Origin of the sequence: Micromonospora sp. NPDC049275 (genome assembly GCF_043197115.1) — a bacterium.
Lineage (GTDB): Bacteria > Actinomycetota > Actinomycetes > Mycobacteriales > Micromonosporaceae > Micromonospora.
Genome location: NZ_JBICSN010000021.1, coordinates 1 through 86,745, shown reverse-complemented (window position 1 = coordinate 86,745; position 86,745 = coordinate 1). Strand labels below are relative to the sequence as shown.

Genomic DNA, 86,745 nt, shown 5'->3' with positions numbered 1-86,745 from the left:
CCCCGCCCGGGGGGGCGCCCCCCCCCCCCCCCCCCCCCCGCCCCCGCCCCCCCGCCCCCGGGGGGGGGGGCCGGGGGGGGGGCGGGCCCCCCCCCGGGGGGGGGGGGGCCGCCCCCCCCCCCCACGACCGGTCAGATCTTGGCGACCTGGTTGAAGTTGAGCTCCACCGGGGTCTCCCGGCCGAAGATCGACACCAACACCTTGAGCTTCTGCTGGTCGGCGTTGATCTCGCTGATCGTGGCCGGCAGCGACGCGAACGCGCCGTCGGTGACGGTGACCGAGTCGCCGACCTCGAAGTCGAGGACCTTGATCTCCGGCTTGGCCTTCTTCTGCTCGGTCTCGACGGCCGGCGCCAGCCACTTCAGCACCTCGTCGAGGGAGAGCGGCGCGGGCCGGTCGGCCCGGTCGGTCGCGCCCACGAAGCCGGTCACACCCGGGGTGTTGCGGACACACGAGTAGGACTCGGCGGTCAGCTCCATCCGGACGAGGATGTAGCCCGGGAAGACCTTGGCCTGGATCTGGGAACGCTTACCGTTCTTGACCTCGACCTCTTCCCGGGTCGGCACCTCGACCTGGTAGATGAAGTCCTCCATGTCGAGGCTCGTGATCCGGGTCTCGAGGTTGGTCTTCACCTTGTTCTCGTAACCGGCGTACGAGTGCACCACGTACCAGTCACCCGGTGCGTAGCGCAGCTTCTGCCGCAGCTCGGCGACCGGGTCGTACTCCTCGTCCGGCTCAGGCTCGGTGGTGGGGAACTCCGGCTCGCTGGCGGCCTCAACCGACTCGTCACCAGCCGCCGTCGCGACCGTGGACTGCTCGTCCACCGGTCCGGCGGTCTCGTCGTACTCAGGCACGCTCGCTCACTTCCGTCACTATCGGCTGGAGACAGCCGGTCAGTCCGAGTTGCCGAAGACGAACAACACGACCTTGGCGAAGCCGTAGTCCAGCACGCCCACGATCGTCAGCATCACCGCGACGAACGTGACCACCACGGCGGTGTACGTCAGCAACTCCTTGCGGGTCGGCCAGATGACCTTACGCAGTTCGGCAACGACCTCGCGGAAGAACCGGGCGATGCGGCCGAACACGCCCACCCGACCGGTTTCCGACCTCGTGGTCGGCCGGCTGTCCGCCGATTCCGCCCGGGCGCGGGACCGCGTCGCGGTGCCTCCCCGGGAGACCGGCTCGTCCGCGCTGGTGGCGTCGTCGTCGGCTACGTCGTCGACGACCTCGTCGTCCAGACGATCGTCGCCGGCGTCCTCGCCGCGCCGCTTGTTGTCGGCCACTTCGCCCTCCGTCGCGGAATCTCGGGTCGCACGCCGGGCGGCGTGCGCGGCGCTGGTCACGCCAGCCGGGCCAAACCGTCCCGCGACGGGCCGCGGCCGGTGGATCAACCGGGGGCCCGAATGCCTCGGAACCACCCCGCCGATGCCACCACCACGGGCCGGACGCCGCCTTGTCGGCGGCGCGACCCACGGGAACGGTCAGGCCTGAGGCGCAGGGGTGACAGGACTTGAACCTGCAGCCTGCGGTTTTGGAGACCGCTGCTCTGCCAATTGAGCTACACCCCTGTGCGGCAACACTCGCCCCACGCGGTCACAGACGACCGTGCAGGGGTCACTTGCCCCACGGCGGACCAGTGTACGGGTAGGCGCCCGACTTTCCCAACCGGTCTCCCCGCCACGCGTGGCGGACCTGATCCGGCGTGTCGTCGCCGACCGCCGCCGGGGCGGTTCAGCTCGCTGTGCGGATGGTTGCCCGCGCCTGCGAGACGACCTTCTCGCCCAGACAGGTCGCCGTCACATCGAGCCGGGTCAGCCCGGCCTCGGTCACCTCACGGACCTTCGCGGTGACCTCGATCTCGGTCCCCTGGTCGTCGTCGGGGACCACCACCGGTCGGGTGAAGCGGACGCCGTACTCGACCACCGCGTCGGGCGTGCCGGCCCACTCGGCGACCGCCCGACCGACCAGGGCCATCGTGAACATGCCGTGCGCGATCACCCCGGGCAGCCCCACCTTCGTGGCGACCCGGTCGCTCCAGTGGATCGGGTTGAAGTCACCCGAGGCGCCGGCGTAGCGGACCAGGTCCGCCCGGGTCACCCGGAACGTCTTGACTGGCAACTCCATCTCAGGCCTCCCCGCGAATGACGTACCGGGCCCAGACGGCGACCACCGGTTCCCCGTCGACGGTGCTCACGTCCGTGCGGGTGGTCAGGAAGCCGTGCCCGCCCCTGTTGCTGACGTCCTCGATGGTGTTCGTGCAGACCAGCTCGTCGCCCGCGACCACCGGCCGGGTGTACGCGAACCGCTGGTCGCCGTGCACCAGCCGGCTGTAGTCCACGCCCAGGACCGGGTCCTCGATGATCTGACGGCTCGCCGCCATGGTGACGATCACCGGGAAGGTCGGCGGGGCGACCACGTCCGGGTGGCCCAGCGCCTGCGCCGCCACCGGGTCGTGGTGGGCCGCGTCGGTGGCCCCGATGGCCGTGGCGAACTCACGGATCTTTTCTCGGCCCACCTGATAGGGGGCGGTCGGCGGATACGTCCGGCCGACGAAGGAAGGGTCCAGAGACATGCCGCGAACCTACACGGAAAGCACAATCGCCGATCCGGTCGGCAGGCTGCGGCGGAACCGCGACGTGCCGGTCAGATCGGCGATTGGAAAGGCTTCGTCAATGACCGGCGTGTGCCGGTCAGAGATCAGCGGGTCTCGCGGTGAACCGTGTGCCGGCCGTCGCGCGGGCAGAACTTCTTCAGCTCGATGCGGTCGGGGTCGTTCCGGCGGTTCTTGCGCGTGATGTAGTTGCGCTCCTTGCACTCCACACACGCCAAAGTGATCTTCGGCCGGACATCGGTAGCCTTCGCCACGGCGGAGTGCCTTCCTCGCTAACGGAAACAACTACGACGCGTCAGCCTAGACGCTGACAGCGCGGACATGCAAAGTGGGCGCCAGTGGCGCCCACCTCAACGACCACCGGGAACGAGCCCGGAAGACGAGAGTAGCGGTGGCCGGACTTGAACCGGCGACACAGCGATTATGAGCCGCTTGCTCTGCCATCTGAGCTACACCGCCGCGGTGGGTCCAGCTGAACCCTCGAGCCCCCTTACGGAATCGAACCGTAGACCTTCTCCTTACCATGGAGACGCTCTGCCGACTGAGCTAAGGGGGCCTGCGCGATCTCCCCGTGGGGCGCGCAGAAGTAAGAGTACACGGCCCGGGTCGGCAGGTGAAATCGGATCCCCGGTGATCGTCTACACCCAGCTCAGGGCACGACACGCAGGCGCGGAAGCTCGGCGCCGGAGATCGTTTCGGGGTCGACCTGAGCGCCGAACCAGGCCGCCAACCGCTCGTACGGCAGCGGCCTACTGAACAGGAAGCCCTGGCCGATCTCGCACCCGATGTCCTGAAGGAGCTCCAGGGTCAGCTCGCTCTCCACACCCTCGGCGACCACGGCCAGACCGAACTGCTGGGAGAGCGTCACCACCGCGTTGACGATCGCCAGGTCCCCCGGATCGGTCGCCATGCCCTGCACGAAGGACCGGTCCACCTTCACCTCGTGCACCGGCAGGCGGCGCAGATGGGCGAGCGAGGAGTCACCGGTGCCGAAGTCGTCCACCGACAGCCGGACGCCGAGATCGCGGAGCCTGCGCAGCGTCGGGATCGGTCGGTCCGTGCCGTCCAGGACCCCCGACTCGGTGATCTCCAGGGTGAGGCGCTGCGCCGGCACCCCGTACTCGGTCAACAGCTCCTGCACCCGGTCCGGGAAGTGCTGGTCGGTCAGCGAACGGGCGGCGAGGTTCACCGCGATGGGCAGCGGCTGGTCGGCCTGGGCCCAGTCTCGGCTGCGCCGCAACCCCTCGCGGAGCACCACCTCGGTCAGCCGGCTCAACTGGCCGGTGTGCGCGGCCACCGCCACGAAGTCCTCGGGAGCGACGGTGCCGTGGGTCGGATGCTCCCACCGGGCCAGACACTCGACACCGACCAGACGCCGGTCCCCCAGGGTCACCTTGGGCTGGAAGTAGACCTCCAGCTCGTCCTGGTCCAGCGCGCGGCGCAGGTCGCCGGCCAGACCCAACCGGCGCAGGGACCGGGACTCCAGAGCCGGGTTGAACAACTGCACGCTGCCCGGCACCGACTTGGCCGCCGTGGCCGCCAGGTCGACCCGTTGCAGCAGGGTCGCCGCGTCACTGCCGTGATCGGGATACACGGCCACCCCGACGGCGGTGTCCACGTCGAGGGTGAGCGCGTTGAACACCATCTCGTCGCGGATCTGCTCGCGTAACTGGGCGGCCATCTCCAACGCCGCGTCGGCGCTCTCCAACCGCAGCGTCACCAGGAACTCGTCCCCGCCGGCGCGGCCGACCAGGGCCGACGACGGCGCACTGGCCCGCAGCCGGCTCGCCACCTCGACGAGGACCTTGTCCCCGGCCGCGTGGCCGAGGGACTCGTTGACCTGCCGCAGCCCGTCGACGTCGAAGAGCAGCAGCGCCACCACCTCGTCGTCGGTACGGATCTTGACCGATTCCTCGAGCGCGCCGGTGGCCCGCCGTCGATTGGGCAGCTTGGTCAGCGCGTCGTGGTACGCGTCGTGTCGCAGCCGATCGACCAGGCGGGAATTCTCCAGGGCCACTGCCGCGTGCGCGGCCACCGTCTCGAAGACCGCGATGTCCGTGGCCGTGAAGTTGTTGCCGTCACCGAGGCGATTGGCCACCTCGAGGGTGCCGATGACGACCTGACCGGACCGCAGCGGCACCACCACCGCGTCCTTGATCCGCCGTTCCGCGAGGTCGGCGCGGAACTCCCCGTCGGTGGTCACGCCGCGGCCGACAGCAACCGTGCGCCGGTTGTCGCGGACCCGCTCCCGCATCGCGGGCGGGGTGAGCGCCAGGTCGAGCAGACCGGGGTCGTCCACCCGGGCGGTCAACAGCGTCTCCGGATGCCGCCCCTGTGCCGGGAGCCAGAGCGTCGCGTACTCCGCCTGCATCAGGGCACGGACCCGTCCGAGCAACGCGTCCGCCAGGGTGCCGCTCTGCCCACTCTCGACCACTGCCCGGGTGAGGTCGTACAGGTCGGTGAGGGTGCGGTGCTGGCGGAAGAACTGGGAGTAGGCCCGATAGACCAGGGCGAGGCCGACGCCGAGGGCGGCGAGCAGGAGCAGCGACCACCACGTGCTCCGCACCAGGATCAGCACGATCAGGCCGACCGACACGTTGATCGCCGCGGTCAGCAGCACCGGCTTGGCCGTACGCAACGCCCCGCGCCCGGTCTGCCACCCGTGCAGCAGCGTGTGCACGGCCACCACGCTGGCGTAGCTCATGAGAATCACCATGCTGACGGCAGCGAAGATGCTGCCCCAGGTGCGCGGGCCCACCCCGTCGATGGGCGGAAGCGCCTGGAGAACGAGGACGGCCAGAGAGGTCCCCGCTGCGGCCCGCGCCACGTTGAACCACACCTTGGGGGCCGACAGCCGCTGCCGAGTGTGGGTGATGAGTGAGGTCAACGTGTAGATGACCACCACCGTCAACGGCGGCAGGAAGTAGAGCGCGAGCACCAGCGGCAGCTCGGTGAGCGTGACACCCAGGGTCTGGCGCCGAACGACCAGGCTCAGCAGCGGCAACCCCGCCGCAATCATGAGGACGAGCAGGAGAGCCGCCGCCGGCCAGTCACCGAACGGCTCCGGCGCGACCAATCCGGTGACGGTCGCGCAGGAGATCGCGACCAACGTGAGAGGCGCGGTGATGATCCAGGCGTCTTCCGACGATCTGCGCCGGGGCTGACCGCGACCAATCATGGTGCTCCTTCAGATTGGCACCGCGCCGGTCACGGCACCGTCGCGAGACGTCCCGTCACCGGCGCGCAACAGCCCGTTCACCACGACAGGGTCGGAACCAGGCTCACTGCCAGATGAGATCTGCGGTCTGCACGATATCCCCCGGCTTGCCGCCGAGGTCGACACTGCCGACACCGCCGACGAAGAGTGCGGCGAGAACGAAAAATGAGCCAAGCAGTCGGCCCAACCTACGACCAGACATGATCGCTCCTGTCGGAAGATTTGCAGCGTTGATGGAGATTCCACGATCGTGCCACAGCACCGACAGCCAGAAAAGTAGCGGAGGCCCGGACTGACCCCACCGTCCGTGACTTCCCGCCGTTCGGCCCACCGCCCTCGTCACGCGGGACCAGATCACAGGCCTTCGAGCCAGCTCATCGCTTCACACAGCGTGGATTACGACCTTCGCCACAATTCGGCCCGGCCGTGGCAGAGCCGGCTGATCCTGCGTGGCGGTTACTGTCAGTGACAGGCTCAGTCGGCCAGCTCGCGCTGCGCTGCGGGTCCGACCATCGACCACCATACTCGGTCTGCGCCAGCACGCCAGCACCCTGACGGATTCCTTTCCGATACTCCGGACGGCAGACTTTCGCAGCTCGTGGCACAGCCCGGATGGCGAGAGTCCCAGATCGGACGGCTCCGCGCCACCGCCCACCCCGCGCACCAGTTCGCAACCTGGGAAGCCACCCCCTGGCAGGCGAGCTGATCGACCTTCAGTCCGGGCCGCTCGTGGGATCGCCGTCATTGCCAGTCGGACCGGCCGGACGAACGACGGCCCGCGTCTCCACCCGCCCGCGGCCCCGGCCGAGGAGCAACCGAGGCCGGGAGCGCTTCGAGGCCGGGCAGGGTCGGAGCCGTCATCGGTCCACCCCTACCGCGCGTCGAATGCGGTGGTCTCGGGTGCCGGCCCGCCGGTACTGTCCGGGCTCACCCAGGATCCGAGCGGCGAGGTCGGCATGAACAGCGATGACGGTACGACGGTGCTGTGGCGCCCAACCGGGCCGAAAGAGCTGGATCTCGTCCGCGAGTCGGGTTGGCGGGCGTGGCCGCCGCGCCTGCCTGATCAGCCGATCTTCTATCCGGTCCTGAACGAGGACTACGCGGTGATGATCGCCCGGGACTGGAACGTGCCCGCGTCCGGCGTCGGCTACGTGACCCGCTTCCGGGTCGAGTCGGAGTTTCTGAGCCGCTACCCGGTCCGCCAGGCAGGCGGTAAGACCATTCTGGAGTTGTGGGTGCCGGCCGAGGAGCTGGACGAGTTCAACGCTCACATCGTCGGACTGATCGAGGTCGTGCACGAGTTCCGGTAGCCGCCGGCCGGCGACGAGGGTGGCCGCCATCGGATGACCCCGCAGCCCAGTAGAGCCCTCAGGGGCAAGACCGATCTGCCACCATCTGCCCACAACCAGTCGTCAACGCGTGGACTCAGCCGGACTCGGCTAGATCAACGACAACGGCCCCCGATCAGCATCTCTGCTGGTCAGGGGCCGTGTCTGCACCTGGTGGCGGGTAGAGGATTCGAACCTCTGAAGCTTTCGCGACGGATTTACAGTCCGCTCCCATTGGCCGCTCGGGCAACCCGCCAGGGCACCCCACCGCGTCGTAACGCGGCGGCGGAAGCAAGGATAGCGGCTCACCCCGGGACCGGCGCAACCGGGTACGGTCAGGGGGTCGTGCCGCTGGTCGGCGGCCGACGGCACGCCCGGACCGCCCGACAGCAGGAGCAGAAGCATGCCAGCGAACCCGTCATTCGACATCGTGAGCAAGGTCGACCGCCAGGAGGTCGACAACGCCCTCCGGCAGGCCGAGAAGGAGCTCGCGACGCGGTTCGACTTCCGCGGCACGGGCGCGGAGATCTCCTGGTCGGGCGAGGAGGCGATCGGCCTCCAGGCGGAGACCGAGGAGCGGGTCCGCGCCGCGCTGGACGTCTTCAAGGAGAAGCTGGTCAAGAGGAACATCTCGCTGAAGTCGCTCGACGCCGGTGAGGCGCGCCCGTCCGGCAAGGTGTTCAAGATCGACTGCAAGGTGATCCAGGGCATCGAGACGGACAAGGCCAAGGCGATCAGCAAGAAGATCCGCGACGAGGGCCCCAAGGGCGTCCAGGCGCAGATCCAGGGTGACCAGCTGCGCGTCACCGGCAAGAAGCGCGATGACCTCCAGGCGGTCATCTCGCTGCTCAAGGGCGAGGACTTCGGCGTCGCCCTCCAGTTCACCAACTACAGGTAAGAAGGCTGCGGGCGGCCTGGTCATCGGGCCGGCCACGCCTTGTCACCTGGGCGGATGTCATCACCAATGGTCGTCGTTGGTGGCTCGCGATCGGCCTCCGACGGCCTGATGACGACCTAGACCAGGTCCTCGTCGGCACGCCCGAAGCTTGCTGGTCCCCTACTAGCGAACCCTACGACTGCGACCGGGGCGTCGCGCATAGCCGACGGGTCGGGCACTCCGCCAACGTCTGGCGTGCCCAAGGGCCAGCCTGCTCCTCCGCACGGACTGCGATCATGAGGCATGACTCTGCCCCTTCCTCACGGCTGGACCTTGGAGCGCATCCGCCATGTATCTGGGTCCGAAACTGCCGTCGTTCTACCGGCGAACCAACCAGCGGCAGTCTGGCAGCCAGGCTCGGGTTACAACCCGATCTTGCCGGACCTCGTACTAGGTTTCAGCGGTCTTTGCCTCGCTCATGTAGCCGATGACGGCTGGTATATGGGCAGCATTAACGCCGACGGTTCTCTGTCATGTTGGGCGTACTACGGCGACGACCTTTACGAGGCGCTGCGCGGCCTCTAGCCAGCACACGGCTCGCCTGCTATCCCGATGCTCCTATAGACGTCAAAAGCGACCCCTTGACCCCCAGGCAACCCACTCAGGCTGCTGACCAGGAACGGGCGGGACCTTGGCCTGCCGAGGCCATCCCCCATCGTCCGTCGTTGTCCGCCCGCGTCCGCCCTGATCGTCACTCAGTTAGTCGGTCAGGCAGAAGAACACCGTTCGCCGTGTACCGCTCACCGTCGTCGCCTTGGAGATTGGCCTGCAAGTCCTCGGCGAAAGTTCCGAACTCGCGGTAGGGGTCGCCCTCGAAATGACCCTTGATGTCGATCGCACCCTCGAACCAGGTCAGGGAAACCGGGCTTCCGTCCGCGCAGGTGTATTCGTAGATGGGCTGACGGTCCTCATCCCAACCAAGCCATCCGCCTACGCTGAGCGCGGGATTGCCGTCCGCGTAGGACTGCCATTCGGGCAGGGTGATCGGCTGCCCTTCGCTCTCGTAGTACTCCTCGGCTCGGCTGATGTGAATCTCGTATCCCACGCTTCCTCCACGTAGTCAACTCTCTTGCCGGGGAGGGACGCAGGATACCGGGCAGACGGATGCTCGCCGGAGGTCGTCAGCAATCCCCGCAAGCCGCGCCTGCCATCCTGTCTGCCGCCGACCCGCCCACCGAGGCGCGGACCGCCCCGGCCATCTCGGAGTCGTTGCGCCCCCGCCGCGTGCCGCCCGTCTCGGACCGCCTTGATGCCGACCAGCGAGGACCGCACGCGGCGCGCTGTCGACAAGGTGCTCGGGTCACCCTCGGACGGCCTGGCGACGGCCCAGCGGCAATCATGGTCGTCTTCCGGCTGGTAGTGGGCGGCATCCCTCCAGTTCACCAACTACCGGTAGTCGCCGCTCGTCAGCGGGCGACGCGGTACCAGCGTTCGGTCTCGCCGGGGGGCGGCGCCAACCGCACGCGCGCGCCGCCCGGGTCGCCGAACATGAGCACCCAGGCCCCGAGCAGCACCTGAGCACATCCACTGAGATCGACTCGGGTTTCTGGATATCGGGGCGTCCTCGTCAACGGGACACCGCGACTTGCAGGAACCCGAGTCGATCAAGGCGTGGGACCGGACCGAGTCGACCAAGGCGCGGGGCCGGACCGAGTCGATCAAGGCGCGGGCCTGACCGGACCGAGCCGGTCGGTGAGGGGTCAGACGGGGATGAGCTCTTCGGCGCGTACCGCCGAGGCTTCTGCCCGGGCGATGGGCCCGGCGGGCAGCGCGGCGACCGCGGCCCCGACGGCCACCGCGGCCCCCGCGAAGACGAAGGCCCACGGAACGCCGCCGGCGCGGTCCACGATCAGGCCGGCCACCGCGCCGCCGGCGGCGCTCGCCGCCACGGCGACCGTGACGACCCAGGTGTACGCCTCGTTCAGCATGCCCGCCGGGGCGATCCGGCCGACCAGGGTGTTTTCCAGGGTCAGCGCCGGCGCGATGGTGGCCCCGCCGACGACAAGCGCGACACCCAGCGCCAGTGGCGTGGGCATCACGGCGAACACCACGAAGGTGCCGGCCAGCGCGCCGAGCAGCAGGGCGAACTGCCTTGTCATGTTCGGCGCCGGCCGGCGGACACCGAACGAGAATCCGCCGATCGCGCTGCCGATCCCCCAGAGCGCCAGGAGCAGCCCGGCCAGGCTCTCCGGATCCCCGGTGGTGGCGTTGCCGGCGTAGGCCGGGACGATCACACCGGCGGCCCCGAACGCGATGCCCAGTCCGGCCACGCAGACCAGCAGGGCCGGAAAGCCGCCGACCCGCAGCGGGCCGAGTCCACGGGCGTGGTGTTCGCGCGGGTGCGGACGCCAGCCGCGCATCACCCGGCCGAGGGCCACGGCGGTGGTGCCCACCAGGGTGACCACTGCCGCCCCGATCAGCGCGGCGGCCGCGTCGGCGACGAGCACGAAACCGGCCACGAGCAGCGGGCCGAGCACGAACACGATCTCGAAGAGTGAGGTTTCCGCGGCCAGGGCGGTGTTGCGCAGGGCGTACCGGCCGGAGGCGGGGCTGGTCAGCTCGTTCCAGGCGCCGCGGATGGCGGCGCTGAGCGGCGGGTACGTCGCACCGGCGACACCGGCCGTCAGGTAGATGGCGGCGAGGGCGTCGTCGCCCGAGCGGCTGGCCAGCAGCAGTCCGGTGAGTGCCAGCGGGTGGGCCACGGCGGTGACAAGCAGCACCGGGCTCGGGCCGACGCGGTCGGCGATCCGCCCGGCCACCGGGCTGAGCGCGGCGCCGGCGACGGCGTAGATGCCGCCGGCGACGGCGGCCAGGGCGTACCGGCCGGTCACCTGCTCGACCACCAGCAGCAGCGCCAGCGGCGTCATGCCGATTCCGAGTCGCCCGATGATGCCGGTGACCAGCAGGATCGGCGCACCGGGGATCCGCCAGACACCCAGGTACTGACGCAGCGCGGCCACCGTGAACCTCCCCAGGATGTAACGAGTGTGAGCGGTTACGACCCTAACGCCGCCGGGTCTTCGGGCTGTACCGGATATCGGCCCCGACACAGCACTCCGCCCGCACCCGCTGCATCGCGGGTACGGGCGGAGGGCAGAAAGGTCAGCGCTGGAACTGCACCGGTCCGGAGTTGGCGGCCATCCGCTCCAGGCGGGCGACCCGGTCCTCCATCTTCGGGTGGGTGGAGAAGAGCGCGGCCACGGCGCCACCGGAGAACGGGTTGGCGATCATCAGGTGGGCGGTGCTGGTGAGCGTGCCCTGGGCGGGCAGCGGGCGTCGCCGGGCCACGGCGTCGATCTTGCGCAGGGCGCTCGCCAGGGCCAGCGGGTCGCGGCTCAGCTCGGCACCCGACTGGTCCGCCTGGAACTCGCGGCTGCGGCTGATCGCCAACTGGATCACGGTGGCCGCGATCGGGCCGAGGATCAGGGTCAGCAGCAGCACGGCCGGGTTCGGCGAGTCCTCGTCGTCCCCACCGCCCAGCGGGATGAACCAGGCGATGTTCGCCAGGAAGGTGATGATGCCGGCCAGACCGGCCGCGACGCTGGAGATCAGGATGTCCCGGTTGTAGACGTGGGACAGCTCGTGCCCGATCACACCCCGCAGCTCCCGGTAATCAAGGATCTCGGTGATGCCCTGGGTCACGCAGACCGCCGCGTGCTGCGGGTTACGCCCGGTGGCGAACGCGTTGGGCTGGGCGGTCGGGCTGACGTACAGGCGCGGCATGGGCTGCCGGGCCTCCGTCGCCAGCTCGCGCACCATCCGGTACAGCTCGGGGAACTGCGCCTCGCTGACCGGTTGCGCCCGCATCGAGCGCAGCGCGAGCTTGTCGGAGTAGAAGTAGGAAATGCCGTTCATGACAAGTGAGATGAGGACGGCGATGACCAGGCCGCCACTGCCGCCGAACCCGTAGCCCACCGCGAGGATCAGGGCGGTGAGCAGACCGAGCAGCGCGGCGGTCTTCAGACGGTTGTGGTGCACGATCTCTCCTTCGGTGCACGGATCGCCGGGATCCGCTGACCGGTTCAACAACCCGGTACCCGTCAACCATCCGTCTCAACGCTGAGAGTTGACTGAGACTCAGCGCCCGGCGAGGTCGAGCACCAACTGCGGGGCGACGCCGAGCACCACGGCGGCCACCGTGGCCACCGCCAGCACCACCGCCACCACGCCCCCCGCCGGTACGACCGGAACCACGGCACCCGGTGTCGCCGTCGGCGCCCACAGGCCTGCGGTCACCCGCAGGTAGTAGGCCAACCCGATCACCGCGTTCAGCGCCACCACGAGCGCCAGCCAGGCCGCTCCGCCGTCGAGCAGGGACCTGACCACTGTCACCTTCGCGAACAGGCCGGCCAGGCCCGGCGGCAGCCCGGCCAGACCCACGAGCGCGAGGCCGAGCGCCGCGCCCCGCCACGGGTGCCGGCGGGCCGCTCCGCGCAGGTCGTCAAGCGTGCCGCCGTCCGCGCCCGCCGGGCGCAGCGCGGTCACCCCGGCGAACGCGGCCAGCTCCAACACCACGAAGAAGACGGCGTACGCCACCGCGGCGGCGTACGCGGCGGACCGCGCCTCGCCCGTGCGGCCGGCGGCCAGCGCCAACGCGCCCAGCGGGGCAAGGATGTAGCCGGCCTGCGCCACCGAGGACCAGGCGAGCAGCCGGACGGTACGCCGCTGGCGCAGCGCCACCAGATTGCCGACTGTCATCGTGAGCACGGCCAGCAGGGCGAGCACCGGGCCGGTCTGGTCCGCCGGCAGCGCCCGCTGCACCACTGCCAGCAACGCGACGAGGCCGCCCAGCTTCGACGCCGTCGACAGGTACGCGGCCACCGGCAGCGGAGCGCCGTCGTAGGTGGCCGGCGCCCAGGCGTGGAACGGCACCGCCGCCACCTTGAACGCCAGCCCGAGCAGCAGCAGCGCCACCGCGGCGGTGGTCAACGGCAGGTCGCGCAGGTCCGGCCGCTCGGCCAGCAGCGCGCCGAGCCGGTCCAGGTGCAGCGAACCGGTCACCGCGTACAGCAGCGCCGCGCCGAGCAGGGTGATCGTGGTGGCCACCACGCTCACCACGAAGAACGTCACCGCCGCCTCGGCGCTGGCCAGGCTGCCCCGGCGCAGGCCGACGAGCACGTACAGCGGCAGGGTCAGCGTCTCCAACGCCACGATCAGGGTGATCAGGTCGCCGGCCGCACCGAGCACCACACCGCCGGTCATCGAGCAGGCGAGCAGGAAGGCGTACTCCCCCACCGGCGACCGCCCGGCCCGCAGCGCCGGTACCGACAGCCCGAGGACGCCCAGGGTGAGCAGCGCCACCACCGCGGCGACCACTGCCGCCCGCCCGCCGAAGACCCAGGAGCAGTCGGGACCGACGCAGAAGGTGCGCCGCTCGTCGCCCGCACCCACAAGGGCGGCGCCGACGGCGGTCCCGAGCGCGCCGAGGGCGGCCATCGCGACGGTGGCCCGAGGCCGCGCCAACACAAGATCGACAACCAGCACGAGTACGGCGGTGCCGGCCGCCAGGTACGCCGGCAGCAACGCCACGCTGTCCACGCTCTGCACGGCGCTCATGCGGACCCGCCCTCGTTCGCGTCCACCCACCGCGTCGCGCTCATCGGGAGACCACCTCGATGAGGGCGTCGACGGGCGCCTCGGCGACGCCGAGGACCAGCGCCGGGACCAGTCCGATCGCCAGCGCGAGCAGCACCAGCGGCACCCACGCGGTCAGCTCCGCGCCGGCCAGGCCGGAACCGACCCGGCCCACCGTGGGGCTCGGCCGCCCGTGGGTGACCTGACGCAACAACCGCAGGAAGTACGCGGCCGTGAGCGCGCCACCGATCGCCGCCAGCACCGCGAGAGTGGTCCACAGCGCGCCGCCCACCTGGATCGCCGCGACCACCGCGAACGCCTCCCCCCAGAAGCCGGCCAGCCCGGGCAGGCCGAGCGACGCGATCGCCGCGAACGCCAGCAGACCCGCCAGTCGGGGCGCGGTCTCCCGCAGCCCGGACAGCTCGGCGAGCGTTCCCGTGCCGGTGCGGTCCTTCACGGCCCCGGCGAGGAAGAACAGCAGACCGGTGATCACGCCGTGCGCGACGTTGCCGATCAGGGCCGCCTGGACGCCGGTGGCGGTGAGCGTGGCGACGCCCAGCAGCACGAATCCCATGTGGCCCACGCTGGAGTACGCGATGAGGCGCTTCACCTCGGCCTGGGCCAGGCAGACCAGCGAGCCGACCAGGATCGCGGCGACCGCCAGCACGCCGAGCACCGGCGCGGCCCAGCGGGCGCCCTCCGGAGCCACCCCCACCGCCACCCGGATCAGGCCGTACGTGCCCATCTTGAGCAGCACGCCCGCCAACACGACGCTGCCCACGGTCGGGGCCTGCGTGTGCGCGTCGGGCAGCCAGGAGTGCAGCGGCCAGAGTGGGCTCTTCACCGCGAACGCGAGCGCCAGCAGCGTGAACGCCGCCAACTGGGTGCCCCGGGACAGTCCGCCCCCACCGGTCAGCGCGACCACGTCGGCGGTGCCCGCGGCAGCGACCACGACGTACACACCGACCAGCAGCAGCACCGACCCGAACAGGGTGTAGAGCGCGAACTTGCGAGCCGCCCGCCGCCGGTCCGCGCCACCCCAGCCGGCGATGATCGCGTACATCGGGAGGAGGACGACCTCGAAGAAGAGGAAGAACAGCACCAGGTCCAGGGCGAGGAACGTACCGAGGATGCCCACCTCGACCACCAACAGCAGGGCCACCAGCGCCCGACCGCTGCCGCCGCCCGGCACGCGCCACACGGTGTACGCGCAGCAGAGCACTGTGAGCAGCGCGGTCAGCACCACAAGCGGCCAGGAGATGCCGTCGACGCCGAGGTGGAAGCGCAGGGCCAGACCGGGCACCCAGGGCAGGTCCACCTGGTGCCAGGGGCGCACCGCGGGCGTACCGGCCGACCAGGCGAACCACCCTCGCCCACCGAACACCAGCGGTACGGCGGCCAGCAGGGTCAGCGCCGCCGCGACAGTCCCGACGATCCGCGCCGCCCGGTCCCGGGGAGTCGCCGCCACCGCGACCGCACCCAGCGCCGGCACCACCAACACGGCGACAAGCAGAACCTGCCCAAGCGTCATCGGTTCGCCTCTGTTCGCGACTGCGGGGCTCGCAAACCCGGCTCACTCCTCGCGCTCACTCGATTACTCCCAGCAGTGCGGCGGCCAGGCCGATCAGCAGGGCGCCGGCCAGCACACCGGCGGCGGCCCGGGGCAGCGCCGCCCGGTGCAGCGCGGCCAGCCCGGCGCCCAGGCCGGAGGCAGCCCGGCCGCTGCCCTCGACCACTCCGTCGACCACCACCTCGTCGCCGCTGCGGGCGAGACGGGCCAGCGCCCGGACGGGGCGTACGACAAGGGTGTGCTGCACGTCGTCGAGCCGGAACGCGCGGGCGAAGACCGGCCGCAGCGGACCCAGCGCGGTCGCCGGGTCGGCGGCCCTGTCCCGCTGCCAGCCCGCCCAGACCAGACCCGCGCCGATCGCCAGCAGCGCCAACGGCAGCAGCAGCGCCGGCCCGACGTGAACCAGGCCGTCCTCCGCACCGGCGACCGGCACGGTGGCGAACCGCAGCCGGTCGGCGAACGCGCCCACGAACCCGGCCAGGCCGAGCAGCGCCGCCGGCACGGCCAACAGCACCACCGGCCACCGCAACACCGCCGGAGGGTCGTGCGGCGCGACAAGTGGCAGCCGGGGCTCGCCGAAGAAGACCCGCAGCAACAGCCGGCCCGCGTACCAGGCGGTGATCGCCACACCGGCCAACCCGGCCAGCCAGACCAGCCAACCCACCCACGACGGCGCCGGCCCGGTGCCCTCCAGCGCGGCCGACTCGGCGACAGTCAACACGCCGTCCTTGCTCCAGAAGCCGGCCAGTGGCGGCACACCGGCGAGGGCCCCGAGGCCGATCACTGTGCACCAGAACGTCACGGGCATGCTGCGGCGCAGACCACCCATCTCCGACATCAGCGTGGTGCCCACGGAGTGGATCACCGCGCCGGCGGCGAGGAACAGCAGCGCCTTGAACGCGGCGTGGGTGAGCAGGTGGAACAGCGCCGCCGACGGTGAGCCGACGGCCAACGCGCCGGTCATGTAGCCGAGCTGGGACACGGTCGACCAGGCCAGCACCCGCTTGATGTCGTCCTGGGCGGTGGCGGCGAGCGCCCCGAGCAGCAGGGTGATCGCGCCGAGCACCCCGAGCACTGTCAACGTCACCGCAGCGGCAGTGAACAGCGGGTAGAGGCGGGTCACCGCGTACACGCCGGCGGCCACCATCGTCGCGGCGTGGATCAGCGCGGAGATCGGCGTCGGGCCGGCCATCGCGTCCGGAAGCCAGGTGTGCAGCGGGAACTGCGCGCTCTTGCCGGCGACCCCGGCCAGCAGCAGCAGGCCGGCGGCGGTGAGGGTCGCACCGCTGTGGTCGTGCGCGAGCACGTCGGCGATCCGGAAGCTGCCCGTCGACACGCCGAGCAGCGCGATGCCGAGCAGGAAGCCGACGTCACCCACCCGGGTCACCAGGAACGCCTTCATCGCGGCGGCCGGTGCGCCCGCGAGCCGGCGGTCGTGGGCGATGAGCAGGTACGAGCAGAGGCCCATCACCTCCCAGCCCACCAGCAGCATGATCAGGTCGCCGGAGACCACCACCAGCAGCATCGCACCGGTGAAGAGGCTGATCTGGGCGGCGTACGGCGGGTAGCGGTGGTCGACGTCGACGTCGTCGTGGGGGCCGCGCCGCAGGTAGCCGATCGAGTAGACCTGCACGGCCAGGGCTACCGCGGCGACCGCGACGGCGACCAGCGCGGCGGCGCCGTCCAGGCGGACGCCGAGGGTCACCCTCAGCCCACCGATGTCGACCCAGGTCGTCGACGTCTCGGTCGGACCGTCGACAGCCACCAGCAGGGCGACGGCCAACGCCAGCGCGCCGGCAGCGCCGGCCACGCCGATCGTCACGGCGGCCGTCCGGGCCCGGTCACCGCCGGCAGCGCCGCCCGGGCGACGCGGGGCCGGCGGCAGCAGCAGACCGAGCAGACCAGCGAGCAGCGGTACGGCCGGCAGCGCCGCTCCGAGAAGCCCGGTCACCGGCCCGCCTCCGCGTCCAGGCCGACGGGCTGCGCCGACACCACTGGCTCGGTCAACGCCACGTCGTCCACCGCCACGGTGGACCGCAGACGATAGAGCTGCAGGACGATCGCCAGCCCCACCCCGATCTCCGCGGCGGCCAGCACGATGACGAACAGCGCGAACACCTGACCCGAGTGCGGCAGCACCGCGTGGGCCGTGGTGTCCGCGGTGACCAGGATGAGATTGACCGCGTTGAGCATCAGCTCGACCGCCATCAGCACCAGCACGGCGTTGCGTCGACGCAGCACGCCGTACACGCCGAGGCCGAACAGCAGCGCCGCGGTGACGTACGGGATGACGGGCCTCACCGGCGTACCCCGGAATCCGCGCCGGCCGCCCGCGGCGCCGCCGGCGTGCCTCCGCTCCGCGGGGCGGGTCGGCCGATGTCCGGCCGGGACAGCACCACAGCGCCCACCAGCGCGGACAGCAGCAGGACGGACAGCACCTCGAACGGCAGCACCCAGGACCGGAAGATCTGCTCGCCCAGCCGCTCGGCCGTGCCCGCGCCGGGCAGCGTGACGGTGCTCCAGCGGTACGCGTCGACGAGCAGGACGCTCAGCCCCAGGCCCGCGCCGCCACCGATCAGCGCGGCGGGCCAGCCCGGCCGGTCCAGGTCGTCGGACGCCCCGATCGGAGCCCGCGTCAACATGACCGCGAACAACAGCAGCACCACCACCGCGCCCACGTAGATCAGCACCTGCACCCAGGCGACCAGCTCGGCGCCGAGCACCAGATAGTCGCCGGCCAGCGCGCCCAGGCAGACCACCAGGTAGAGCCCGGCCCGCACCAGGTGCTTCGTGGTCACCACCAGCACGCCGGCGCCCACCGCGACCGCGCCCAGGGCGAGCAGCAGCAGATCCGCGCCGGTCACGAGGCCGGGCCCGGGTCGGCTTCGGGGCGCAGCGCCGGTGGGACGGAACGTGCAGCCTTCTTGGCCGCCGCGGTCTCCTCCTTGGCCGGCTCGCCGTTCGGGTCGTGCGCCGGCGGCGGCGGAACCGTGGCCATCCACTGGCCGAGGTGCTCCTTGTCGTGCAGCAGGTCCTTGATGTCGTACTCGGCGTACTCGAATTCCGGAGACCAGTAGAGCGCGTCGAACGGGCAGACCTCGATGCAGATGCCGCAGTACATGCACAGGGAGAAATCGATGTCGAACTTGTCCAGCACGTTGCGCTGGCGGGGGCGGGCGGCGCCGGGCACCGCCACCTCCTCCTTGTGCGAGTCGATGTAGATGCACCAGTCCGGGCACTCACGGGCGCAGAGCATGCAGACCGTGCAGTTCTCCTCGGACAGCGCGATCACGCCGCGCGAGCGTGGCGGCAGCTCGGGGGCGACGTCCGGGTACTGCTGGGTGGTCGAGCGGCTGGTCATCGTCTTGAGGGTGACCGCCAGCCCCTTCACCAGGCCCGCGCCGGGCAGGCCGCGCTCGCTGGCGCCGCCGGCCGGGCCGCCGTGCTCGCTGGGGTCGGTCATGTGGACCATCCTGCCCTGTGGCCCCGGCGCGCGCGACCACCACCCACAGGTCCAGAGCGGTACCGTGGTCGCGGGGAGAACGAACGCACCTGGAAGGACCTGCCATGACCGCCGCGCTGCAGAGCGACTACCCGCCCGAGAGCGAGTGGACGACTGACGACCTGGATGCGCTGCCCGAGGATGGTCGCCGCCGGGAACTGCTCGATGGAGTGCTGCTGATGTCCCCCTCCCCCACCCGTATCCACCAGACCATCGCCGGCCGGCTGATGGTCGCGCTGGACGAAGACTGCCCCGACGGCTACGACGTGACCCAGGCGGTCGAGGTGCGGATCAACCGCACCCGGTCCTTCATCCCCGACGTGCTGATCACCACGGCCACCGCAGCGGCTCGGGAGCCGTCGAAGTACGAGCCACACGAGGTGGTGCTCGCCGTCGAGATCGTCTCGCCGAGCACCCGCTCGATCGACCGGGTGTTGAAGCCGGCGCTGTACGCCCAGGCCGGCATCCCGTTCTACTGGCGGATCGAGACGGAGGGTGGCGCGTTGGAAGTCGTCACCTACCGGATCGACGCGGTGAACGAGGTCTACACCGAGACGGGGCGGTGGACGAAGTTCGTCGACACCGGCGAGCCGTTCCCGATCAACCTGCCGATCAGGCGAATCACGCCCCGGGTCCGCTGACGACTGTCGGTGGGAGCATCTCGACGCCGAGCTGCTGCAGGAGCTGGAACAGCTCGTTGCAGCTCCACACCTCGACGATCCGGCCCGCCGCGTCGAAGCGCAGGAACGTCGCACCGGAGTAGCTGACCACCTGCCCGGTCGGGGGGACCGGCCCGAACTGCCCGGCGTGGGTGCCGGCCGCCCGCCAGTGCACGGCCACCCGCTCACCGGCGGCCACCACGTCGACGATCTTGTAGCGCAGGTCCGGGAAGGCCGCCCGCCGCTCACGGTGCCAGGCCAGCGTCGCCTCCGGGCCGGTCCCACCCAGTCCGGGGCACTCCTCGGCGATCAACTCGTGGGCCGACTCCTCCCGGCGGGCGTTCCACACGTCGGCGATGAAGCGCCGGGCCGCCGCCTCGACATCGGTCATGCCGGCAGGGTATCCGGCGTCGCTGAGCGGTAGATCCGCAAGGATGGGGTAGAGACACTGAACCGGACCGGGAGGGTGACGTGGGCGAGGAAACAGGCGGCAAGTACGTCGAGCCGGGTGGCGAGTTCACCCGCGACCAGCGGTACATCGCCACCCGGATCACGGCGGACGGGCGGGACGGCTACCCGGTGGAGCCGGGTCGGTACCGGCTGGCGGTCAGCCGGGCCTGCCCGTGGGCCAACCGCCTGATCATCGTGCGGCGGCTGCTCGGCCTGGAGGACGCCATCTCGATGGCTGTCGCCGGCCCGACCCACGACGCGCGGAGCTGGACCTTCGACCTCGACCCGGATGGCCGGGACCCGGTGCTCGGCATCGAGCGCATCCAGGAGGCGTACTTCAAGCGCTTCCCCGGCTACGAGCGCGGCATCACCGTGCCGGCGATCGTCGACGTGCCCACCGGGCAGGTGGTGACGAACGACTACGCGCAGATGAGCCTGGACCTGTCCACCCAGTGGACCGCGTACCACCGCGAGGGCGCCCCGCAGCTCTACCCCGAGCACCTGCGGCAGCAGATCGACGAGGTCAACGACGTGGTGTTCCGCGACGTCAACAACGGCGTCTACCGGTGCGGGTTCGCGGGCAGCCAGGAGGCGTACGACAAGGCGTACCACCGCCTGTTCGACAGGCTGGACTGGTTGACCGAGCGGCTGACCGACCAGCGGTACCTGGTCGGCGACACGATCACCGAGGCCGACGTGCGGCTGTTCACCACGCTGGTCCGCTTCGACCCGGTCTACCACGGCCACTTCAAGTGCAACAGGCAGAAGCTGAGCGAGATGCCGGTGCTGTGGGCGTACGCCCGGGACCTGTTCCAGACCCCCGGGTTCGGCGACACCATCGACTTCGACCACATCAAGCGGCACTACTACGAGGTGCACCGCGACATCAACCCGACCGGGATCGTGCCGCTCGGCCCCGACCTGTCCAACTGGGTCACCCCGCACGGTCGGGAGGCCCTGGGTGGTCGCCCGTTCGGCGACGGCACCCCACCCCCACCGCCGGTCGAGCCGGTCGACCCGGCCCACACCCCGCTGCGCTGACCGGGGCGCCTAGAGGGCTACTCGGACGGCTGCCGTGAGGACCAGTTGTGCCAGGGACGCGGGCACCAGGACCAGCCAGCAGAGGCGTTGGAGCTGGTCCTCGCGCAGCCGGGGGTAGGACACCCGCAGCCAGATGATCACGAAGGCCACCGCGAAGATCTTGAGCAGCGTCCAGAGCCAGCCGAGCTGGTCGTCGGCGAACGGGCCCTGCCAGCCGCCGAGGAACAGCACAGTGGTCAGCGCGGCGATCACCACGATGCCGACGTACTCGGCGAGCAGGAAGAACGCGAACCGCAGCCCCGTGTACTCGGTCATGTAGCCGAAGACCAGCTCCGAGTCGGCCACCGGCATGTCGAACGGCGGCCGGCGGATCTCGGCCAGTCCGGCGACGAAGAAGATGATCATCGCGGGGGCCTGCCAGAGCAGCCACCACGGCTGCCACGCCTGCACGATGCCGGACAGGCTGAGCGTGCCCGCCGCCATCGCCACCGAGGCGGCGGCCAGCACCAACGGCAGCTCGTAGCCGAGTAGCTGGGCGGCCCCGCGCAGCCCGCCGAGCAGGCTGTACTTGTTGGCCGACGCCCACGCCGACATGAGCACCGCCACCACCCCGATGCCGACCACGGCCAGCACGAAGAACAGGCCGATGTCCAACGGTTGCCCGACCAGGTCGTTCGGGCCGAGCGGGATGACCAGCAGCACCAGCAGATAGGGCACCAGCGCCACCGCGGGCGCCAGCCGGAACACCGCCCGGTCCGCCTCGCGCGGGGTGATGTCCTCCTTCTGCACGAACTTGACGCCGTCCGCCACGAGCTGCGCCCAACCGTGGAAGCCACCCGCGTACATCGGGCCGAGGCGACCCTGCATGTGCGCCATCACCTTGTGCTCGGCCTGGCCGACGAGCAGCGGCAGGGTGAGGAACGCGACGACCACGCCGCCCACCCGGAGCACCAGCTCCACCCAGAGCGGCATCAGGCCGTACCCCCGTCGTGGTCGGGCCGGTCGTCGCCTGCCGGCGGGTCCGCGACGGGCTCGCCACGGGATGCGGCCGGGCCCGCGCCGGGCGCCTGGTCGTCGGCCGGCGGCGGGCCGTCGGCCGTGCCGGCGGCCCGGGGAGTACGCGCCGGACGGGCCCCCGGGGCCGGCCGCGCCTGTCGCTCGACGGCCGGTCGGGCCGGGGTGCCGCCGCGTGGCCCCTCCCCCACGCCGCCCGCGCCGGCCGGGGTCGGCGTCGTTCCCCACTCGCCCGGAGCGGGCACGCCCGGCGGGCGGATCGGTCGACGGCCACCGCCGGCCTCCGACTCGCCCGGCTCCTTCGCGCCCGGCCAGGGCTTCGCCACCCTCGATGCGAGCACGAACTCCTTGCGCAGCGGGTGGCCCTCGAACTCCGGGGGCAGCAGCAGCGGTCGCAGCTCCCCGTGGCCGTCGAAGTCGATGCCGAACATCTCGTGCGTCTCCCGCTCGTGCCAGGCGGCACCCGGGTAGATGTCGACCACCGAGGCCACCGAGGGCGCGTCGCGGGGTACCCGGGTGCGCAGCAGCACGCCGTGGCGCAGTCGCGTCGACCAGAGGTGCGCCACCACGTCGAAGCCCTCGGCCAGCTCGTCGACAGCCGAGAGCCAGTCGAAGAAGTCGCAGGCCAGCTCGCTGTCGTCGCGGGCGGCGCGGACGGCGGCCGACCAGCTCGTCGGGGGTACGTCGACGGTGCCCCGGGCGAACCGCTGCCCGCCGGAGACCGACGGGGTCGCCTCGACCGGCGCGAGCAGCGCGACCAGCCGAGCGCCGACCTCTTCTCCAGTCATGCCGCTGATCCTAGGGCGTCCGCCCCGCGCCGACCCGGCCCGCGGTCCACGACCGACCCCCGGTGATCTGCCCGCTTTACCGGGCGGCCGGCCCGCGGAGGGGGAAGGATGAGGGCGTGCGCGCTGTCACTGTGAAACCCGGGGTCGCCAACTCGCTGAGCCTCGCCGAGGATCAGCCGGAGCCGGCGCCCCAGGAGGGCGCGGTCCTGGTCGAGGCACTGGCCGTGGGGATCTGCGGCACCGATCACGAGATCATCTCCGGTGCGTACGGCGAGGCGCCACCCGGTGCGGACCGCCTGGTCATCGGCCACGAGTCGCTGGGCCGGGTGCTGGAGGACCCCACCGGCACCGTGCAACCGGGCGACCTGGTGGCCGGCATCGTCAGGCATCCCGACCCGGTGCCCTGTCCCAACTGCGCGGTCGGCGAGTGGGACATGTGCCGCAACGGTCTGTACACCGAGCACGGGATCAAGGCGCTGCCCGGGTTCGCGCGGGACCGCTGGCGGATCGAGCCCCAGTTCGCGGTCAAGCTCGACCCGGCGCTGGCCCAGGTCGGCGTGCTTCTGGAGCCGACGAGCGTGGTGGCCAAGGCGTGGGACCACATCGAGCGGATCGGCCACCGGGCCGAGTGGCAGCCGCAGACGGTCCTGGTGACTGGCGCGGGGCCGATCGGGCTGCTGGCCGCTCTGCTCGCCACCCAGCGCGGGCTCACCGTCCACGTGCTGGACCGGGCCACCGACGGGCCCAAGCCGGAGTTGGTCGCCGGGCTGGGCGCCACCTACCACACGGTGCCGGTCAACGACCTGCCCTTCGAGCCGGACGTGGTGATCGAGTGCACCGGCGCGCCCACTGTCGTCCTCGACGTCATGTGCAAGGCCGCGCCGAACGGCATCGTCTGCCTGGCCGGGGTGTCCAGCGGCGGCCGGAGCATCGACTTCGACGCCGGGGCGCTCAACCGGGCGCTGGTGCTGGAGAACAACGTGGTCTTCGGCTCGGTGAACGCCAACCGGCGGCACTGGACCATGGCCGCGCAGGCGCTCACCCGCGCCGACCAGGTCTGGTTGGAGTCGCTGATCACCCGTCGTGTGCCGGTGAACAGGTACGCCGACGCGTACACCGCCGGCCCGGACGACATCAAGGTGGTGCTGGAGTTCGCCTCCTGACCGGCGGCCCGCCGACGTCAGATGCCGGGTAGCCGGCCGTTGCGGAACAGGTCCACGAAGAGCTGGTGGTCCTGGCGGGCGCGCACCCCGTACGCGTGCGCGAAGTCCACCAGGTGGGTGACGAAGCCCGACGCGTCGGTGTCCACGGCGGCGACGATCGCCTCCTCGGTGGAGTAGTCCACCAGATCGTGGCTGGACTCGTCGTCGGCGACCGAGTGCATCCGGGCCACCGCCCGACCCAGGTCGGCCAGCACCCCGGTCAGCTCGTCCGGCTCGTTGACGTCGGACCAGTCCAGGTCGGCCGCGTACGGGGAGACCTCGGCGACGAGCTGTCCGGCGCCGTCCAGCTCGGTGAAGCCCAGCCACGGGTCGGCGTGCGCCTGCAACGCCCGCTGCGACTCGGCGGTCCGGTGACCCTGGTGCTGGAAGTAGCCGCGTACCGAGTCGTCGGTCGAGTAGCGGGCCACCGCCGGGACCTGCGCCTGCTTCATGTAGATCACGACGTCGTTCTCCAGCGCCTGCGTGTGCCCCTCCAGCAGCAGGTTGTACGACGGCAGGCCGGCCGAACCGATGCCCACGCCCTTGCGCAGCACCACGTCCTTGATCCGAGTCGCCACCGGGCGCAGCCGGGCCGAGGCGGCGGGCAGGGTGCCCAGGTACTCCTCGAAGGCGGCGACAACCCGGTCGCGGGTCTCCCCGTCGACCTCGAAGACCCCGTCGCCGACGGAGAACCGCCGCTCGTAGTTGTCGACTGTGGTCTGCTCGGCGAGCAGGTCGACCCGCGTGTTGAGGCGGGCCTGCTGGAGCACCCGGCGCAGTACGCCGTCGGCGTTCTCCAGGGTGATCGAGCCGATCGCGTCGTCCCCGCCGGCGGCGATCGCCCGCAGCTCGGTCAGGTAGGAGCGGGCGAAGCCGGCCACCAGCTCACCGATCGCCGTGTCGGAGAGCGCCTTGCTGTAGCCCAGCAGCGCGACGCTTGCCGCGAACCTGCGCAGGTCCCAGGTGAACGGCCCGACGTACGCCTCGTCGAAGTCGTTGACGTTGAACACCAACTGCCCGGAGGCGTTCATGTAGGTGCCGAAGTTCTCCGCGTGCAGGTCGCCGTGGATCCACACCCGGCCGGTCCGCTCGTCGAGGAAGCTGTCGTCGGCGAAGTCGCCACGCTGGTCGGCGTAGAACAACGCGGCGCTGCCCCGGTAGAAGGCGAACGGCGACGCGGCCATCTTGCGGAACTTACGGCGGAAGGCGGCCGGGTCGATGGCCATCGACGCGCCGAACTCCTCGGTGAGCACGTCGATGATGTGGGCGGACCGCTGGTCCACGGAATTGCTCATGATGCGCAGGCTAGCCGGCCCCGGCCAGCACCGGCGTCAGCTCGCGGTGGGTGGGCGCACCGGCGGGGCGGTGAGCGAGTCGACCGAACGTGGCGCGGCAGCCTCGCGGGGCGGGGCGTCCAGTGGCGCGGCCAGCACGTCCCGCTGGGGCACACCCCCGATGCCGGACTGCTCGGCGGCGATCTTCTCCTGGAGGCGCAGGATGCCGTGCAGCAGCGCCTCCGGGCGCGGCGGGCAGCCGGGCACGTACACGTCGACGGGGATGAGCTGGTCGACGCCCTTGGTCACCGAGTACGAGTCCCAGTAGGGGCCGCCGCAGTTGGAGCACGCGCCGAACGAGATGACGTACTTCGGCTCGGGCATCTGGTCGTAGAGCCGCTTGATGGCCGGGGCCATCTTGTCGGTCACGGTGCCGGAGACGACCATGAGGTCGGCCTGTCGGGGACCGTGCGCGAACGGGATCACGCCCAGCCGGATGAAGTCGTGTCGCCCCATGCTGGTGGCGATGAACTCGATCGCGCAGCAGGCCAGCCCGAAGTTGAAGACCCAGAGCGAGTAGCGGCGCCCCCAGTTCAGCACGAACCGGATCGGCTCACCGAGCACTGCCGGTAGCTGCACGGACGTCCCCTCTCCTCACCGCACAGTGAATCACAGTCGGTTGTCACGGACCGGACAGGCGACCCGAACGGTCTCGACCGCAACCGGCGGGCGTAGCCGAGTGTGTGACCGGTGCTGGCGAACACGCCGCCTGCGGCCACCACGGGGAGGACGAGTGCTTGTGACGAGAGAAGTACGGGTGGGCGGACCACCCCCCGACCCGCCGGGAAGCCCCGCCTCCGCGACTGCCGAACTGGTCTTCGACGACTTCTACCACGCCCACTTCCGGTCGCTGGTGGTGCAGCTCACGGCATACACCGGTGATCGGGGGCAGGCGCAGGACCTGGTTCAGGAGGCGTTCTGCCGGGCGTACGCCCACTGGGGCCGGCTCGCCCGGTACGACGATCCCCTGGCCTGGGTGCGCCGGGTCGCCTGGAACCTCGGCCACAACCGCTGGCGGCGGCTGCGGACCGCGCAGGCATGGCTGCTGCGGCAGCGGGAGACGCACGTCGCCGAGCCGAGCCCCGACCGGGTCGCGCTCGACACCGCACTGGCCAAGCTGCCGCCGAAGCAGCGACGGGCCGTCGTACTGCACTACCTCGCCGACCTGACGGTCGCCGAGATCGCCGCCCAGGAACGGGTCGCCGAGGGAACCGTCAAGTCCTGGCTGCACCGGGGCCGGGCGGCCCTCGCGACGCACCTACGCGACACCACCGAGGGGGTGCGAGATGTCTGAGCAGGAGATCCCCGGCCTCGCCGAAGAGTTCGCCCACTATCGCCGTACCGTGCTGGAGGAGGTCGAGGTGCCCGGGCCCGCCGCCGTCAGGCGGACGGCACGGGGACGCGGCCGTCGCCGCATGGCCACCACCACCGCGACGGTGCTCGCGCTGTTCGGCGGGGCCGCCGTCGGATACGCGGCGATGAGCGGCCCGGATCGCGAGCCGGGCCCGGTCGACCCCACGCCGACCATCTCCGCGTCGCCCACCCCGAGCGGCACGGCGAGCCCGACCCCCAACCCCTCTGCCACCAGCGGCAGCCCGACCGCCACCCCGCCGGCGGGGACGATCAGCCGGGCGCAACTGCTCGGCGCGGCGGTGACCCTGCCCGCGTGGCGAGCCGGACGGGGATGCCCCACGTCGGGCATCCGGCTCAGCGGCGACGACCGCGAGGGTGCCAACTGGCTGCTGGCGTTCGACCAGGGGGACGTCGACGGCGACGGCGCCCAGGAGGCGGTGGCGCTTGTGCAGTGCGTGCTCGGCAGCGGCGGTCCCATGCAGGTGGTCGCCTTCGACCGCGACCAGCAGGGCAAGATCGTCACGCTGGGCCGGGTGGTCGCGACCACCATCGACAAGCCGCAGTGGTTGTTCGCCCTCGACGTGGTGGACGACGGCACCGTGCGGGTACAGGTCGGCGACATCGCGCCCGGTGGTGGCTGGCCCGGTGAATGGTCACAGCGACAGTGGCGGGGCTACCGCTTCAAGGGCGAGTCCTTCGCGCAGGTCTCCGGGCCGACGAGCTTCGGGCCGAACCCGCACGACGTCAACCTCGTCGTCACCGCCACGAACCTCGTGCTTGCCGACGCGCCGGACGGCTCCCGGACCGGCACGATCACCGTGCGTATCCGCAACGGGGGCAAGGGACCCGCCGCCTACGTGGCGCTGCGGCTCGGCCTGCCGGCAGCGGTCCGCCCGGACGGTGACGGCTGGGCGGCCTGCCGCAACGACCCGGAGCAGACCCGGGAGCCGCTGACCTGCGACCTGAACCAGCTCGGGGCGGGCAAGGAGGTCCGGCTCACGCTGGGCTTCCGGGTCGCCGCGGGTGCCACGGCCGGCACGGGCAAGGCCGACGTGGACGCCCGTCCGATGAACGCGAACTTCGACTTCGTGCAGGAGGTCTACGACCCGGACAACACCGTGGTGATCACCTACCGTTGATCCGGCTCTGCCGGGACGGGACACGGCCGCGCTCACCTGAGCGCGGCCGTGTCGGCATGCGGCGGTCAGTCGTCCGAACCCCAGGCGGGCCGTTGCAGCAGGCCGACGAACTCGACAAGCAGCCGTTCGCGCAGCGCCGGCGGGGCGGCGTCGAGCAGCGTGTTGACAAGCGCCATCCGCTCCGGCAGCGGCCCTCCGGCGGGTCCGTCGCCGTCATCTGGGCCGCCGTCGCCCAGGCCCAGCCCGGCGGCCAGGCCGACGACCAGGTCAGGCGTCAGCGCCTCGGGGCTGAGGGCGCCGACCAGGGCCGCCAATTCGGCAGGCAGCCGCACCGGGCCGGCCGCACGCGCCGCCGCCACCGCGTCGGTCAGGTCCGGACCGAACTCGGCCACCCGGGGCGCGACCGAGGCGGTCACCGTGAGATGCACGCTGGCCGGCAGACCGGCGTACGACAGTTGGGGTTGGGTGTGCCAGCCGCGCGCGGTCAGCTCGTCGACCAGGACGAACAGGTCGGGGCCGCCCTCGGTGGCGGTGAAGCACACCACTGTGGACTCCGGTTCGGCCAGCAGCCGCAGCCCGTCGACGGCGCGGACCGCGTCGGCCAGACCGGCCACCGCGTCCCGGGTGACGGCGGCCAGCCGCAGGTAGCCGGCGTCGCCGAGGTGCCGCAGAGTGGCGTACGCGGCGGCGATCGGCCCGCCCGAGCGGGTGGACGCGATCACCGGATTGATCATGGTGTAGCCGGGCCAGTCCGCGTACGCGAAGTACTGCGGCGCGCGGAGCGCGGCGTCGCGGTGCAGCAGCACCGACACGCCCTTCGGCGCGTACGCGTACTTGTGCAGGTCGACCGAGATGGAGGTGACCCCTGGGACCGAGAAGTCGAACGCTGGCACCGGCTCGCCGAGGCGACGCAGGTACGGCAGGGTCCAGCCGCCGAAGCAGGCGTCGACGTGACAGCGCACCCCGGCGTCGGCGGCCGCCGCGGCGATCTCGGCGACCGGGTCCACCACCCCGTGCGCGTACGAGGGCGCGGAGCAGGCGACAAGCACCGTCTCCGGGCGGATGGCGGCGGCCAGCGCGGCCGGATCGGGGCGCAGCGTCTCCACCGAGACCGGCACCACGTCCAGCGCCACCCGCAGGTAGTGCGCCGCCTTGGCGAACGCGGCGTGCGCGCTCGACGGCACCACGATCCGGGGTGCGCTGATCTCCGGGTGGGCGTCCCGGGCCGCCTTGACGGCGAGGATCAGCGACTCGGTGCCGCCGCTGGTGACGCTGCCGACCACGTCCGGCGCGGTGGTGCCCGGCCCACCGCCGAGCACCCGGCCGGCGGCGCCGACGAGCGCGTTCTCCATGGCCAGCAGGGACGGGAACGCGGTCGGGTCGAGCCCGTTGACATGGGCGCTCTCCCGGTGCGCGGCGGCGGCGAGGTCGTCGAGTCCCGGCACCGCCGGGTCGTACACGTACGCGAAGAGGCGTCCCCCGTGGGTGGGCCGGTCGCCCGCGCGCAGCCGCCGGACCTCCGCCAGCGCGACATCGGCGGCCACCCCGTCGCGGGACAGCGCCCCCGCCCCGACCGTGTTCTCGTCGATCATGGAGTTCTGGTGCCCTTCTCGATGCGGCCCACCGCCGTGAGGTGCTGGCCCTGCGCGGAGGCCAGGACGGCGGGGGTCAGGGTGTAGCGGCGCAGGAGCAGGATCGGGGGGCCCAGCAGCAGGGCCGGGATGATCGTGAAGCCGAGGAGTACGCCCAGTCGCGCCGTGTCGGACTGCGTGGCCGCGGTTCCGGTGTCGGAGGAGACGTAGCCGGCGAGCTGGAGCACCAGCCCGTACACGCCCGGGCCGAGGGCCAGGCCGAGGGTCTCCCCGGCGGTCCACAGGCCGGTGAAGACGCCCGCCTGCCGCCGGCCGGTACGCGCCGTGTCGTACGCGATGCAGTCCGGAAGCATGGCCAGCGCGAACACCTGCTGCCCGGCGTACCCGACGCCGAGGACCGCGACCACCAGGTAGACGACGATCGGGGGCAGCACCGGGGCGGCGGCCAGGGCGAGCGCCCCGACGGCGAGGATCAGCCCGGCGGCGACCAGGGCGGACCGCTTGCCCACCCGGGCGCCGACGCGGGACCAGAGCGGCATCACCAGCAGCGCCGGCCCGACGAAGCAGGCGAAGAGCAGTGTCGGCCCGCTCTGCTCGTCGCGCAGGATCTGCCCGGCGAAGTAGTTGACCCCGGCGAGGATGGTCGCCACCCCCGCGGACTGCACCACGAAGCAGACCAGCAGCGCCCGGAACGGCCGGTTGGCGGCGGCCACGGCGAGCTGGGCGCGCAGTGTCGGCTCGCTGGCGCCGACCACGCCACCGGGGGCGAACCGGGTGCCGAGGAACGCGCCGACGGCACCGATGGCGATGAGCGCCGCCACGAACAGGCCCATCCAGCGGTGACCGGGCACGCCGTCGCCGCCGGCCGTCACGACCAGCGGGGCGATCGCTCCGGAGACCAGGATGGTCAGCGCCAGCACGGCGATCCGCCAGGTCATCAGCCGGGTGCGCTCGGCGTAGTCGTCGGTCATCTCGGCCGGCATCGCCACGTACGGCACCTGGAAGAAGGCGAACGCGGTGGCCGTGGCGAGGAAGGCGAGCGCCACGTACGCCGCGGCGGCCGGCCCGTTGCCGAACGGCGCGGCGAAGATGGCCGCGAACAGCACGGCGAGCGCGAGACCGGCGACGAGCAGGTACGGGCGGCGGGCGCCCCAGCGCGACCGGGTGCGGTCGGAGATCCGCCCGGCGACCGGGTTGACCAGCACGTCCCATGCCTTGGGCAGCAGCACCAGCAGGGCGGCCAGCCCGGCGGCCACGCCCAACGTGTCGGTGAGGTACGGCAGCAGCAGCAGGCCGGGCACGGTGCCGAACGCGCCGGTGGCCAGGGAACCGAGCGCGTACCCGGCGTGCACCCGGCGAGGGAGCGGCCCGGTCGCAGAGTGATCGACGGTCCCGGTCGACGAGCCGGGAACGACCGGAGGCGCGTCCATGTTTCCGAATGCTACTCATGTTGTGCCGTGGGCCACAGCCCCCGGTCGTGGCACCGGCCCCCGCGCCAACGCCGGTCAGAACCCCAGCGCCACGGCGTCCTCGGGCAGGCCGCTCGAGGACGCGATACAGACCCCGATCAGGCCGGGTACGCCGGCCAGCGGCACCTCCCGACGCGTCGCACCACTGGCGACATCGGTCAGGCGCAGCACCGGCCGCCCGCCGGGGGGGTCGACGAGCAGCGCCACGGTCCGGTCGTCGTACCAGCCGAGGGGTTTCGCGCCGACCGGCAGGAGGCGGACCACCCGGCCGCTGACGACGTCCACCACCCGGGACGGCAGCGGCCGGTCCGACTGCAGCTCGGACACGTCGGCGAGCAGGTACCGGCGGGACGGCGAGTAGGACTCGGCACCGCCGACCCAGCCCCCGCCGTCAGCGGCGAGCCGGCGCCCCAGTGCACCGTCCGGGCGGATCTCCTGCAGCGCACCCGGCCGCACCGTGTCGCCGGTCTCCGACCCACGCAGCAGCGCGAGGTAGCCGACCGAATCGGGCGCCCAGCCCACGGCACTACCGAGGAGGTCGACGGGCACCGGGGTGGCGGTGACCTTCCCGGAGCGCACGTCGTACCGGTGAGCGGTGAACGACACCGTCGCGTCCCCCTTCTCGATCGACGTGACAAGCAGCGCCGCGCCGTCCGGGGACCACGCGAGACCGTTGCCGACGGGCAGATCGAGCCACTGGATGGCCGACGTGCCGTCCCGCAGCAGCGCGGCCCGGTCGACGAGCCCGGTACGCCCGTTGTCATCCACCGCCACCCTGCTCCGGTCCGGCGCGAGCAGGGCCCGGTACGGCACCTCGCGGTACTCGCCGTTGGTCGGATCGAGCAGGAGCGTGGTGAACGTCGCCCGGTTCAGGTCGGAGGTCACGTACGCGTGGACCGCCAGCGGGCCGCCACCGGGCTGTGGGAACGCGCCCGCCGCGACCTGCAGCGCCGGCGTGTCCGGGCCGGCGTCGGGCGGCAGGACGGCCGGGGTGACCAGCACCAGGGCGACGAGGGCGACGACACCCGCCAACAGACCGGCGGTGCGGCGTTTCCGGCGACGCGCGCCCCGCAGCACCGTGTCGGCGAGCCCGATCGGCGGCGCGAGCTCGGTAGGCATCGGCGCATGGCGCAGCTCCGTACGCAGTTCGTCTTCGAAGGTCATCGTCCCGCCCTCACGTAGCCCGGAGACTCGTACGATTCGGCCTGGTAGGCCCGGAGTTTGCGCAGGGCCCTGGACGCCTGACTGCGAACCGTGCCCAGCGAGATGCCCAACAGTTCCGCGACCTCCGCCTCGGACCGGTCCTCGTAGTACCGCAGCACCACCACCGCCCGCTGCCGCGACGGCAGTCGCCGGAGCAGGTCCATCAGCGCGTGCCGCTGGACCGTCGCAGCGGAATGGTCGGCGCGGGCATCGCGGTCGGGTGGCTCGGCCGCCAGCACCTCGGGCCGCCGAGCCCGGGCTCGCCACCAGTTGACCTGGTGCCGGTACATCGCCCGGCGCACGTACCTCTCCGGCTCGTCCCGGCGGCGGATCCGCGACCAGTGGCGGACGCTGGCCAGCAACGCCGTCTGCAGGAGATCCTGCGCGTGGTGCACGTCGCCGGTAAGCAGGTACGCCGTTCTCAGCAACGCCGGAGACCTCGCGGCGACGAAGTCGCGGAACTCCCGCTCGTGCTCGTCGTTCATGCACCTTCCCCAACCCGCAGCCGATATCACCGACGCTGTCCCCGCCCGGGGCAGCGCCGGAACGGTCGCCCCCTGCGAATCGATCACCACTCGGTGCCGCATCCGGTCAGAAGCCGAACTTCGCCGCGTCACCCTTCAGGCCGGCCGAGGAGCCGATCTGAAGGAGCGCCGGTGGCAATCCCGGCGCGGGCACCGACCTGCTGACTCTGCCGGTACGCACATCGGTCACCTCCAGCACTGTCGAACCGCCGCTGGTGTGCGCCACCTTCACCACCTGTCGCTCGTCGTACCAGCCGAGCACCGGCCAGGAGGTCGCCACCGACCCGATGGTCCGTCTGGTGGCGAGATCCAGGATCCGGGGGCGCTGCCACTCGGCGAGGAGGCTCGGATCGACGCCCTCGAAACCGACGCCGCGCGCCGGCTCGACCACCGCGTACCGGCGTGACGGCGAGTAGGCGGTGGCGTCCCAGATGTGTCCCTCCGCGCCGACCAACCGGCCAGCGGTGCCATCCGGGTTCAGGTAGCGCATCGGTCCGGTCGGCAGATCCGGATCGGTGCCACGCAGCTGGACCACGTATCGGGTGGAGTCGGCCGCCCAGCCGGCCGTGCAGACGTCACAGTCGAGGTTGACGGGCGTGTGCCGGAGTCGCCCGGTGGCGACGTCGTAGCGGTGCACGGCGAAGCTGCGGGTTTCCTTGTCGAGGGTGGTGGTGAGGAGGGCCTTCCCGTCCGGTGACCAGCCCGTGAATGTTCCCGGGGGCAGATCCGTCCAGCGCACCGCACCGCCGCCCGCGAGCGCGGCCCGGGCCACCACGCCGATCCGGCCATCGGTCTGCTCCACCGCGACGGTGTGGCCGTCCGGCGAGACCTGCACGCTGACGTACGGCACCCGCCGATACTTTCCCGCGCGGGTGTCCAGCACGTACGCGGCGTCACCACCGAGGCTGGAGTACGCGTGGATCGCCTGCGGGCCGCCACCGGGCACCGGGAAGGTGACCTGTGCGCCGTCGGTCCGCCCGCTGTCGCCGACCGCCACCGTGGCGGCGTCCGCGCCCGGACCGGCCAGGACCGGCGTCACCAGCATGCAGAACGCCGTCAGGACGCCTGCCAGCGCGGTACGGCGGGATCGATGTGACACATGTGCCTCCCAGGTGAGTGACCGTCACCCGGGAAGACAGCGGCGAGCCCGCCCGCGATGCCTGTCCGACGAGAAACTTCCGACGGATCTGCCCGGCCGGTCAACCGGTCGCGTCGGGGTGCCAGTTCGCGTCGCTCATCCGCACCCCGTCTCCCCGCAGTGGGCAGCCCTCGGCGCGCAGCCTGGCCCGGGCCTCCCGCTCGTGCCCCGGGGGCAGCCGCCCCGCCGAGGTCACCACCCGGTGCCACGGCACCGAGCCACCGTGTCGGGCCATGATGTTGCCGACCAGTCGCGCGGAGGAGCGCCCCGAGCGCTCGGCGAGCGCGTCGGCGACCCCGCCGTACGACATCACCCGACCCTCCGGGATCCGCTCCACCAGGTCGAGCACCGCCTCGACGTACTCATCAGGAGTCACAATCGGCCACCATATGGGAACGCTGCCGGGCGACGCGGGCGTGACCACGCAGAATGGGCGGGTGCGCGACGCAGTCACGGCCGCCCGACGGGTCGTCGTCAAGATCGGCTCCTCCTCGTTGACCACCGCCACCGGCGGACTGGCCGACGAGCGCGTCGATGCGCTTGTCGACACCCTCGGGCGGCTCACCGCCGAAGGACGCGAGGTGGTGCTCGTCTCGTCCGGCGCCATCGCCGCCGGCCTGGCCCCGCTCGGGTTGACCCGGCGTCCGCGTGACCTGGCCACCCAGCAGGCCGCCGCCAGCGTCGGGCAGGGCCTGCTGATCGGCCGGTACGCGGCCAGCTTCGCCCGGCACGGCCGCACCGTCGGGCAGGTGCTGCTCACCGTCGACGACGTGACCCGACGCGCGCACTACCGCAACGCGTACCGCACGCTGCGCAAACTGCTCGACCTGCACGCGGTGCCCATCGTCAACGAGAACGACACGGTGGCCACCGAGGAGATCCGGTTCGGCGACAACGACCGACTGGCGGCGCTGGTGGCCGCGCTCGTGCACGCCGACCTGCTGGTGCTCCTCTCCGACGTGGACGCCCTCTGGACCGGCGACCCGGCCCGCCCGCACTCGACCCGGATCGCTGAGGTCCGCAGCGACGAGGACCTCGCCGGGATCACCGTCGGCGGCGCCGGCCGGTCCGGGGTCGGCACCGGAGGCATGGTGACAAAGGTCGAGGCGGCCCGCATCGCCACCGGCTTCGGCATCCCCGTGGTGCTCACCGCCGCCGACCTGGCCGCGTCGGCGCTGGCCGGCGAGCCCGTGGGCACGCTGTTCCACCCGCAGCGGCAGCGCCCGACGGCCCGACTGTTCTGGCTGGCCCACGCCACCTCGCCCCGGGGGCGTCTGCACCTCGACCCGGGCGCGGTGGCCGCCGTCGTCGCACGACGCAAGTCGCTGCTGCCCGCCGGCATCACCGCCGTGGACGGCACGTTCACCGCCGGGGATCCAGTGGACCTGGTCGACACCGCGGGCGCCCCGGTCGCCCGGGGCCTGGTCAACTACGACGCGGTGGAGCTGCCCGGGCTGCTCGGCCGCTCCACCTCCGAACTCGCCGCGGCGCTCGGCCCGGCGTACGAACGGGAGGTCGTCCACCGCGACGACCTCGTGCTGCTGTGAAACAAGTTCCTTCCCACCACCGAGGAGTGCCGGCATGAGCGTCGTGGAGCAGGCGAAGCGGGCGCGGGACGCCGCCGCCGACCTGGCCGTGGCCACGCGTACGGCCAAGGACGCCGCGCTGGTCGCGATGGCCGACGCGCTTGTGGCGCGTACCCCGGAGATCCTGGCAGCGAACGAGACGGACCTGGCGGCCGGCCGGGAGGCCGGGCTGAGCGCGGCCGTCCTGGACCGGCTCGCGCTCGACACTGGCCGGGTGGCGGGCATCGCCGACGCGCTGCGCCAGATGGCCGCGCTGCCCGACCCGGTCGGCGAGGTGGTCCGCGGCTCGACCCTGCCCAACGGGCTGGAGCTGCGCCAGATCCGGGTGCCGTTCGGTGTGGTCGGCATCATCTACGAGGCACGCCCCAACGTGACTGTGGACGCCGCCGGGATCTGCCTGAAGTCCGGCAACGCGGCGCTGCTGCGCGGATCGTCCTCGGCCGCGCACTCCAACGCGGCGCTGGTCGCGGTGCTGCGCGACGCGATAGCCGAGGCCGGCCTGCCGGCCGACGCGGTGCAGCTGCTCGACGCCAGCTCACGCGACTCGGTCAAGGAGCTGATGCGCGCCCGAGGGCTCGTCGACGTGCTCATCCCGCGCGGCGGCGCGTCGCTGATCCGCACGGTGGTCGAGGAGTCGACAGTGCCGGTGATCGAGACCGGGGTGGGCAACTGCCACGTGTACGTGGACGCCGCCGCCGACCTGGCGAAGGCCGTGGCGGTGACGTTGAACGCCAAGACGCAGCGCCTGTCCACCTGCAACACGGCCGAGTCGCTGCTGGTGCACGCCGACGTCGCCGACGCGTTCCTGCCGCCGGTGCTTGCCGCGTTCGCCGAGGCCGGCGTGACAGTGCACGGCTCCCCCGAGGTGGCCGCGTACTCGGCGGCGGTGGTCCCCGCCACCGAGGAGGACTTCGCCACCGAGTACCTGTCCGCCGACATCTCGGTGGCGGTGGTCGAGTCGCTGGACGCGGCGGTCGCGCACATCCGCCGCTTCGGCACCGGGCACACCGAGGCGATCCTCACCGACTCGGCGAGCGCGGCCCGCGACTTCGTGGCCCGGGTGGACGCGGCGGCGGTGATGGTGAACGCCTCGACCCGGTTCACCGACGGGGGCGAGTTCGGCTTCGGCGCGGAGATCGGCATCTCGACGCAGAAGCTGCACGCCCGCGGCCCGATGGGTCTGCCCGAGCTGACAAGCACCAAGTACGTCGTCACCGGGGACGGGCACCTGCGCTAGCCCGGCTGCGGGGCTGCTCCGCTCGCCGGCGGTCGGCAGGCCCGGATCGCGGACAGCGTGGAGTGCACGTCGAACTGGTGGCCGTCGTCGCTCTCCCAACCACCGTCGCTGCGCTGGGTCTCGGCGAGCCGCCGCAGGGCCCGCACCATGATCCAGTCGTGGTGGTCGATGCCGACCCGACGCAGCGTGGCCGCCAGCCAGGCCACGTCGCCCGGTGACATCGTGGGCATCCGTTCGGCGAGCACCACCTGGATCCGTGCCGACTCCTGGAACATGTCCTGACGGTGCAGAACGGCCGCACCGAGCCAGCCGGCGGCGAGGAACGACGGCCAACTGCCGTCCGGGCGCAGCCGCGCGACGATGGACTGCGCCGCCGCCTGCACCACACCGGCGTACGCCCCGCCGACCCGGTGATCCAGCGGGCCCGAGGCGCGGGCGTCCAGGCCGGCGACGGTCAGCCAGAAGCCGGCGTTGGTGGTGAGGAAGAGTTTGGCCTCCGGATCGCCCGGGCGGGCCCACTCCGGGGCCGAGCCGGTCAGTGAGAGGTCCTCGTCCCAGCCGCCGTCGGGCTGCTGACGGGACGCCAGCCAGTCCAGGGCCCGGCGGGCGGCGGGACGGCCCAGCGCGCCCAGGTCGTCCAACTCGGAGAGCCGGAAGCAGGTGGCGTCGACCGAGGCGACCTCGCCACCCCAGGTCGCCGGCCAGGCGCCGTCCGGCGACTGGCCGACCTCGGCCGTCTCCAACAGCTCCGGCGGCACCGGCGTGCCGTTGCGCAGCCAGGAGAGGCGGGCGCGTTCCACCGCGTCCCCATGCGCCACGACGAACCCGATCGCGGCTTCCAAGTCGACCACGGCGGAGACGCTACCTGCGCAGACGCGATCGCGCCTCGGTGAATCGGCCAGCCGGAACTGGCTGCGTCGCTCCGGCACGAGCGCCGCACGCAGCCAGCTGCGTCGATTTACCGTCGGCGGGCCGGCGCGGAACCACGGAGGGCCGGCGCCGGGGCGGCGCGGTGCGGCGTCGCCCCGGCGGGCCGGTCAGTACGCGGGCAGCGACGGGTCGATCTGCTTGATCCAGGAGAGCACGCCGCCCTGCACGTGTACGGCGTCGCGGAACCCGGCCGCCTTCAGCGCGGCGAGCGCCTCCGCCGAGCGGACGCCGGACTTGCAGTGCAGCACGATCTGCTTGTCCTGCGGCAGCTTCGCCAGGGCCTCGCCGGAGATGATGTCGCCCTTGGGGATGAGGGTGGCACCGGGGATCCGCACGATCTCGTACTCGGCCGGCTCCCGCACGTCGACGAGGAAGATGTCCTTGCCGGCGTCCTGCCACTCCTTGAGCTCCAGGGCGGTGATGGTCGAGTCGAGCGTCGCCTCCTGGGCCTCCTCGGAGACCGCGCCGCAGAAGTCCTCGTAGTCTTCCAGCAGGTCGGTGACGCTCGGATTCTCGCCGCAGAGCACGCAGTTCGGGTCCTTCCGAACCTTGATCTTGCGGTACTCCATCTCCAGGGCGTCGTAGACCATCAGGCGGCCGACAAGCGGCTCACCGATGCCGGTGAGCAGCTTGATGGCCTCGTTCACCTGGATCGAGCCGATCGACGCGCAGAGCACACCGAGCACGCCACCCTCGGCGCAGGACGGAACCATGCCGGGCGGCGGCGGCTCCGGGTAGAGGCACCGGTAGCAGGGGCCGTGCTCGGCCCAGAACACCGACGCCTGGCCGTCGAAGCGGTAGATCGAGCCCCAGACGTACGGCTTGCCGAGCAGCACCGCCGCGTCGTTGACCATGTACCGGGTAGCGAAGTTGTCGGTGCCGTCGACGATCAGGTCGTACTGGGCGAAGATCTCGCGGACGTTCTCGCGGTCCAACGCGGTGTTGTGGATCTCCACGTTGACCAGCGGGTTGATCTCGCGGATCGACGCGGCGGCCGACTCGGCCTTGGAACGGCCGATGTCGGACACGCCGTGGATGATCTGACGCTGGAGGTTCGACTCGTCGACGGTGTCGAAGTCGATGATGCCGAGGGTGCCGACCCCCGCCGCGGCGAGGTAGAGCAGGGCGGGCGAGCCGAGGCCACCGGCGCCGACACAGAGCACCCGGGCGTTCTTCAGCCGCTTCTGGCCGGTCACCCCGACGTCCGGGATGATCAGGTGGCGTGAGTAGCGGCGGATCTCGTCAACGGTCAGCTCGGCGGCGGGCTCGACGAGCGGGGGCAACGACACGGTGGACTCCCCGGGATCGGCGGTGTGAACCGCGCCATTGTTGCTCGCCCGGGCCGCACTCGGCCATGAGGGAGGACACGTGGCCCGCGATGCGGGAGGGGAATATCTGACGGCGGGTCGGTCAGGGGACGATGTCGCCGGCGTAGCGACGGCCGTCGAGGTAGGGCCAGGCGTTGGCCACGCAGCCCCGCAGCCCGTACGTCTGCTGCTGCATCACCGGGGCGGCCTCCCCCGGGCCGGGGCACGCCTCGTGCTCCTCGCCGAACTCGTGGCCGACCTCGTGGTTGATGACGTAGGTGCGGTACGTCTCCAGCGGGGCGCCGTAGTCGGGCACGGCCTCCTGCCAGCGGGCCAGGTTGATGATGACCTGCCCGGGCAGCCGGCAGGAGGTGTAGCGCTCGGTGGTCAACCCACCCTCGGCGCACATCCGCTCCGACGTGACAGGGGTGGCGAGGTAGACGGTGAAGTCGGCGATCTGGGCGTCGGCCACCCGCTGCACGCGCAGCTCGCCGGAGGCGATCCAGCTGCGCCTGTCGGCAAGCACCTCGTCCACCCGTGTGGCGAACGCGTCGGCGCTCTGACCGCTGCCGCGCTCGACCACGACCCGGTAGCGACGCAGCGGTCCGTCCGTACCGTGCACTGTCGTCCCGCCGTGGGCGACTGTGAAGTGTCCCGAGCCGACCGACGGATAACCGCTGGGCACCGGGTGGGCCTCCCCGCCACCCAGGCCCATCCCGCCCTGGGTCGGGGCGGCCGGTACGTCGACCGGCGGCTCGTCACCGCGCGTCACTGTCACGCCGACGACGGCCGCGGCGGTGGCGGTCACGAGCAGGCCGAGCAGCAGGCTACGACGTCGTCGACGGCGCATCCGTACGAGCGTGGGACGCGCACCCTCGTACACCGATCCCTCGGGCGGGTCGGGCGGCGCGGGCGGGCCGTAAGGGGACGACGGCGTCATGACGCCCAGCCTGCCAGATATTTCGGGTGATTCTCCGCTTTTACCGCCATTGACGCAATATGCCGAGGCTCCCGGCGCTATGCACCCGAACGGTCAGAGAGCCGGCCCGGTGTAGCGCCGACCGTCGACGTACGGCCACGGGTTGACCCGGCACCCGTGCAGGAAGAGGGTCTGCTGCATCATCACCGGCGCCGGACGCCCCGCGCCGGGGCAGCGCTCGTGCCGGTGCCCGAGCTGGTGACCCACCTCGTGGTTGACCACGTACGTCCGGTAGACCGCCAGCGGCACGCCCGCCGACACGAAGTGCGGCACCGACAACCGCCACCGATCCAGGTTGATGATCACCTGGCCGGGTGCCCGGCAGGACGTGTACGGCCGCCCGCCGATCCGGATGTCCACGCCACCGTCGGCGCACATCCGGCCCGCCGTACGGGCGGTCGCCAGATAGACGGTGAAGTCCCGGGGAGCGTCCCCCGGGACCTGCTGCAACCGCAACCGGCCGCTGTCGACCCAGCTCCCCGGCCCGGCGAGCGCCACCTGGACAGCCTGCGCGAACTCGGCGACGTCCTCGTTGCTGCCCGACTCGACCGCCACCCGGTAGCGGCGCAGCTGACCCGCCCGACCCAGCACCGGGCCGGCGCGGTCGTCGTGGCGGAACCGGCCGGTCCCCGCGGTCGGCACCGCACCGGGCATCCGCAGCACCGGCGGCGGGGTCGGCGACGGACTCGGCGGCGCGGCGATGGCGGTCGGCAACGGATCCGCCGACGGCGGCAACGGCCGGCCCACCAGCGGCGGCGGGGCGACCTCCTCGGCGGTCAGCCGATCGGGTGGCTCACCCGGCCTCTCGGCGATCACGCTCACCGCGGCGCCGACCGCCAGCACCACCGCCACCAACTGGGCGATCAGCGCGAAGCGTCGGCGGCGGCGAGCGGACCTGAACATCCTGGTCAGCCTGCCAGATAGGACGGCCGAACGGCCTCCTCCGTTTCGGCGAGCAGGCCGACCACCGCCCGGGCGACAAGCCGAGGAACCTCCAGCTGCGCCACGTGACCGACACCGTCGAGCATCAGCAGTCGGCTGTCCGGGATGACCCGGGCGGTCTGCGGCGCCACGCGAACGTCGACGAGCCGGTCCTGCCGGCCTCCCACCACAAGCGTCGGCGCGCGGACCGCCCCGGCGAGCCGCCACAGCGAGCCCGCCCCCGGCAGGTACGCCCGCAGGAAGCTGGAGACCAGCCCGCGAAACGTCCGGACGTACGCGGCCGCGTAGTGCTCCGCCTCGTACCGGACCCGGATCTCCTCCAACGCCTCGGCACGGCGCTGGGCGCAGATGCGGCTGAGGTCGGCGACGCACGCCTCCAACACCTGCTCGGCCATCACCTCGGGCGCGAGTTGGGTGAGGTGCCGGGCGACAAGCCGCTCACCCCGGGGGATGACAAGCACGGGCAGCATCCGTCCCTGCAACGACCGCCGGAAGTCCAGGAAAGGCAGCGCCGGAGAGATCAGGGTGAGCGTACGGACCAGGTCGGGCCGCAGCGCCGCCACCTGGACCGAGACCGCGCCGCCCAGCGAGTTGCCGAACAGGTGGACCGGCCCCCGACCGGAGTGCTCGATCCACCGGATGACCAGGTCGGCGAAGGCAGGGATCGTGTAGCGCGGGCCCGGCTCGCTGCGGCCGAACCCGGGCAGGTCGATGGCCTGGCCGTCCAGCCGGTCGGCGAGCAGCCCGGCCAGGTCGGTCCAGTTCTGCGACGAGCCGCCCAGCCCGTGCACGTACAGCGCCGGCTCCGCGCCGACGGTCGTCGCCGGAGTGTCCCGGACATACGTGGTGACGCCGTCGAGGCGAACCTCCCGGCCCGGCCACGGCGGTGGGACACCGACCTCGGGGAGGAGATGGTCCGGCCAGAGGGAGGCGCGTTTCATCCTCCCAGTCTGCCTCGGACCACTCAGGACAGCAGCGCCTCCAGCCGACGGTTGACCGCCGCCAGCGTCGCCCGAACCACCGCCTGCCGCGGGTCGCCTGCCACCAGGGCGGAGCCGGCGAGCTGCTCGACCCAGCCCTCGCAGACCAGCAGCACCACCACCGTGGCCACCTCGCAGTTGCCGAACGGCACCACCGCCGCGTGCTCGACGAAGCAGCGGCCCCGCTCGGCGTTCTCGGCGCCGCGCAGCAACTCGTCCACGGCGGCGGCCGCGGCCACCGCACAGAGCCGCAGCACGTACCCGTCCACCGCCGGCCCGGTCGCGTACCCGGCGGCGTTGTCCTCGCCGGCCAGCAGCCGCACCTCGACATTGGCGTCCAGACCGAAGGTGCTGACCTGCACGTGGTCGATGACCACGCGCGGCCCCAGCACGCCGCCGGTGTCCAGCGGCCGGGAGGGCGCCGATTCCGTCGTGGTCACCTGCCCGCCGGAGTACGACGTACCGATCGTTGCCGGGCTGCCGGTGGCCCCGCCGGTGGGCGCCGCCGAGACCGAGCCGGGTTCCTCGACCGTGGCGCGGCCCCGGTGCGGGGCGCCCGCCCGCCGTCGACGTGCGGCGTCCGGCCCGCCCCACTGCTCCGGACCCGCCGGCGCGGCCTCGGCGGTACGCGGTTCCGCGCCGGTGTCGCCCGGCTCGGCCACCCGTGGCTCCGCGGCTCGCGGCTCGACGACGGCGCGCGGCTCGACGGGTCGTGGCGCGGCAGGGCGCGGCTCGGCGGCGCGACGGCGGACCGGCGGGGTCGGCGTGGTGGGCAGGCCGGGAACGTTCTGCGGAGCGGCGGCGAGCCCCATCCGTTCCTGGAGCAGCCGGGCCACCTGTCGACTCACCTCGGCCGGATCGGCACCGTCGGCCAGGTCCAGCCGCAGACTGTGCGCCCCGGCCGGCGTACGTCGCAGGGCCGCGTCCCGGACGCCCGCGACCTCCCGTACGGCGTCCAGGATGGCGTTGACGTCGAAGCCCTCGGGACGCTCCCGCAACGGAGCGGGCTCGTCGTCGCGGCGCAGGTGAGTGGCGATGCGAGCGAGTTCGGGGGTTTCGGCGGGTGGCTCCACGGCTGGCGGCTCCGGCACAACGGGCACGTCCGGTTCCGCGGGGACGCGCTGCGGCAGCACCGCCGACGTGTCGGGCCGTCGACCGCCGTCGGCGGGCTCGGTCGGCGACGCCGGGTCGGGGGCGGATCGGCGAGCCGCGTAGGGAGGGGCGGACGCCGGTGACAACTGGTCGTTGCGCGCCGGCCCGCTCGTGGCGGAGGCCGGACCGGTGCCGACCGAGGGAGGCGGAGGACCGGCGAGGGCAGGACCGCTCGCCGTCGGGGCGGCAGGTGTCGGCTCGGCGGGTGAGGCCTCGGGCGGCTCGGGGGTAGCTGGTCGGAGCCGGAACGGTGCGGTCGGCCGGATCGGCCCCGTCGACTCGCCCGCGTCGCTCGCCCGGGGAGAGGTCGCCGGCCGGGTGGCCGGCCAGGAGGGACGTTCGGCCGGAGCTGCCGGGATGCGCCCCTCGGACCAGTCGGGCCGCTCGGCCGCCACGGGCGTCGGTGATCCGCCGGCCCAGGAGGGCCGCTCGGCCACCGGACGGACCGGTGGTGCCGACGGCGGCGCATCCGTCACCGTCGGCGGTGGGCCGGCGGGCGCCGGTGGCGGCGAATCGACACGCGCGGGCGGATCGACAGGTGCCGGGCCCGCCCAGGACGGGCGCGTGCCCGCAGGTGTGCCGACGGGTGTCGGATCGCCCGCCCAGGACGGACGCGACGGCGGGACGCTTGTCGGCGCCGGGTCCGAGCCGCCGGCCCAGGACGGTCGCGGCGGCGGCGGGAGGGCTGTTGCCGGGCCGGCCCAGGACGGGCGCGACGGCGGGGCGCTGGCCGGCGTCGGATCCGACCCACCGGCCCAGGAGGGGCGGTCAACGGCCGGCGGGCCACTGGTCGGCTCGGCACGGGCGACGCTGCCCGACGCAGCCCCAGCCCACGACGGGCGGTCAACGGCCGGCGGGCCACTGGTCGGCTCGGCACGGGCGACGCTGCCCGACGCAGCCCCAGCCCACGACGGGCGGTCATCGGCCGGCGGGCCGCTGGTCGGGGCGGGGCCACCGGCCCAGGAGGGGCGGTCAACGGCCGGCGGGCCGCTGGTCGGCTCGGCGCGGGCGCTGTCCGACGGCGACGCACCAGCCCACGAAGGGCGGCCGGCGGCCGGCGGACCACTGGTGGGGGTGGGGCCGCCGGCCCAGGAGGGGCGCTCGGCGGCGGGCGAAGGGGTGCGTGGGGGCACGGGCGGGGCGCTGGTCGGGGTGGGGTCCGTGCCAGCCGCGCGGGGCGGGTCGGCCGGCGGGCTCACCGGGACCGGCGCGGCCCAGGACGGGCGGCCCGCGGGGAGGGTGCTGGTCGGCTCGGGCGTCAGTCCACCGGCCCAGGAGGGGCGCTCGGCCGGCTCGGGTCGGGACGCCTCCGGAGGCCCGCTGGTCGGGGTCGTGGCCGGACGTTCACCGGCCCAGGATGGGCGCGTGGGCGTGCCGCGGTCGGCGCTCGCCTCGGCCTGGGGGGCGTCCCGGGTGACGTCGTACGGACGGGGTGGCTCGGCGGACACCGGCTCGTACGGACGGGTCGGCTCGGCGCGCACCGGCTCGTAGGGCAGGTGGGGCTCGGCGGCCCAGCCCGGCGCGGACTCGTCCCGCGGCGTGCGGCCGGCCGGCTCGCCGTCCTGGCGGGACCAGGGCGGCGCCCACCCACTGCCCCAGCTCGGGCGGTTCCAGCTGGGGCCGGACCAGTCCGGTTCGATGGAGGGAGACTCACCGGCTCGGTGCGTGTCTGCGGTGGGGCGCTCCGGCTCGGAGTCGTCGCCGCGCCCGGACTCGGCCGATGCCTCCGCTGCGAGCGGGGCCCGCCAGCCGTGCGACACGGCCGGTCGATCGTCGACGGTCGACCGTTCGCCGGTGGGCGCGTGGAGACCGGGCGGCACCTCGAAACCCGAGGCGGCCGTGCCGACGGGCGGCACCTGGATGGCTGCCGGCGCCGTGCCGGGTACTCCGGGGTCGGCCCAGCGGACGCTGCGCGGCGCGGCCGGATCGGTGGTGGAGTGCCGGGCCGGACCGGTCTCGGCATCGCCCGGCCCCTGCTCGACGACCGGCGCGGGACGCTGGGCGGGCACCACCAGCCGGCCGGCGCCCACGTCGGGCCGGTCCTCGACGGTCCGCCCGGGTGGCGCGCTCACCGGTGTCTGGCGTGCCAGCGAGGCCCCGCCGCCGAGGTGCGCGACGCCGTTGATCTCCGCATCGCCGTGGCGGACGCCGTTGAGCTCGCCGTCACCGTTGCTGTCGCTGTCGCTGTCGATCTCGGCCTCGTCATGGTGGACGCCGTTGGTGTGGTGGCCGTTGACCCGGGCCTGCCGCTCGGAGTCACCGACCAGCCCGGGCAGGGGCGCGGGCAGATCGCCGTGCCTGGTGGAGGAGGTGCGCCAACCGGCCGCGGGGGCGGACTGCCACGGCGGTGCCTGCTCACCGGCCGCCGCACGCTCGGCGGACGGGGACCACCCGCCCGTCGGGGGCGCCCACCCGCTGCCGGAGCGGGCCGGGTCGTCGTGCTGACCCGTTCCGTCACCGTGCTCTCCCGGGGTGGCGGCTCCGGGTTGCTCTGTTTCACTCACCGCGCGCTCCTTGGTCGCCCTCGCTGAGGCTACCGTGTGGGGAGAGTGGCGATAAGTTACAGCGGCGGGCCATTTCCACGACACGGTCGAGGGCCGTCCCGATCTGGGGGGAAAATGCCGGCCCGTACCGAGAACTCGGAGGATCCCATGACCGCTGTGGGGAACGGCGCACAGACCGCCGGCAGGCCCACCCGCCTGCCCCGCTCCGCGCGCCGTAAGCAGCTGCTCGCGGCGGCGCAGGAGGTATTCGTCGCGCAGGGCTACCACGCCGCGGCGATGGACGACATCGCCGAGCGGGCCGGGGTTTCCAAGCCGGTGCTCTACCAACACTTCCCGGGAAAGATGGACCTCTACCTGGCCCTGTTGGACACGCACTGTGACGCCATCGTCGCTCAGGTGCACGAGGCGATGCGCGGCACCAGCGACAACAAGGAGCGGGTCAGCGCGTCGGTGCGCGCGTACTTCGACTTCGTCGATCACGAGAGCGAGGCGTTCCGCCTCGTCTTCGAATCGGACCTGCGCAACGACCCGGCGGTGCGGCAGCGGGTGGAGCGGGTCGAGCAGGGCTGCATCGCGGCCATCACCGACACCATCATCTCCGACACCGGCGTGAGCCGGTCGCACGCCGAACTGCTCGCCTCCGGGCTGGTGGGCGCGGCGGAAACCGCCGCGCAGTTCTGGCTGGCCGGCGGCCGGCAGGTGCCGAAGGCGGAGGCCGAGGCCCTGGTGGCGGCGTTGTCCTGGCGGGGCATCGCGAGCTTCCCGCTGCAAGGTGAGTCAGCCTGACCGCCGACCCCGTGATCGGATAGCCTTCGCAGGGCGGTTATCGCCCCAGTTGAGGAGGCACAGTGGAGGTCAAGATCGGCGTGCAGTACGCGCCGCGCGAGCTGGTAGTGGACAGCGCGCAGACGCCGGCCGAGATCGAGCAGATCGTCACCGACGCCTTCGCCGGCAACGGCGGCACGCTCTCCCTGACCGACGAGAAGGGCCGACGGGTCATCGTTCCGGTCGAGAAGGTCGCCTACGTCGAGATCGCCGAGGCGTCCCCGCGATCGGTCGGTTTCACCGTTCGCTGACCAGTCCGGCCGTCGCGGCAGGTAGGCGCTTCCAGGCCACCTGCCGCGGGCCGGTTCCGCACCCGACGGGTGGCGGTCAGTTGTTCAGTCCGGCGACCGCCATCCGCGCGGTGTGCGCGGCGGTGAGCCTCCCGAACAGCCCCGGCATGTCGACCCGGTCACCCCGTGTGATCAGTGCGGTGAGCGCGGCCCGTTCGGCGGCGACGCGCCCGGCCTGGGACAACGCCTCGCCGACCAGCCGCCGCCGGGCCCACATGGAGAGCCGACCGGCCACCCGGGGATCGTCGGCGACGGCCACCCGGATCTCGGCGACGGCGAACTGGGCGTACCGGGAGTCGTGCAGCACGTCCAGCACCAGCGCGGGGTCGGGCTCGTCCAGCGCGTCGGCGATCTCCTGATGGAGTCGTCGGTGATCGCGTCGCCCACGTACGCCTTGGTGACCACCTCCGCCCAGTCCCGCGGCTCGGTGGGGTCGTGGTACGCCCGCAACGGCTGCGCGTAGGGCGTCGTCGCCTCCTCCGGCGGCGCACCCAACGCGATCAAGAGATGTGGCGCAGGTCACATCCGTTGCCCCCGCGTGGCGGCTGGCCGACCGGGAATCGGGACGTGAGCTTGCCTGTTCAGGTAGCATAGAGCAGTTGCCGTGGGCGCCGATCTGATCGAAGCTCAGCCCGCGGCGCGCGTGCGGCCCGGTCCGGCTCGGCAATCTGCCGCCGACCGTGTGGCCCGCGTCATACCGAACGCGCCCTGAGGACATGACGGGCGCACCCACGAGAGGGCACCCCCACATCCACATGAGCGACCTGACTCAAGATTTGCTGGACGGCCAGGAACTGGCCCCCACCGCCCCGGTTCGCCCGGAGGCCCCCACGTTCGCCGCTCTCGGCGCCCGCGCCGAGACCGTCGAGGCCCTGGCCTCGGCCGGCATCACCCGCGCGTTCGCCATCCAGGAGTACGCGATCCCGATCGCGCTGCGCGGCGTCGACCTGATCGGTCAGGCGCCGACCGGCACCGGCAAGACCCTCGGCTTCGGCGTACCGCTGCTCGACCGGGTCTTCGCGCCTGGTGAGGGCAGCGACGGCGTCCCGCAGGCGCTTGTCGTCGTCCCCACCCGCGAGCTGGGCATCCAGGTCGCCAAGGACCTGGCCGCCGCCGGCCGGACGCGCGGCGTCCGGGTGCTGCCGATCTACGGCGGTGTGGCGTACGAGCCGCAGATCGACGCGCTGCGCAAGGGCGTCGAGATCCTTGTCGGCACCCCCGGCCGCTTGATGGACCTGCAGAAGCAGAAGCACCTCCGACTGGACCGCGTGCACGCGCTCGTCCTCGACGAGGCCGACCGGATGCTCGACCTGGGCTTCCTCGACGACGTCGAGAAGATCCTGGCGATGCTTCCGGAGGACCGGCAGACGATGCTGTTCTCGGCGACCATGCCGGACCCGATCGTCACCCTGTCCCGGCGCTTCCTGCGCCAGCCGATGACGATCCACGCCGGGCACACCGCCGAGACCGGGCCGTCGCCGCAGACCGAGCAGTTGGTCTACCGCACCCACTCGATGAACAAGGTCGAGGTGGTGGCACGCATCCTCCAGGCGGAGGGGCGTGGCCTGACCATGATCTTCACCCGCACCAAGCGGGCCGCCGACCGGGTCGCCGAGGATCTCGACTTCCGCGGGTTCGCGGTTGCCGCGGTGCACGGTGACCTCGGCCAGGGTGCCCGCGAGCGGGCGCTGCGGGCTTTCCGGGCCGGCAAGATCGACATCCTGGTCGCCACCGACGTGGCGGCCCGCGGGCTGGACGTCACGGGCGTCACCCACGTGATCAACTACGACTGCCCGGAAGACCAGGACACCTACACCCACCGGATCGGTCGTACCGGCCGGGCCGGGGCCACGGGCGTCGCGGTGACCTTCGTCGACTGGGACGACATGCCGCGCTGGCGGATCATCGACAAGACCCTCGGTCTGGAGATGCCGGAGCCGCCGGAGACGTACCACACGTCGCCGCACCTCTACACCGACCTGCACATCTCCACCGAGGTCAGCGGCACCCTGCCCACTGCCGAGCGCACCCGGGCCGGGCTGTCCGCCGAGATCGAGGAGGACCTGGGTGGGACGACCCGCTCCCGCCGGGGTGACAGCGGTGGCCGGGGCTCCCGACGCGGTGAGAGCCGCGGCGACGGCCGTGGTGAGGGTCGGGGCGAGCGCCGCGGCCGGGGCGACGGTCGCCGCGACCGCGCCGACGCCGGCACGTCGACGCCCGCCGTCGCCGAGGCACCCACGGCTGACGCAGCCGAGGAAGGCACCCGTACCCCGCGCCGCCGGCGTCGCCGCCGGGCCGGCGAGGCGGTCGCGGGCGAGCCGACCGCGGTGATCTTCGCCGACGCCGGTCCCACCGAGCCGGCCGCCACCTCGTCCGACGGTGAGCCGTCGAAGCCGCGCCGCCGTCGGCGCCGCCGTGGTGGCGGTTCCGACGCGGGTACGCCGGCCGAGGCGACCGCAGACTGACCACCAGCCACACCCGACATCCCCCGCATCGCCGCACGCGGCGCGGGGGATGTTCCCTTCTCCCACCCCACCTGCCGAAAATGGAACGATGCCGGAACCACTGGATGCCGCCCTGACCGAGGTTCGTGCCCTGCTGCTCGACCCCGCGCTGACCCGGGCGGTCGCCGCCGGACGTCGCCGTGGCCGCCGTCCCACAGTTGAGCGGGCCGAACTGCGGCCGGTGACACTCAAGGCCGGGCCCCGAATGCAGATCACCACGTCCGATGGCGCTCGCCCGTACACCCGCAACATCGCCTCCGGTCCCGAGGCCGCCGCTGTGGTCGACGAACTGCTGGCCGAGCCGTTCGGCAACTGGCACGTGGAGACGACCGCCGCGACGTTGCAACTACGGGTGACCAAGTCCGGCGAGGCGCAGGTGCACCGGGCCGCGACAACCCGGCCTGCGGCGACGCCGGGCGGAAACGACCGGGCCAAGGAATACCTGCTCGACCCGGGCGATGAGATCTTTGCGGAGATCGGCGGCTCGGCGGCCAAGCGCCGCCAGGTCGACGCCTTCCTGCGGGCCCTGGCCGCGACCCTGCCCGACGACCTGACCGGCTCGCTGCGGGTGGTCGACCTGGGCTGCGGCAACGCCTACCTGACCTTTGCCGCGTACCGCTACCTGACCAGCCGAGGGCTGGACGTCGAGTTGGTGGGCGTGGACGTCCGCGAGGACCAGCGACAGCGCAACACCGAGTTGGCGCAGCGACTCGGCTGGGCCGACAGGGTCAGCTTCGTCGCCGGCACGATCGCCGAGGCCGTTGTCGACCCCGCCCCTGATCTGGTGCTGGCGCTGCACGCCTGCGACACCGCCACCGACGAGGCGCTGGCCCGCGCGGTGCGCTGGGAGGCCCGCTGGGTGCTCGCCGCCCCGTGCTGTCACCACGACCTGGCCAAGCAGCTACGCGCGCAGCCCACCCCGGCGCCGTACGAACTGTTGACCCGGCAGGGCATCCTGCGCGAGCGCTTCGCCGACGTGCTCACCGATGCGCTGCGCGCGGGTCTGCTGCGGGTGCACGGGTATCGGGCCGAGGTGGTGGAGTTCGTCGACTCCCAGCACACGCCCCGCAACCTGCTGATCCGAGCCCGCCGTAGCGGCACCGGCGACCCACGAAGCACCGAGTACCGCGAGCTCGTCGGCCAGTGGGGGGTCACACCCCGGCTGGAGACCCTGCTCGCCGCCGACGAGCCGCCCGCCGCCTAGGGCCTGGTCAAGCCGCTGGCCGGCCTGCCTCGGCGATCGACCCGGTTTCAGCGTCGGCGGTCGCCGTTGTTGCCCCGGTCCCGGCCGCCGGAGCGGTCGAAGACCGACACCCGGTCCCCGCTGGGGCGCAGGGTCGAGCGGTCGTCCTCGCTCGAGCTGCTCGGGAAGGGCACCACCTTTCCCGAGCTCTCGGCGTTACCGGCAGCCGTGAACGCGTTCCAGGAGATGTCCACGAGCAGCTTCTTCGTCTCGGCGTGCCGGATGGCGGCGTTGCGTTGCAGCGCCATCCGGGCGCCCAGCACCACGCCGACCAGCGTGGTGGTGATCGCGCCGGTGGCGGCCAGCACGTGGGTGCCGGTCGCCGCGTCGGTGCGGAGCACCAGGATCAGCAGCCAGACCCAGAACCCGGCGGCGAAGACGCCGGCCTTGGCGACGAAGAAGAGGCTCACCGCACCGGGCTGGTGCGGCTGCGGACGGCTCGATTCGGCCATGGTGCTCCTCGGCGGTGGTCCGGCGGACGCGGCAGGCGCGCGTGCGCCGTGCCGGGACGGGCACCGAGCTTACGGGAAGAACGATGACTATCGCTCGGTGCCGGTCCGAATACTGCCCGAGTTGGAGTCTCGTCCATGGGACAGTTTGTGCGGTCAGTCAGTGGTTTCCGACCCCTGGCGTACTACTCTCGGGTAGCGCGACTTCCCCGTACCCAGCCGGGAGGGACAGACAGACCGGGATGAGCTCGGCAGACGTATCACCGCAGATGGCTTTCGCCCGCTTCGTCCGGCGTGCCATCGATGACGCTCGGGACGAGCGCGGATGGACCGTGACCGATCTCGCCTCGCACACGGGCGTGGGCCGTTCCACCGTGTTCCGCTGGCTCGCCGGTGACTGGCAGGATTACCCCGAGCTGGCCAAGGTACGCGGCTTCTGCGCCGCACTGGATCTGCCGGTGGCTGCCGCGTTCCGGGCGCTCGGGCTGCCCGACACCGGCTCGGTGACCAGGCGTCGCAGCGACGACGGCCCGGTCGAGGCCGACGTGCGGGCCATCCTGGACCGGCTGGCCGATCCCGCCGTCCCGGCCGAGGAGAAGCACCACATCCGCGACCTGCTGCGCTACCTGGCCCGCCGCCCCACCCGCCGCGCCAGCTAACCCCCACCCCCACCCCCAGGGACTACCCCCAGGGACCACCCCCAGGGACCACCCCCGCGTTGATCATGAAGTTATTGCCCCGACACGCCGCGGGCAGTGGCAATAACTTCATGATCAACGCAGCGAGCGCGGGGGTCTACCAGCCGGTTAGGGGACTGTGAGGGTGAACTCGGCGGTGTGCACCTCATTGGCTACCTGGAAGTCGAGGTAGAGGCGGTAACGGCCCGACCCCGGGGTGGTCAGCCAGAACTTCACCTGGCCGTCGGCCAGCTCCGGTTCCGGATGCACGTGCAGGTAGCCGAGGTCGCCCTCGCGCAACGCGACCAGGTGCCCGTACGCCCCGAGGTAGCGCTGCAGCACCGCGCCACCGGCCGCGCCGTCGATCCGGAAGGTGAGCGGCACCGTGACGCCGGCCTGTGGACTGCCCTGGTAACCGACGGTGAACCCGTCCACGGTCGTCGAGGTGGCTGCCGCCGGCAGGGGACGAGGCTCGTATCGGCCCGGCGCGACCAGGTCCACGCCGAGGGTCAGCGCGCTCTGGGCGCCGTTGTCGGCGACCACCGTGAAGTCGGCGTACGCCCGCCACGCCCCCGGCTGCGCGAGGGTCATCGGCACCGCCCAGGTGCCGTCCGGTGACATGGTGGGGTGCAGGTGCTGGTAGCCCGTCAGGTCCCGACGGACCACGATGAGGTGCATCGGCTTGTCGTGCACGACGGCGAACCTGGTGACCGGGCGTCGCTGCACGTCGCGGACCTGGAAGCGGAGCTGCCCGGGGCGGCCAACCGGAAACTCGGTGGCCAGCGGGACGAGCGTGTATCCGCCCGAGCTGACCGACAGGCCGCCCGGCTCGGCGGCAGCGCCCTGGTCGGCGCCCGCCACCGACCCGTGGTCGTGGGCCCCGGTGCCCGGCGGGTGGGTGTGGTCGGCGGTCAGCGCCGCAGCACCGCCGCTACCGCCGGTGGTGGTGCCGTTCATGCGGCCGAGGCCGAAGCCGAGCAGCACGGCGAGGACCAGCCCGCCGACGACCAGCGCCAGCCGGACGGTGCTCCGGTCCGGCGTGACGGCGGTCTGCTCAGGCACGGCCAGCGTCCAGCACGTAGCCGGCCTCGTCGACGGCCGCCCGCACCGACTCGTCGGACAGCGGGTTGTCGCTGGTCACCGTCGCGGTGCCGGACGCCAGGTCGACCTGGACCTGACGCACGCCGGGCAGCGCCGACAGCTCATCGGTGACCGCACGCACACAGTGCGCGCAGGTCATGCCAGTGACGGCGTACGCGCGGGTCACGGGCTGCTGATCGGTCATGCCGCCACCGTACCGCCGCGCCCGGCCAGCCCCGCCCGACGCCGGGACGGCGTGGCGACCGTCGCAATCCGCACAGCCGGGGAACTTTCCGCCCGGCAGCCGAACCGCTGGGCCGCCGGCTCCCGCCGCCCACCCCGCGCCAGTCCACGAGGCCCGGCCCGCCAGCACTCTCTGGCCCGGAGGCCGGCCCGCCAGCACCGCCGGGCCGCGAGCGCCACGAGCGCCACGAGCGCCACGAGCGCCACGAGCGCCACGAGCAGCGGATCAGCCGGCCACGGCGAGAGCCAGCGGCAGCACATCCGGAGCGCCGGCCCGCCGCAGTGCACGGGCCACCATCGTCATCGTCCAACCCGAGTCGACCAGGTCGTCGACGAGCAGCACCGGCCCCTCCAGGGCGGCCAGCGCGTCGGCCAGGTCGGCCGGCACCGAGAAGGCGTCGTGCAGCGCGCGGACCCGCTGGGCGCTGTTGCCGCGCGGCCCGCTGGGACCGGTCGAGGTGACCGCGCCGAGCAGCGGCAGCCGACCCACGGTGGCGATCCGCTCGGCCAGCGAGCCGACCAGCCGGGGCCGCTGGCGGGAGCCCACCGCGACCACCCCGACCGGACGGCGGGGCCACGGGTCGTCGCCGTGCGCCCACGCCTTCAGCACCTCGACCACCGCGCCGGCGACGTCGTCGGGCACCGGCACGTCCGGTGCCTCCGGGCCGACCAGGTCGCGCAGCCGGCCACCCCAGCCCAGGTCGGAGAGGCGCCCGACCGCGCGGCCGGGCAGCGCCTGGTCCGCCGGGGCGATCCGGCCCTTCAGCGGTACGCCCACCGCGTCCAGCCCGGTCGGCCAGAGCTTCTTCGGGGCGATCTCCACGCCGGGGCGGCCCAGGAAGGTCTGTGCGGCCGCGAGCGCTGCCGTCGACACGTCGGCGGCGAAGAGCGGGTCGGCGCACCTGTCGCACCGGCCGCAGTCGGTCGCCTCGGTGTCATCCAGGCGTTCCCGTAGATACCGCATTCGGCAGTCGGACGTGGTCGCGTACTCCCGCATGGCCTGTTGCTCGACGGTGCGCGCCTCGGCGACGCGGCGCAACCGGGCCTCGTCATAGACCCAGGGCTCGCCGGTGGCGAGCCAACCACCGCGCACCCGGCGGACAGCGCCGTCCACGTCGAGCACCTTGAGCATCAGCTCGAGGCGGGCCCGGCGCAGGTCGACGAGGGGTTCGAGGGCCTGGGTGGAGAGCGGGCGGTCGGTGTGCAGGGCGGCCAGCACGGCACGAACCTGCTGCTCCGGCGGGAACGCCAGGGAGGCGAAGTAGCGCCAGATGGCGGCGTCCTCGATGCCGGGCAGGAGCAGCACCTCGGCGTGCTCGACGGCGCGGCCGGCGCGGCCGACCTGCTGGTAGTACGCGATCGGCGAGGGGGGCGCGCCGAGGTGGACGACGAAGCCCAGGTCGGGCTTGTCGAAGCCCATGCCGAGCGCGCTTGTGGCGACCAGCGCCTTGATCTTGTTGTCGAGCAGGTCCTGCTCGGCGGCCCGCCGGTCGGCGTCGTCGGTCTGCCCGCTGTACGAGGAGACCGGGTAGCCCCGGGAGCGCAGGAAATCGGCCGTCTCCCCCGCTGCCGCGACGGTGAGCGTGTAGACGATGCCCGAGCCGGGCAGCTGATCCAGATGGTCGGCGAGCCAGGCCAGCCGGTGCGCCGGGCTGGGCAGGTCGAGCACACCGAGGCGCAGCGACTCGCGGTCCAGCGTGCCGCGCAGGACGAGGGCGTCGCCCAACTGCTCGGCCACGTCCTGCGTGACCCGGGCGTTGGCGGTCGCGGTGGTGGCCAGCACGGGGGTGCGCTCGGGCAGCTCGGCGAGGAACGTCCGCAGCCTGCGGTAGTCGGGTCGGAAGTCGTGCCCCCAGTCGGAGACGCAGTGCGCCTCGTCGACCACCAGCAGGCCGGTGGTCGCGGCCAACTTCGGCAGGACGCCGTCGCGGAAGTCCGGGTTGTTGAGGCGTTCCGGGCTGATCAGCAGCACGTCCACCGCGCCGGTCTGGATCTCGGCGGTGATCTCGGCCCACTCGTCGAGGTTCGCCGAGTTGATCGTGCGAGCCCGGATGCCGGCCCGAGCGGCCGCCTCGACCTGGTTGCGCATCAACGCCAGCAGCGGCGACACGATGACCGTCGGCCCGGCCTGGTCGGCCTGCCCGCTGTCGCGCAGCAGGGCGGTGGCCACGAAGTAGACAGCAGACTTGCCCCAACCGGTCCGCTGCACGCAGAGCACCCGTCGCCTGTCGACGACAAGCGCCTCGATGGCCCGCCACTGATCCTCGCGCAGTCGGGCGTGCTCACCGGCCAGCCGGCGCAGCACCGCCTCGGCCCGCTCCCGTACCGCCGCCCGCTCGTCGCCCATCCGGCATTTCTACCAGCGCCGTACGCCAGAACCCCGGGCCGCGCGGGAGGTTCCGGTCACGATCCGGCCGTGCGGGCCTCGTCGGGCTGGGACGCCGGGGGTAGGAAGAGCAACAGGTCGCGGAGTGGCTCGGTGGCGTGCGGAGGCAGCAGGCAGCGCGCCGCGAGTTCTTCCATCGACGCGTACGGGCCGCGCAGCCACCGGTCCATCACGATCAACCGGCCCTGCTCGGGTGTCAGGCCGGGCAGGGCCATGAGCGCCTGCTCCGGAACCGCGTTGACGTCGATCAGACCGCCGTCGTCGAAGGTACGGGGCAGGTCGGGCCGTCCGAGGCGCAACTCCCCGCGAGCGGCCGGGTAGTGGTAGAGCAGGTACCTGGCATGTTCCCGACGAAGGCGTCGCTCCTCGCCGGCGCGATCCCGCGCGCTGCCCGGGCGGCCGATGATCGCCGCCCAGAGCCCACTGCCGAGCAGGGCCACCTGCGCCGCCCCGAACAGCCAGGTGATGCAGGCCAGTCCCAGGAAGGACGCCGCGACCGGTCCGGACACCTCCTCCTCGGGAGCGTCGAGCTCGAGCAGGGCGATCTCGGCGACGAGCACGACGAGGTACCCGACACCGGCCAAGGCGAGCCGCCAACTCCGCCGCCAGGCGGCGTAGGCCAGGACCACAAGCCAGGTCAGGCAGCCGAAGGAGAGTACGACGAGCGCCGTGCCGAGGATCCGGACGGTCTTGTTCGACAAGGGGGACGCGTCCGGGCGGGCGAACGCCTGTGGTGCGGTGGCAGACAGGTCCGCCAGGAGCGACGGGGGGACACCTGACGTGCCGCCGGTCCGCGGAGACGGCACGGGTGCCGCACCGAGCGCCGGCGGGTGGGACGCGAGCCCGGTGGGCGGCGGCGACGTGCCCGGCCCGGGTTCGGGCGGAGTCGGAGTCGGAGTCGGTGTTGGCGTCGGCGTCGGCGTCGGTGTCGGCGTTGGTTTGGCAGGTGTCAGCCGGGGGTCCGAGCGGAGGATGCGCCGGTGCAGTTCCTGTAACGCCTCGCCCGGCTCGATGCCGTACTCCTCGCGGAGCAGGTCGCCGAACTCCCGGTAGGCGGCGAGAGCCTCGGCCTGCCGCCCGCTGCGGTAGAGCGCGAGCATGAGCTGGTGGCGCAGCCGTTCCCGGACGGGAAACTCGGCCACCAGTTCCACCAGCTCACCGACCGTCTCGCGGTGCCGCCCGAGGTCCAACGTCAGCTCGGCCCGGGTCTCCAGCGCCACGGCCCGCAACTCCACCAGCCGCTGCCGGGCCGCCTCGAAGATCGGCCCGGTGAAGCCGGTGAACGGCTCCCCCTGCCAGAGATCCAGGGCTGTGGCCAGCTCACTCAGCGCCTGCTCCGTACGCCCTGTCGCGTGCCGCTGGCGGGCGGCCTGCACGCCCCGTTCGAAGCGGACCGCGTCCACGGCCTCGGGGTCCACCCGCAGCAGATAGCCGGCGTCGGTCAGGCTGAGCACCTGTCCCGGCGTACGCGGCGACCGGTCCGGTTCCAGTACCCGGCGCAGTCCGGCCACGTACTTCTGCACGACGTTCGGGCCGTTCGCGGGCGGCTCCTCCGGCCAGACCGCGTCGACGATCTGCCCGGTGGACACCGGACGGCCGGCGGAGAGCAGCAGTACGGCTAACACCGCGCGCTGCTTACCCGGACCGAGGTCGATCTCCCGGTCTGCGTGCCAGGCCCGCTGAGGCCCGAGGATCTCGAAACGCAGCTGTCCTGACATGCGAGTTTCCGCTCCTGACACCCCCGTGAGCGCCGGACGGCAGTGCCCGGCAGCCGGACGGCAGCATATCGGCAGCCGGTCCGCCGTGCCGGCCGGCAGCATCGTCGTCGGCAGAAGCCAGGCAGCGAGAAAGAGAAGTGCGATGACACAGGCAACGGGCACCGCCGGCACCATCCGACGGACGGTCGGTACGGCCGCCGCCGTGCTGACCGCGACCACCCTGCTCGCGGGTTGCGGGCCGAAGAGCGAACCGGCTGCGGCACCGCAGAGCAGCCCGTCCGCCAGCCCGAGCGCCAACCCGAAGGAGGCGCTCCTGGAGGCCGTCCCGGATGGCACCGAGGGGGCGTTCCGGTTCAGCGGCAAGGACGCGACGAGCACGATCAACGGCCGGATCGACCCAGCAGCCAAGGGGTTCGAGCTCAACATGGCCATGCCGGCGGACTCCGACGGCATCGTCGTGAAGATGTCGTTCCTGGTGATCGAGGATCAGAACTGGGTGAAGGCGAAGCTCAGCGGCCACCCCGGCCTCCCGAAGTTCCCCGACAAGTGGATGAAGCTGGACCCCAAGAAGCTGACCGGCGCCCTTGACATCCCCGCCTACGACGGCGTGGACCAGGGCAACACCGGGCCGCTCCTCCAGGCGGCCACCTCGGTCGAGGAGAAGAGCCCCGGCCAGTACGTCGGGTTCATCGACGTGAGCGAGACGGACGCGGCGAAGGCGCTGGAGGACGGCGAGGCGGCCGCCCTCGGCGAGGCCGCCAAGAAGGTGCCGTTCACCGCCGTCGTCGGCGCGGACAAGCACCTGGCCTCGCTGACGCTGAAGATGCCCGCCGCCGGCAAGGCGAAGGCGTACGACTACGTCGTCAAGTACGCCGACTACGGCAGTGCGCCGAAGATCAGCGTGCCGACCGGCGCCGCCGTCACGAAGGCGCCGGCGATGGCGTACGAGATGCTGAACGGCTGACCCACGACACAGGAGGGCGGCGGCCGCACGGGGGGCCGCCGCCCTTTTCAGCGTCGCGGACAGTTCCGGAGAACCCCGTCGATCATGGAGTTATCGCCATCCGACACGGCGTGTCGTGGCAATAACTCCATGATCGACGAGGGTGGGGTGGGGGTGGGGGTGGGGGTGGGGGTGGGGGTGGGGTTGGGTGGGGGTCAGCGTGGGGGGCGGAGGGTTTTGGTTAGGTGGGATAGGCGGGGGGCCAGGCTGGTTAGGCCTCCGGGGAAGAAGTAGACGGCCAGGATGAAGACCGTGCCCAGGACGAACAGGGGCTGGCTCAGCGGACGGCTGAGAAAGGCCGGCAGGTTGTCGACCGCGTCGCTCGTGCCGAAGGCGGTGAGCCGGTGGTCCAGGTACATGTAGAGGACGCCGCCGAGCACTGGCCCCCACCGGGTGCCCGGCCCGCCGAGCACCACCATGACCAGCAGCGACAGGGTCAGCTCGGAGGACGTGATGTGCGGCGACGCGCCGCCGACGATCAGGACGTAGACCACCCCGCCCGCCGACGCCAGCCCGCCGGCGAGGGTGAACGCCACCAGCTTGTACCGGTACGGGTCCAGCCCGAGGACGCCGATCCGCCGCTCGTCGTCGCGCAGCCCGGCGAGCACCCGCCCGGTAGGTGACCCGCTCACCCGGTGCACCACGAAGACCACCAGCGTCAGGTACGCCAGCGCCAACCAGTACAGGTTGACCGTGTTGGTGACCCCCACCAGCCCGGCGGGCAGCCCCGACACGTCCAGCGGCAGGCCCTCCTCGCCGCCGGTGAGCCCGCCGAAGTCCCGGGCCACCAGGATCGCCCCGACCTGGGCGAAGGCCAACGTGACCATGGCGAACGCGATGCCCACCGTCCGCAGCGCCACCGCGCCGAGCAGCGCGGCGAGGATGGTGCCGCCGGTGATGGTCAGCAGCGCCGCCTGCCACAGCGGCAGACCGGCACGCGTGACCAGGATGTCGGTGCCGTAGACACCGGCGGCGAAGTACAGCGCGTGCCCGAAGGAGAGCATCCCGGTCCGGCCGAAGAGCAGGTCGTACCCGGCCGCCAACCCGCCGAAGATCAGGCAGATGGCGAGCAGTTGCAGGGTGCCGGGTGAGTTGACCGGCCCCTCGAAGATCCCCGGCAGGGAAATCGTCGAGTACGGCAGGATCGCCAGCACGGCCAGCGCGACCAGCGGCAGGAACGGACGGACCCGGTGCCACCGCCCCCGCTGCGGACTCAGTTCGTCGGGCACCTGCGCGCGAGGCGCGTCGATCACCGTCATGCCGTTGCCACCTTTCCGGCGATGCCCTGCGGGCGCAGCAGCAGCACCACGGCCAGCAGCCCGACCACGCAGATGTCGCCCAGCCCGGACGTGCCGTAGTAGTTGACGAACTGCTGCACCAGCCCGACGACGACGGCCGCGTACGCGGAGCCGACCACCGAACCCATCCCGCCGATCACCACCACGATGAACGCGAAGATCAGCAGCGAGCCGCCCTGGCCGGGCGAGACGGTGCCGAAGTAGACCCCACCGAGCGCACCGGCTAGCGCGGCTGCCGCCCCGCCGATGGCGAAGACAAGCGTGAACGCCTTGCGGACGTCGATGCCGAGCGCGGTCACCATCTCCCGGTTCTCCACACCGGCCCGGATCACCAGGCCGTACCGGGTCCACCGCAGGAACGCCAGGATCGCGCCGAGCACCAGCACCGCCGCGACGATAAGCAGTAGGCCGCCGTTGGGCACCTGCGCGCCGAGGATCCCGGTGACCTGCCGGGTCCAGTCGGGGCGGGGGAAGGTGCGCGCGTCCGCACCCCACGTGGCCTGCAGCAGCGCCACCCCGGCCAGGGACAGACCGACGGTGACAAGCACCTGTTCGATCGTGCGGGAGTAGAGCGGCCGGATCAGCACCAACTCCACAAGGATCGCCACAAGCGTTCCGGCGGCCACCCCGAAGGCGACAGCGAACACGAAGCCGAACCCGTCCGGGCCGGCGCCCGGCAGGTTGCCCGCCGCCCACCAGGTGCCGTACGCGCCCACGCCGAGGAACAGCCCGTGCGCGAAGTTGAGCACGTCGGCCAGACCGAAGACCAGGGACAGACCGGAGGCGACCAGGAAGTACAGCGCCGCCAGACCGAGCCCGGTCAGCGCCAACAGGATCACGGTGCCCATCAGTGCTTCACCTCCGCGGAGCCGACACCGAGCAGCGACTTCGTCAACGCGGTCTCCAACAGCAACTCGTGGGCGTCGCCGGTCCAGGCCACCTTGCCGGCGGCCAGCACCACCGCGTCGCGGGCCAGTCGGCGTACGACTGCCAGGTTCTGCTCGACGAGCAGCACCGGCACCGACTCCGCGACCCGTTCCAACACCTCGGCCACCTCGGTCACCACCTTTGGCGCCAACCCCTTGGTCGGCTCGTCGACAAGCAGCAGCCGGTTGTCGTTGAGCAGCACCCGCCCGATCGCGAGCATCTGCTGCTGCCCACCGGACAGCGAGCCGGCCCTCTGGCGTCCGCGCCGGTCCAGCTCCGGAAAGAGCGCGAAGACCTTGTCGTACGCCGGGGTGGTGCCGCGCCGCTCGGCGAGCCGCAGGTTCTCGGCGACGGTGAGGCCGGCGAACACGCATCGGTCTTCGGGCACGTAGCCGAGCCCACCACGGACCAGCCGGTGCGTGGGCCGGGCCAGCAGGCTCTGCGCGCCCATGCGGATGGTGCCGCGGACCTCCCCGGCGGGCGGGGTGAGGCCGACGATCGCGCGCAGCGTGGTGGTCTTGCCGACGCCGTTGCGGCCGAGCAGGACTGTCACGCCGGTCGGCGCGACGGTGAAGGACACGCCCTGGAGGATGTGCAGCCCGGAGATCCGGACCGACAGGTCCTCCACGGTGAGAACGGGTTCGCTCACAGCGACTCCCCCAGGTAGGCCTCTTGCACGGTGGGGTTCGCCATCACCGTCTCCGGGGTGTCGCAGGCCAGCAGCGCGCCGTGGTGCATGACGGCGATCCGGTCGGCGAGTTCGAGGATCACGTCCATGTGGTGCTCGACCATCAGCACCGCCCGACCGCTGTCGCCGGTCAACGACTTGATGACGGCGACCAGCTCGGGCACGTCCTCGGCGCTGACCCCGGCCATCGGCTCGTCGAGCAGCATCACCCGCGGCTCACCGGCGAGCAGCAGGGCGATCTCCAGCTTGCGCTTCTCGCCGTGGGCCAGGGTGCCGGCGAGTGCCGTACCCCGGTGGGCGAGGCCGACCCGGTCGAGCGCCGCGTCGGCGTCGGGCGGCGACCTCCCGGTCGGCCGCCGCCCGACGCCACAGCGCCATCGAGCCCCCGCGGTGCGCCTGCACGGCGAGCCGGACGTTCTCCCGCACGCTGAGCGAGCCGAAGACCGAGGACGCCTGGAAGGTACGGCCCAGACCGAGGCGGGCCCGCCGGTGCGGCGGGAGCTCCCCGATGTCCTGCCCGTCCAGGACGACCCGGCCCTCCGTGGCCCGGCGCAGGCCGGTGATCAGGTTGAACAGTGAGGTCTTGCCGGCGCCGTTCGGCCCGATCACGCCCAGGAACTCCCCGGGCGCGAGGTCGAGGTAGACGCTGTCGACGATGGCGACCTCACCGATCCGCCAGGTCAGACCGCGGGTGGCGAGCATGGTCAGCCCTTCATGGCCACGGCCGGCGGCGCGGTCTCGTCACCGGTGAGGCTCTTCTGCGCGGTAGCCGTGAAGGCGGTGCCGCTTCCGGTCAGCTTGGCCTGGAACATCGGCTGGAGCAGCGCGTGGTCGGCCGCGCGGATGGTCATCTTGCCCTTGACTCCGTCGAAGCTCCAGCCCTCCAGCGCGGTGACCATCTTGTCGACGTCGTCACCGCCCTCCTGCACCGCGCGGACCACCATCTGGGCGGCGGCGAAGCCGTCCGGGTGGAACAGGTCGATGGTGTTCACCTTGGCCTTCAGCGCCTTGCTGGCCTCGGTGTCGGACGCGCCGTCGAAGTAGTGCGACAGGAAGGAGATCTTCGCGCCGGCCGCCCCGAACGTCGGCCAGGAGGCCCGGATGTCCAGGCCGGTGACGACAGTGGTGGAGGAGAGCACGCCCTGCTGGTCGAGCGTCTGCCACATGGCCGGGGCGGTGGTGCCGGCCCAGGCGACGAAGAGCAGGTCCGGCTTGGCGGCCTTGATCTGGCTGGCGAACGGCGTGAACTCGGTGGCGCTGGCCGGCGCCCGGACGCTGCTGACGGTGGCGCCCGCGCTGCCGATGACGGCCTTGACGGCCGCCTCGTTGGCGTCGCCGAACGCGCCGTCCTGGGCGAAGACCACTACCTTCTTGCCGGCCGGGTCGCCGATGAACGACTTGGCGGTCACCACGTCCTGATAGGACTGACGGCCGGATCGGAACGTGTACTTGTTCGCCCCGGTCACCGCGTCGGTCGCGGCTGGGCCGGAGATGAACAGGACCTTGTTCTGCGCCGCGATCGGCGCGACCTGGAGCGCCACACCGGAAGCGGTCGAACCGGCAATGATCTTCGTACCCTTGCCGATCAGGTCCTTCGCCGCGGAGACGGCCTTGGCCGGGTCGCCCGCGTCGTCGACCTCGGTCAACTCGATCTTCCGGTCACCCACCTTGCCGGTGCCCTTGGTGGCGAAGTCCAGCCCCGCCTTGAACCCCTCGATGTACTGCTTTCCGTAGCTGGCCAGGGCTCCCGACTGGGAGTACACCAGGCCGACCTTGACCGGGGCGGCGCTGTCGCCGCCGCCGGTGGCGGTGTCCTGCGGGCTACCACAGGCCGTGGCGGCCAACGCCGCGGCCATCATCGTGGCGGCGGAGAGGAACGCCCGCCGCGTGTGCCGGACCGTCATCGCGACTCCAGGTGAGGACAGGATGCTGTGTTGTCGGCTCACGCTAGAAGTGACGTCACCCACGGGCTATGTGGCGGAAACACACAAGTAACCGGAGGGGGGTGGCCGAGGGTTACAGCGGGCCGCACTACCACCCGGTGACCCGCGCCCCCGATGGCCCGAATCCCCACGGACCGCGCGAGCCGTGTGTCGCCTCGCGCCATCCGGCCCGCCCGCTCAATCGCAGGGCCCGTCGTGGTCGGCCGGGCGCGGACACCGCCGACGCCCGCCGAGCAAACGGTCACAGAAGACCCGATGTCGTACGCCCTGAGCATCCTCTTCCGACACCGTCGTCTCGGCACGGTCCACGTCGGCGAGGAAACCCAGCGCCCGCGTGATCGCCCGAGCGAAGCGCACCGCTCCCGACAGGTCCTCCGCGACCACCGGCAGGTGCACCACGAACCGTTCCCGCCCCGCGCCCATCCTCACCTCATCCACTCTCGCCTCGTCGGCTCCTCGTCGGCTTGGTGGGCGGTCCGGTGTGCGGGTAGGGGACGCCCACCGGACCGCCCGGCCCCACACCCGCAGCCCAGACGGCGGTACGAACGCGGAGCCCATCTCACGCCCGCACCCCGAGGGTTTGCCGAACCAACCGGAGCCGGACACCAGCAACCTACACCAAATACTTGTGTAGGTCGACGGTGCGAAGCAGCGACACCACAACCTGTTGCAGTAACTGGTGTAGGCCGGCATGATCGAAGACGCCGAACCGACCGGAGTCCTCACCATGCCCACCGCAGAAGCCCCATATCGTCGCATCGCCAACGAGATCGCCGCGAAGATCAAGAGCGGCGAACTGAAGCCGGGCGACAAGCTGCCGTCCACTCGGGAACTCGCCGAGAGCTACGCCGTGCACATGAACACCGCCTCGCGGGCGCTCTCACTGCTGCACGACCGCGAACTGATCACCGGTCAACCGGGCCGCGGCACCTACGTAGCCGAGCGACCACGCGACTGACTCGTCGCACTGTCAGATCAAGGACTTGGCGGGTGCCTCGAACTAGCACTCGTTGCCATCGATGCTGGTAGGCGGGGTGCCAGTGTCGGGTGCTGCGCTCGACGCGAACAGCGGGGCCAAAGGGAATCACACTCTTCGCTACCTTTGCATCACCGTTGGTGACGCGAGGGAGGCTCGATGTCGGCGAATGACGACTTCTTCCGGTCCCGCAAGGCCGCCGCCGTACTCAAGCACGGCATCCTGAAGCGCTACCCGGTCGTCTTCGCGTCCAAGACCGGCCAGGGCAAACCGGTCGTCTTCCTGGACGGTTACGCCGGACGAGGCGAGTATGAGGAGGAAGGCGAGGAAGGTTCGCCGCTCCTGCTGTCCCGGTGCGCCGACACGGTCAGGGGCTTTCGAAGCGTGCTGCTCTTTTTCGTCGAGAAGAATCCTTCCAACTTCGCCAATCTGGAGCGGGTTCTGGAGCAGCGCGGGGGCTCGACGAGGCGCATCCTTCGGCAGGGCGACGTCGCGGATCACCTGCCGGAGGTCCTCTCGGTTGCTCGTCAAGCTTCGCTCTTTGCCTTCCTCGATCCGTTTGGCCTTGCGCTTGATTTCGGACTGGTGCGCTCAAGGCTCCTCGGTCGACCGGCTACTCCGCCGACGGAAGTTCTCCTCCACTTCAGCGTCTCTACCATCGCCAGGATGGGGCGAGCGGTTCAAGTGGCGCGCTCCAGAGGCGGTCAGTTGCCTCCTGCTGAGCAGAAGACGGCTGACCACCTCACGAGGTTTCTGGGAGATGACTGGTGGCGGGAGCACTTTGCTCGGGTCACCGGCGACGGAGATGAGGAGACCGCGACCGACGTCGCCCTCAAGGTCGGCGCCGAGTACGAGAAGCGCCTGACCACTGGGACGAGCTTCAGCGCGATAACGATGCCCGTCCGACCACGTCCGGAACTCTCCCCGAAGTATGTCCTGATGTTGTTCACCAGGCACGCGGAAGGCGCGTGGCACTTCGCCGATGCCCTGGGGCAAGCAGGCGTGGACCTGGAGGAAGCCCGGTACACCAGCCAGATGACTCAGGACACTCTATTTGGGTCGATTCCGTTCGACCGGAATGCATATGTGAACGGCAACCTGCCGCGGGTGGCGCGAGTTGTTGAGCAGAACATCGTTCGGATGCTTGGGGAATCGAGCCGGGTCCAGCTAGCGGAGCGGGTGCCTGAGGTTTATCGGGGAGTGCTCGGCCAGGCGTGGACGCGGCATGCGCGGCAGGCAGTCAAGTCGCTACACCGGCAAGGTCTGATTGACCACAGCGGCGTCGGGGACTTCTGGAAGGAGCCCATTCGGCGTCTCTGAGAGGCGGATCCTCAACGAAGGTCCGCCTGATTGCCCTCAGGCCGCAGCGGCCACGCGAGGCGTTGGCATCTCATCCCAGGTACGGCCGTCAAGTAGGCGACCGCCCGCCTTGGGTGTGCGACCACCCCACTGCTTGAAGAAGAAGGCGGTTCCCGCCTGGCCGCACTGGTCGCGGAGATCGGCAACCCAAGACGGGTTCATCGGGCGACAGCCCTGGCCCGACTCGCCACCCGCGATCAACCAGTCAATTCCGGCGAGGTCGAGCCGCGGCAGCGGACCAAGCAAGGGCTCGGCCGAGATGAAGCGAACCGCCGCCGGCACCTGCCGAAGAAAATCAATCCGGGATCGCTGACTGTCGTCCTCGACGCTTACACCCATCCAGACGTTCGCCGGCCAGTCAAGATCGTGAGCAACCTTGGCGAGTCGAACTGCGCGCTTCGTCAACACTTGGAAGGTGTGGCGTGGCGTCTCGCGCATGACGTCGAAGACTTGCTGCACGTAAGCAAAAGGAACCCTGGCGTGGAAGAGGTCCGACATCGAGTTGACGAAGACCGTCCGGGGGTCACGCCAGCGTCGCGGTATATCGAGGGCATCAGGGTGGAGCGCCACACCGAAACCCGGCCCAGAGGTGCGGGCGTCACCATCGGTCTGATACTTGGCCGAGCCCATGGCCTTCAAGCGCTTGGCGAGAGTCATGGCATAGCAGTTGTCGCAGCCCGACGAGATGCGGTCACAACCGGTGGTGGGATTCCAGGTTGCTTCCGTCCACTCGATGGCGCTTTTGTCTGCCATGCACCTCTCCTTCCACTCGACGGGCCAATACTGTCGAACAACCGTACGCATGGGAAGGGTTGCGCGGCGTGTCGGCCCGTCATCTTCACTGGCTACGAAACCGCCAGCCATGCCGCCAAAGCACGCGGGACAGATTGCGCGCAAGTGCGATTCGTTTACGGCATCAGCTCCATAGCGTCCGCAGCGTGATGGCCGCGCCCGCGAGGGCCCCCGAGCGTCAGCCCGGATGTGTCGCTGGCCCGTCGTCCGGGTGGCGGACGACGGGCCAGCGGGTGGGCCGGGCGTGATCGGCCCGACGGTCGACTCGGAGCGGATCAGCTCCGGGCCGAGGTCAGCTCGGCGGAGACACCCGCCGGGGCTCGGACTGGGTCAGAGGCCGGCGCGGGCGGCGACGGCGGTGTCCGGGTGGTCGCTGAAGACGCCGTCCAGACCCAGACCGAGGAAGAGCTCGTACTCGGCCGTGATGTCGCCGCGCGCGTTCGGGTCGGTACCGATTCGGAAGTCCACGGGGAGGAACTGGTTCTCCGCGCGGAACGTCCAGGAGTGCACCAGCAGCCCATCGCGGTGCGCGTCGCGTACCACGTTGGTCGGGGCGAGCAGGGCGCCGGCGGCGTCCCGGGGCACGATCAGGTTCTTGTTCGCCCCGATGCCGTCGGCGTACCCGGCGATCCACTTCAGGCCGGCCGCCGTGGCGAGGTCCTGGTAGCTGCGGGTGTCGCCGGCGGCTGTGAAGTCGTACGGGCGGCCGGTGGCGTCGAGCAGCTGGACGAGCTTCACGTCGGTCAGCCGGCTGAGGCGACGCAGGTTGGCCGTCTCGAACGACTGGATGAAGACCGGCGAATTCTTACGGTCCAGCTTGTTCTGCCGCAGCACCTTCAGCAGCGGCTCCTCCAACGGCAGGCCGATCGACGTGAAGTAGGTCGGGTGCTTGGTCTCCGGGTAGATGCCGATGGTGCGGCCCCGTGTCCGCCCCTCGGTCCGGGCCAGGTCGATGACCTCCTGGAGGGTGGGCACCTCGAAACGTCCGTCGAAGGCGGTGTTCGCGACGCGTACCTGCGGCAGCCGCTCCTTGGCCCGCAGCGTCTTCAGCTCGGCCAGAGTGAAGTCCTCGGTGAACCAGCCGGTCACGGCGGCGCCGTCGATGGTCTTCGTCGTCTTGCGGGCGGCGAACTCCGGGTGCGTCGACACGTCTGTGGTGCCGGAGATCTCGTTCTCGTGCCGGGCGACCAGAACACCGTCGGAGGTGGACACCAGGTCCGGCTCGATGTAGTCGGCACCCATCCGGATCGCCAGCCGGTACGCCTCCAGGGTGTGCTCCGGGCGGTAGCCGCTGGCGCCCCGGTGACCGATCACGATCGGACGGTCGATGCCTCGGGCGCGGGCCGCCCCGGTCGAGGGGTCGGCGGCGGCCATCGTGGGCACGGCCACTGCCGCCGCGAGCAGCACGCCGGCCACGCCGAGGGTCGAGAGGGTACGTCGCAACGCCGTCTCCTGTCCTTGGGGGATGTCGCAGACAGCAGACCGCCCGCGATTGACCGGGAGTTGGTCGATGGCTGGACGGCAGGTGAATCTCCGGAATGGGCGTTCCCACTCGGGCAGACACCCAGAAAAGGAAGATTGTCTGGTGCGCCGGTTACTCCGCAACCCCGTGCGGCTGGTGCCGCTGGGGTTCCTGGTGCCGATCCTGCTCGGCACCGGGCTGCTGCTGGCACGCTGGTCGACAGTCCAGCACCAGCGTCCACCCCTGATCACGGCCCTGTTCACCGCCACCTCGGCGCTGTCCGTCACCGGCATGGCCGTCACCGACACCCCCAACTACTGGTCCGGCTGGGGCCTGTTGGTGATCACCCTGCTCACCCAGCTCGGCGGTCTCGGCATCCTCACCGTCGCGGCGCTCGTCATCCTCGTCGTCTCGCGCCAGCTCGGTCTGCGTAACCGGCTGCTGGTGCAGGCCGAGACGGCGGAGTTCGGCATCGGCGACGTGGCCCGATTGCTGCGCCGGATCGCGATCACCGTCTTCGCCTGCGAGGCGGTGATGACAGCGGTGGTCGCCGGCCGGCTCTGGTGGGCGTACGACTACACGCCCGGTCGAGCCCTCTGGTCGGGCGTGTTCCACGCCGTCCAGGCGTTCAACAACGGCGGCTTCTCGCTCTACACCGACGGTCTGCTGGCCTTCGACCGCGATCCGTGGGTGTCGCTGCCGCTGGCGTTCGGTGCCATCGTCGGCGGGCTCGGGTTTCCCGCCCTGTTCGAGGCCGTACGCGAGTGGCGCAGGCCCACGCGCTGGACGGTGGCCACCAAACTGACCATCTGGGGCAGCGCGGCGCTGGTACTGATCGGTGTCGCCGGTCTGCTCGCCGCCGAGTGGACGAACGTCAGCACCATCGGCTCGTACGACGTCGAGGGCAAGGTGCTCGCGTCGTTCACCCAGATCGCCTTGAGCCGCACCGGCGGCTTCAACGTGCTGAACATCGCGGACCTGCAGGAGGAGAGCTACCCCCTGCTGATCGTGCTGATGTTCATCGGCGGCGGCAGCGCCAGCACGGCCGGTGGCATCAAGGTGTCCACGTTCTTCCTGCTGGCGTTCACCATCTGGGCGGAGCTGCGCGGCGAACCCGACGTGACGGTCGGGCACCGCCGGGTGGCCACCGCCAGCCAGCGACAGGCCGTCACCGTGGCCCTGCTCAGCGTCGCGCTGGTCACGGCCGGGACGATGGTCCTGCTGCTGCTCACCGAGGGCGTGCGGTTCGTCGCCGCCCTGTTCGAGGTCACCTCCGCGTTCAGCACCACCGGGCTGACCATCGGCCTGGCCGCCGAGCTGCCGGCGAGCGGTCAGGTGGTGTTGACCGTGCTGATGTTCATCGGCCGGGTCGGGCCGCTCACCCTCGGGTCGGCGATCGCCCTGAACACCAGGCGCAAGCTCTACCGCTATCCCCAGGAACAACCCATTGTCGGCTGACGAAGAGGAGGGTCGAGGTGTCGGCGAGACGATCGGACGGCAGCGGCATCGTGGTGATCGGGCTGGGTCGGTTCGGCTGCCACCTGGCCGGTGCTCTCACCCGGATGGACCGTGAGGTGCTGGCCATCGACCGCGACCCGGATCAGGTGCAGCGCTTCTCGACCCAGCTCGACCGGGTGGTCCAGGCGGACGCGACCGAGGAGAACGCCCTGCGGCAGCTCGGCGTTCCCGGCTTCGGCCGGGCGGTGGTGGCCATCGGGGCGTCGGTGGAGGCGAGCGTGCTCACCGTGCTGGCGCTTGTCGAGCTGGGTCTGCCGCAGATCTGGGCCCGCGCCACCTCGCAGAAACACGCGAAGATCCTGTCGTCGGTCGGCGCGCACCACGTGATCTTCCCCGAGGCGGAGACCGGGGACCGGGTTGCGCACCTGATCGTCAGCCGGCTGCTCGACTTCATCGAGTTCGACGACGACTTCGCTATCGCCACCGTCCGGGTGCCGCAGTCGCTTGTCGGCCGTACGCTGCTCGACCTGCGCCCGGACGAGCGCTACGGGGTCCGGGTGATAGGCGCGAAGGTCCCGGGCGAACGTTTCCGGTACGCCTCGGACGACACCGAACTACCGGAGGGTGGGGTGCTGGTCGTGGAGGGCGGGATCGAGCAGGTGCAGCGGTTCGCGGGGCGGCGCTGACCATCACTTCCGGTGCGCGCCGTGCCCCGCGGGGGCCTTCACCCTTTTCCCGGACCACCCTGCCCCTTGCCCTTCCCGGGCTTCTCGGGCTTGGGTGCGGCCTTCGCCGGTGCCTTCGGTGCGGTCGGCGCCTTGGGCGCAGCCTTCGTCGTCTTCTTCGCCGGGGCCTTCGCCGGGGGCGCCTTGGTCGGCGGAGCCGTGATCGGGGCCGTTCCGGCCACCCCCGAGACGCGTACTCCGCAGGTGGCGTCGCCGAGACGGAACTCCACAGGCAGCGGGTTCGCCCCGCTGTACGTCCCGGCCAGGGTGAGCTTCTCGGCCGCGCCCGGCGCCAGGGTCGTCCGCTGTGCCGCGGGCCGGATCTGCACCGTGCCGCCCTGCTGCTGCACCGGGGCGGGCTGCGCCTTCGTCACCTTCTGCTGGCCGGGGAACGTGAAGTGCATCGTCCAGTCGCGCAGCTCGCGGGCGCTGGTGTTGGTCAGGGTCAGCTCGGCCGTGAAGTCCTTGCCGGAGTCGGTACGCAGCGCGTACGCCACCTCGCAGGGCGCGGTCTCGGGCAGGCCCATCCGTGCCTCGGTCGTGGGCCGGTCCTCCCCGCTGGCCGGGCTGCGGGAGGTGAACCCCCACATCGCCCCGGTGACCGCGATCAGCCCGACGGCTGCCACTCCGGCCTCCACCCGTCGCCGCCGGTTCACCCGTCCGGCGCGGCTGCGCCGGGTACGCGACAGCGGAAGCGCGTCCGTCTCGGCCGACCAGGGCAGGATCGTGGTGCCGGCGTTGGCCAGGGCGTCGGGGTCCAGCGGACCGCCCGCCGGCGAGACCGGCACCGCCGCCAGCATTCCGGCCGCCTCGGCGAGGGTCCGGGCCAGCTCGGCGGTGGCCGGTCGGTCGGCAGGACGCTTGGCCAGACAACGCCGCACCAGGTCGGTCACCTCCTCGGGCAGCCCGGGTACCGCCGGCATCGGGTCCGGCTCGCTGTACATGTGCGCCCGCAGCATCTGCGTGGTCGTGTTCGCCTCCCACGGCAGCCGACCGGTGAGCATCCGGTAGAGCAGCAGCCCCACGGCGTACACGTCGGTGGCCGGCGAGACCTGCCCGTTGTCCAGCCGTTCCGGCGCGAGGTACGCGGGCGTGCCCAGCAGCGCGCCGTCCGGCCCCTTCTCGCTCTCCCCGACCAGCGCGGAGATGCCGAAGTCGACCACCTTCACCCCGGTCGAGGTGAGCATGACGTTGCCCGGGGTGACGTCGCGGTGCACGACCCCGCGACCGTGCGCGGTGGCCAGCGCGGAGCTGACCTCCGCGCCGATCGTCACCGCCTCACGCCACGGCAGCCGCACCTCCCGGCCGAGTCGACCGGCGAGCGAACCACCGTCGACGAGCTCCATCACCACGTACGGCACGGTCAGGCCGACCTGGTGGGACTCGCCGTAGTCGTACACGTTGGTGATGTTGGGGTGGCAGAGCCGCGCGGCGGCCTGCGCCTCGACGCGGATCCGGTGCCGGAAGGCCCGGTCGCTGGCCAGCCGCGAGGCCAGCACCTTCACCGCGACCTGGCGGCCCAGCACCTCGTCGTAACCGCGCCAGACCACCGACATGCCGCCCGCGCCGAGCTGCTCGATGAGCCTGTACCGCTCATCGAGCAGTTGCGCGCCGTTCCGGTCCCCACCGCCCATGGTGGCCGTTGTTGCCCGCAGGCGACCGGGCTACACCTCAAGGATCGGAATCGGTCAGGAATTTCACCCGATCAGGCGGTCGCCAGCAGTTGGTCCACCGGGGCGTAGTCGTCGGTCAGCACCAGCGCCTCCCCGACGAAGTCCGTGAGGTCCACGCCGGAGAGAAGGCTGACGCTCCTGTCGACCTCGTCGAGGCGGGCGCGGACGGCGGCCAGCGGCAGCGGCGCGTCGGAGCCGACGATGACGAAGTTGCTGCCCCGCTCCTCGGCGAGCGCCTCCGGCGGGGCGATCAACGCGACGTGGGTGAACTCGGCGGCCACCGTGGCCAGCTCGGCGCGGATGAACCGCAGCGGCGGGTAGTCGATGACGTTCTGCACGTACACGCCACCGGGGCGGGTCACCCGCCGGATGTCGGCGGCCATCTCCCGGGTCGCCAGGTGCCAGGGCACCACCAGGTGACCGAACGCGTCACCGACGACCAGGTCACGGCTGTCCGCCGGCTCACCGGCGACAAGCATCCGGGCGTCACCCACCACCGCCCGCAACCCCGGCCCCGGGCGTACGCCCAGCTCCCGCTCGCCCAGCTCGACGAGCCCACCGTCGATCTCGAACACCACGTTGTCGGTGCCCGGCCGGGTGGCGGTCAGGTACGTCGGCACGGTGAATCCGCCGCCGCCCAGGTGCAGCGCGTCCAACCGTTGCCCGGCCGGCGCGACCACGTCGGCGACCGCGCCGATCCACTTGGTGTACGCGTACTCCAGGTGTTTCGGGTCGGCCAGGTCGACGTACGAGTGCTGGGCCGAGTTGAGCAGCAGCATCCGGCCGCTGGGCCGGGCCGGATCGGTGGTGATGCGGGCGCAGTGGTACGCGGTCTCGATGTCGCACGGGTTCGGCGCGACTGTGGACAGCCCCGCCCCGACCAGGCCCAGCACGGCCAGCGCCGCCCGGGTGCGGGCCGGACCAGGCAGCTCGGTGGACGCCTGGCGGCGCAGATACCAGCCGAGGCCGAGGCCGACCAGCCCGAGTGCCACCGCCAGCGCCAGCACGATGACAGTGCTGGGTAGGGCGGCGACCAGCACGAAGCCGGTGAGCAGGGTGGCCGTGATGCCGCCCAGGGTGCCGATGCCGGACAGCCGGCCGACCACCTGGCCGGTGCGGCGCAGGTCGGCGAGTTGGAGCTTCACCACAAGCGGGGTGACCGCGGCCAGCAGCGCCGCCGGCACGAACACGGCGAGCGCCACCAGCAGCAGGATGGCGCTTGCCGCCCCACCCCGCAGGACCTCCCCGGCGTAGCGCACCACGGGCAGGGTCACCGCGGTGGCGATCCCGGCCAGCACCAGCGCGGGCGCCAGCAGACCGCGCGGGTCACGCCGGTCGGCGAGCCAGCCGCCGGACCACGCCCCGTACGCGATCGCGGCCAACGCGATGCCGATGACCGAGCTGGTCACCTGGAGGGTCACCCCGACGTACGGGCCGACCAGGCGCAGCGCGACAGTCTCCAGCACCAGCACGGCGCCGCTTGCGAAGAAGACCAGGAAGGCGGCCAGGCCGCCCGGCAACGCCCGACCTGTGACCGGCGTCGACGGGTCCGAGGCGACCGTCGTGGTCGCGACGTCGGACGGTGAGGTGCTCATCGTCGCGATGGTACGCAGCGAAGCTGGCGTCCCGGGTCAGTACATCGAGAGATGAACATGGTTCGTGTGGCTGGCGGCCGGGCTGCCGCTGCCGCTGTACGACCGCCACCCGGTGCCCGGATGCCAGATCTGCCGATACCAGATCACGTAGAGCACACCCAGCCGGTCGGCGTTGCGCACGTGCCAGGCGGCCAGGCTGTCCCCGTACGCCTTGTCGCCACCTGTCGCGTTCTTGTCCTGGAAGCCGCCCGCGGCGGCCGAGAAGTCGCAGGCCCGGCCCTTGGGGTGCTCGCCTCCGCCACCGCTGCGCTTGCAGGAGACGTACCGCTTGTAGCCGGCGGCCTGGGTCTGCTTGAGCGCGTTGAGAGTGCGCGGGGTGATGCAGCCGGACGTCGTCGGATCCTTCACGGAGCAGGACTCCGAGGGCCAGGACCCGTCGGAGTTGCGCGGGGCCGGCTTCGCCGACGCGGAGCTGCCGCCGCTGAACCCGTTGCTGGTGCCCGAGCTGACCTCGGCGAGCGCCGCCTCGGCCTCCTTCTTCTTCTTCGCCATCACGGCGAGCTGCTTCTGCTGCTCACGAACCTCGGTGTCGATGGCGATCTTGGCCTGCTGGGCCTCCTGCCGGGCCTCGGTGAGATCGCGCAGCCGCTTGCTGTCCCGCTGGGCCATCAGGTCGAGGTCGGCGGCGCGTTGCAGGAACGCCTGCGGCGTGGCCGTGTTGAGCAGCATCGCCGTCGGGGTGAGCCGACCGACCCGGTACGACTGCGCGGCCACCTCGCCCACCTGGGCGCTGAGCACGACCAGCCGACCCTCGACGGTCTTCAGCTCCCCGGTCAACGCCGTCTGCCGGCGCTTGGAGTTGTCCAGCTTGGCCTTGGCCTCGATGTGGCCCTTGGCGGTCAACTCCAGCGCGTCCTGCAACTTCTTGGTGCCACCCTCACCGGGCTCCGCGTACGCGGGCACTCCACCGGCGAGCACCAGCGCGACGGCGGTGAGCAGAGGGAGCAGTACGCGGCGAACGCGCCGCTGGCTGAGCCTGGTCCTGGGCACGACAGCGTCCTTCCGTCGACCGCCGGCCCCCGGTGAACTCTGCGCGGCGGCGTCCCCGCCGGCGCCGGTCGGCGGCCTGCTGGCGGAGACCGCCGGTCACGATACCGGAACGCGCGCCAGCGACCAGCCCCGTGACGGCCCACCGGCCCCGGTGTCGACGCAGCGTGGCGCCGCCGTCGCACGCTGCGCGAAAACGCCACGCCGTCGTCGTCGCGGTGCGCGGATCAGACGCCGAGCAGAGCGTCGTGCACCTCGGTCCAGACCTGTTCGTTGACCGCCACGAGCAATCCGCGACCCTCGTCGGCGGGGTGGTAGTCGACGCCGTCGAACCGGCGGGCGACACCGCCCGCGGCGCGGACCAGCAGGGTGCCCGGCGCGTGGTCCCACGGCAGGGTGCGCCAGAAGAGGGCGAACTGCTGCTCGCCGGTGAGGATGTCCAGGTACTCCCGGCCGGCACAGTGCTGGCCGGGCAGCAACTCGCCGAGCCGCCGACCGCCGTCGCGGACCCGGTCGCGGGCCTCCGGCGGCAGGAACCGGGTCATCGCCACGCCACGCAGGTCACCCAGCGACGGCACCGCGTCGGCGGCGTCGACCGGCTGGCCGTTGAGCAGGGCTCCCTCGTCGGCCCAACCGGCGGCCAACGTCTCGGCCAACGGGTCGAGGATCCATCCGGCGGTCGGACGGCCGTCGGTCAGCAGTGCCACCATCAGGGCGAACGGCCGGCGGCCGGCGGCGAAGTTGGCGGTGCCGTCGACCGGGTCGACCAACCACACGTCGCCGCCGTCGCGCAGGTGCCGCAGCAGACCCGGGTCGTCGGCGACGCCCTCCTCGCCCACCACCACCGAGCCCGGCCGCAGCCTGCGCAGCCCGGCGGAGATCAGCTCCTCGGCCCGACGGTCGGCGACGGTGACCACCTCACCGGGCGCCTTCTCCGACACGTCGGCGTCGTCGAGCTTGCGGAACAGCGGCACCACGACCTGGCCGGCGGCCTCCCGGAGCAGGTCACCGACGTCGTCGAGCAGGGTGTCAGCCACGCGGCGGCAACTTGACCACGCTGACGAAGAACTCGTCGATCTGTCGGACCACGGCGATGAAGCGCTCGAAGTCCACCGGCTTGGTCACGTAGGCGTTGGCGTGCAGCTGATAGCTGCGCAGGATGTCCTCGTCGGCCTGGGAGGTGGTGAGCACGACCACCGGGATCCGACGCAGCTCCGGGTCGTTCTTGATCTCTTCCAGCACCTCCCGGCCGTCCCGGCGGGGCAGGTTGAGGTCGAGCAGGATCAGGTCGGGTGCCACCGCGTCGGCGTACTGGCCCTCCCGCCGCAGGTAGGCGAGCGCCTCGGCGCCGTCGGAGACGACGGTCAGGCGGTTGCGCAGCTTGTGCTCCTCGAACGCCTCCTGGGTCATCAACACGTCACCCGGATCGTCCTCCACGAGCAGGACCTCGATCGGGCTCTTGCCGTCCGCCGGCGCGGTCATCCCACCGTCTCCCTCATGTCACCCGTTCTACCGCTTTCCGACGCCCCGTCGGCCCGGTCCGGCTGGTCCGGCCCGGCGGAGTGCTCCGGCAGCGCGGACGACGCCTCGTCCGCGGGCGTCGGCTCCCCCGCGTCGGCCGGCTGCGGCTGCTCGGCCGGGTCGGCGGTGGTGGCGGCCGCCGCCTCCACGTCCTCCGGGCGGGCCGGAAGGGTGAACCTGATCGCCGTGCCCTCCGGCACGTCGGTGTCCACCCAGACCCGGCCGCCGTGATATTCCACGATCTTCTTGACGATCGCCAATCCGATGCCGGTGCCCGGGTACGCGTCCTTCGAGTGCAGACGCTGGAAAATCACGAAGATCTTGTCGGCGAACTCCGGCTCGATCCCGATGCCGTTGTCCTGGCAGGTGATCTCCCACTCCGCGCCGACCAGCCGGGCCGAGATGTGCACCTTCGGCGGCGCGTCCGGACGACGGAACTTGATCGAGTTGCTGACCAGGTTGGCCAGCAGGTTGGTGAGCAGCGGCTCCTCGCCACGGATCACCGGCAGGCCGGTCCAGGTCAGCTCCGCGTCGGCGTACTGCCGGGCGGCCTCGGTCTGACCCGCCACGTCGCCCATCACCTTGTTGAGGTCGACGTCGACGAAGCCGGTGGTGAGGCGGCCGATCCGGGAGAACGCGAGCAGGTCATTGATCAGGCGTTGCATCCGCTGCGCGCCGTCCACCGCGAAGGCGATGTACTGGTCGGCCCGCTCGTCGAGCTGCCCGGCGTAGCGGCGCTGGAGCAGCTGGCAGAAGCTGGCCACCTTGCGCAGCGGCTCCTGCAGGTCGTGGGAGGCCACGTACGCGAACTGCTCCAGGTCGCGGTTGGACCGGGTCAGCTCCTCGGCCTGCTTCTGGAGCTGGCTGTTGACCCACTCGATGCGCTCGCGAGCCTCCCGCACCTCGGCCAGGTCGGAGGCGATCTTCTGGCGCATCGCGTCCACGTCGTCGCCGAGCCGGATGAACTCCGGTGGGCCGACGGTGGCGATGCGGTGCTGGTAGTCGCCCTCGGCGACCTCGCGGACCTGGGTGGCCAGCCCGGTCAGCGGCCGGATCACCATCCGGTCCAGCGAGAGCAGCAGCACCGTGCCGGCCACGACCACCACCAGGGCCGCGATGATCAGCAGCAGGACCAGCAGGTTGCTGCTGTTGCGGACGTTCGCCGCGGACTGTTCCCGGGCTGCCAGGATCTCCTGCTGGAGGTCGTCGACTGCCGACCGCACCTCGTCGAAACGCTGCCGGGCCTGCTCGGTGACCAACGCCTGGCCGGCGCGGGTGCCGTCCTGTTCCGTCGTGGTGATCACCGGCTCGGCGACCGACACCCGCCACTGCTCGGCGCGTTCCTCGACGATCCGCAGTTCCTGCCCGATCTGCGGGTAGTCGTGGAGCAGCGCCCGCATCGCGGAGACGGTGGCCTTCTCCTGGTCGAGCCCCGCCTCGTACGGGCCCAGATCGGCCGGGTCACCGCTCACCGCGTACCCGCGAACCGCCGTCTCCTGGTCGAGCACCGCGTTGAGCAGTTCCTGCGACTGCACCCGCAGCGGGCCGGTCTCGTTGAGGATGGCGTCGATCTGGGTGCGGTTGCGCGCGGCCATCGCGGCCTCCGCGGCGGCAAGGCCGATCAGCAGCACGCCCACGACCGTGAGCAGCGTGATGACCCGGCGGCGCAGACTCCAGCCGCCGACCACCGGCTTCACCGGCCACCGCCCCGGCTGACCAGCAGCATGGCCACGTCGTCCGCGAGCGGGCCGCCGTTGATCTGCTCGGCCCGACCGACCAGCCAGGCCGGCAGATCGGGCAGCGACACCTCCCGGTTGGCCGGCTCGTCGAGCAGCCCGCTCAGGCCCGGCACGTCGAGCCGTTCGTTGCCGGCGCCCACCCGCCCCTCGATCAGGCCGTCGGTGTACATCAGCAGGGACCAGTCATCGGTGTCGAACTCCAGGTCGTAGGCGATCGGCCGGCGAGGTCGTACGCCCAGCAGCAGGCCGCCGGGCGCGGGCACCGGGACGACCCGGCCGCCGGAGAGCAGCAGCGGTGGCGGATGCCCGGCGAGTCGGACGGTGGCCCGGTTGGCGTCCAGGTCGAGTCGGGTGGTGGCCACCGTCGCGAAGATCTCCTGGAGTCGGCGCTCACTCATCAGCACCTGCTCCAGCGCGGGCAGCACCTCGTCGTCCGGCACCCCGGCGAGCACAAGCGCCCGCCAGGCCACCCGCAGTTCCACACCGAGCGCGGCCTCGTCCACCCCGTGCCCGCAGACGTCCCCGACGATCAGGTCGAGACGGTCCGGACGGGTCTGCACGACGTCGAAGAAGTCCCCGCCGATCAGGGCGGCGTGCCGACCCGGTCGGTAGAAGGTGTGCACGGCCACCTGGTCGGTGGTCATCAGCGGTTGCGGCAGCAGGCCGCGTTCGAGGCGGGCCGACTCGGCCTGGCGCAACTCGACCTCACGCAGCCGGCGGGCGTTCTCGTCGGCGCGCTTGCGCTCGACCGCGTAGCGCAGCGCCCGCGTCAGCAGCACGCCGTCGACCTGGCCCTTGACCAGGTAGTCCTGTGCGCCCTCGGCGACGGCCACGACACCCAGGTGCTCGTCCGAGCGCCCGGTCAGCACGCACACCGCCGCCCCGCTCGACATCTCCAGCACCAGGCGCAGCCCGTCCAGCCCCTGCGCGTCGGGCAGACCCAGGTCGAGCAGGACGCAGTCGACGCCGGTGATCCGCTGCCGCGCCTCCCGGAGGCTGGTGGCGACCACCAGGTCGATCATCGAGTTCGTCTCGGCGAGCAGCTCGCCGACGAGGAAGGCGTCGCCCTCGTCGTCCTCCACCAGCAGCACCCGCAACCGCTCGCCGGGCGGCAGGTTGCCGTGCCGCGCCAGGCCACCGTGCGGGTACGGCACGACGGGGGAACCGGCCAGGCCGCTTCCCCGGTACGGCCGGGTCACCGCCGCGAGACGCGGGAGTTCGCTGGTGATGTCGGGCTCCTTTCGAGTGCCCTGCTGATCCTGTATTAGACAACGGTCGCACACAACACGATGGGCGCGGCACGGGCGGGCATGGGCCGGGTCACTGCTCGCCAGGGGACAAACCGGGCGGCCGAGCCCTCCGCCGACGGGCGGGAGATCGGTGGACGCCCGGCCATCCCATCCCGTTTCGCCGGAGGGCAGGATGGTGCCACCCCAGGCCCCACCACCCCCGAGGAGTTCGGATGGGCGCACCCCCCACCCCCGTCACGGCGGGCGTACCGCTCCGGCCGGGTCCGGGCGTACCCCCGGCCGACCGTGCGCTGACCCGACCGCGCCGGCGGCTCCTGGCCGCCGCCGCGGCGCTTGTCGCGCTGGCGGCCGTCGGCGCCGGCAGCCTGCTCGACCTGCGCACCCCGACGCCGCGACCGGCGGACGCGCCGCCGGGTGATTTCAGCGCCACCCGGGCGTACGAGGACGTGCAGGTGATCGCGGCCCGATCGCACGTCGCCGGTAGCCCCGCCAACGACCAGGTCCGCGCGCACCTGGAGCAGAAACTGCGCGGCCTGGGCCTGGAGACGGAGGTGCAGGACACCGTCGCACCCGAGGCCGGCCAGCTCAGTGGAGCGGCCGGCGGGGCGACACTGGCCCGGGTACGCAACGTGGTGGCCCGACTGCCCGGCACCGACCCGACGGGGCGCGTGTTCCTGGTCGCGCACTACGACTCGGTGCAGACCGGGCCGGGCGGCAACGACGACGCGGCCGGCACGTCGGCCATCCTGGAGGTGGCCCGCGCGTTGACCACCGGCCCGCGGCCCCGCAACGACATCGTCTTCGTGCTTACCGACGCCGAGGAGGCGTGCCTCTGCGGCGCCGCGGCGTTCGCCGCGAGCCATCCGCTGGCCGCCGACGGCGGTGTGGTGCTCAACCTGGAGGCGCGCGGTGCCACCGGTCCGGTGATCATGTTCGAGACGTCGAAGAACAACGCGAAGCTCGTGGACGTCTTCGGCCGGGCCGCCCCGCACCCCGTCGGCACCTCGTTCGCGGTGGAGATCTACCGGGCACTGCCCAACGACACCGACTTCACCGCCTTTCTCGACCAGAAGTTCGTCGGGCTGAACTCGGCGTACATCGACGGCGGCGCGATCTACCACACGCCGTTGGACACCCCTGCGGCGATGGATCGGGGCAGCCTCCAGCAGCACGGGGACAACGCGCTGGGCATGGCTCGGGAGTTCGGCCGCACCGACCTCACCGACCTCCGCTCCGGATACGACGCGACCTACTTCCCCGTCCCGGGTGGGCTGGTCCGCTACCCGGGATGGCTCGTGCTGCCGCTGGCCCTGCTCGCGGTGCTGGCCGTCGTGGCACTGGGCTGGCTGACCCGCCGCAGCGGCCGGGCCAGCACCGGACGGCTGGCCGCCGGATTCGGCCTCGCTCTCGTGCCGATAGTCGTCGCGCCGGTCGCCGCGCAACTGCTCTGGCTGGCGATCACCGCGATCCGTCCCGGGTACGCGGAACTGCTCGACCCGTACCGGCCGATCTGGTACCGGTTGGCCGTGCTGGCGCTCGCCACCGCCATCCTGTTCACCTGGTACGCGCTGCTCCGCCGCCGGATCGGCCCGGCGGCGCTCGCCGTCGGCGGGTTGGCCTGGCTGGCCCTGCTCGGGGTGCTGCTCGCCGTGGCGGTGCCCGGCGGGGCGTACCTCACCACAGTGCCGGCCCTGGCCGGCGCCCTCGGCGGGCTGGTCGCGCTGCGGACCCGGCGGACCGGGCCGTGGCCGGTCGTGGCGGTGACGGCCGCCGCCGCGGTCGGCGTGGTGATCCTGCTGCCGACGGTGGTGCTGCTCTTCCCCGCCCTGGGCATGGCGATGGGTGGGGTGGCCGCGCTTGTCGCGGTGCTGCTCGGCCTGGCCGCCCTGCCGGTGGTCGACCTGCTGCACCCGCAGGCCGGCGGCCAGCGGGGCATACTGGCGCTGCGGGCCCGCCGGCTGGGCGTGCTGCCGGCGGCAGCCGCCGCCGTGGCGACGGTGGTGCTCGCCGGGGTCGGGCTGCGCGTCGACCGGTTCGACGCCGCCCACCCCGCGCCCACCCACCTGATGTACGCCCTGGACGCCGGCACCGGGCAGGCCCGCTGGCTGAGCCACGAGACCGACCCGCAGCCGTGGACGGGCGGCTACGTCGGCGGGGTGGCCGACGTCGGCGACGACTTCCCCGGGCTCGGCGACGGTGAGCTGCGGTCCGGGCCGGCGCGGGCAGCGAACCTGCCGGCGCCGAAGCTCGACGTGCTGGCCGACACCAGCGCCGGCGGTGAGCGCACACTGCGGCTTCGGCTCACCCCGCAGCGGGCGGTCCGACTCGCCACCCTGCACGTCGACACGGCGACCGCCACCGTGCTGCGCGCCGAGGTGTCCGGCCGCCAGGTGCCGGTGGAGCCCCGCGCGGGCAGGTGGGGGTTCGGACTGGTCTTCCACGCCCCGCCGCCGGAGGGTGTCGAGATCAAGTTGACGCTGCGGCCGATCGCCACGCCTGTGGCGCTGCGGGCCATGGACGCCAGTGACGGGTTGGACGCGCTGCCCGGCTTCCGGCCCCGACCGCCGGCCGTCGGCGTGGTCGGATCGCACAGCTCCGAGATGCTGGCGGTCGCCCGCACCTATCCCCTCTGACAAGACGAACCGGTGGGTCCGGCGGCGCACACCAGCCGCCGGACCCACCTGTCAGTGCGGCGCCGCCGGGCCCAGGTCGCTCGGGTCGGTGTTGCCACCGCAGACGATCAGCGCCACCCGCTCGCCCGCCTGCGGCACGTACGCGCCGCCGACCAGGGCGGCCAGCGCCGCGGCGCCGCCGAACTCGGCGGCGACCCGCAGCTCCGACCAGAGCAGCCTCCGCGCCCGCGCCAGATCCTCGTCGCGCACCAGCACGGAGACCACGCCGGTACGACGGGCAGTCTCGAAGGCGATGTCGCCGATGCGGCGGGCACCCAGCGAGTCCGTGGCGATGCCGCCCACCTCGATGTCGACGGGCCGACCCGCCTTGAGGGCGGCGTGCAGGGTGGGGATCTGCTCCGGCTCGACGCCGACGACGCGCACCGACCCGTCGAACCAGGTCGCGATGCCCGAGACCAACCCACCACCGCCGACCGCCACCAGCACTGTGTCGATCCCGTCGAGCTGGCGCTCCAACTCCCGACCCACGGTGCCCTGACCGGCCACCACCTCCGGCTGGTCGTACGCGTGCACCACAAGCGCCCCGGTCTCGTCTGCCCGCTGGGTGCTGGCGGCCAACGCCTCGGCGTAGTGCTGGCCCACCTGCCGCACCTGCGCGCCCAGCCCGGCCAGGCGCTGCACCTTCACCGGCGAGGCGGTGACCGGCACGAAGACCTCCGCAGGCACGCCCAGCGACCGGGCCGCGTACGCGACCGCCAGGCCGTGGTTGCCCCCCGACGCGGCGATCACCCCCGCCGACGGCAGCGCGCCCTGGAGCATCCGGTTGAACGCGCCGCGCGTCTTGAACGAACCGGTGTGCTGGTGCAGCTCCAACTTCAGGCTGAGCAGGCCGGGCACCCCGAGGTCGGCGCCGTCGACGGTGATGACAGGCGTCTGACGGACCCGCCCCTCGACCAGCGCCGCAGCGGCCTCGACGTCGTTTCTGTCCACCATGGGAAACGCCCTTCACTACGACCAGAGAGCCAGTCGACAGTCGTCGGTGAGCCCGACGAAGCATCCTATGGAGATGCGCCGGCCATCCGTCGCCGGAGGCACCGTCTGATAGTGGCACGGGTCAAACCGGGGCCGCGAAACGTGACACGGGCGGGCAGAATGCCATCCATGCGCCGGCTCGCCACCGTTCTCTGCCTGCTCACTGCCGTGCTGCCGGGAGTGGCTGCCTGCGCGGATCCCCGGACGAGGCCCGCAGACGAGGCCCCCGTATGGGGCACCTACGAGGCCGAGGTGAGCGGCGTGACCCCCGGTCCGGGCGACCGGGCGGTCACTGTGCACGTCAAGGCGCTCGCCGGTCGCGACGGCTGCTCCCGCAACGTCCAGGTCGGCTATCACCAGGAGGAGAATGGCGTCATCTTCGCCAACATCGTGCAGGAATCGGCCGAGTCCGCCACGTTCGGCGCCTGCCCGACCTTCGCGCCCGTCGAGGTGACCCTCACGTCGGCGGAGCCGATCGGCAACCGCCCGCTGTCGCTCAACCAGAAGACGTGGGCACTGAAGAGCGGCGCCTACACCGGGTGCGACGAGAACCTGGGCTGCAACCCACCGAAGGACCGCTGCGACCCGACCTGGACGCGCGCGGCCGTACGGGGGATGGACGTCTCCCGCCACTCGCAGGGTCACGTCGAAGCCTGCGACGGGGAGTGGCTGGTCATGACTGTGGCCGACGACCCGACACCGTGCGGCGTCGAGCCACGCCCCGGGTGCGAGGTGAACACCGCTGTGCGGCGCTACTTCCTGCGTAGCGAGCCGGCCGGATGGTCGACTGTCGCCCGGACCACGTCGGGTGGGTGCGACGTGATTCGCAAGGCGGCGCCTGCCTTCCCCCGGAAACTCTGCACCTCCCTGAAACCGACGGCCCGATTCGTCACCGTGGCACCAACGCTGCCGTCCGGCCGGCCCGGCGGATGACGCGAGTAGCCCCCTACCTGGACGCTGCCCATCAGCGCGTCCAGGCCACGAACCGCTCGTACAACTCAGCCGGCGCCACCTCGGGTAGCTCGGCGACGACGACGAAGAGCAGCCCACCGACGTACATGGAAAGGCCGATGCGGTCCCGCCCGTACGCCTCGGCCAGGCGCACCCGCGCGGGATGGCACGGCCAGGGCGTGTCCGGCGCACACATCTGACAGTGCCACTGCGGCCGGCGTGGCAGGTGCTCTCCGTTCATCCGGCGATCCAGCGCTGACACCGACCGTTCAGCCTGATTGGCGCGTGCAGTCTCCCGTCCTCCACCCATCACCGAACCGCCATCGCGTCTCCCGCCGGTCACTGCGCGTGCTCGTCCGATACACCGTGCGGCGGTACGCTCACATCGGTCGACGGGTTGCGCGTTGCCAACCCGCACCGGCAACCCGGCAACTCCGGCGGGAGGCGCGAGACACGCCGACATTCGGCACCCGAATGCGGGCAGCTCGGGAAGCGCGCGGGCTCAGCCTTGCCGCTCTCGCCGAGTTGCTGCCCGCCGACAAGGGGCACCTCTCCCGGCTTGAGAACGGCCGTCGCCGACCCGGCGAGGACCTGGCCCGCCGGATCGACGACGTCCTCGCCGCTCGCGGGGAGCTGATCGCCTGCGCCGCCTTGGATGTCGCCGCCGCCACCGACATCCGGCCGTCGGAGACCGTCGAACTGCTGCATCGCATGCACGCCAGCGACACCGCCCCCGCCACCATCGAGACGTTGCAGGCGACCGTGACCGAGCTGTGCTGCCAGTACGGGTGGCGCGACGCTAGGGAACTCCGCGTCGAGGGGCAGGGTTGGCTGCGTGAGGTCGCCCGGCTGCTTCAGCGACCCACCGGGCTACGGCAGCACCGCGAACTGCTGGTGTGCGCGGGCTGGCTGGCACTGCTGATCGGCTGTGTCGAGTACGACCTCGGCATGCGCGCCAGCGCCGAGGCCACCCGCACTGCCGCCCGCCAGCTCGGTGACGAAGCCGGTCACGCTGCCATCACCGGCTGGGCGTGGGAGATGACGGCCTGGTTCGCACTCACCCAGTCCCGGCACCAGGCGGCGCTGACGGCCGCCCGAGCTGGACAGGAAGCCGCCGGTCGGCAGCGGGTGGGGGTGCAACTGATCGCCCAGGAAGCAAAGGCACTGGCACGCCTCGGCGACCTCCAGGGCGCGCGGACGGCGCTCGATCGAGGTCGGCGGCTACTCGACGACCTCGGTGCGCCGGATCGGCCCGACAACCACTTCGACGTCGATCCCGGCAAATGGCTGTTCTACGCGATGGACGCCTACCGCCTCGCCGAACACGACACGCTCGCCGAGCACTACGCCAACGAGGTTCTGCGTCTCGGCACCGGATCGGACGGCATCGAGCGGTCACCCATGCGGATGGCCGAAGCCAGACTCACTCTCGCCGCCACAGCGCTGCGTGCCGGCGAGCTGGATCGGGCCGTCGAGCAGGGAGTGAAGGCGTTCTCCGCTACTCGCCGGTCCCTGCCATCGCTGCTGCTCGTCGCCGGCGAAGTCGACGTCGAACTTCACCGTCGCTACCCCCACGAGCAGGCCACCGCCGACTTCCGGGACGCGCTGAACGCGATGCGATAGCCACACGCGGAAGCAGCGACACCGTGGCCGCTAATCCACGCTCTTGCCGAGGGAGAGACCCGCGTCGGTGTAGCCGTGCCGGCTGTAGAAGCGCACGGCATCGGTGTTGCGGTGGTAGATGCCCGCCGACAGATACCTGATCCCCCGCCCGCCTGCCCAACGTTCGGCCGCTGCCAGCAACGCTGATCCCACGCCAAGCCCTCTGGCTTCCGGCAGCACAACCGTGTGCACCTGGGCCGAAGGCTCAGGACGCAGGATCTGATGCTCGGGCGGATCGGGATGCGGCAGCACCTCGACCATCCCGACAACCTTGCCGTCATGGGCCTCGGCGACGAGGAGGCCGTCCTGTCCGGCCTGGTCGGTAAGCATCGCCACGAAGTGGCGCATTACCGCGTCACGCTGCGGGACGCGGTAGACGGAGGCGTCGAGGGCAAGGTGTGCCTGGGCGTTGGCCAGGCGCAACTCCACCAGCGAAGCGACGTCCGACAAGCGCGCTGGCCGAATCTCCGGAGATGCCTCCCGCATCCTCCCGATCCTAGGACCGAGGCGTAAAGCGATACGGGGCCGTCGAGCCGGTCGCACTACCCTCATCGTCATGCCGCACCTGGACGCCGCCGATCCCCTGCCGCGCCGTCCCCGTCGCGTACTGGTCGCCGGGACCTCGGGCTCCGGAAAGACGACCCTCGCCGCCCGCATCGCCGCGTTGTTGCAGGCGCCGCACGTAGAGATCGACGGCCTCTTCCACGGCCCCTCGTGGACCAGGCGTCCCTCCTTCGAAGACGACGTACGCCTCTTCAGCGCGGGCCCCTCCTGGGTGACCGAATGGCAGTACAAGGCGGTCCGCACCCACCTCGCGGACCTCGCCGACCTGATGGTGTGGCTCGATCTGCCAAAGATCACCGTCATGCGCCAGGTCGTCCGGCGGACCGTCGTGCGCCGCCTTCGACGGCAGCGGCTGTGGAACGGCAACGTCGAACCGCCCCTCTGGACCCTGCTCACCGACCCCGAGCACATCGTCCGCTGGGCGTGGAACACGCATCCCCAGACCGCCGCGCGCATCGAGGCCCTGGCGGCCCGGCGTCCGGACCTTCCCGTGGTCCACCTCCGCAGTCACGTCGCCGCCGATCACTGGCTGCACGGCCCACTGAAGCAGGCTCAAGGCAATGAGAAGTAAGCGCGCTACCGGCTGATCGGTGGGGCTACGACCAGTTCGGTTTCCGGGTCGTGGTCAATCGCCGAAGGGCCGGCGACGATCAGGGTGGCTCGGGACCACGGTCGTTCGCGCAGAATGAAGGGCAGTTCCTCCCGCAGCCAGTTCGTCACGTGCTCCTGCTGTTCGGGGGAGTCGCCGTCGCGAGCGACCAGCAAGCGCTCCTGCTCATCAAGATCGCCCTGCAGGTACACCGAGGCGTCCAACCACGGGCCAAGTTCGTCCCGGATGATGCCGGTCCCCTCGATCCAGATGAAGTCGGTGCCGGCAGGAATGGTGATCGACCCAGCCCGATCGTGGCTGATCCAGGCATCGGGACGGAAGTTCACCGATTCCCCTCGGTGCAGGGGTTGCAGGATGTTCTCGGCGAGTACGGCGCCCCAGTCGAAGTAGGCATGGTTCCAGGCGACGTCGTCGGTGTGCACGATGGCGGAATTGGCCTCGACCTTGCGCAGCCTCTCCGCCAGGGTCGTCTTACCCGCACCACCCCGGCCGTCGATCGCGATCACCCGCGGGCGTCCGGTGACGTCCGGTGCTGCGTCGCGGAGCTGCCGGACGGCGTCGAACACGGTCACCACCCGCCAGCCAACGGCTTCGGTTTCACCGGGATGTAGGCGCATCGACGGTTCGTACCCCCAACACCTGTCGGTGATGCCGCGCCGCGGCCTGTCCCACCCCCGTGCTCTACTCCCGTCATGCATGTCGTGGTCGCAGGCGCACTCGTCGACAACGACGCGGTCCTGCTGGCACATCGCAGGCTCATGCCATTCCGGTACGGCACTTCGTCCTTCACGCCGACGAAGACACCCTCCGCGGGCGTATCGAGGGGGAACACCCCGTCCCCTCCCCGTTCCGCCTCCAGTACCTCAAGCCCTATGCCGAGGCGGCCCGGACGTGGCTTCATGCCGAGGCCGAGGTCGTCGACACCACGCACCTGACTCCCGCCCAGGCCGCGATGCGGATCGTCCGAGCCACCAGGGGAGACTCAGGCGTCCAACCTCGGGAATCCGATTGAGTCAAGGGCAGGTCGGAGGCTGTGTCGCTGCTACTTCCAACGGTATTGGTCTAGGCCGTGTTTCGTAGGGCACGAAGCCATTGGTTGATGGCGGCGATGGTGAGGGTGGCTTCGTAGCGCACGGCGAGTTTGTCGTATCTGGTGG

The 86,745-nt window shown here is 71.9% G+C and carries 78 protein-coding genes, 4 tRNA genes and 3 pseudogenes; 23 read left to right on the top strand and 62 right to left on the bottom strand.

All coding sequences use genetic code 11. The features are described from left to right. Nucleotides 1–131: 131 nt before the first annotated feature. The 10 genes from nusG to ACGFIE_RS32390 all read right to left on the bottom strand — a co-directional run bounded on the left by nusG (nucleotide 132) and on the right by ACGFIE_RS32390 (nucleotide 6,033). The gene (nusG, locus tag ACGFIE_RS32435) at nucleotides 132–854 is read right to left on the bottom strand and encodes a transcription termination/antitermination protein NusG (protein WP_139582412.1); all 723 of its coding nucleotides are present in this window, start codon (nucleotides 852–854) and stop codon (nucleotides 132–134) included. 39 nt (nucleotides 855–893) lie between these two features. Further along, nucleotides 894–1,286, bottom strand: a complete 393-nt coding sequence (gene secE / locus ACGFIE_RS32430) for a preprotein translocase subunit SecE (RefSeq protein WP_007465334.1) — start codon at nucleotides 1,284–1,286, stop codon at nucleotides 894–896. Nucleotides 1,287–1,498: 212 nt separating this feature from the next. Beyond that, nucleotides 1,499–1,571, bottom strand: a tRNA-Trp gene (locus tag ACGFIE_RS32425). A gap of 163 nt (nucleotides 1,572–1,734) precedes the next feature. Beyond that, nucleotides 1,735–2,127, bottom strand: coding sequence for a MaoC family dehydratase (locus ACGFIE_RS32420; RefSeq protein WP_393302070.1), 393 nt, complete (start codon nucleotides 2,125–2,127; stop codon nucleotides 1,735–1,737). A gap of 1 nt (nucleotide 2,128) precedes the next feature. Beyond that, the gene (locus ACGFIE_RS32415) at nucleotides 2,129–2,575 is read right to left on the bottom strand and encodes a MaoC family dehydratase N-terminal domain-containing protein (RefSeq protein WP_393302068.1); all 447 of its coding nucleotides are present in this window, start codon (nucleotides 2,573–2,575) and stop codon (nucleotides 2,129–2,131) included. Between the two features lie 125 nt (nucleotides 2,576–2,700). Then, nucleotides 2,701–2,868: a 50S ribosomal protein L33 gene (rpmG, locus tag ACGFIE_RS32410; protein WP_007073056.1), complete on the bottom strand. Its 168-nt coding sequence runs from the start codon at nucleotides 2,866–2,868 to the stop codon at nucleotides 2,701–2,703. 132 nt (nucleotides 2,869–3,000) lie between these two features. Next, nucleotides 3,001–3,073, bottom strand: a tRNA-Met gene (locus ACGFIE_RS32405). A 24-nt stretch (nucleotides 3,074–3,097) separates the two neighbouring features. After that, a tRNA-Thr gene (locus ACGFIE_RS32400) sits at nucleotides 3,098–3,170 on the bottom strand. Nucleotides 3,171–3,263: 93 nt separating this feature from the next. Next, the gene (locus ACGFIE_RS32395; protein ID WP_393302065.1) at nucleotides 3,264–5,792 is read right to left on the bottom strand and encodes a putative bifunctional diguanylate cyclase/phosphodiesterase; all 2,529 of its coding nucleotides are present in this window, start codon (nucleotides 5,790–5,792) and stop codon (nucleotides 3,264–3,266) included. Between the two features lie 103 nt (nucleotides 5,793–5,895). Next, nucleotides 5,896–6,033, bottom strand: a complete 138-nt coding sequence (locus ACGFIE_RS32390) for a hypothetical protein (RefSeq protein WP_393302062.1) — start codon at nucleotides 6,031–6,033, stop codon at nucleotides 5,896–5,898. Nucleotides 6,034–6,787: 754 nt separating this feature from the next. On the opposite strand from ACGFIE_RS32390, the gene ACGFIE_RS32385 reads away from it, so the two are divergent. Then, entirely contained in the window at nucleotides 6,788–7,141 is a 354-nt protein-coding gene (locus ACGFIE_RS32385) for a hypothetical protein (RefSeq protein ID WP_238679519.1), read from the top strand. Between the two features lie 190 nt (nucleotides 7,142–7,331). On the opposite strand, the gene ACGFIE_RS32380 is transcribed toward ACGFIE_RS32385, so the two are convergent. Further along, a tRNA-Tyr gene (locus ACGFIE_RS32380) sits at nucleotides 7,332–7,415 on the bottom strand. Nucleotides 7,416–7,562: 147 nt separating this feature from the next. Here ACGFIE_RS32380 and ACGFIE_RS32375 point away from each other — a divergent pair. Further along, nucleotides 7,563–8,057, top strand: coding sequence for a YajQ family cyclic di-GMP-binding protein (locus ACGFIE_RS32375; RefSeq protein ID WP_355053333.1), 495 nt, complete (start codon nucleotides 7,563–7,565; stop codon nucleotides 8,055–8,057). 730 nt (nucleotides 8,058–8,787) lie between these two features. Here the strand turns inward: ACGFIE_RS32375 and ACGFIE_RS32370 are convergent. The 9 genes from ACGFIE_RS32370 to ACGFIE_RS32330 form a co-directional block, all read right to left on the bottom strand. Beyond that, nucleotides 8,788–9,141 carry a hypothetical protein gene (locus tag ACGFIE_RS32370; RefSeq protein ID WP_393302059.1) on the bottom strand — a complete coding sequence of 118 codons (354 nt, stop codon included), beginning with the start codon at nucleotides 9,139–9,141 and terminating at the stop codon, nucleotides 8,788–8,790. Between the two features lie 655 nt (nucleotides 9,142–9,796). Next, complete coding sequence (locus ACGFIE_RS32365; RefSeq protein ID WP_393302056.1) at nucleotides 9,797–11,056, bottom strand: MFS transporter; 1,260 nt, start codon at nucleotides 11,054–11,056, stop codon at nucleotides 9,797–9,799. 142 nt (nucleotides 11,057–11,198) lie between these two features. Continuing rightward, complete coding sequence (htpX, locus tag ACGFIE_RS32360; protein ID WP_393302053.1) at nucleotides 11,199–12,074, bottom strand: zinc metalloprotease HtpX; 876 nt, start codon at nucleotides 12,072–12,074, stop codon at nucleotides 11,199–11,201. Between the two features lie 99 nt (nucleotides 12,075–12,173). Continuing rightward, nucleotides 12,174–13,652 (bottom strand): NADH-quinone oxidoreductase subunit N, encoded by a 1,479-nt coding sequence (locus tag ACGFIE_RS32355; protein ID WP_393302050.1) that lies wholly within the window; start codon nucleotides 13,650–13,652, stop codon nucleotides 12,174–12,176. 40 nt (nucleotides 13,653–13,692) lie between these two features. Further along, a complete protein-coding gene (locus tag ACGFIE_RS32350; RefSeq protein WP_393302048.1) occupies nucleotides 13,693–15,201 on the bottom strand; it encodes a NuoM family protein in 1,509 nt (502 codons plus the stop codon). Between the two features lie 55 nt (nucleotides 15,202–15,256). Beyond that, nucleotides 15,257–17,191, bottom strand: coding sequence for an NADH-quinone oxidoreductase subunit L (locus ACGFIE_RS32345; protein ID WP_393302046.1), 1,935 nt, complete (start codon nucleotides 17,189–17,191; stop codon nucleotides 15,257–15,259). Continuing rightward, nucleotides 17,188–17,541 (bottom strand): NADH-quinone oxidoreductase subunit NuoK, encoded by a 354-nt coding sequence (gene nuoK, locus ACGFIE_RS32340; protein WP_393302043.1) that lies wholly within the window; start codon nucleotides 17,539–17,541, stop codon nucleotides 17,188–17,190. The genes ACGFIE_RS32345 and nuoK overlap by 4 nt, the downstream gene beginning before the upstream one ends. Continuing rightward, nucleotides 17,538–18,104, bottom strand: coding sequence for an NADH-quinone oxidoreductase subunit J (locus ACGFIE_RS32335; protein ID WP_393302040.1), 567 nt, complete (start codon nucleotides 18,102–18,104; stop codon nucleotides 17,538–17,540). Before ACGFIE_RS32335 ends, nuoK begins: the two co-directional genes overlap by 4 nt. Then, entirely contained in the window at nucleotides 18,101–18,712 is a 612-nt protein-coding gene (locus ACGFIE_RS32330) for a NuoI/complex I 23 kDa subunit family protein (protein ID WP_393302037.1), read from the bottom strand. Before ACGFIE_RS32330 ends, ACGFIE_RS32335 begins: the two co-directional genes overlap by 4 nt. 95 nt (nucleotides 18,713–18,807) lie before the next feature. Here ACGFIE_RS32330 and ACGFIE_RS32325 point away from each other — a divergent pair, with 95 nt between their 5' ends. Beyond that, entirely contained in the window at nucleotides 18,808–19,383 is a 576-nt protein-coding gene (locus tag ACGFIE_RS32325; protein WP_363684313.1) for a Uma2 family endonuclease, read from the top strand. On the opposite strand, the gene ACGFIE_RS32320 is transcribed toward ACGFIE_RS32325, so the two are convergent. Further along, nucleotides 19,364–19,792 carry an ester cyclase gene (locus ACGFIE_RS32320; protein WP_363684315.1) on the bottom strand — a complete coding sequence of 143 codons (429 nt, stop codon included), beginning with the start codon at nucleotides 19,790–19,792 and terminating at the stop codon, nucleotides 19,364–19,366. The two genes, ACGFIE_RS32325 and ACGFIE_RS32320, sit on opposite strands and share 20 nt — an antisense overlap. Before the next feature lie 80 nt (nucleotides 19,793–19,872). On the opposite strand from ACGFIE_RS32320, the gene ACGFIE_RS32315 reads away from it, so the two are divergent. Then, the gene (locus ACGFIE_RS32315) at nucleotides 19,873–20,892 is read left to right on the top strand and encodes a glutathione S-transferase family protein (protein ID WP_393302034.1); all 1,020 of its coding nucleotides are present in this window, start codon (nucleotides 19,873–19,875) and stop codon (nucleotides 20,890–20,892) included. A 9-nt stretch (nucleotides 20,893–20,901) separates the two neighbouring features. Here ACGFIE_RS32315 and ACGFIE_RS32310 read toward each other — a convergent pair whose 3' ends face one another. Together ACGFIE_RS32310 and ACGFIE_RS32305 are read right to left on the bottom strand one after the other, a co-directional pair. Next, nucleotides 20,902–21,864, bottom strand: a complete 963-nt coding sequence (locus ACGFIE_RS32310) for a complex I subunit 1 family protein (RefSeq protein ID WP_266246403.1) — start codon at nucleotides 21,862–21,864, stop codon at nucleotides 20,902–20,904. 233 nt (nucleotides 21,865–22,097) lie between these two features. Then, nucleotides 22,098–22,694 (bottom strand): annotated as a pseudogene (locus ACGFIE_RS32305) (NADH-quinone oxidoreductase subunit C); the annotation flags it as partial. Between the two features lie 116 nt (nucleotides 22,695–22,810). Here ACGFIE_RS32305 and ACGFIE_RS32300 point away from each other — a divergent pair. Continuing rightward, entirely contained in the window at nucleotides 22,811–23,857 is a 1,047-nt protein-coding gene (locus tag ACGFIE_RS32300) for a glucose 1-dehydrogenase (protein ID WP_393302031.1), read from the top strand. Nucleotides 23,858–23,874: 17 nt separating this feature from the next. Here the strand turns inward: ACGFIE_RS32300 and ACGFIE_RS32295 are convergent, their stop codons facing one another. Both ACGFIE_RS32295 and ACGFIE_RS32290 read right to left on the bottom strand, forming a co-directional pair. Beyond that, nucleotides 23,875–25,191, bottom strand: coding sequence for a DUF2252 domain-containing protein (locus ACGFIE_RS32295; protein WP_393302028.1), 1,317 nt, complete (start codon nucleotides 25,189–25,191; stop codon nucleotides 23,875–23,877). Nucleotides 25,192–25,227: 36 nt separating this feature from the next. Continuing rightward, a complete protein-coding gene (locus ACGFIE_RS32290) occupies nucleotides 25,228–25,809 on the bottom strand; it encodes an NADH-quinone oxidoreductase subunit B (RefSeq protein WP_091402527.1) in 582 nt (193 codons plus the stop codon). 178 nt (nucleotides 25,810–25,987) lie between these two features. Here ACGFIE_RS32290 and ACGFIE_RS32285 point away from each other — a divergent pair, with 178 nt between their 5' ends. Together ACGFIE_RS32285 and ACGFIE_RS32280 are read left to right on the top strand one after the other, a co-directional pair. After that, on the top strand, nucleotides 25,988–26,524 hold the full coding sequence (locus ACGFIE_RS32285; RefSeq protein WP_363684329.1) for a SigE family RNA polymerase sigma factor: 537 nt from the start codon (nucleotides 25,988–25,990) through the stop codon (nucleotides 26,522–26,524). After that, nucleotides 26,517–27,722, top strand: a complete 1,206-nt coding sequence (locus ACGFIE_RS32280; protein ID WP_393302025.1) for a hypothetical protein — start codon at nucleotides 26,517–26,519, stop codon at nucleotides 27,720–27,722. The genes ACGFIE_RS32285 and ACGFIE_RS32280 overlap by 8 nt, the downstream gene beginning before the upstream one ends. A gap of 65 nt (nucleotides 27,723–27,787) precedes the next feature. Here the strand turns inward: ACGFIE_RS32280 and ACGFIE_RS32275 are convergent, their stop codons facing one another. The 6 genes from ACGFIE_RS32275 to ACGFIE_RS32250 form a co-directional block, all read right to left on the bottom strand. Continuing rightward, complete coding sequence (locus tag ACGFIE_RS32275; RefSeq protein ID WP_393302022.1) at nucleotides 27,788–29,314, bottom strand: pyridoxal phosphate-dependent decarboxylase family protein; 1,527 nt, start codon at nucleotides 29,312–29,314, stop codon at nucleotides 27,788–27,790. Further along, nucleotides 29,311–30,744 carry an MFS transporter gene (locus tag ACGFIE_RS32270; protein WP_393302019.1) on the bottom strand — a complete coding sequence of 478 codons (1,434 nt, stop codon included), beginning with the start codon at nucleotides 30,742–30,744 and terminating at the stop codon, nucleotides 29,311–29,313. Before ACGFIE_RS32270 ends, ACGFIE_RS32275 begins: the two co-directional genes overlap by 4 nt. Before the next feature lie 75 nt (nucleotides 30,745–30,819). Then, entirely contained in the window at nucleotides 30,820–31,947 is a 1,128-nt protein-coding gene (locus ACGFIE_RS32265; RefSeq protein WP_393302016.1) for a hypothetical protein, read from the bottom strand. After that, nucleotides 31,944–32,471 carry a SigE family RNA polymerase sigma factor gene (locus ACGFIE_RS32260; RefSeq protein WP_393302013.1) on the bottom strand — a complete coding sequence of 176 codons (528 nt, stop codon included), beginning with the start codon at nucleotides 32,469–32,471 and terminating at the stop codon, nucleotides 31,944–31,946. Before ACGFIE_RS32260 ends, ACGFIE_RS32265 begins: the two co-directional genes overlap by 4 nt. Before the next feature lie 106 nt (nucleotides 32,472–32,577). Further along, a complete protein-coding gene (locus ACGFIE_RS32255) occupies nucleotides 32,578–33,609 on the bottom strand; it encodes a hypothetical protein (RefSeq protein WP_393302010.1) in 1,032 nt (343 codons plus the stop codon). Between the two features lie 100 nt (nucleotides 33,610–33,709). Continuing rightward, nucleotides 33,710–34,024 carry an MGMT family protein gene (locus ACGFIE_RS32250; protein ID WP_393302007.1) on the bottom strand — a complete coding sequence of 105 codons (315 nt, stop codon included), beginning with the start codon at nucleotides 34,022–34,024 and terminating at the stop codon, nucleotides 33,710–33,712. A 13-nt stretch (nucleotides 34,025–34,037) separates the two neighbouring features. Between ACGFIE_RS32250 and proB the strand changes: the two genes are divergently transcribed. Next, nucleotides 34,038–35,195, top strand: coding sequence for a glutamate 5-kinase (gene proB / locus ACGFIE_RS32245; RefSeq protein WP_393302004.1), 1,158 nt, complete (start codon nucleotides 34,038–34,040; stop codon nucleotides 35,193–35,195). A 34-nt stretch (nucleotides 35,196–35,229) separates the two neighbouring features. Then, nucleotides 35,230–36,471 carry a glutamate-5-semialdehyde dehydrogenase gene (locus ACGFIE_RS32240; protein WP_393302001.1) on the top strand — a complete coding sequence of 414 codons (1,242 nt, stop codon included), beginning with the start codon at nucleotides 35,230–35,232 and terminating at the stop codon, nucleotides 36,469–36,471. On the opposite strand, the gene ACGFIE_RS32235 is transcribed toward ACGFIE_RS32240, so the two are convergent. The 6 genes from ACGFIE_RS32235 to ACGFIE_RS32210 form a co-directional block, all read right to left on the bottom strand. Next, the gene (locus tag ACGFIE_RS32235; RefSeq protein ID WP_393302074.1) at nucleotides 36,468–37,373 is read right to left on the bottom strand and encodes a prenyltransferase/squalene oxidase repeat-containing protein; all 906 of its coding nucleotides are present in this window, start codon (nucleotides 37,371–37,373) and stop codon (nucleotides 36,468–36,470) included. The two genes, ACGFIE_RS32240 and ACGFIE_RS32235, sit on opposite strands and share 4 nt — an antisense overlap. Before the next feature lie 135 nt (nucleotides 37,374–37,508). Next, entirely contained in the window at nucleotides 37,509–38,690 is a 1,182-nt protein-coding gene (gene moeZ, locus ACGFIE_RS32230; RefSeq protein ID WP_393301999.1) for an adenylyltransferase/sulfurtransferase MoeZ, read from the bottom strand. 121 nt (nucleotides 38,691–38,811) lie between these two features. Further along, entirely contained in the window at nucleotides 38,812–39,648 is an 837-nt protein-coding gene (locus ACGFIE_RS32225; protein ID WP_393301996.1) for a DUF3152 domain-containing protein, read from the bottom strand. Between the two features lie 93 nt (nucleotides 39,649–39,741). Next, complete coding sequence (locus tag ACGFIE_RS32220; RefSeq protein WP_393301994.1) at nucleotides 39,742–40,590, bottom strand: DUF3152 domain-containing protein; 849 nt, start codon at nucleotides 40,588–40,590, stop codon at nucleotides 39,742–39,744. Nucleotides 40,591–40,595: 5 nt separating this feature from the next. After that, nucleotides 40,596–41,570, bottom strand: a complete 975-nt coding sequence (locus tag ACGFIE_RS32215) for an alpha/beta fold hydrolase (protein ID WP_393301991.1) — start codon at nucleotides 41,568–41,570, stop codon at nucleotides 40,596–40,598. A 23-nt stretch (nucleotides 41,571–41,593) separates the two neighbouring features. Beyond that, the gene (locus ACGFIE_RS32210; RefSeq protein ID WP_393301988.1) at nucleotides 41,594–45,265 is read right to left on the bottom strand and encodes a hypothetical protein; all 3,672 of its coding nucleotides are present in this window, start codon (nucleotides 45,263–45,265) and stop codon (nucleotides 41,594–41,596) included. Between the two features lie 147 nt (nucleotides 45,266–45,412). Between ACGFIE_RS32210 and ACGFIE_RS32205 the strand changes: the two genes are divergently transcribed. Further along, the gene (locus tag ACGFIE_RS32205; protein WP_039909051.1) at nucleotides 45,413–46,051 is read left to right on the top strand and encodes a TetR/AcrR family transcriptional regulator; all 639 of its coding nucleotides are present in this window, start codon (nucleotides 45,413–45,415) and stop codon (nucleotides 46,049–46,051) included. A gap of 62 nt (nucleotides 46,052–46,113) precedes the next feature. After that, nucleotides 46,114–46,341, top strand: coding sequence for a DUF3107 domain-containing protein (locus tag ACGFIE_RS32200; RefSeq protein ID WP_007465428.1), 228 nt, complete (start codon nucleotides 46,114–46,116; stop codon nucleotides 46,339–46,341). A gap of 76 nt (nucleotides 46,342–46,417) precedes the next feature. Here ACGFIE_RS32200 and ACGFIE_RS32195 read toward each other — a convergent pair. Next, nucleotides 46,418–46,830, bottom strand: a pseudogene (locus ACGFIE_RS32195) (ferritin-like fold-containing protein). A 305-nt stretch (nucleotides 46,831–47,135) separates the two neighbouring features. Between ACGFIE_RS32195 and ACGFIE_RS32190 the strand changes: the two are divergent. Continuing rightward, a complete protein-coding gene (locus ACGFIE_RS32190; protein WP_393301985.1) occupies nucleotides 47,136–48,845 on the top strand; it encodes a DEAD/DEAH box helicase in 1,710 nt (569 codons plus the stop codon). An 88-nt stretch (nucleotides 48,846–48,933) separates the two neighbouring features. After that, complete coding sequence (locus tag ACGFIE_RS32185; protein ID WP_393301982.1) at nucleotides 48,934–50,088, top strand: class I SAM-dependent methyltransferase; 1,155 nt, start codon at nucleotides 48,934–48,936, stop codon at nucleotides 50,086–50,088. Between the two features lie 47 nt (nucleotides 50,089–50,135). On the opposite strand, the gene ACGFIE_RS32180 is transcribed toward ACGFIE_RS32185, so the two are convergent. Further along, entirely contained in the window at nucleotides 50,136–50,579 is a 444-nt protein-coding gene (locus ACGFIE_RS32180) for a hypothetical protein (protein WP_393301979.1), read from the bottom strand. A 239-nt stretch (nucleotides 50,580–50,818) separates the two neighbouring features. On the opposite strand from ACGFIE_RS32180, the gene ACGFIE_RS32175 reads away from it, so the two are divergent. Beyond that, entirely contained in the window at nucleotides 50,819–51,235 is a 417-nt protein-coding gene (locus tag ACGFIE_RS32175) for a helix-turn-helix domain-containing protein (RefSeq protein ID WP_393301976.1), read from the top strand. 147 nt (nucleotides 51,236–51,382) lie between these two features. Here the strand turns inward: ACGFIE_RS32175 and ACGFIE_RS32170 are convergent, their stop codons facing one another. The 4 genes from ACGFIE_RS32170 to ACGFIE_RS32155 all read right to left on the bottom strand — a co-directional run bounded on the left by ACGFIE_RS32170 (nucleotide 51,383) and on the right by ACGFIE_RS32155 (nucleotide 56,680). Then, nucleotides 51,383–52,315, bottom strand: a complete 933-nt coding sequence (locus tag ACGFIE_RS32170; RefSeq protein WP_393301973.1) for a hypothetical protein — start codon at nucleotides 52,313–52,315, stop codon at nucleotides 51,383–51,385. Further along, nucleotides 52,308–52,538 (bottom strand): heavy-metal-associated domain-containing protein, encoded by a 231-nt coding sequence (locus tag ACGFIE_RS32165; protein WP_393301970.1) that lies wholly within the window; start codon nucleotides 52,536–52,538, stop codon nucleotides 52,308–52,310. Before ACGFIE_RS32165 ends, ACGFIE_RS32170 begins: the two co-directional genes overlap by 8 nt. A gap of 264 nt (nucleotides 52,539–52,802) precedes the next feature. After that, the gene (locus ACGFIE_RS32160) at nucleotides 52,803–54,923 is read right to left on the bottom strand and encodes a DEAD/DEAH box helicase (protein ID WP_393301967.1); all 2,121 of its coding nucleotides are present in this window, start codon (nucleotides 54,921–54,923) and stop codon (nucleotides 52,803–52,805) included. 56 nt (nucleotides 54,924–54,979) lie between these two features. After that, entirely contained in the window at nucleotides 54,980–56,680 is a 1,701-nt protein-coding gene (locus ACGFIE_RS32155; RefSeq protein WP_393301965.1) for a BTAD domain-containing putative transcriptional regulator, read from the bottom strand. Between the two features lie 142 nt (nucleotides 56,681–56,822). Between ACGFIE_RS32155 and ACGFIE_RS32150 the strand changes: the two genes are divergently transcribed. After that, nucleotides 56,823–57,644, top strand: a complete 822-nt coding sequence (locus tag ACGFIE_RS32150) for a hypothetical protein (protein WP_393301962.1) — start codon at nucleotides 56,823–56,825, stop codon at nucleotides 57,642–57,644. A 194-nt stretch (nucleotides 57,645–57,838) separates the two neighbouring features. Here ACGFIE_RS32150 and ACGFIE_RS32145 read toward each other — a convergent pair whose 3' ends face one another. From ACGFIE_RS32145 to ACGFIE_RS32120, 6 genes and pseudogenes are all read right to left on the bottom strand, one after another. Beyond that, the gene (locus tag ACGFIE_RS32145; RefSeq protein WP_393301959.1) at nucleotides 57,839–58,942 is read right to left on the bottom strand and encodes a branched-chain amino acid ABC transporter permease; all 1,104 of its coding nucleotides are present in this window, start codon (nucleotides 58,940–58,942) and stop codon (nucleotides 57,839–57,841) included. Beyond that, a complete protein-coding gene (locus ACGFIE_RS32140) occupies nucleotides 58,939–59,829 on the bottom strand; it encodes a branched-chain amino acid ABC transporter permease (protein ID WP_363684377.1) in 891 nt (296 codons plus the stop codon). Before ACGFIE_RS32140 ends, ACGFIE_RS32145 begins: the two co-directional genes overlap by 4 nt. After that, a complete protein-coding gene (locus tag ACGFIE_RS32135) occupies nucleotides 59,829–60,557 on the bottom strand; it encodes an ABC transporter ATP-binding protein (RefSeq protein ID WP_393301956.1) in 729 nt (242 codons plus the stop codon). The genes ACGFIE_RS32140 and ACGFIE_RS32135 overlap by 1 nt, the downstream gene beginning before the upstream one ends. Continuing rightward, a pseudogene (locus tag ACGFIE_RS32130) lies at nucleotides 60,554–61,298 on the bottom strand (ABC transporter ATP-binding protein). The gene ACGFIE_RS32135 and the pseudogene ACGFIE_RS32130 overlap by 4 nt, the downstream one beginning before the upstream one ends. Before the next feature lie 2 nt (nucleotides 61,299–61,300). After that, nucleotides 61,301–62,500, bottom strand: a complete 1,200-nt coding sequence (locus tag ACGFIE_RS32125; RefSeq protein WP_007465458.1) for a substrate-binding domain-containing protein — start codon at nucleotides 62,498–62,500, stop codon at nucleotides 61,301–61,303. Between the two features lie 216 nt (nucleotides 62,501–62,716). Further along, nucleotides 62,717–62,977, bottom strand: a complete 261-nt coding sequence (locus ACGFIE_RS32120; RefSeq protein WP_393301952.1) for a hypothetical protein — start codon at nucleotides 62,975–62,977, stop codon at nucleotides 62,717–62,719. A 253-nt stretch (nucleotides 62,978–63,230) separates the two neighbouring features. Here ACGFIE_RS32120 and ACGFIE_RS32115 point away from each other — a divergent pair, with 253 nt between their 5' ends. Together ACGFIE_RS32115 and tcmP are read left to right on the top strand one after the other, a co-directional pair. Next, complete coding sequence (locus ACGFIE_RS32115; RefSeq protein WP_358109721.1) at nucleotides 63,231–63,497, top strand: winged helix-turn-helix domain-containing protein; 267 nt, start codon at nucleotides 63,231–63,233, stop codon at nucleotides 63,495–63,497. Nucleotides 63,498–63,674: 177 nt separating this feature from the next. Further along, nucleotides 63,675–64,835, top strand: a complete 1,161-nt coding sequence (tcmP, locus tag ACGFIE_RS32110; protein ID WP_393301949.1) for a three-Cys-motif partner protein TcmP — start codon at nucleotides 63,675–63,677, stop codon at nucleotides 64,833–64,835. A gap of 36 nt (nucleotides 64,836–64,871) precedes the next feature. Here the strand turns inward: tcmP and ACGFIE_RS32105 are convergent, their stop codons facing one another. Both ACGFIE_RS32105 and ACGFIE_RS32100 read right to left on the bottom strand, forming a co-directional pair. Then, entirely contained in the window at nucleotides 64,872–65,627 is a 756-nt protein-coding gene (locus tag ACGFIE_RS32105; protein WP_393301946.1) for a DUF5131 family protein, read from the bottom strand. A 369-nt stretch (nucleotides 65,628–65,996) separates the two neighbouring features. Further along, entirely contained in the window at nucleotides 65,997–67,109 is a 1,113-nt protein-coding gene (locus tag ACGFIE_RS32100) for a glycerophosphodiester phosphodiesterase (RefSeq protein WP_393301944.1), read from the bottom strand. A gap of 142 nt (nucleotides 67,110–67,251) precedes the next feature. On the opposite strand from ACGFIE_RS32100, the gene ACGFIE_RS32095 reads away from it, so the two are divergent. Together ACGFIE_RS32095 and ACGFIE_RS32090 are read left to right on the top strand one after the other, a co-directional pair. Beyond that, nucleotides 67,252–68,586: a TrkH family potassium uptake protein gene (locus ACGFIE_RS32095; protein WP_393301941.1), complete on the top strand. Its 1,335-nt coding sequence runs from the start codon at nucleotides 67,252–67,254 to the stop codon at nucleotides 68,584–68,586. A 17-nt stretch (nucleotides 68,587–68,603) separates the two neighbouring features. Further along, on the top strand, nucleotides 68,604–69,272 hold the full coding sequence (locus ACGFIE_RS32090; protein WP_363684391.1) for a TrkA family potassium uptake protein: 669 nt from the start codon (nucleotides 68,604–68,606) through the stop codon (nucleotides 69,270–69,272). A 38-nt stretch (nucleotides 69,273–69,310) separates the two neighbouring features. On the opposite strand, the gene ACGFIE_RS32085 is transcribed toward ACGFIE_RS32090, so the two are convergent. The 7 genes from ACGFIE_RS32085 to ACGFIE_RS32055 all read right to left on the bottom strand — a co-directional run bounded on the left by ACGFIE_RS32085 (nucleotide 69,311) and on the right by ACGFIE_RS32055 (nucleotide 78,085). Next, nucleotides 69,311–70,945 (bottom strand): serine/threonine-protein kinase, encoded by a 1,635-nt coding sequence (locus tag ACGFIE_RS32085; RefSeq protein ID WP_393301938.1) that lies wholly within the window; start codon nucleotides 70,943–70,945, stop codon nucleotides 69,311–69,313. A gap of 71 nt (nucleotides 70,946–71,016) precedes the next feature. After that, a complete protein-coding gene (locus tag ACGFIE_RS32080) occupies nucleotides 71,017–72,579 on the bottom strand; it encodes a fused MFS/spermidine synthase (protein ID WP_393301935.1) in 1,563 nt (520 codons plus the stop codon). Nucleotides 72,580–72,615: 36 nt separating this feature from the next. After that, on the bottom strand, nucleotides 72,616–73,629 hold the full coding sequence (locus ACGFIE_RS32075) for a coiled-coil domain-containing protein (protein ID WP_393301932.1): 1,014 nt from the start codon (nucleotides 73,627–73,629) through the stop codon (nucleotides 72,616–72,618). A 224-nt stretch (nucleotides 73,630–73,853) separates the two neighbouring features. Next, nucleotides 73,854–74,663, bottom strand: coding sequence for an inositol monophosphatase family protein (locus tag ACGFIE_RS32070; protein ID WP_393301929.1), 810 nt, complete (start codon nucleotides 74,661–74,663; stop codon nucleotides 73,854–73,856). After that, nucleotides 74,656–75,108 carry a response regulator gene (locus ACGFIE_RS32065; protein WP_358109695.1) on the bottom strand — a complete coding sequence of 151 codons (453 nt, stop codon included), beginning with the start codon at nucleotides 75,106–75,108 and terminating at the stop codon, nucleotides 74,656–74,658. Before ACGFIE_RS32065 ends, ACGFIE_RS32070 begins: the two co-directional genes overlap by 8 nt. Further along, a complete protein-coding gene (locus ACGFIE_RS32060) occupies nucleotides 75,105–76,844 on the bottom strand; it encodes an ATP-binding protein (protein ID WP_393301926.1) in 1,740 nt (579 codons plus the stop codon). The genes ACGFIE_RS32065 and ACGFIE_RS32060 overlap by 4 nt, the downstream gene beginning before the upstream one ends. Beyond that, a complete protein-coding gene (locus ACGFIE_RS32055; protein ID WP_393301923.1) occupies nucleotides 76,841–78,085 on the bottom strand; it encodes a PP2C family protein-serine/threonine phosphatase in 1,245 nt (414 codons plus the stop codon). Before ACGFIE_RS32055 ends, ACGFIE_RS32060 begins: the two co-directional genes overlap by 4 nt. Before the next feature lie 263 nt (nucleotides 78,086–78,348). Between ACGFIE_RS32055 and ACGFIE_RS32050 the strand changes: the two genes are divergently transcribed. Then, nucleotides 78,349–80,769 (top strand): M28 family peptidase, encoded by a 2,421-nt coding sequence (locus ACGFIE_RS32050; RefSeq protein ID WP_393301921.1) that lies wholly within the window; start codon nucleotides 78,349–78,351, stop codon nucleotides 80,767–80,769. 51 nt (nucleotides 80,770–80,820) lie between these two features. On the opposite strand, the gene ACGFIE_RS32045 is transcribed toward ACGFIE_RS32050, so the two are convergent. Beyond that, nucleotides 80,821–81,762 (bottom strand): threonine/serine dehydratase, encoded by a 942-nt coding sequence (locus ACGFIE_RS32045; RefSeq protein ID WP_363684407.1) that lies wholly within the window; start codon nucleotides 81,760–81,762, stop codon nucleotides 80,821–80,823. Nucleotides 81,763–81,930: 168 nt separating this feature from the next. Between ACGFIE_RS32045 and ACGFIE_RS32040 the strand changes: the two genes are divergently transcribed. After that, nucleotides 81,931–82,734, top strand: coding sequence for a hypothetical protein (locus ACGFIE_RS32040; protein WP_393301918.1), 804 nt, complete (start codon nucleotides 81,931–81,933; stop codon nucleotides 82,732–82,734). 31 nt (nucleotides 82,735–82,765) lie between these two features. Here the strand turns inward: ACGFIE_RS32040 and ACGFIE_RS32035 are convergent, their stop codons facing one another. Beyond that, entirely contained in the window at nucleotides 82,766–82,993 is a 228-nt protein-coding gene (locus ACGFIE_RS32035; protein ID WP_266246476.1) for a hypothetical protein, read from the bottom strand. A 233-nt stretch (nucleotides 82,994–83,226) separates the two neighbouring features. On the opposite strand from ACGFIE_RS32035, the gene ACGFIE_RS32030 reads away from it, so the two are divergent. Continuing rightward, a complete protein-coding gene (locus ACGFIE_RS32030; RefSeq protein WP_393301915.1) occupies nucleotides 83,227–84,375 on the top strand; it encodes a helix-turn-helix domain-containing protein in 1,149 nt (382 codons plus the stop codon). A gap of 30 nt (nucleotides 84,376–84,405) precedes the next feature. Here ACGFIE_RS32030 and ACGFIE_RS32025 read toward each other — a convergent pair whose 3' ends face one another. Then, nucleotides 84,406–84,900 (bottom strand): GNAT family N-acetyltransferase, encoded by a 495-nt coding sequence (locus ACGFIE_RS32025; protein ID WP_393301912.1) that lies wholly within the window; start codon nucleotides 84,898–84,900, stop codon nucleotides 84,406–84,408. A gap of 70 nt (nucleotides 84,901–84,970) precedes the next feature. On the opposite strand from ACGFIE_RS32025, the gene ACGFIE_RS32020 reads away from it, so the two are divergent. After that, nucleotides 84,971–85,549 (top strand): AAA family ATPase, encoded by a 579-nt coding sequence (locus ACGFIE_RS32020; RefSeq protein ID WP_363684411.1) that lies wholly within the window; start codon nucleotides 84,971–84,973, stop codon nucleotides 85,547–85,549. 5 nt (nucleotides 85,550–85,554) lie between these two features. Here the strand turns inward: ACGFIE_RS32020 and ACGFIE_RS32015 are convergent, their stop codons facing one another. Then, nucleotides 85,555–86,337 carry a uridine kinase gene (locus tag ACGFIE_RS32015; RefSeq protein WP_393301909.1) on the bottom strand — a complete coding sequence of 261 codons (783 nt, stop codon included), beginning with the start codon at nucleotides 86,335–86,337 and terminating at the stop codon, nucleotides 85,555–85,557. Between the last annotated feature and the right edge of the window lie 408 nt (nucleotides 86,338–86,745).

What these genes read in the sequence shown, in the direction of transcription:
- ACGFIE_RS32160 (WP_393301967.1), bottom strand. Translation starts at nt 54,923, where the DNA reads ATGGGCGACGAGCGGGCGGCGGTACGGGAGCGGGCCGAGGCGGTGCTG.
- ACGFIE_RS32180 (WP_393301979.1), bottom strand. Translation starts at nt 50,579, where the DNA reads ATGGCCGAATCGAGCCGTCCGCAGCCGCACCAGCCCGGTGCGGTGAGC.
- ACGFIE_RS32155 (WP_393301965.1), bottom strand. Translation starts at nt 56,680, where the DNA reads ATGTCAGGACAGCTGCGTTTCGAGATCCTCGGGCCTCAGCGGGCCTGG.
- ACGFIE_RS32065 (WP_358109695.1), bottom strand. Translation starts at nt 75,108, where the DNA reads ATGACCGCGCCGGCGGACGGCAAGAGCCCGATCGAGGTCCTGCTCGTG.
- ACGFIE_RS32045 (WP_363684407.1), bottom strand. Translation starts at nt 81,762, where the DNA reads ATGGTGGACAGAAACGACGTCGAGGCCGCTGCGGCGCTGGTCGAGGGG.
- ACGFIE_RS32260 (WP_393302013.1), bottom strand. Translation starts at nt 32,471, where the DNA reads ATGAACGACGAGCACGAGCGGGAGTTCCGCGACTTCGTCGCCGCGAGG.
- ACGFIE_RS32140 (WP_363684377.1), bottom strand. Translation starts at nt 59,829, where the DNA reads ATGGGCACCGTGATCCTGTTGGCGCTGACCGGGCTCGGTCTGGCGGCG.
- ACGFIE_RS32115 (WP_358109721.1), top strand. Translation starts at nt 63,231, where the DNA reads ATGATCGAAGACGCCGAACCGACCGGAGTCCTCACCATGCCCACCGCA.
- ACGFIE_RS32025 (WP_393301912.1), bottom strand. Translation starts at nt 84,900, where the DNA reads ATGCGGGAGGCATCTCCGGAGATTCGGCCAGCGCGCTTGTCGGACGTC.
- ACGFIE_RS32265 (WP_393302016.1), bottom strand. Translation starts at nt 31,947, where the DNA reads ATGACCTTCGAAGACGAACTGCGTACGGAGCTGCGCCATGCGCCGATG.
- ACGFIE_RS32165 (WP_393301970.1), bottom strand. Translation starts at nt 52,538, where the DNA reads ATGACCGATCAGCAGCCCGTGACCCGCGCGTACGCCGTCACTGGCATG.
- ACGFIE_RS32420 (WP_393302070.1), bottom strand. Translation starts at nt 2,127, where the DNA reads ATGGAGTTGCCAGTCAAGACGTTCCGGGTGACCCGGGCGGACCTGGTC.
- ACGFIE_RS32355 (WP_393302050.1), bottom strand. Translation starts at nt 13,652, where the DNA reads ATGAGCGCCGTGCAGAGCGTGGACAGCGTGGCGTTGCTGCCGGCGTAC.
- ACGFIE_RS32215 (WP_393301991.1), bottom strand. Translation starts at nt 41,570, where the DNA reads ATGAAACGCGCCTCCCTCTGGCCGGACCATCTCCTCCCCGAGGTCGGT.
- ACGFIE_RS32190 (WP_393301985.1), top strand. Translation starts at nt 47,136, where the DNA reads ATGAGCGACCTGACTCAAGATTTGCTGGACGGCCAGGAACTGGCCCCC.
- ACGFIE_RS32080 (WP_393301935.1), bottom strand. Translation starts at nt 72,579, where the DNA reads ATGAGCACCTCACCGTCCGACGTCGCGACCACGACGGTCGCCTCGGAC.
- ACGFIE_RS32275 (WP_393302022.1), bottom strand. Translation starts at nt 29,314, where the DNA reads ATGATCGACGAGAACACGGTCGGGGCGGGGGCGCTGTCCCGCGACGGG.
- ACGFIE_RS32240 (WP_393302001.1), top strand. Translation starts at nt 35,230, where the DNA reads ATGAGCGTCGTGGAGCAGGCGAAGCGGGCGCGGGACGCCGCCGCCGAC.
- ACGFIE_RS32415 (WP_393302068.1), bottom strand. Translation starts at nt 2,575, where the DNA reads ATGTCTCTGGACCCTTCCTTCGTCGGCCGGACGTATCCGCCGACCGCC.
- ACGFIE_RS32205 (WP_039909051.1), top strand. Translation starts at nt 45,413, where the DNA reads ATGACCGCTGTGGGGAACGGCGCACAGACCGCCGGCAGGCCCACCCGC.
- ACGFIE_RS32325 (WP_363684313.1), top strand. Translation starts at nt 18,808, where the DNA reads ATGACCGCCGCGCTGCAGAGCGACTACCCGCCCGAGAGCGAGTGGACG.
- ACGFIE_RS32105 (WP_393301946.1), bottom strand. Translation starts at nt 65,627, where the DNA reads ATGGCAGACAAAAGCGCCATCGAGTGGACGGAAGCAACCTGGAATCCC.
- ACGFIE_RS32050 (WP_393301921.1), top strand. Translation starts at nt 78,349, where the DNA reads ATGGGCGCACCCCCCACCCCCGTCACGGCGGGCGTACCGCTCCGGCCG.
- ACGFIE_RS32390 (WP_393302062.1), bottom strand. Translation starts at nt 6,033, where the DNA reads ATGTCTGGTCGTAGGTTGGGCCGACTGCTTGGCTCATTTTTCGTTCTC.
- proB (WP_393302004.1), top strand. Translation starts at nt 34,038, where the DNA reads ATGGGAACGCTGCCGGGCGACGCGGGCGTGACCACGCAGAATGGGCGG.
- ACGFIE_RS32280 (WP_393302025.1), top strand. Translation starts at nt 26,517, where the DNA reads ATGTCTGAGCAGGAGATCCCCGGCCTCGCCGAAGAGTTCGCCCACTAT.
- ACGFIE_RS32035 (WP_266246476.1), bottom strand. Translation starts at nt 82,993, where the DNA reads ATGAACGGAGAGCACCTGCCACGCCGGCCGCAGTGGCACTGTCAGATG.
- ACGFIE_RS32395 (WP_393302065.1), bottom strand. Translation starts at nt 5,792, where the DNA reads ATGATTGGTCGCGGTCAGCCCCGGCGCAGATCGTCGGAAGACGCCTGG.
- ACGFIE_RS32030 (WP_393301915.1), top strand. Translation starts at nt 83,227, where the DNA reads ATGCGGGCAGCTCGGGAAGCGCGCGGGCTCAGCCTTGCCGCTCTCGCC.
- ACGFIE_RS32150 (WP_393301962.1), top strand. Translation starts at nt 56,823, where the DNA reads ATGACACAGGCAACGGGCACCGCCGGCACCATCCGACGGACGGTCGGT.
- ACGFIE_RS32020 (WP_363684411.1), top strand. Translation starts at nt 84,971, where the DNA reads ATGCCGCACCTGGACGCCGCCGATCCCCTGCCGCGCCGTCCCCGTCGC.
- ACGFIE_RS32015 (WP_393301909.1), bottom strand. Translation starts at nt 86,337, where the DNA reads ATGTGCCAGCAGGACCGCGTCGTTGTCGACGAGTGCGCCTGCGACCAC.
- ACGFIE_RS32040 (WP_393301918.1), top strand. Translation starts at nt 81,931, where the DNA reads ATGCGCCGGCTCGCCACCGTTCTCTGCCTGCTCACTGCCGTGCTGCCG.
- ACGFIE_RS32350 (WP_393302048.1), bottom strand. Translation starts at nt 15,201, where the DNA reads ATGACGCTTGGGCAGGTTCTGCTTGTCGCCGTGTTGGTGGTGCCGGCG.
- ACGFIE_RS32225 (WP_393301996.1), bottom strand. Translation starts at nt 39,648, where the DNA reads ATGACGCCGTCGTCCCCTTACGGCCCGCCCGCGCCGCCCGACCCGCCC.
- ACGFIE_RS32125 (WP_007465458.1), bottom strand. Translation starts at nt 62,500, where the DNA reads ATGACGGTCCGGCACACGCGGCGGGCGTTCCTCTCCGCCGCCACGATG.
- ACGFIE_RS32270 (WP_393302019.1), bottom strand. Translation starts at nt 30,744, where the DNA reads ATGGACGCGCCTCCGGTCGTTCCCGGCTCGTCGACCGGGACCGTCGAT.
- ACGFIE_RS32330 (WP_393302037.1), bottom strand. Translation starts at nt 18,712, where the DNA reads ATGGTCCACATGACCGACCCCAGCGAGCACGGCGGCCCGGCCGGCGGC.
- ACGFIE_RS32310 (WP_266246403.1), bottom strand. Translation starts at nt 21,864, where the DNA reads ATGCCGCTCTGGGTGGAGCTGGTGCTCCGGGTGGGCGGCGTGGTCGTC.
- ACGFIE_RS32085 (WP_393301938.1), bottom strand. Translation starts at nt 70,945, where the DNA reads ATGGGCGGTGGGGACCGGAACGGCGCGCAACTGCTCGATGAGCGGTAC.
- ACGFIE_RS32320 (WP_363684315.1), bottom strand. Translation starts at nt 19,792, where the DNA reads ATGACCGATGTCGAGGCGGCGGCCCGGCGCTTCATCGCCGACGTGTGG.
- tcmP (WP_393301949.1), top strand. Translation starts at nt 63,675, where the DNA reads ATGTCGGCGAATGACGACTTCTTCCGGTCCCGCAAGGCCGCCGCCGTA.
- ACGFIE_RS32175 (WP_393301976.1), top strand. Translation starts at nt 50,819, where the DNA reads ATGAGCTCGGCAGACGTATCACCGCAGATGGCTTTCGCCCGCTTCGTC.
- ACGFIE_RS32220 (WP_393301994.1), bottom strand. Translation starts at nt 40,590, where the DNA reads ATGTTCAGGTCCGCTCGCCGCCGCCGACGCTTCGCGCTGATCGCCCAG.
- ACGFIE_RS32385 (WP_238679519.1), top strand. Translation starts at nt 6,788, where the DNA reads ATGAACAGCGATGACGGTACGACGGTGCTGTGGCGCCCAACCGGGCCG.
- ACGFIE_RS32185 (WP_393301982.1), top strand. Translation starts at nt 48,934, where the DNA reads ATGCCGGAACCACTGGATGCCGCCCTGACCGAGGTTCGTGCCCTGCTG.
- ACGFIE_RS32375 (WP_355053333.1), top strand. Translation starts at nt 7,563, where the DNA reads ATGCCAGCGAACCCGTCATTCGACATCGTGAGCAAGGTCGACCGCCAG.
- ACGFIE_RS32145 (WP_393301959.1), bottom strand. Translation starts at nt 58,942, where the DNA reads ATGACGGTGATCGACGCGCCTCGCGCGCAGGTGCCCGACGAACTGAGT.
- ACGFIE_RS32295 (WP_393302028.1), bottom strand. Translation starts at nt 25,191, where the DNA reads ATGAGCAATTCCGTGGACCAGCGGTCCGCCCACATCATCGACGTGCTC.